This is a genomic window from Proteus vulgaris (genome assembly GCF_023100685.1).
Classification (GTDB): domain Bacteria; phylum Pseudomonadota; class Gammaproteobacteria; order Enterobacterales; family Enterobacteriaceae; genus Proteus.
Genome location: NZ_CP090064.1, coordinates 3513350 through 3628692, shown reverse-complemented (window position 1 = coordinate 3628692; position 115343 = coordinate 3513350). Strand labels below are relative to the sequence as shown.

General features: G+C 37.9%; 88 protein-coding genes, 4 tRNA genes, 1 pseudogene and 2 riboswitches (2 of these 95 running past the window's edge). Of the genes and pseudogenes, 51 read left to right on the top strand and 42 right to left on the bottom strand.

Going from position 1 to position 115343, the window contains the following annotated elements; all coding sequences use genetic code 11:
* From LW139_RS17335 to LW139_RS17320, 4 genes are all read right to left on the bottom strand, one after another.
* Nucleotides 1-2180: the 5' portion of a fimbria/pilus outer membrane usher protein gene (locus LW139_RS17335; protein WP_166539598.1), read on the bottom strand. The gene continues 481 nt to the left of window position 1, outside the view; 2180 of the gene's 2661 nt are visible here — the first part of the coding sequence; its start codon is at nucleotides 2178-2180; its stop codon lies beyond the left edge, outside the window.
* Between the two features lie 38 nt (nucleotides 2181-2218).
* Nucleotides 2219-2935, bottom strand: coding sequence for a fimbrial biogenesis chaperone (locus tag LW139_RS17330; protein WP_109409138.1), 717 nt, complete (start codon nucleotides 2933-2935; stop codon nucleotides 2219-2221).
* A gap of 65 nt (nucleotides 2936-3000) precedes the next feature.
* Complete coding sequence (locus LW139_RS17325) at nucleotides 3001-3567, bottom strand: fimbrial protein (RefSeq protein ID WP_247850300.1); 567 nt, start codon at nucleotides 3565-3567, stop codon at nucleotides 3001-3003.
* Between the two features lie 318 nt (nucleotides 3568-3885).
* The gene (locus tag LW139_RS17320) at nucleotides 3886-4185 is read right to left on the bottom strand and encodes a helix-turn-helix domain-containing protein (protein WP_109409136.1); all 300 of its coding nucleotides are present in this window, start codon (nucleotides 4183-4185) and stop codon (nucleotides 3886-3888) included.
* Nucleotides 4186-5312: 1127 nt separating this feature from the next.
* Here LW139_RS17320 and LW139_RS17315 point away from each other — a divergent pair.
* Nucleotides 5313-6842, top strand: coding sequence for a methyl-accepting chemotaxis protein (locus LW139_RS17315; protein ID WP_166539596.1), 1530 nt, complete (start codon nucleotides 5313-5315; stop codon nucleotides 6840-6842).
* A 205-nt stretch (nucleotides 6843-7047) separates the two neighbouring features.
* The gene (locus LW139_RS17310; protein WP_109409134.1) at nucleotides 7048-7956 is read left to right on the top strand and encodes a LysR family transcriptional regulator; all 909 of its coding nucleotides are present in this window, start codon (nucleotides 7048-7050) and stop codon (nucleotides 7954-7956) included.
* Between the two features lie 62 nt (nucleotides 7957-8018).
* Here the strand turns inward: LW139_RS17310 and LW139_RS17305 are convergent, their stop codons facing one another.
* Nucleotides 8019-10304, bottom strand: coding sequence for an FdhF/YdeP family oxidoreductase (locus LW139_RS17305; RefSeq protein ID WP_227336040.1), 2286 nt, complete (start codon nucleotides 10302-10304; stop codon nucleotides 8019-8021).
* 665 nt (nucleotides 10305-10969) lie between these two features.
* Between LW139_RS17305 and LW139_RS17300 the strand changes: the two genes are divergently transcribed.
* The 3 genes from LW139_RS17300 to LW139_RS17290 are packed head-to-tail and all read left to right on the top strand — an operon-like array spanning nucleotide 10970 to nucleotide 13486.
* The gene (locus LW139_RS17300) at nucleotides 10970-12322 is read left to right on the top strand and encodes a cytochrome ubiquinol oxidase subunit I (RefSeq protein ID WP_227336039.1); all 1353 of its coding nucleotides are present in this window, start codon (nucleotides 10970-10972) and stop codon (nucleotides 12320-12322) included.
* On the top strand, nucleotides 12322-13329 hold the full coding sequence (cydB, locus tag LW139_RS17295; RefSeq protein WP_227336038.1) for a cytochrome d ubiquinol oxidase subunit II: 1008 nt from the start codon (nucleotides 12322-12324) through the stop codon (nucleotides 13327-13329). Before LW139_RS17300 ends, cydB begins: the two co-directional genes overlap by 1 nt.
* Entirely contained in the window at nucleotides 13313-13486 is a 174-nt protein-coding gene (locus LW139_RS17290) for a DUF2474 domain-containing protein (protein WP_109409130.1), read from the top strand. Before cydB ends, LW139_RS17290 begins: the two co-directional genes overlap by 17 nt.
* Nucleotides 13487-13559: 73 nt before the next feature.
* Here the strand turns inward: LW139_RS17290 and LW139_RS17285 are convergent, their stop codons facing one another.
* The 5 genes from LW139_RS17285 to rpsU form a co-directional block, all read right to left on the bottom strand.
* Nucleotides 13560-14477: a bestrophin family protein gene (locus tag LW139_RS17285; RefSeq protein WP_247850299.1), complete on the bottom strand. Its 918-nt coding sequence runs from the start codon at nucleotides 14475-14477 to the stop codon at nucleotides 13560-13562.
* A 546-nt stretch (nucleotides 14478-15023) separates the two neighbouring features.
* A tRNA-Ile gene (locus LW139_RS17280) sits at nucleotides 15024-15100 on the bottom strand.
* 332 nt (nucleotides 15101-15432) lie between these two features.
* Nucleotides 15433-17286, bottom strand: coding sequence for an RNA polymerase sigma factor RpoD (gene rpoD / locus LW139_RS17275; protein WP_166539625.1), 1854 nt, complete (start codon nucleotides 17284-17286; stop codon nucleotides 15433-15435).
* A gap of 186 nt (nucleotides 17287-17472) precedes the next feature.
* Entirely contained in the window at nucleotides 17473-19221 is a 1749-nt protein-coding gene (gene dnaG / locus LW139_RS17270) for a DNA primase (RefSeq protein ID WP_166539624.1), read from the bottom strand.
* A 112-nt stretch (nucleotides 19222-19333) separates the two neighbouring features.
* Nucleotides 19334-19549 carry a 30S ribosomal protein S21 gene (gene rpsU / locus LW139_RS17265; RefSeq protein ID WP_001144069.1) on the bottom strand — a complete coding sequence of 72 codons (216 nt, stop codon included), beginning with the start codon at nucleotides 19547-19549 and terminating at the stop codon, nucleotides 19334-19336.
* Between the two features lie 342 nt (nucleotides 19550-19891).
* Here rpsU and tsaD point away from each other — a divergent pair, with 342 nt between their 5' ends.
* Complete coding sequence (gene tsaD / locus LW139_RS17260) at nucleotides 19892-20914, top strand: tRNA (adenosine(37)-N6)-threonylcarbamoyltransferase complex transferase subunit TsaD (protein ID WP_166539591.1); 1023 nt, start codon at nucleotides 19892-19894, stop codon at nucleotides 20912-20914.
* Nucleotides 20915-20984: 70 nt separating this feature from the next.
* Here the strand turns inward: tsaD and plsY are convergent, their stop codons facing one another.
* Complete coding sequence (gene plsY / locus LW139_RS17255; RefSeq protein WP_072070074.1) at nucleotides 20985-21641, bottom strand: glycerol-3-phosphate 1-O-acyltransferase PlsY; 657 nt, start codon at nucleotides 21639-21641, stop codon at nucleotides 20985-20987.
* A 104-nt stretch (nucleotides 21642-21745) separates the two neighbouring features.
* Here plsY and folB point away from each other — a divergent pair, with 104 nt between their 5' ends.
* Nucleotides 21746-22096 (top strand): bifunctional dihydroneopterin aldolase/7,8-dihydroneopterin epimerase, encoded by a 351-nt coding sequence (folB, locus tag LW139_RS17250; protein ID WP_109409125.1) that lies wholly within the window; start codon nucleotides 21746-21748, stop codon nucleotides 22094-22096.
* Here the strand turns inward: folB and LW139_RS17245 are convergent, their stop codons facing one another.
* Complete coding sequence (locus LW139_RS17245) at nucleotides 22097-23335, bottom strand: multifunctional CCA addition/repair protein (protein WP_109409124.1); 1239 nt, start codon at nucleotides 23333-23335, stop codon at nucleotides 22097-22099.
* A gap of 27 nt (nucleotides 23336-23362) precedes the next feature.
* A complete protein-coding gene (locus LW139_RS17240) occupies nucleotides 23363-23983 on the bottom strand; it encodes a TIGR04211 family SH3 domain-containing protein (protein ID WP_072070071.1) in 621 nt (206 codons plus the stop codon).
* Nucleotides 23984-24202: 219 nt separating this feature from the next.
* Between LW139_RS17240 and LW139_RS17235 the strand changes: the two genes are divergently transcribed.
* The 3 genes from LW139_RS17235 (at nucleotide 24203) to hldE (ending at nucleotide 29513) form a co-directional block, all read left to right on the top strand.
* Entirely contained in the window at nucleotides 24203-25126 is a 924-nt protein-coding gene (locus LW139_RS17235; protein ID WP_227336035.1) for an inorganic triphosphatase, read from the top strand.
* 26 nt (nucleotides 25127-25152) lie between these two features.
* Nucleotides 25153-27993, top strand: coding sequence for a bifunctional [glutamate--ammonia ligase]-adenylyl-L-tyrosine phosphorylase/[glutamate--ammonia-ligase] adenylyltransferase (gene glnE, locus LW139_RS17230; protein WP_227336034.1), 2841 nt, complete (start codon nucleotides 25153-25155; stop codon nucleotides 27991-27993).
* A gap of 95 nt (nucleotides 27994-28088) precedes the next feature.
* The gene (gene hldE, locus LW139_RS17225) at nucleotides 28089-29513 is read left to right on the top strand and encodes a bifunctional D-glycero-beta-D-manno-heptose-7-phosphate kinase/D-glycero-beta-D-manno-heptose 1-phosphate adenylyltransferase HldE (RefSeq protein ID WP_166539586.1); all 1425 of its coding nucleotides are present in this window, start codon (nucleotides 28089-28091) and stop codon (nucleotides 29511-29513) included.
* Nucleotides 29514-29608: 95 nt separating this feature from the next.
* Here the strand turns inward: hldE and LW139_RS17220 are convergent, their stop codons facing one another.
* Nucleotides 29609-30313, bottom strand: coding sequence for a GntR family transcriptional regulator (locus LW139_RS17220; RefSeq protein WP_247850298.1), 705 nt, complete (start codon nucleotides 30311-30313; stop codon nucleotides 29609-29611).
* Between the two features lie 301 nt (nucleotides 30314-30614).
* Here LW139_RS17220 and LW139_RS17215 point away from each other — a divergent pair, with 301 nt between their 5' ends.
* Together LW139_RS17215 and LW139_RS17210 are read left to right on the top strand one after the other, a co-directional pair.
* Nucleotides 30615-32243 carry an alpha-glucoside-specific PTS transporter subunit IIBC gene (locus LW139_RS17215; RefSeq protein WP_247850297.1) on the top strand — a complete coding sequence of 543 codons (1629 nt, stop codon included), beginning with the start codon at nucleotides 30615-30617 and terminating at the stop codon, nucleotides 32241-32243.
* On the top strand, nucleotides 32243-33565 hold the full coding sequence (locus tag LW139_RS17210) for a 6-phospho-alpha-glucosidase (protein WP_247850296.1): 1323 nt from the start codon (nucleotides 32243-32245) through the stop codon (nucleotides 33563-33565). The genes LW139_RS17215 and LW139_RS17210 overlap by 1 nt, the downstream gene beginning before the upstream one ends.
* Before the next feature lie 103 nt (nucleotides 33566-33668).
* On the opposite strand, the gene ubiK is transcribed toward LW139_RS17210, so the two are convergent.
* Nucleotides 33669-33989, bottom strand: a complete 321-nt coding sequence (gene ubiK, locus LW139_RS17205; protein ID WP_227336031.1) for a ubiquinone biosynthesis accessory factor UbiK — start codon at nucleotides 33987-33989, stop codon at nucleotides 33669-33671.
* A 202-nt stretch (nucleotides 33990-34191) separates the two neighbouring features.
* A riboswitch (FMN riboswitch) is annotated at nucleotides 34192-34351 on the top strand.
* A 125-nt stretch (nucleotides 34352-34476) separates the two neighbouring features.
* On the opposite strand from ubiK, the gene ribB reads away from it, so the two are divergent.
* The gene (ribB, locus tag LW139_RS17200; RefSeq protein WP_166539582.1) at nucleotides 34477-35130 is read left to right on the top strand and encodes a 3,4-dihydroxy-2-butanone-4-phosphate synthase; all 654 of its coding nucleotides are present in this window, start codon (nucleotides 34477-34479) and stop codon (nucleotides 35128-35130) included.
* A 176-nt stretch (nucleotides 35131-35306) separates the two neighbouring features.
* The gene (gene ygiD / locus LW139_RS17195; protein WP_247850295.1) at nucleotides 35307-36092 is read left to right on the top strand and encodes a 4,5-DOPA dioxygenase extradiol; all 786 of its coding nucleotides are present in this window, start codon (nucleotides 35307-35309) and stop codon (nucleotides 36090-36092) included.
* Between the two features lie 335 nt (nucleotides 36093-36427).
* Here ygiD and LW139_RS17190 read toward each other — a convergent pair whose 3' ends face one another.
* The 3 genes from LW139_RS17190 to tolC form a co-directional block, all read right to left on the bottom strand.
* Entirely contained in the window at nucleotides 36428-37591 is a 1164-nt protein-coding gene (locus LW139_RS17190; RefSeq protein WP_166539580.1) for a glutathionylspermidine synthase family protein, read from the bottom strand.
* A gap of 8 nt (nucleotides 37592-37599) precedes the next feature.
* The gene (locus tag LW139_RS17185; RefSeq protein WP_109409115.1) at nucleotides 37600-38328 is read right to left on the bottom strand and encodes a DUF1190 family protein; all 729 of its coding nucleotides are present in this window, start codon (nucleotides 38326-38328) and stop codon (nucleotides 37600-37602) included.
* Between the two features lie 336 nt (nucleotides 38329-38664).
* Complete coding sequence (gene tolC, locus LW139_RS17180; protein ID WP_166539579.1) at nucleotides 38665-40059, bottom strand: outer membrane channel protein TolC; 1395 nt, start codon at nucleotides 40057-40059, stop codon at nucleotides 38665-38667.
* A gap of 213 nt (nucleotides 40060-40272) precedes the next feature.
* On the opposite strand from tolC, the gene nudF reads away from it, so the two are divergent.
* From nudF to pta, 9 genes and pseudogenes are all read left to right on the top strand, one after another.
* On the top strand, nucleotides 40273-40908 hold the full coding sequence (gene nudF / locus LW139_RS17175) for an ADP-ribose diphosphatase (protein WP_166539578.1): 636 nt from the start codon (nucleotides 40273-40275) through the stop codon (nucleotides 40906-40908).
* Nucleotides 40909-41134: 226 nt separating this feature from the next.
* Nucleotides 41135-41974, top strand: coding sequence for a 3',5'-cyclic-AMP phosphodiesterase (gene cpdA, locus LW139_RS17170; protein ID WP_166539577.1), 840 nt, complete (start codon nucleotides 41135-41137; stop codon nucleotides 41972-41974).
* Between the two features lie 3 nt (nucleotides 41975-41977).
* Nucleotides 41978-42553 carry an esterase YqiA gene (gene yqiA / locus LW139_RS17165; RefSeq protein ID WP_109409112.1) on the top strand — a complete coding sequence of 192 codons (576 nt, stop codon included), beginning with the start codon at nucleotides 41978-41980 and terminating at the stop codon, nucleotides 42551-42553.
* Between the two features lie 123 nt (nucleotides 42554-42676).
* Nucleotides 42677-44572 (top strand): DNA topoisomerase IV subunit B, encoded by a 1896-nt coding sequence (parE, locus tag LW139_RS17160; RefSeq protein WP_166539576.1) that lies wholly within the window; start codon nucleotides 42677-42679, stop codon nucleotides 44570-44572.
* A gap of 32 nt (nucleotides 44573-44604) precedes the next feature.
* Nucleotides 44605-46785, top strand: a pseudogene (gene parC / locus LW139_RS17155) (DNA topoisomerase IV subunit A); the annotation flags it as partial.
* A 51-nt stretch (nucleotides 46786-46836) separates the two neighbouring features.
* The gene (locus tag LW139_RS20795) at nucleotides 46837-47562 is read left to right on the top strand and encodes a DNA gyrase C-terminal beta-propeller domain-containing protein (protein ID WP_409076895.1); all 726 of its coding nucleotides are present in this window, start codon (nucleotides 46837-46839) and stop codon (nucleotides 47560-47562) included.
* Nucleotides 47563-47626: 64 nt separating this feature from the next.
* On the top strand, nucleotides 47627-48376 hold the full coding sequence (locus LW139_RS17145) for a 1-acylglycerol-3-phosphate O-acyltransferase (RefSeq protein ID WP_166539574.1): 750 nt from the start codon (nucleotides 47627-47629) through the stop codon (nucleotides 48374-48376).
* 321 nt (nucleotides 48377-48697) lie between these two features.
* A complete protein-coding gene (ftsP, locus tag LW139_RS17140; RefSeq protein WP_166539573.1) occupies nucleotides 48698-50119 on the top strand; it encodes a cell division protein FtsP in 1422 nt (473 codons plus the stop codon).
* A gap of 453 nt (nucleotides 50120-50572) precedes the next feature.
* On the top strand, nucleotides 50573-53797 hold the full coding sequence (gene pta, locus LW139_RS17135; RefSeq protein ID WP_247850294.1) for an autotransporter Pta: 3225 nt from the start codon (nucleotides 50573-50575) through the stop codon (nucleotides 53795-53797).
* Between the two features lie 44 nt (nucleotides 53798-53841).
* On the opposite strand, the gene LW139_RS17130 is transcribed toward pta, so the two are convergent.
* Nucleotides 53842-55052, bottom strand: a protein-coding gene (locus tag LW139_RS17130) for an IS3 family transposase (protein ID WP_247850293.1) whose coding sequence is annotated in 2 segments (ribosomal slippage) — nucleotides 53842-54710 and nucleotides 54710-55052 — 1212 coding nt in all. Because the reading frame shifts where the segments join, the coding sequence is not laid out codon by codon here.
* Nucleotides 55053-55200: 148 nt separating this feature from the next.
* Here LW139_RS17130 and LW139_RS17125 point away from each other — a divergent pair.
* A complete protein-coding gene (locus LW139_RS17125; RefSeq protein ID WP_247850292.1) occupies nucleotides 55201-56343 on the top strand; it encodes a hypothetical protein in 1143 nt (380 codons plus the stop codon).
* 45 nt (nucleotides 56344-56388) lie between these two features.
* On the opposite strand, the gene LW139_RS17120 is transcribed toward LW139_RS17125, so the two are convergent.
* Nucleotides 56389-57003: a LysE family translocator gene (locus LW139_RS17120; protein ID WP_227336025.1), complete on the bottom strand. Its 615-nt coding sequence runs from the start codon at nucleotides 57001-57003 to the stop codon at nucleotides 56389-56391.
* 175 nt (nucleotides 57004-57178) lie between these two features.
* On the opposite strand from LW139_RS17120, the gene folA reads away from it, so the two are divergent.
* A complete protein-coding gene (gene folA / locus LW139_RS17115; protein ID WP_166539398.1) occupies nucleotides 57179-57664 on the top strand; it encodes a type 3 dihydrofolate reductase in 486 nt (161 codons plus the stop codon).
* A gap of 434 nt (nucleotides 57665-58098) precedes the next feature.
* On the opposite strand, the gene apaH is transcribed toward folA, so the two are convergent.
* The 6 genes from apaH to lptD all read right to left on the bottom strand — a co-directional run bounded on the left by apaH (nucleotide 58099) and on the right by lptD (nucleotide 64885).
* Complete coding sequence (gene apaH / locus LW139_RS17110; protein WP_166539397.1) at nucleotides 58099-58920, bottom strand: bis(5'-nucleosyl)-tetraphosphatase (symmetrical) ApaH; 822 nt, start codon at nucleotides 58918-58920, stop codon at nucleotides 58099-58101.
* A 2-nt stretch (nucleotides 58921-58922) separates the two neighbouring features.
* Complete coding sequence (apaG, locus tag LW139_RS17105; protein ID WP_109409103.1) at nucleotides 58923-59300, bottom strand: Co2+/Mg2+ efflux protein ApaG; 378 nt, start codon at nucleotides 59298-59300, stop codon at nucleotides 58923-58925.
* A gap of 25 nt (nucleotides 59301-59325) precedes the next feature.
* Nucleotides 59326-60144, bottom strand: coding sequence for a 16S rRNA (adenine(1518)-N(6)/adenine(1519)-N(6))-dimethyltransferase RsmA (rsmA, locus tag LW139_RS17100; protein WP_210813080.1), 819 nt, complete (start codon nucleotides 60142-60144; stop codon nucleotides 59326-59328).
* Entirely contained in the window at nucleotides 60137-61135 is a 999-nt protein-coding gene (gene pdxA / locus LW139_RS17095; RefSeq protein ID WP_247850291.1) for a 4-hydroxythreonine-4-phosphate dehydrogenase PdxA, read from the bottom strand. The genes rsmA and pdxA overlap by 8 nt, the downstream gene beginning before the upstream one ends.
* Nucleotides 61125-62435 (bottom strand): peptidylprolyl isomerase SurA, encoded by a 1311-nt coding sequence (gene surA / locus LW139_RS17090; RefSeq protein WP_243733288.1) that lies wholly within the window; start codon nucleotides 62433-62435, stop codon nucleotides 61125-61127. The genes pdxA and surA overlap by 11 nt, the downstream gene beginning before the upstream one ends.
* A gap of 77 nt (nucleotides 62436-62512) precedes the next feature.
* A complete protein-coding gene (gene lptD, locus LW139_RS17085) occupies nucleotides 62513-64885 on the bottom strand; it encodes an LPS assembly protein LptD (protein WP_109409099.1) in 2373 nt (790 codons plus the stop codon).
* Between the two features lie 8 nt (nucleotides 64886-64893).
* On the opposite strand from lptD, the gene LW139_RS17080 reads away from it, so the two are divergent.
* Together LW139_RS17080 and djlA are read left to right on the top strand one after the other, a co-directional pair.
* On the top strand, nucleotides 64894-65043 hold the full coding sequence (locus LW139_RS17080) for a hypothetical protein (RefSeq protein ID WP_162557006.1): 150 nt from the start codon (nucleotides 64894-64896) through the stop codon (nucleotides 65041-65043).
* Between the two features lie 272 nt (nucleotides 65044-65315).
* Complete coding sequence (djlA, locus tag LW139_RS17075; protein ID WP_166539393.1) at nucleotides 65316-66116, top strand: co-chaperone DjlA; 801 nt, start codon at nucleotides 65316-65318, stop codon at nucleotides 66114-66116.
* Nucleotides 66117-66359: 243 nt separating this feature from the next.
* Here djlA and rluA read toward each other — a convergent pair whose 3' ends face one another.
* The 6 genes from rluA to thiB form a co-directional block, all read right to left on the bottom strand.
* Entirely contained in the window at nucleotides 66360-67013 is a 654-nt protein-coding gene (rluA, locus tag LW139_RS17070) for a bifunctional tRNA pseudouridine(32) synthase/23S rRNA pseudouridine(746) synthase RluA (RefSeq protein WP_247850290.1), read from the bottom strand.
* Between the two features lie 55 nt (nucleotides 67014-67068).
* Nucleotides 67069-69972: an RNA polymerase-associated protein RapA gene (gene rapA / locus LW139_RS17065; protein ID WP_247850289.1), complete on the bottom strand. Its 2904-nt coding sequence runs from the start codon at nucleotides 69970-69972 to the stop codon at nucleotides 67069-67071.
* A gap of 183 nt (nucleotides 69973-70155) precedes the next feature.
* Nucleotides 70156-72510: a DNA polymerase II gene (locus tag LW139_RS17060; RefSeq protein WP_166539391.1), complete on the bottom strand. Its 2355-nt coding sequence runs from the start codon at nucleotides 72508-72510 to the stop codon at nucleotides 70156-70158.
* Between the two features lie 87 nt (nucleotides 72511-72597).
* Entirely contained in the window at nucleotides 72598-73299 is a 702-nt protein-coding gene (thiQ, locus tag LW139_RS17055) for a thiamine ABC transporter ATP-binding protein ThiQ (protein WP_210813075.1), read from the bottom strand.
* Entirely contained in the window at nucleotides 73292-74872 is a 1581-nt protein-coding gene (gene thiP / locus LW139_RS17050) for a thiamine/thiamine pyrophosphate ABC transporter permease ThiP (protein ID WP_247850288.1), read from the bottom strand. The genes thiQ and thiP overlap by 8 nt, the downstream gene beginning before the upstream one ends.
* The gene (gene thiB / locus LW139_RS17045) at nucleotides 74872-75885 is read right to left on the bottom strand and encodes a thiamine ABC transporter substrate binding subunit (RefSeq protein WP_166539388.1); all 1014 of its coding nucleotides are present in this window, start codon (nucleotides 75883-75885) and stop codon (nucleotides 74872-74874) included. The genes thiP and thiB overlap by 1 nt, the downstream gene beginning before the upstream one ends.
* Before the next feature lie 65 nt (nucleotides 75886-75950).
* Nucleotides 75951-76042, bottom strand: a riboswitch (TPP riboswitch).
* Nucleotides 76043-76154: 112 nt separating this feature from the next.
* Here thiB and rppH point away from each other — a divergent pair.
* The 12 genes from rppH (at nucleotide 76155) to recD (ending at nucleotide 94803) form a co-directional block, all read left to right on the top strand.
* Nucleotides 76155-76685: an RNA pyrophosphohydrolase gene (gene rppH / locus LW139_RS17040; RefSeq protein ID WP_109409091.1), complete on the top strand. Its 531-nt coding sequence runs from the start codon at nucleotides 76155-76157 to the stop codon at nucleotides 76683-76685.
* Nucleotides 76686-76693: 8 nt separating this feature from the next.
* Nucleotides 76694-78940 carry a phosphoenolpyruvate--protein phosphotransferase gene (ptsP, locus tag LW139_RS17035; protein ID WP_109409090.1) on the top strand — a complete coding sequence of 749 codons (2247 nt, stop codon included), beginning with the start codon at nucleotides 76694-76696 and terminating at the stop codon, nucleotides 78938-78940.
* 79 nt (nucleotides 78941-79019) lie between these two features.
* Entirely contained in the window at nucleotides 79020-79910 is an 891-nt protein-coding gene (lgt, locus tag LW139_RS17030) for a prolipoprotein diacylglyceryl transferase (protein WP_166539387.1), read from the top strand.
* Between the two features lie 45 nt (nucleotides 79911-79955).
* Nucleotides 79956-80807 (top strand): thymidylate synthase, encoded by an 852-nt coding sequence (locus LW139_RS17025; protein ID WP_247850287.1) that lies wholly within the window; start codon nucleotides 79956-79958, stop codon nucleotides 80805-80807.
* A gap of 228 nt (nucleotides 80808-81035) precedes the next feature.
* Nucleotides 81036-81545, top strand: a complete 510-nt coding sequence (locus LW139_RS17020) for a prepilin-type N-terminal cleavage/methylation domain-containing protein (protein WP_166539385.1) — start codon at nucleotides 81036-81038, stop codon at nucleotides 81543-81545.
* Nucleotides 81539-82183: a prepilin peptidase-dependent protein gene (locus tag LW139_RS17015; RefSeq protein ID WP_247850286.1), complete on the top strand. Its 645-nt coding sequence runs from the start codon at nucleotides 81539-81541 to the stop codon at nucleotides 82181-82183. Before LW139_RS17020 ends, LW139_RS17015 begins: the two co-directional genes overlap by 7 nt.
* A complete protein-coding gene (locus LW139_RS17010) occupies nucleotides 82180-82641 on the top strand; it encodes a DUF2509 family protein (RefSeq protein ID WP_166539383.1) in 462 nt (153 codons plus the stop codon). Before LW139_RS17015 ends, LW139_RS17010 begins: the two co-directional genes overlap by 4 nt.
* On the top strand, nucleotides 82629-82973 hold the full coding sequence (locus LW139_RS17005; protein WP_244179698.1) for a hypothetical protein: 345 nt from the start codon (nucleotides 82629-82631) through the stop codon (nucleotides 82971-82973). Before LW139_RS17010 ends, LW139_RS17005 begins: the two co-directional genes overlap by 13 nt.
* A gap of 12 nt (nucleotides 82974-82985) precedes the next feature.
* The gene (gene recC, locus LW139_RS17000; RefSeq protein ID WP_247850285.1) at nucleotides 82986-86369 is read left to right on the top strand and encodes an exodeoxyribonuclease V subunit gamma; all 3384 of its coding nucleotides are present in this window, start codon (nucleotides 82986-82988) and stop codon (nucleotides 86367-86369) included.
* A gap of 15 nt (nucleotides 86370-86384) precedes the next feature.
* Complete coding sequence (gene ptrA, locus LW139_RS16995) at nucleotides 86385-89273, top strand: pitrilysin (protein WP_109409084.1); 2889 nt, start codon at nucleotides 86385-86387, stop codon at nucleotides 89271-89273.
* On the top strand, nucleotides 89270-92890 hold the full coding sequence (recB, locus tag LW139_RS16990) for an exodeoxyribonuclease V subunit beta (RefSeq protein WP_247850284.1): 3621 nt from the start codon (nucleotides 89270-89272) through the stop codon (nucleotides 92888-92890). The genes ptrA and recB overlap by 4 nt, the downstream gene beginning before the upstream one ends.
* Nucleotides 92891-92892: 2 nt before the next feature.
* Entirely contained in the window at nucleotides 92893-94803 is a 1911-nt protein-coding gene (gene recD, locus LW139_RS16985; RefSeq protein ID WP_247850283.1) for an exodeoxyribonuclease V subunit alpha, read from the top strand.
* Between the two features lie 76 nt (nucleotides 94804-94879).
* Here recD and argA read toward each other — a convergent pair whose 3' ends face one another.
* A complete protein-coding gene (argA, locus tag LW139_RS16980) occupies nucleotides 94880-96214 on the bottom strand; it encodes an amino-acid N-acetyltransferase (protein WP_109409081.1) in 1335 nt (444 codons plus the stop codon).
* 240 nt (nucleotides 96215-96454) lie between these two features.
* On the opposite strand from argA, the gene amiC reads away from it, so the two are divergent.
* Nucleotides 96455-97717, top strand: coding sequence for an N-acetylmuramoyl-L-alanine amidase AmiC (amiC, locus tag LW139_RS16975; protein ID WP_166539378.1), 1263 nt, complete (start codon nucleotides 96455-96457; stop codon nucleotides 97715-97717).
* Between the two features lie 207 nt (nucleotides 97718-97924).
* On the opposite strand, the gene LW139_RS16970 is transcribed toward amiC, so the two are convergent.
* From LW139_RS16970 to LW139_RS16960, 3 genes are all read right to left on the bottom strand, one after another.
* Nucleotides 97925-98001 (bottom strand) — tRNA-Met (locus LW139_RS16970).
* A gap of 22 nt (nucleotides 98002-98023) precedes the next feature.
* Nucleotides 98024-98100, bottom strand: a tRNA-Met gene (locus LW139_RS16965).
* 31 nt (nucleotides 98101-98131) lie between these two features.
* A tRNA-Met gene (locus LW139_RS16960) sits at nucleotides 98132-98208 on the bottom strand.
* 357 nt (nucleotides 98209-98565) lie between these two features.
* Here LW139_RS16960 and mltA point away from each other — a divergent pair.
* Complete coding sequence (gene mltA, locus LW139_RS16955; protein WP_247850282.1) at nucleotides 98566-99660, top strand: murein transglycosylase A; 1095 nt, start codon at nucleotides 98566-98568, stop codon at nucleotides 99658-99660.
* A gap of 109 nt (nucleotides 99661-99769) precedes the next feature.
* Nucleotides 99770-100588, top strand: a complete 819-nt coding sequence (gene tcdA, locus LW139_RS16950; RefSeq protein ID WP_109409175.1) for a tRNA cyclic N6-threonylcarbamoyladenosine(37) synthase TcdA — start codon at nucleotides 99770-99772, stop codon at nucleotides 100586-100588.
* Nucleotides 100589-100695: 107 nt separating this feature from the next.
* On the opposite strand, the gene csdE is transcribed toward tcdA, so the two are convergent.
* Nucleotides 100696-101145 carry a cysteine desulfurase sulfur acceptor subunit CsdE gene (csdE, locus tag LW139_RS16945; protein ID WP_166539376.1) on the bottom strand — a complete coding sequence of 150 codons (450 nt, stop codon included), beginning with the start codon at nucleotides 101143-101145 and terminating at the stop codon, nucleotides 100696-100698.
* A 5-nt stretch (nucleotides 101146-101150) separates the two neighbouring features.
* Nucleotides 101151-102362 carry a cysteine desulfurase CsdA gene (csdA, locus tag LW139_RS16940; protein WP_227336015.1) on the bottom strand — a complete coding sequence of 404 codons (1212 nt, stop codon included), beginning with the start codon at nucleotides 102360-102362 and terminating at the stop codon, nucleotides 101151-101153.
* Nucleotides 102363-103023: 661 nt separating this feature from the next.
* On the opposite strand from csdA, the gene LW139_RS16935 reads away from it, so the two are divergent.
* The 3 genes from LW139_RS16935 to rlmM are packed head-to-tail and all read left to right on the top strand — an operon-like array spanning nucleotide 103024 to nucleotide 105475.
* Nucleotides 103024-103944 (top strand): transcriptional regulator GcvA, encoded by a 921-nt coding sequence (locus LW139_RS16935; RefSeq protein ID WP_023582728.1) that lies wholly within the window; start codon nucleotides 103024-103026, stop codon nucleotides 103942-103944.
* 45 nt (nucleotides 103945-103989) lie between these two features.
* Nucleotides 103990-104385 (top strand): DUF423 domain-containing protein, encoded by a 396-nt coding sequence (locus tag LW139_RS16930; protein ID WP_109409076.1) that lies wholly within the window; start codon nucleotides 103990-103992, stop codon nucleotides 104383-104385.
* A complete protein-coding gene (gene rlmM / locus LW139_RS16925; RefSeq protein ID WP_166539374.1) occupies nucleotides 104378-105475 on the top strand; it encodes a 23S rRNA (cytidine(2498)-2'-O)-methyltransferase RlmM in 1098 nt (365 codons plus the stop codon). The genes LW139_RS16930 and rlmM overlap by 8 nt, the downstream gene beginning before the upstream one ends.
* Nucleotides 105476-105606: 131 nt before the next feature.
* Here rlmM and xni read toward each other — a convergent pair whose 3' ends face one another.
* The 3 genes from xni to queF form a co-directional block, all read right to left on the bottom strand.
* On the bottom strand, nucleotides 105607-106356 hold the full coding sequence (xni, locus tag LW139_RS16920; protein ID WP_098941999.1) for a flap endonuclease Xni: 750 nt from the start codon (nucleotides 106354-106356) through the stop codon (nucleotides 105607-105609).
* A 6-nt stretch (nucleotides 106357-106362) separates the two neighbouring features.
* Nucleotides 106363-107730 (bottom strand): nucleotide 5'-monophosphate nucleosidase PpnN, encoded by a 1368-nt coding sequence (gene ppnN, locus LW139_RS16915; RefSeq protein WP_088494686.1) that lies wholly within the window; start codon nucleotides 107728-107730, stop codon nucleotides 106363-106365.
* A 91-nt stretch (nucleotides 107731-107821) separates the two neighbouring features.
* The gene (gene queF, locus LW139_RS16910) at nucleotides 107822-108667 is read right to left on the bottom strand and encodes an NADPH-dependent 7-cyano-7-deazaguanine reductase QueF (protein WP_227336014.1); all 846 of its coding nucleotides are present in this window, start codon (nucleotides 108665-108667) and stop codon (nucleotides 107822-107824) included.
* A 156-nt stretch (nucleotides 108668-108823) separates the two neighbouring features.
* Between queF and syd the strand changes: the two genes are divergently transcribed.
* The 6 genes from syd (at nucleotide 108824) to LW139_RS16880 (ending at nucleotide 114797) form a co-directional block, all read left to right on the top strand.
* Nucleotides 108824-109375, top strand: a complete 552-nt coding sequence (syd, locus tag LW139_RS16905; protein WP_167395485.1) for a SecY-interacting protein — start codon at nucleotides 108824-108826, stop codon at nucleotides 109373-109375.
* A gap of 464 nt (nucleotides 109376-109839) precedes the next feature.
* The gene (locus tag LW139_RS16900) at nucleotides 109840-110163 is read left to right on the top strand and encodes a YqcC family protein (protein WP_227336013.1); all 324 of its coding nucleotides are present in this window, start codon (nucleotides 109840-109842) and stop codon (nucleotides 110161-110163) included.
* 8 nt (nucleotides 110164-110171) lie between these two features.
* The gene (truC, locus tag LW139_RS16895) at nucleotides 110172-110936 is read left to right on the top strand and encodes a tRNA pseudouridine(65) synthase TruC (RefSeq protein WP_109409072.1); all 765 of its coding nucleotides are present in this window, start codon (nucleotides 110172-110174) and stop codon (nucleotides 110934-110936) included.
* Between the two features lie 302 nt (nucleotides 110937-111238).
* Nucleotides 111239-112690, top strand: coding sequence for a PTS glucose transporter subunit IIBC (gene ptsG, locus LW139_RS16890; RefSeq protein WP_109409071.1), 1452 nt, complete (start codon nucleotides 111239-111241; stop codon nucleotides 112688-112690).
* A 122-nt stretch (nucleotides 112691-112812) separates the two neighbouring features.
* Complete coding sequence (locus LW139_RS16885) at nucleotides 112813-114288, top strand: hypothetical protein (RefSeq protein ID WP_247850281.1); 1476 nt, start codon at nucleotides 112813-112815, stop codon at nucleotides 114286-114288.
* Between the two features lie 65 nt (nucleotides 114289-114353).
* Entirely contained in the window at nucleotides 114354-114797 is a 444-nt protein-coding gene (locus LW139_RS16880) for a flavodoxin (RefSeq protein ID WP_109409069.1), read from the top strand.
* Nucleotides 114798-114958: 161 nt separating this feature from the next.
* Here LW139_RS16880 and LW139_RS16875 read toward each other — a convergent pair whose 3' ends face one another.
* A protein-coding gene (locus tag LW139_RS16875; RefSeq protein WP_006535910.1) for a DUF3461 family protein crosses the window boundary here: on the bottom strand, nucleotides 114959-115343 show its 3' portion. 2 nt of this gene lie beyond the right edge of the window; 385 of the gene's 387 nt are visible here — the last part of the coding sequence; its start codon straddles the right edge of the window (only 1 of its three bases is visible, at nucleotide 115343); its stop codon occupies nucleotides 114959-114961.

Sequence of the window (115343 nt, the reverse complement as noted above, 5' to 3'; positions counted from 1 at the left end):
TCAACAATAGTGAAGGTGTTACCTTGATAAGGCGATGTAGCTAAACCACCTGACCAACCGACTAACGAACCACTCGCGCCAACTGATGCATTTTGATAGTGCTCACCAATACCGTAGGTTGCACTTAAGCTGCTAAAGTTTGTTCTTGCATTACCACTCATCGTCATACTTGAGCCAACGCCGTGGTTTGTATTCATTGCGGTTACACCATAAGAGTAACGGTTATCCGCACCCGCAGAGCCAGAAATACCGAGTCTTTCACCCACATAACCTCGACCATCACGAGTCACAGCGGCGGTTAGAGTTGGCATATGGTCAATACTGAGATCATACAATGGTAAGGTAAAGTTCATCTCAAAGGTGGTTTCTTTTTTACCTTCGGCATTACGGACTTGGCCTACGTTAAGACCGTAAGACAATCTACGCCAGTTGTTGTTATAACCCAATTGGTACTGTAAGTCGGTGGTATCATTATTCCAGTAGTTTTGGGTATAACCGGTGACATAAAAGTTCCCCCATCCCTCAGCTAACCCCTGATCGATGGTAACGTTAAAACGACTCTTTGGACGCCAGATATTACTAATACTTCTGCCATGTTTTTCTTCATTTATTGCCTGTACTGCAGAGGTATAGTCGTAGAAGTTTTCGGAGTTAAATTTATATGCCGCAATAGTCAAGTTACTGTTGGTATCTTGAATATATTTACTGTAACTCACCTGATAACTCTGTCCGCTATTAACAGCAGAAGCGGTCGTATTTAAATGCACTCGGGCTTGTGTGACGTCGGCAGAAAAGGCACCTAAAGGTGTACTTAATGCCAAACCAACTTGAACAGCGTAGTAATCTGCACCTGTACCCTGAACACCTGCATAGCCTGTAATAATATTGGTTAAACCACGGCGGTAGGTGGCTTGATATAGAGTAGGATCATAATCTACAGATTTGGAATTTAAATGACCTGCTGCAACAGTGTAGTTATGCTGCCCAGGGCGTAATAATTGCACTAGTGAAGCATAATAAACTTTGAAGTTTTGTTGTGAACCATCGGCTTCTTGAATGGTGACATCCAAGTTACCACCATAACCAGAAGGATAGAGGTCATCAATTTCGAATGGGCCTGGTGAAACCACCGTTTCGTGAATAACACGTCCATCTTGGCGAATAATGACTCGCGCATTGGTTTTCGCAATACCACGAATGGTTGGTGCAAACCCACGTTGAGAATCCGGTAACATTTTCTCATCACTAAAGAGTTGGATACCTCTTAGTGGTTGAGAGTCAAATAACTGGCCTGTTGTTAGCACATCACCAATTTGTACTACGCCTCTGATTGTGGTGATAATACGCTCTAAATAGTTATAGGTTGATGTGTAATCATGGCCATTGTTTTCGTCCCATGAGTAGTTACCAGTATGATGAAAACTCCATGTTCCCAAATTCACATGACTATCAATACCTGCAAACGCGGAATCATAATTTTTGCCGTTATTTCTAGATGTAAAATAGTTAGCATTATAATTCACTAATAGGGCATTGATCCCTCTATCCCATAGTGAAGGGCTTACATAACCTCTCGGTTTATAGCCAACAAGTGCTTGCGGCACTTCAACATTAAGGCGTTGTATTGAAGGATCATAGGTAACGGCTGTTGAAGGAACGAGATTGACTAATTCAATACATTCATGAAGCTCCATTGCACTTTTCAGCAATGGAGACTGTTTATCATTTTTGATATTGATAAGGCTCATCGTGTCTTTAGTGAGACAGGGTTCCACTTTTTGGCTAGCCATTTCTCTAAAAGTGATTTTTTGTTTAGCAATAAAATGATTATTAACGTAAACATCAACATCCCACGTACCAGGTAATATTGAGTTTTCCTTGTCAAAACGGCTGATATCAATATCACTTTGTGACGTATTCATAAAAATAGGGTTAAATGTGGTTGCGGTATTATTATTACCGTTTGTGGTAGGCAAATTATTGCCATTAGCACTTGCTGGTAAACTTTGTGTCGCAACATGCGCGGGTAATGTATTTACACCCGATAATGCATGATTACCATTCGGCAGCCATTTATTCTTCTCTGTTACTGTTATATTTTCTGCATAGGTATAGGGTGCGATTAGAAAAAAAGTCGCACCAGCAGATATTATAATAGTTTTTAAAATATAACTGCTCATTTAAATATTCCCGTATATTTTATGAAATCACTGGAGAATTAAAGTTTTGATTCAACTATTTTCATTGCGCCCCAATCGTTTACATATCGATAAACGACTTTATTTCCTATATTTGTTGATATGCCATTGGGTATAGCAAAATCATGGCTACCTAATGGTGGAACTAATTCACCATCAATAGGTTGTTTATCATTTCCATTAAGAGAAATAGAAACTAAAGAAACATAATAGGGGGCATTATTGATGACTTTTAACGTGTTACCTGAAACTGAAAACTTTAAGCCTTCAGCTGCTTCAATGGCTCCCATTTTGTCTTTTAGTGCTATTGGGCGATAAAATAGTTTTATTCTAGAGCGGTAAGCAATTTGTAATTTATTTTCTTCACCTGTTGCATTAGGTGGTATTTCTAATACGTTTAGCCAATAAATAGTTTCTTTATCTTTTGGTAAAGCAACGCCACCGGTATAACCAATTCTTAATGTCTGGGATTTAGTTGGTTCAATACGAAAAACGGGGGGCGTTAATACAAAAGGAACTTGAATAGTTTCTGGAGCTGCATCGACATCTCCGGTATCAAGCCAATTTTGAATTAATACAGGTACAGTTCCTTCATTAGAAACTTTAAGCGTTACTTCTTTTTCATTTTCATTATAAATAACACGAGTGCCACTAATAACAACGGCAGCATTTACCCATGTTGGAATAATAATTAATAAACTCAAAAAAAAGCTTTTAATTAATTTAGTGGTTTTCATATTTATCTTTATTCCATTAATAAAAAGCAAACAGGAGGGAGAAGCCTCCCCCCTGTTTATTTCGATTATTTATACTGCAGAGTATAAATAACGCTACTTGTTACTTTACCAGCCTCGGTTTTACCAATAGCGTAGTATTCAACAGCGTATGGCAGAGTGGCTTTTTCATCAGTAATTTGAACGTAAGCAGTTGCATCTACTTGAGAAGTATTACCAATTTTGATTGGTGCGAATGCATTGCTACCATCTAACAGTTGTAATTGAACCAGTTTTGCACCAGTTGCGGCGATATCCATATTGTTCAGACGACCAGCGGCTTGGTCAACTGTTGCACCAGTTTCAAAGAATGCAGATACTGTTTTATGACCTGCTTGACCGACTTTACAATCAGACAGGTTCATATTGAAACCAGTACGACCAGTTACTTGGCCAGCAGCTGTTAAAGTTGCAGTACTGACTGTGGGCAGAGTAATCGTTGCATCAGGGCCTTGGCCTTCGATATCAACTTTACAAGTTGTATCCGTTAATTCACCATTAAAAGTAATCGTACCAGTATTATCAACAGCAAATGCATTACCAGCCATCAGACCAAATGCCATTGCTAAAGATGCACCAATGATAGATTTTTTCATTCTAAATTCCTTCGTTTTATATTAGATAACTACGTTTTAATAAATCGCTAAATATAAATGATATTTAGTAATTTATTATTTGACTCGCTATTAGTGTAAAAACAAATAAAAGCTATCCATGGCGAATAAAAACACTTAATAAGTGTTTTTTATTTTCCTAATAATTATCTATTAATACGAAATAATAGTTTCGTCGGTTGTTAACACCCCTAACTTCATAAAGCTAATAGCTCATGAAAATAAAACATAATTAAATATCTTATTTTCATGGTTAATTGCTTATAGTGATGCTATAGTGATTTTTTTAAATATTTATTTTTAATTTAGTTGGCTAGCGGTTGTGCCACTAAATTCATAGTCTCTTTTTTTTGATTGTGTATTTGGCACCTTTTCGTTGTAGGTACTTATTACTTCACGATTTAAATCATCCCATGTTTTATCAAAAATAATGAGTAACTTATTTATTAAACTAAGTGACATGCTATTTTTGCCATTTTCATAACGAGATATTTGTTGTTGGCTAACAGAGATTATTTTTGCCAGTTCACGACCTGATAATTTCTTCTCTTTTCTCGCCTTTTTAAAAAAAAAGCCTACTTTAGTGTCTAGATCGTTCATAAATTAATTCCAATAACATGAGGTCTAATATTTAGAAGTTATCACATATTAAAATTAGCCATTTCGGTTTGAGTAACTATATTACACATAAATAAGTGCGTAAAAATGGTTTACCCTATGCGATATCACTATGTAATAGGTAATACCTATCAAGAGAGTAATTATTGTAAGGTTATACTTAAGTTTTAGTAAGTGATAGGCATATCAATATGTTAAGAAATTTAATGCAAACGCAAACTAATTCCGATACTCGTTTTATGAGTTTTTATTAGGTGAAAAATCTGGTTTGATAAGTTATATATTAAGTTATATTTCACTTTTAGTCTTTATAGGATGGATTGTATGAAAAGGTTAGGTAATGTAAGGAAGTATGTTTTACGCGTAAAGTGAGTATTTGTGAGAAAAGTAGAATGTAAGAATTCTCTGAATAAAATCAAAAATTGGGGTATATGATGAAAATGGATTATGTGTATTTATAAATAATCCATGAAATCCTTCTTTTTGGTGAATAAGACAGAAAATTAAAATTGATCTAACTCAATAATTATTGAGAGGAATATTCATATAAAGAGGAGTTGATTGTTTGATGCTAAGAAAATAACTTTTTGAACGCATTAATTGCAATGATGTTTTAGGCACTTTCTCTAAGGTTCGATTTATTCTTCTATATGAAAGTTAAAATAGCTTGTAGGTTCTATTTCTCCTTTCTTTCTAAAAGAAGCGATAATTTTTTATTAATAATATCCTAAGTGTTTATACCTTATCTGTGATTTTTTTAGAAGCTATTTATCTCTAATTTATGGATTGAGTTGTAAAAATACTTAAGATATTTTAATCGTTAAATGATGTTTATCATTTAATTGAGTGTGAAAAATGTTTGCTGTGTTTTATTTAAATGAAAAATGCGTTCAAAAAGCGACCAATTAATAACACTGAAATATTATTTCACAACGGTATATGATCAAGATTAACACTTGAATCTAAGAATAAAAAACTAATTGCCATCATTGATTGAGAACTGTATTAATCGTTTGTATCGATAATTCTGATTAATAAGTAAATAAAATCTATTTTGTGCCGATAAATGAATGCATTTGTATCATTTTATTATCGGGGAAGATTATTTCATGAGTATTGAAAGATCAGCAAAAGTAGGTTCCATCATACTGTTAACTATTTTCTTATTATCATCTGTATTGTCGTCATTTTTTATTTATCGCATGCAAGAAAACTTTGCATCATTAGATTCTTTGAATACAAGATTAAATAACGTTCAGGAAGCAAGGTACGAATTAGCCACTATTCGTTCTCATGTTAATTATCTGATGTTGTTAAAAACCATGACAGATGAAAACAAACAAGAAACGATTAAATCCATTGTTGCTGAAGCAAAAGAGTTAGCAACAAAATCAAAAGCGACTATTACACATTGGGTTGAAGTAAAGAAGATCAGCCCTGATGCACAACGCAATTCAGAGCAACTTTCTGTACTATTCTATTATCTTCTCGATGAACTTATTGCGCCTATAGATACACTAGATTATACAGAATCAAACCTTTCCAGTGATTTTAATCGCTTATCAGATCTCTTTGATGAATATCTCATAATAACTAAAGGTGTGAATGACGATATTAAATCGGAACAAGCTTGGATGGTGCAGTTATCAATTTACACAACCCTCATTGCTTTGGGGATCATTCTTGTTCTTCTTTATATTGTTATCCGTTGGGTAAATAAAACGTTTATCTTTAATTTGAATACTCTATCAGACATTTTGCAGAAAGTGGGAGAAGGGGATTTAAGTTTTACTTTACCTAAAAAACGAAATGATGAATTTGGAACTTTGTTTTCTAATGTTGGTGATATGCAAGTTGAGTTAACATCGACTATTCAACTTGTTAAAGAAGAAGCGTTAGAGATCAAAAAGGGCTCGGCAGAGATTGCTTCTGGTAATCAAGATCTTTCTTCTCGTACTGAGGAGCAAGCAAGCGCCCTACAACAAACAGCTGCGAGTATGGAAGAGATAAAAATTGCCGTTGTTAATAATACTGATAATGCGATTTTAGCAAACTCTATTACAGCAGAAACTCGTGATTTAGCAATTGATGGTTCTAATATCATGAATGATGCAATTAATTCGATGAAAAAGATCGAAGTAGGCACATTAAAAGTTGCTGAAATCAATGATGTAGTTAATAACATTGCAAGCCAAACTAATATTCTGGCATTAAACGCAGCGGTTGAAGCAGCGCGTGCCGGTGAACAAGGCCGTGGATTTACTGTTGTTGCAACTGAAGTGAGAAATTTAGCCGCAAGAAGTGCGGATGCTGCGCGTGAAATTAACCAAATTATCAGAGAATCCGTTGCCGATGTGGCTCATGGCCGTGAGTTAGTGAATAAAACGGGTGAGCATATGCAGGACATTGTTTCTTCTATTACTAAAGTCAGCGATATCATGCAAGGTATTAGTATCGCATCAGAAGAACAAAAAGTAGGTATTGAACAGATCGCAGTCGCCATTAACCAAATGGATTCTGTTGTTCAGCAAAATGCGGCTTTAGTTGAACAAGGTGCGACTTCTACGATGATTTTAGATGAGAAAGCACAAAATTTAACAGATAAAGTGTCAGTCTTTAAAATTAAAGAACAATATTAATCCGTTAAGTTAGTCAGTTAATATTGTATTTAAAACAAGCTCACTCTGAGAGTAAAATGAGAGTGAGCTTTTTTATTTAGTTAGGATTCCCCATTTTTATCTTCTATCTTTACTTATAGATAAAAAGCTGGAAGGTAAATAAAACTGCGCGTACTGTTTATCTTATAGTATAAGAACGGCTATTTTTTCTATTCACCTGCTTATCATGAGGTCATCGCATATCGACATAAAACAATTATTTTATTTAATCGCATTAGATAAAACTCAACATTTTGGCCAAGCTGCTGAAATGTGCCATGTCACACAACCTACTTTATCCATGCGATTACGTAATTTAGAAAAAGAGCTAGATGTTGTGCTTATTAAGCGGAGTTCTCGTTTTGAAGGATTTACAGAAGAAGGCGAGAAAATCCTAAAGTGGGCGAAAACAATGGAGTCTGCTTATAATGGATTACAGGCAGAAGCGGCTAATTTTCGACAACAGTTATTAGGACAATTGCGTATAGGCATTGTGCCATTAACTAATTTAAACCCAATGAAAATGTTGCAGAAAATCTCATCCGTTTTTCCTGAAATTCGCTTTCAGGTTATGTCGAGTGATAGTGAAAAGATAGTCGATTGTCTTAATAATAATAGCCTTGATATTGGTATTTGCTATTTAGAAAAAGCGAATACTCAACAACATGAAATTTATGCTTTAAAGCAAACAGAATTGGGGCTTTTATTTCATCGTAATCATTTTATGCCTTCGGCAAAAACGATTTCATGGAATGAAGCAGTTAAATTGCCATTGGCACTGCTTAATAAAGAAAATCATTTTAGACAATCCGTTGATCTGGCATTTCAGCGCTATAATTTGCATCCGAAAGTATTAGTTGAAAGTAGTTCTACACTTCATCTTATGCAATCAGTCGATGCAGGATTTTGTGCCTCAATTGTTCCTCTTTCAAAAGGAATTGAAAAATTGAACCCAAATCTTGATGTTGTTCCTATTGCTGATGCCACAATAAATTCTCCTCTTGGTATTATTATTCGGCGCGAAGAGCCTCGTTCGATACTGATTGAGAAATGCTTTACTGAAATGTGTACATATTTAGTTGATATGAGTTTGTAGATAAAAAGAGAAGCTGAGACTAAATATAGACTCAGCTTTTTATTTTTTAGTTGGATGAAACCTTAGGCAACTTGTGCTTTTTGGGCGTGAATTCTAACAGGTGTCGCTTTATATGAAGGTGTTCCACTTTCTTTATCAACATAGTCCAGTGGAATAAGGACATTAGCTTCTGGGTAATAAGCAGCAACAGTACCCGGTGCAATACTAAATGAAACAACAGTAATATCATTAAGCTGTAGCTTTCTATTTTGACTTACTGTTTCAATAGTCACTTTGTCGCCTTGTTTTAAACCTCTTGCGATTAAATCAACCTCGCTCATAAAGAGCACATCACGCCTACCGAAAATACCACGATAGCGGTCGTCTAATGCATAAATGGTTGTATTGTATTGGTCATGACTACGTATTGTGACGAGACGTAAAATATCATCTCCAGCGACTGGTTCATTTTCGTTAACACCCTCAAAAACAGAAAACATCGCTTTACCCGTTGGTGTATCCCAAATTCTTTCAACCGCAGGCAGTGGCATACGAAATCCACCTGGTACACGAATACGTTGATTATAGTTTTCGAAACCCGGAATGGTTTTTTCAATCATGTCACGAATGAGATCATAACTTTCCGTAAATCTCATCCAAGGTGTTTTGCTTTCAGATAACGTTGTTGCCGCCATTTCGGCAACAATAGATGGCTCTGATTTTAATAATGGAGACGCTGGCGTTAATTTACCTGAAGAGGCATGTACCATCGACATAGAGTCTTCAACGGTGATTGATTGGCGGCCTAATGCTTGTATATCTGATTCAGTACGGCCTAAGCAAGGCAAAATAAACGTATTTTTAGCAGTTAATAAATGAGAGCGATTTAATTTAGTTCCAATATGAACACTGAGGTCCAGTTTTCGCATTGCTGAAAAAGACAGTTCGGGATCAGGCAGTGCCACAGCAAAATTACCCCCTAAGCAAATTAATGCTTTTGCTTTACCTTCAACCATAGCTTGCATGGCATTAACAGCATCATGACCATGTTTATAAGGTGGTTTGAAACCGAAGATTTGTTCTATTTTTTGCAGAAATTCTGTAGAGGGTTTTTCAGTAATACCGACGGTTCGATTGCCTTGAACATTAGAATGCCCTCGTAATGGACATATTCCAGCCCCCAGTTTTCCAATATTACCTTTCATTAATAATAAATCGGCAATTAAGCGAACGTTAGCGGTTCCTTTATTATGCTGGGTAATACCCATACCATAAGTAATAATGGTGGCAGGGGAATTCGCGTAAAGTGATGCGATACTTTCAAGAGAATCTTGTGAAAGCCCACTTTCATTTTCAATATCTTGCCAAGTTGTTTGGTTTAAATCGTCAATAACGGCTTCAAATCCTTGAGTATGTTCTGCGATAAAATCATGATCAAGAATATCGCCACGCTCTAAATCCCAAGCTAATAGCGTTTTCATAATGCCTTTTAAAGCCGCAGCATCACCCCCCGCCTTAACCTGATAGTAAGATGATGCAATATTGGTTGAGCTATAAGTTGCCATCTCAATTATGCTTTGAGGATCGGTAAAGCGCTCTAATGCACGTTCTTTTAATGGGTTTAAGACGACAATGGGGACACCTCGACGAGCCACTTCATGTAATGTTCCCATCATTCTAGGGTGATTGGTTCCGGGATTATGACCGATAGCAATAATTAATTGTGTACTATCGAAATCATCTAAAGAAACAGTCCCTTTACCAATACCAATTGATTGTGGTAACCCTACGCTAGTAGGTTCATGGCACATATTTGAACAATCTGGAAAATTATTTGTGCCATATTCTCTAGCAAAAAGCTGGAATAAATAAGCGGCTTCATTTGAAGCTCTTCCCGAAGTGTAAAATTCCACACTATCTGGTGAAGGAATATCTCTTAATAATTGACCTATACGATCAAAAGCCTGTTCCCATGATACAGGAACTAGAGTGTCAGTTATTGGATCATAAGAAAGAGGGTGAGTTAAACGGCCATAACCTTCAAGTTCAAAATCTGATTTTTTTAGTAATTCAGTCACTGTGTTTTGTGCTAAAAATTCTGGTGTGACTCTTTTTTTCGTCGCTTCCCAAGTCACGGCTTTGGCACCATTCTCACAAAATTGAAAAGTAGAGTGATGCTCTTTATCTGGCCATGCACAACCTGGGCAATCAAATCCATCAGGTTGATTGGTATTAAGTAGTGTTTTAGGTGCAATTAAAGCATCCATTTGAGTACGTACTGCAATAGCTGTTGCTTTTAATGCTCCCCATCCTCCGGCTGGGCCGTTATAGGGTTTTACTCCAGGAATAAGCGATTTATTTTTACTCATATAGATATTCCTAAAAAACAAATAATAATATTTATTTATGAAAATAAATGGGCAGGTGAATATAAAAATCAATATGCTTATATAATTAAATATATAATGCTATTTGAGCGCAATAATATATTTAGACTTGTTAAAATTAAAATCTAGTAAATGGAGGATAATAAGATAATATAAACATACAAAATTTTTGTTATTTAAAAAGTTAAAACAATGTGACTTAGTTGTCAACGCTTTAAATACTCTCTATAGCCCTTTGTACGGATATATTGAGTGGCGATAGAGCATATCTATCACTCAATAAAATCAATTTATTTGACTAGCTGTTACGTGATGGTTAAAAATATTAACACGATAAAGAATGAAAATATTTTACTTCATTTACTTTTATTACTAGTTAAAAAATCAACCTAATAGGTATTTTTATCGATATATATAAAGCTATGTATCGATTTGTCTGTGTTGTTTTTTTATTCACTTACAATAGGGAGAGATAATCTTAATAATAAATTTAAATATGAATTAAATACTTTGTTGTTAATATTAAAGCAATAAAAGTAATGAGATTAATAATAAGAAGATAATAGTGATTTATTTGAGAAAAACATAAATAGGAAAATAGAAATGAATAAATTTATGATAAATAGATTTATACGAAGAGGGGCATTATGTTTGGGTTAGACGCTTTTCATTTAGCAAGAATACAATTTGCTTTCACGGTCTCTTTTCATATTATTTTTCCTGCTATTACGATAGGACTTGCGAGTTTTTTAGCGCTATTAGAAGGCTTATGGTTAAAAACTAAGGAGCCAAGTTATTTTACGTTATACCAATTTTGGATAAAAATTTTCGCAGTGAATTTCGGAATGGGTGTGGTTTCTGGGTTAGTCATGGCATACCAATTTGGTACAAACTGGAGTGGTTTCTCGCAATTTGCAGGTAGTATTACAGGCCCAATGTTGACTTATGAAGTGCTCACTGCATTTTTTTTAGAAGCTGGGTTTCTTGGTATTATGCTATTCGGATGGAATAAAGTTGGGCGGAAGCTTCATTTTTTTGCTACTTGTATGGTGGCATTAGGAACTCTTATTTCAACGTTTTGGATCTTATCTTCAAACAGCTGGATGCAAACACCACAAGGTTATGAAATAGAAAATGGTATTGTTGTGCCTGTTGATTGGTTACAAATCATTTTTAATCCCTCATTTCCTTATCGCCTATTACATATGTCAATCGGGGCATTTTTAGCCAGTGCTTTATTTATTGCTGCATGTGCGTCATGGCTTTTATTAAAAGGGAAAGATACAGCTGCAGTACGCAAAATGTTATCTATGGCATTATGGTTAGTGTTGATTATTGCACCAATACAGGCTTTTGTAGGTGATGCACATGGTTTAAATACACTAGAACACCAACCCGCAAAAATAGCGGCTATTGAAGGGCATTGGGATAATTCATCACAAGAAGCGACACCACTTATTTTATTTGGTCTTCCAGATATGGATGAAGAAAAAACAAAGTATGCAATAGAGATCCCGTATTTAGGTAGCCTTATTCTTACTCATAGTCTTGAGAAACAAATTCCTGCACTTAATACATTTGCACCAGAAGATAGACCTAATTCCACCATTATATTTTGGTCATTTAGAATAATGGCAGGCCTTGGTATGTTGATGATTTTCCTTGGCCTATTAAGTGTCATTTTACGCAAGCAAAAAAAACTCTATAACTCTCCATTTTTTTTACGATTTACATTATTAATGGGGCCTACGGGATTGATTGCTATCCTTGCCGGTTGGTTTACGACAGAAATTGGTCGCCAGCCTTGGGTGGTTTACGGCGTGCAACGGACTAAAGATGCCGTTTCAGCGCATGGGGATTTGCAAATGAGTTTGAGCTTATTAGCTTTTATTTTGGTTTATTGTTCAGTATTTGGTATCGGTTATTTTTATATGATGCATTTAATGAAAAAGGGCCCTGTTGAATTGCATTCAGTACCATTAATCGAAGGTGAAAAATAATGAATGTTGATTTTTCGATTATTTGGTTCGCCATCATCATATTTTCTACGCTGATGTATATTATCGCGGATGGATTTGATCTGGGTATTGGTATTATTTTGCCGTTTACGAAAGATAAAATACAAAGAGACACGATGATAAATAGTGTGGCACCAGTATGGGATGGCAATGAAACATGGCTTGTTTTAGGTGGTGCTGCGTTATATGGCGCATTTCCTTTGGCTTATGCTGTGATTATTGAGGCACTGACTATTCCATTAACATTAATGTTAATCGGTCTTATATTTCGTGGTGTGGCTTTTGAGTTTCGTGTTAATGCGTTACCTAAACATCGTCTGTTTTGGGATTCAGCTTTTATTGGTGGCTCCTTTTTAGCAACTTTCTGCCAAGGTATTACGGTTGGTGCAGTAATTAACGGTTTTGAAGTAATTGGGCGTAGCTTTAGTGGCTCTGCACTAGATTGGTTAGCGCCATTTCCTCTCTTTTGTGGTTTTGCCTTGCTAATTACTTATGCACTTTTAGGAAGTTCATGGCTAATAATGAAAACAGAGCATCAACTGCATCGTAAAATGTGTTCTATTACTGTTTATTTAGCGATTACATTATTGGTTGCGATTGCAATAGTCAGTCTATGGACACCTCTAGTACATGAAGATATTGCACAGCGCTGGTTTAGCTTACCTAATTTATTCTTTTTATTACCAGCACCTTTATTCGTATTAGCGTGTACATGGGGCATAGTGCGTAGTGCTTATAACTATGGGCATTATTTGCCATTTTTATTATCACTTTTATTGGTCTTTATCGGTTTTGCTGGATTGGGTGTGAGTATTTTCCCTTATATTATTCCACCAACAATTTCTATTTGGGATGCGGCATCACCCGTTTTAAGTCAGAAATTTATGTTGGTTGGTGCTGTGATTATTATTCCTGTTATTCTTATGTATACCAGTTGGAGCTATTATGTTTTTCGTGGAAAGGTAAACCCAAATGAAAGCTATCATTAGTCATTTTTTAACGATAAAACCCGTTCAAAAAAAAACATATTGGTACCAACAAATAGGATGGATGATAATTATTTGGAGTTTAAGTGTATTAAGCTTAGCTATTATCGCTTCTTTATTTAAATTATTAATGTACAGTGCCGGAATGAGAACACATTAGATTTTAGATGGTCATTAACAATAAAAAACAGTGTAATTTTTTGCACTGTTTTTTATATTTTTATTATTTTCGATTACAATAAATTATAATGTTTATCTGGTCTTACAGTTATCGGTAATGGGCTAATATCTTGTATTTCTAATAAGTTTCTTTCAATCGTATTACAAATAGCATTTAGGGGTAAGTCATTTGCAGATATACCAAAAGGATCTTCTAATTCCTCAGCTAATGAATCCCAAGACAAAAAGGTATAAGAGATAAACACGGATACAAATGGTGTCATGTAGTGGAGATCGGCTACTAAAGCAAAAGGCAATAATGCACAGAATAGATAAACAGTACGCTGTAATATCAAGGTATAAGCAAAGGGAACCGGGGTATTTGAGATACGCTCACAACCGCCTAAAACGTCAGATAAGTTATTAATATCTTTATTAATTGATTGAAAGATAACATCACTTATCATTTTATTATCTCTCAATTCGCCTATTTTTAAACCAATATGTAATAAGATACGATTGGTAGGATAAGGACTATTCATTATTTCATCAAATAAAGGCCGAGGTAATAAACGGTAGAGATCAACCATTGGATTAGTTTTTCTTAACTCGTGTTTTAAACTCCAACTAAAAGCAATTAATAGATTAGAAAAGTCTCGGTTGAATTGTTTATCTTCAGGTAATAAAGCCTTTATGTTTCTTAATATATTACGATGGGTAATTAACATATTACCCCATAAGGTTCTTGCTTCAACCAACCGGCTATAGCTTGCATTGTTTCTGAAACCAAGAAATATCGCAATGGCGATACCCAACAAACTAAAGGGAGCAACAGTTAAGTGTATACCTAATTGTTCATACCATTGATAAATTAAAATAGCGATAATTGACATGATAACATTAAGGCATAAGCGAAATATTATTTTTGCAAGCACAGAGCCATGCCAATCAAATAACCGAAAAAACCAGTGTTGATTAGGACGTATAACCATAATAGTAATAATATAAAACGAGGTTTGAATTTGTTGGAATATTATCTCAATAAAAGAAGTAATAAGCTAATTAATTCTCTTGAAAAATAAAGGGGTAAAAATCTGATTCATATCTGCATGTATGAATCAGAAAGATAAGTTTATAAATATTAAATATAACTATTGTTAATATAATAATATATGCATAGTTGATCTAATATATGCACCAAAGTAATGGAAGCGATTTAAATATACATGGGTAAGTTATTTTTAAAAATTTTTATCATATTGTAATGGTAAGATAATATTTACAATGTGAATGTGTTTTGGAAAACTTTATCTGGTGAAAATAAATAGAAATATAATATGTTGTTTTTTCTGAGGAGCAACGAGTTATTAATATTCTATTAATGAAAATGTAAAACTTGAGGTGTAGAAAAAGAGAGCCGATAAAAAATGAACCTAGTTAAAGATATCTGATGGGGCAAAAATAGGGCAACGATTTGTAAAAACAAAAAAGCCACTTGCTAAGAAGTGGCTTAATGCGCTGATTTAACAGCTAAAATGTGGTGGCCCCTACTGGACTTGAACCAGTGACCAAGCGATTATGAGTCGCCTGCTCTAACCAACTGAGCTAAGGGGCCTAATGGAGTGAGATTATACGTGCCATTTGGCACTAGGTCTAGCCTTTGAATGACTGTATGCGCAATTTATGCTCAATATAAACAATAAAAAGATAAAATAGAGAATAACTGTGATATCAATAACCTAGTGTAAGAATTGAGAGATAAGCATAGGCAGATGCGTAATATTATAAATAAAGAGGCTATTTTTTATAAATGTACATTGTAGAGAATGGTTGTTGAGAGGCTCTGAACAATAACCATTAAACGAGAGATAGGATCGTGATTAACCGATAAAAAAACGCCTGTGAATATCACAGGCGTTTGTTATAGCATAAATGAGTGTAAGCTAATTACTCGTCAAGGAAGCTACGTAATACTTCAGAACGGCTTGGGTGGCGTAATTTACGCAGTGCCTTCGCTTCAATCTGACGAATACGTTCACGGGTAACATCAAACTGTTTACCCACTTCTTCTAAGGTATGGTCTGTATTCATATCAATACCAAAACGCATACGCAGGACTTTAGCTTCACGTAATGTTAAACCAGCTAACACTTCGTGAGTTGCTGAACGTAAGCTTTCTGATGTTGCAGAATCCAGTGGTAATTCGAGAGTAGTATCCTCGATAAAATCACCTAAATGTGAATCTTCATCGTCACCGATTGGGGTTTCCATGGAGATTGGTTCTTTAGCGATTTTCAGTACCTTACGGATTTTATCTTCAGGCATCAGCATGCGTTCTGCAAGCTCTTCTGGTGAAGGCTCACGTCCCATCTCTTGCAACATTTGGCGAGAGATACGGTTTAGCTTATTAATCGTTTCAATCATGTGAACAGGGATACGAATTGTACGTGCCTGATCAGCGATTGAACGAGTAATTGCTTGGCGGATCCACCATGTTGCGTAAGTTGAGAATTTATAACCACGACGGTATTCAAATTTATCAACCGCTTTCATCAGACCGATATTCCCTTCTTGGATCAAGTCAAGGAACTGTAAGCCACGGTTGGTATATTTTTTTGCGATAGAGATAACTAAACGTAAGTTCGCTTCAACCATCTCTTTTTTCGCACGACGAGCTTTTGCTTCACCGATAGACATACGACGGTTAATATCTTTAACCTGTTCGATTGTCAGACCAGTTTCAACTTCAATTTGCTGCAGTTTTTGTAAGCTGCGTTGTACTTCTTCTTCAATACCTGCCAGTTTTTCAGACCAAGGTTTATTCATTGCACGAGCAGCAGTGAACCATGTGTCATTGGTTTCGTTACCTGTAAACAGCGTAATGAAGTTTTTCTTAGGCATTTTAACTTGATCAACACAAAGACGCATGATGTGACGTTCTTGAGTACGAACTCTGTCCATCATCTCACGCATGTTGTTAACCAGATAATCAAACTGTTTCGGTACTAAACGGAACTGTTTGAAAATTTCAGATAACAATAAGATCTCAAGTTCTGTATCTTTGTGATTACGACCTTTGGCCTTGATAGTCTGGCGAGTTTTCTCGTATTGTTCACGAAGCTCAGTAAATTTTTGGCGAGCTAATTCAGGATCGATGCTGTTATCATCATCGCTATCGCTGTCATTATCGCCATCTTCATCTTCGTCTTCATCTTCGTCTTCAGCATCGTCAACTTCATCATCACTTTTGCCTAAATTGACCACTTCACTCTCTGCCACTTCTTCGGCATTTGGGTCAATAAACGCAGTAATTAAGTCAGAAAGACGTGCTTCACCAGCTTCAACACGATCGTATTGTTCAAGAAGATAAGTAATTGCTTCTGGATATTCAGCAACAGAGCATTGAACTTGGTTAATACCATCTTCAATACGTTTTGCGATATCAATTTCACCTTCCCGGGTAAGCAATTCAACCGTACCCATTTCGCGCATATACATACGCACAGGATCGGTTGTACGGCCAATCTCAGATTCTACACTAGAAAGTACCTGAGCCGCGGCTTCTGCCGCATCATCATCAGTGTCATTTGAATTTTCTGCCAGCATCAGATCATCGGCGTCAGGTGCTTCTTCCATAACCTGAATGCCCATGTCGTTAATCATCTGGATGATGTCTTCGATTTGATCTGAATCGACGATATCTTCCGGCAGATGGTCATTGACCTCAGCATAGGTCAGGTAGCCTTGCTCCTTACCTTTAGTAACAAGTAGCTTCAGCTGTGACTGCGGGTTTTGCTCCATAAGACGGTATCCACACTTCAAAGTAATTTGGGTTGGTGTCGGTCGGCGATAACTGTTCAGCCAACAATAACTACGGAGGGGCATTTTCATTGTCGATTGCTACGGTCCCCTCAGCGTAGCAAATGTAGGTTTTTAGTACCTACCGATAGCGGCAATTAAGCCGTGTTTTTAATCTTAATTCTGTATTTACTTTTTAACGCGTGCCTGTATTATCAATTGGACTTCTTCGCGTTCATCTTGCGTTAGGCCTTCTGTTCTCTCTTTTGCAATAAGGGCGTTTAAACGTTCGTCCATTGCGGTTAGAAAAAGATGATCTAACGTGTCGGTAAAGGTTTTTTCTGCAATCTCATCTATATCTATATCGTTCCACATTGCCAATTTTTCAAGCTGTTTACCGAATTTATTCTCTCTGTAGAGTTCGATAATCTGTCCTGTATTAAGGCCAGGTTGTGCTTGGCAAACGGAAACAAGTTCACTAAAGAGTGACAAACCTGCAATTTTTTCTGTATTTAACCCCTCAAGAGGGGGTACTAATTTAGAGAATTCTGGGTTTTGTATCAATAAGGCAATTAATATACGCATTGGCGTTGGACGTAATATCGTTGGTTGATACGATAATTCGTGGCTCGCCGCTGTTCTACCAAATAAACGATCCATTTGCTCAATATCGGGATTTCCCGTTAAGCTTCCAAGTTCTCTTAATAAATATAGACGTAAAGTTTCACTTGGGATCTTATCTATTAATGGTCGAGCTAAACTGTATAACTTACCATTGCCTTCTTGAGTACTCAGATCCACCTGAGGAACGAGCGAATCAAATAGAAATTCTGATAATGAATGTGATTGTTCCATACGTTTTTCAAAGGCTTCTTTACCTTCACGACGTACCAATGAATCAGGGTCATCGCCTTCAGGTAAAAACATAAAACGTAAAGAACGGCCATCATTTAAAAAAGGAAGTGCAGTTTCTAGTGCTCGCCAAGCGGCATCTCGTCCTGCTCTATCTCCATCATAGCAGCAAATAATGTTATCCGTTGTTCTAAAGAGCAACTGAATATGTTCTGCTGTCGTGGAGGTTCCTAATGAGGCAACGGCATAATCAATACCAAACTGCGCTAATGCCACAACATCCATATAACCTTCAACAACTAATAGCTTTGTAACGTTATTATTAGATTGTTGTGCTTCATAAAGACCGTAAAGTTGACGTCCTTTATGGAATATCTCTGTTTCTGGTGAGTTCAAATATTTAGGTAAATCATCACCTAAAACACGTCCACCAAAGGCAATAACACGGCCACGTCTATCTCGGATAGGAAACATGACGCGTTGACGAAAACGATCATAAGTACGGCCATTATCGTTTGTTATTACCATGCCTGCTTCAAGAAGTAGGGCTTTATTATCGGCATTTTGACCAAACCGCTTTAGGATATTATCCCAACCAGTAGGAACAAACCCAATAGAAAAACGACTAATAATATCTTCACTAAGACCACGATGCGCAAGGTAATTTCTGGCTTCCTGAGCATCTGACTTATTGAGAGCACTACTATAATATTGGTTCAACTTCTCCATCACTTGATAGAGATTTTGTCTTATATGTCGTTCAATTGGGCTACTGCCAGTTCCTGATTCATAAGGAACTTCTAACCCATGCATTGCTGCTAACTCTTCAATGGTTTCGACAAAATCGAGTCTGTCGTAGTTCATTAAAAAATCAATAGCATTGCCATGCGCGCCGCAACCAAAACAGTGATAAAACTGTTTGTCGCTATTTACTGTGAATGAGGGCGTTTTTTCGTTATGAAACGGACAACACGCTGAATGATTTTTGCCTTGTTTTTTTAACGGCACACGAGCGTCGATAAGATCGATGATATCGGTTCGAGCTAGTAAATCATTAATAAATGAACGTGGAATTCGTCCAGCCATAAGCCCTTTTACGCCTGTTGTTGAACGAGAATAAGCCGCGCTCTCATAAGAAAGCACGGCCTTTAACTGCGACTACAGTGTCTGCATATGTTGCGGTATAAGCCGCAAAATATTAGTACAGACGAGTACGACGTGCGTTTTCGCGAGCTAATTTTTTAGCGTGACGTTTTACTGCTGATGCTTTAGCGCGTTTACGTTCAGTCGTTGGTTTTTCATAAAACTCACGACGACGAACTTCTGCTAATACGCCTGCTTTTTCACAAGAGCGTTTGAAACGACGAAGAGCAACGTCAAATGGCTCGTTTTCACGTACTTTGATTACCGGCATGTGCCTCTCACCTCAATAGAAATCGGTTTGCGCTGGCATTATTTAAGCCAGCCGACATTTAAAATGGTGCGGAATTTTACTTCAAAGCAGGGCACTTTGTAAAGAGATGCACAAAATTGAAACGCAAACTCCCACTTTTGTGTCTTTTTAGTGAGTACACAAAAAGCGAAAGTTGCTAACCACACATTTAAATCACTTAAAATAGGTGAATAATTATAGACCAGAAAAAGGAATTTGTCACATGCTGGTATGTAAAAGATGTTGCGAAGGCGTATAAAATCACCGAAATAATGGTACAATTGATTTATTACGCGAGTCTGCGAAGAAGAATTTGGAAGCGTTATGCGAGTTTTAGGTATTGAAACATCTTGTGATGAAACCGGTATTGCAATTTATGATGATAAAGCCGGTTTATTAGCGAATCAACTTTATAGTCAAATTAAACTGCACGCTGATTATGGTGGTGTGGTGCCTGAGCTTGCTTCACGGGATCATATCCGTAAAACAGTGCCTCTTATCCAAGCCGCACTAAAAGAAGCAAATTTAACGGCAAAAGATATTGATGCTGTTGCTTACACTGCAGGCCCAGGCCTTGTTGGTGCATTATTGGTGGGAGCGACTATCGGACGCTCACTCGCTTTTGCGTGGGATGTTCCTGCTATTCCAGTTCATCATATGGAAGGCCATTTATTAGCACCAATGCTTGAAGAAAAAACGCCTGAATTTCCTTTTGTTGCCCTACTGGTTTCAGGTGGTCATACACAATTAATTAGTGTGACAGGAATTGGTGAATACTCCTTATTAGGTGAATCTATTGATGATGCTGCGGGTGAAGCCTTTGATAAAACGGCTAAGTTACTGGGATTAGATTACCCGGGGGGACCTGTATTATCAAAAATGGCGCAACAAGGTACAGAAGGGCGATTTGTTTTCCCTCGCCCAATGACAGACCGGCCAGGGCTTGATTTTAGTTTTTCAGGCTTGAAAACCTTTGCAGCTAATACTATTCGTCAAAATGATGATTCAGACCAAACTCGCGCAGATATCGCTCGTGCTTTTGAGGATGCTGTTGTTGATACTTTGGCGATAAAATGTCGTAGAGCTTTAGAACAGACGGGCTTTAAACGTTTAGTGATGGCCGGTGGCGTGAGTGCAAATCGTACATTACGAGCCAAAATGGAAGCGGTTATGAAACAATTAGGTGGTGAGGTTTTCTATGCTCGCCCCGAATTATGTACCGATAATGGCGCGATGATCGCATTAGCAGGTATGATCCGTTTTAAAGGTGGTACAGAAGGCCCATTAAGTGTGACTGTAAGACCACGCTGGCCATTGGCAGAATTGCCTGCACTGGAAAATAAATAACGTATCAGTAAAAGAAAAGCCACTGTTGAAGTGGCTTTTTTGTGTCATTTATCTTTAAAACTGAGTGAAATTAGTCTTCTTTTTCTTGCTCTTTCGCTTCTTGAATAATTTCTTTTTCTGTTTTTTCAGTTTTCTTCTTTAACTTATGCCAGATCCGGCTCTCTTGACCTCGCCATAAACGTTGAATATTGTCATGATGACGGTAAAGTACCAGACATGATAGTAAAGCAACAGGATAAGTGAATTCTGGCTTAAACCACCATACATAAAAAGGGGCGAGCAATGCGCTGATGATGGCGCCAAGTGATGAATAGCCACTGAGTAATACGGTGAGTAACCAAGTTCCAGCAATAAGACCACTTAAATCCCAACCAATAGCGGCGATAGCACCAAAGGCTGTTGCAACCCCTTTTCCGCCCTTAAAGTGGAAGAAAACCGGGTAGATATGCCCAAGGCAAGCCGCAATGGCAACAATGCCAAGGTAAAAAGGAGGCACATTTAAGTAATAGGCGAGCCAAACAGGGATCATCCCTTTTAGGACGTCACAGATAAGAACTGCCGCAGCGGCCGCTTTTCCACCAATACGTAGGACGTTGGTCGCTCCGGGATTGCCAGAGCCGGATTTTCTTGGATCAGGTAATCTTGCCAATCGGCAAATCAATATCGCGCTGGAGATTGAGCCGCACAAGTAGGCGAAGATGATCATTCCAAGTGCGTTAGCACTCATTTGTATTCTCCAATGTTTATGTAAGTTCGTTAGGCATGTATGGATAATACGCATATTTCATCGGAAGTGGTATCCGATGAGCAGAAAAAATAAGAGATGACGTGATGGATATCGTATTTATTGAGCAATTATCAGTAATAACCACAATCGGTGTTTATGATTGGGAAAAAAACATAAAACAAAAATTAGTGTTCGATATCGAAATGGAATGGGATAACAAACGCGCGTCCCAAACTGATGATGTTGCTGATTGTTTAGACTATGCAAGTGTAAGTAGTGCAATTATTGATTATGTTGAGACGCGACGTTTTGAGCTGGTTGAACGTGTCGCAGAAGAAGTGGCACAGCTTTTGATAACGCAATTTGCTGTACCTAGAGTAAAAATAAAATTAGCTAAACCAGGCGCGGTAGCACAAGCGACAAGTGTGGGTGTGATTATTGAGCGTAAAGCTTAATTATTCGTTATCCTGATTAAGTCGCGATTTCCATTTTATAATCGCGACTTCTCGTTGTTTTGTTAATGCTTCTCGTATTGCGCTGCCCTTTAATCCACTTTCAATGATTGGCTTTATATCCACATTATTTGCTATAGCAAAAGCTTGGCAAAGAAAAGAACGTTGTGGATAAGCTAGGTTTTCTAACCCTAGACGTCCTCTAGCATCCGCTTCACTGACCATCGCTAATTGTTCAACACGTTCAGGTTTTCGCCATGCATCAATGGCATCAAATAAGCGGATAATTTTAGAAGGGCGCATTCTATCAATACGATGGATATGATCGTGAAATCTTGCCGTTAAGCGAGCTAAATCACGAATGTGATTTGGAATACGATATCGTTGACACAATGCTTCAACTAAAGGTACGCCAGCAGGACCATGCCCATGATGATGAGGCCATTTTTCAGGTGGGGTTGTTCCTTTTCCTAGATCATGACATAAGGCACTAAAACGCACAGCAATATCATCTGTTAATTGACTGGCGATACTAAGCACCATCATGGTGTGAACGCCTGTATCAATTTCAGGATGCCATTTTTCAGGGGCCGGTACGCCAAATAAGGCATCAATTTCGGGAAAAAGAACCTTTAAAGCACCGCACTGGCGTAAAACTTCAAAGTAAACCTGAGGAGCATGGCTCTCAAGGGCTTTTTCAGTCTCTTTCCAAACACGTTCTGCCGTTAGTGCGTTTAGTTCGCCACTTTGCGCCATTACTTTCATTAACTGTAGTGTTTCTGGTGCTACGCTAAAACCTAAAGGCGCAAATCGAGCCGCAAATCGTGCAACACGTAAAACTCTTAAGGGATCTTCTGAAAATGCGTCAGAGACATGGCGAAGTAATCTTGCATTGATGTCATCTATGCCGTGGTAAGGATCGATATATTCGCTATTAGCAGAATAAGCAATAGCGTTTATGGTGAGATCTCGACGGGCTAAATCATCTTCTAAGGTAACATCCGGTGCGGCGTAGCAGGTAAATCCCGTGTAGCCAGAACCCGATTTTCTTTCCGTACGCGCAAGGGCATATTCTTCATGTGTATCAGGATGAAGAAAAACGGGAAAATCTTTGCCAACTTGTTGATAGCCTTGTTGTAACAGTTCATCGGGTGTTGCGCCAACAACAACCCAATCTCTGTCTTTTACAGGTATCTGTAATAATTGGTCACGCACAGCGCCACCAACAAGGTATATTTTCACGGGATCATGATTCCTTTTGGCTGAATATTAGTTCATCCAACGATCGTTGCGTTTACGGCGACGAGGAATGATATGCGGAAGGATCAGACCAAAAATAAGACCCGCACCAGCAACACCACCACCATACATAAACCACTGTAAGATGATGTCACGTTGTCGATCATCTAACTGTTGATTAGCAAAATCGAGTTTTTTCTCAGCAACCGCAAGTTTTGTTCTCATCTGCTCATTTTCTTTTTTCAAACCGTTGATTATGTCATCGCTGTTTGAGACTTTATTTTGCATATCTATAGTACGTTGATTCCAGCTTTGGTCGATATTCGCTAGTTTATCGCGTAGTGTTTGGATCTCTTTTTCCATAGCAGGAATACGAGTACGCATACTTGGTTGGGCGCTTAGTTGGTTTTCTGGCAACCAGACAGTACGATCTTTATCATCTTTAATTTGTACATAACCTGTTGCCGCATTGCGAGAAAGTACGGTCACTGTTGAACCTGAATTTAAAGAGCCAACAATTCGGTACTGATTTCCTGGTCCACTATGCACATAAGTGGATAATTCATCGGAAACATAGCGAGTTTCTGCGTGTGAGCTCAGAGAAACACCTAAGCCAAGTAAGGAAATAAAAAGTAAGGGTAATTTTCGCATTATGTTTTCAACTTTTTTATCTATACAAGAGAATATTTTTACTGATACTAAAGAGTAAAGTTTGCGTAAGCAAATAGTAAACCAGAATGAGAACAGTCTTAACTGGTAGAATATAGGGGTAATCTGCCTTTTATTCATTATTGTTATTAGGCTATCACTTGCTAAATGAAAATGCGTCAAATATTTTACTAATCAATTGATTTACTTAAGGGAAATAGAATGAGCCAATTAGAAACCGAACTCAAAATGAGTGCCATACCTGCCGCTATTCCTCATATTATTCAGCGCATTCTGACTCTACCACATCAGCACTCTGCACCCAAAAAGCTGACTAATCTTTACTTTGAGACGACAGATAATCAAATTCGTCGTTGGGATATGGGGCTGCGTATTCGTGGTGTTGATGACAGTTATGAAATGACAATTAAAACAGCCGGCAAAGTTGTTGCAGGTTTGCATCAACGTCCAGAATATAATGTTGAGTTAACACAACCTAAATTAGATTTAGCTCGCTTTCCCGCAGAAATCTGGCCAGAAAAAACGGATCTAGCTTTATTAGAATCCCAGCTTAATGTGTTATTTCATACGGATTTTTATCGTGAAATCTGGCTTGTTGAGTATCAAGATAGTCAAATAGAAGTGGTTTTAGATCAAGGCGCTATTCGTACTGAGCAATATGAATTACCGATTGAAGAGTTTGAGCTAGAACTTAAAAAAGGTAAGGTGTCAGACGTTATTGCATTAGCGACGTATTTAGGTGAAAAAGGTGGATTACGTCTTGCCTCTCGCAGTAAAGCAGCTCGAGGTTATTATCTGGCAAAAGATAAACCTGCGTTATCGTTGAGTGTCGTGAATCTGTCTCCTAGTGATACAACGGCACAACAACTTACAAAATGGTTAAGTGCAATACAGGCATTAGAAGAAGCTATTTTTGCTAATCCAACACCTCCGACAATTACTATGCCAGCAATGTTGGCGTTATTTTCAGATTGGTGCAAAAAACAATCTGATCTGCCTGAATTTATGCAACAGTCACTCAATGCAATTTCACCGTTAACATTTACAACCGCAACCGACTATTATCACGTTTTATGGCTGAACTTTAAGTTATCTTCTACGTCGTGGTTACTGTCTATTGCTTAATTTCCTGACAACGTGAGAGTCTATTTATGTCTGTTATCAGTGTACTTCAATCATTGTGGGATAAAGCACAGTGTGGTTTTTCTTCTCAACTTAATGCGCTGGCACCTTTTAGTGAACAAGAACAACAATTTCTTGCATTTAGTCCCTTTGCCACCGAGCATTTTCGAGTTAATCCTCAATGGTTGACTGATATCAGGCAGAATCCACCCACAGGTATCGAATGGCAGAGTTATGAAACTCAACTAACAGCAATGTTAGCCAATGTTAATAATGAAGATGATGTTATGCGGATCTTACGTCAATTTCGCCATCAACAATTAGTGCGCATTGCATGGTTACAATTTTTCCAATTAGGCGATATCCCTTGTGCGCTAAAACATTTAAGTGTACTGGCTGAAACCCTAATTTGTGTCGCAAGAGACACGCTTTATCAGCAATGTTGCCAACAATGGGGAACACCTTGTGATAGTGAAGGTAAACCTCAACCATTTCTGATCTTAGGTATGGGGAAATTAGGTGGATTTGAACTTAATTTTTCTTCTGATATCGACTTAATTTTTGCTTATCCTGAAAATGGATTTACCCAAGGTGGACGTCGAGAGCTTGATAATGCTCAGTTTTTTACACGATTAGGCCAAAAGCTGATTAAAGTACTGGATCAACACACTATTGATGGCTTCGTCTATCGTGTTGATATGCGATTGCGTCCATTTGGCGAAAGTGGGCCTTTGGTAATGAGTTTTGCAGCGCTTGAAGATTATTACCAAGAGCAAGGGCGAGACTGGGAGCGCTATGCAATGATCAAAGCGCGCGTATTAGGGGCAGAAAAGAAAGCGTATTGCCAAGTTTTACGTCAAATGCTACGTCCTTTTGTTTATCGCCGCTATATTGATTTCAGTGTTATTCAATCGCTACGAAATATGAAATCCATGATAAGTCGTGAAGTACGTCGCCGTGGCATGATTGATAACATAAAACTCGGTGCAGGTGGCATTCGTGAAATTGAATTTATTACACAAGTTTTTCAGTTAATTCGCGGTGGCAGAGAGCCTGATCTACAGAGTAACTCACTATTAACAGTATTAAAGGCGATCACAACGCTTGAATTATTAACAGAAAAAGAAACAGCACAATTAGCTGAAAGCTATCTCTTTCTTCGTCGATTAGAAAACTTATTACAATCCATTGGTGATCAGCAGACGCAAACCTTACCAGATAATGAAGAGGATAAAGCGCGGCTCACTTTTGCAATGGGATATGATAATTGGGAAACGCTTTATCAAGAAATTAGCCACAAAATGCAGGCTGTTTCTGTTATTTTCACGCAATTGATTGGTGAAGAAGATGAAAATGATGAAGAAGAGGATATCTCTGAGTTTAAACGTCTCTGGTTACTTGGGCGTTTGCCTGAAACGTCGTCATTACTTCATCAATCACTTACGGTTGAGTCACTGAATGCGATTAATCAGACGTTACAGATATTTCGCCAAGATATTGGTAAGCGAACGATAGGGCCGAGAGGGCGAGATGTTCTTGATACATTAATGCCAAAATTACTGGCTAAGATTTGCCAACAACCTCAAACGTTAGTTACGTTACAACGAGTTACCCCGTTACTATTAAGTATTGTGAGTCGTACAACCTATTTAGAGTTGATGCAAGAGTCTGATGAAGTTCTCACTCATGTTATACGATTATGTGCAGCATCTCCGATGATAGCAGAACAGTTGGCACTTCATCCTTTACTGTTAGATGAATTACTTGATCCTAATTCACTCTATCAGCCACTACCTTTAGATGCGTATCGTGATGAATTACGTCAATATTTATTACGTGTACCAGAAGAAGATGAAGAACAACGACTAGAAGCACTGCGCCAATTTAAACAAGCTCAACTGTTGCGCATTGCTGCGGAAGACATCACGGGTGTATTACCCGTGATGAAAGTTAGCGATCACTTAACATATCTAGCGGAAGCCATCATTCATGCTGTTGTTCATCAAGCTTGGTCATATATGGTGAAGCGTTATGGTGAGCCTGAACATTTAGCCAATCGTGATGGGCTAGGTTTTTCGGTGATTGGGTACGGCAAATTAGGGGGATGGGAATTAGGCTATAGCTCAGATTTAGACTTGGTGTTTTTATTAGACTGTCCAATGAATATCGTGACAACTGGAGCAAAACAGATTGATGCTCGTCAGTTTTATTTGCGCCTAGCTCAACGCATTATCCATTTATTTAGTACACGAACCTCCTCTGGCGTCTTGTATGAAGTTGATGCGCGTTTACGCCCTTCCGGTGAATCAGGAATGTTAGTAAGTACGATCCAAGCTTTCGATGAATATCAGAAAAATGAAGCATGGACATGGGAGCATCAAGCCTTAATTAGAGCCAGAATGATTTATGGTGATGAGCAACTACAACAGATGTTTTCTCGTATTCGCCACGAAACATTATGCCTTTCTCGTGATGCTAATGTATTACAACATGAAGTGCGCGAAATGCGCCAAAAAATGGTGCAACATCTTGCACCAACACAAGCAGACAAGTTTGATTTAAAAACCTCATCAGGCGGTATTACCGATATTGAATTTATCGCTCAATATTTGGTATTGCGTTTTTCTCATCAATATCCTGCATTAACACGTTGGTCTGATAATGTGCGTATTTTTGAGTTAATGGCAAAATATCAAGTGATGGATGAAGAAGAAGCTCAGGCTTTAACACATGCTTATGTCACATTACGTAATGAATTACACCATCTTGCACTACAAGCGTTACCTGCGATTGTCGATAACAATTGTTTTATTGTAGAGCGAGAACACGTATTAAAAAGCAAGCAAAAGTGGCTTGGTGAGCAAGAATAAGGGTTTGTTAGCAGGAACGCTTATGAGTGTCTCTTTTTGCTTAACAAGTTATGGTATTATTTCGGCTTATTTTGAAAATAAATGTGGAGTATGGGATGAAAGTAACGCTGCCGGATTTTAATAAGGCCAATGTACTGGTTGTCGGTGACGTCATGTTAGACCGCTATTGGTATGGCCCCACAAGCCGTATTTCACCAGAAGCCCCAGTGCCAGTGGTCAAAGTAGATACCACAGAAGAGCGTCCCGGTGGTGCGGCAAACGTGGCAATGAATATTGCTTCACTTGGTGCTAATTCACGTTTAGTGGGTTTAACGGGTATTGATGAAGCCGCCAAAGCATTGAGTAATACATTAAATCAGGTCAATGTACGCTGTGATTTTGTCTCTGTTGCGACACATCCAACCATTACAAAATTACGAGTGCTTTCACGTAATCAACAATTAATCCGTCTTGATTTTGAAGAAGGGTTTAGCAATGTTGACCCTCAACCTATCTATGAACGAATTCAACAAGCCTTGCCTTCTATTGGCGCACTGATTTTATCAGATTACGCGAAAGGCGCACTTTCTCATGTTCAAGAAATGATCCAACTTGCAAAGAAAGCGGGTGTTCCAGTATTAATCGATCCTAAAGGGTGTGATTTTGAGCGTTATCGTGGCGCAACGTTATTAACGCCAAATATGTCAGAATTTGAACAAGTTGTCGGCGTTTGTAAAAACGATGATGAGCTAGTGGAAAAAGGTACTCAATTAGTTCGAGATTTAGAGCTTGATGCTTTACTGATCACACGTTCTGAACGTGGAATGAGCCTTATTCGAGCGAATGAAGCGCCATTACACTTACCAACACAAGCCCAAGAAGTTTATGATGTTACTGGTGCGGGCGACACTGTAATAGGTGTATTAGCAACCTCTTTAGCTGCAGGTAAACCTTTAAGTGAAGCCTGTTTCCTTGCAAATGCAGCTGCGGGTGTTGTGGTGGGTAAATTAGGGACATCGACAGTATCACCTATTGAACTGGAAAATGCCATTCGTGGTCGTGCCGACAACGGTTTTGGTATAATGGAAGAAGAACAATTAAAACAGGCAGTTGAATTAGCACGTCAGCGCGGTGAGCGCATTGTGATGACTAATGGATGTTTTGATATTCTTCACGCAGGCCATGTCAGTTATTTAGCAAATGCACGTAAATTAGGTGACCGCCTTATTGTTGCTGTAAATAGTGATGCATCGACTAAGCGATTAAAAGGTGAAACACGTCCTGTTAACCCATTAGAGCAGCGTATGACAGTGCTTGGAGCCTTAGGTGCAGTAGACTGGGTTGTTGCGTTTGAGGAAGATACACCACAGCGCTTAATTGCCTCTGTCTTACCAGATATTTTAGTCAAAGGTGGGGATTATAAACCTGAAGATATCGCGGGTAGTAAAGAAGTTTGGGCTGCAGGCGGTGAAGTAAAAGTGCTGAATTTTGAAGATGGCATTTCTACAACGAATATTATTAATGCGATTAAAAAGAAATAATGGCATAAATTAACGACGAAAAGCACTCTTTGGAGTGCTTTTTTTATAATAAAGGATCAACTATTATAAATTTTTAATGATACTTTTATTAATGGTTATTGTTCTCTTTTTAAATGATACTCAACAATATAATCTTGAGTGTTTCTATACATAATTGAATAGTTAATATAATCGCCCTGAGTGCTATATGATAATGTGCTGAGTCTTAATATTGGAATGTTAGTTTCTATTTTTAATAATTGACAAATATTGCTATCAGGCATAATAGGGTGAAAAGTTTCATAACTTCCTGATATTTTTATTTGGCAAATATTTTCAATAAAATCAAATTTAGAACCTTCTAAATGGGTTAAGGTTAAATTATGAAAATATTTAACAGGCATGTAACTGTCTTCAACAATAAGCGGTTTATTATCGACGTAACGTATTCGCCTTGAATAAAAAATACGTTCATTTGAGTTGATACGTAATTTACTGGCGATAGATAAAGGGCAGGGAATAACACAAAATTCTATGACTTCACTTTTTACATTGTGACCAGTATTTGCCATTAGTTCGACAAAACCTTTTAGGCTAGCATTTTCATGATGAACATCTTTTTCTTTAATATAAGTACCAGAACCATGTTTTCGTTCTAATAATCCTGCGTTCACTAATAAATCCACTGCTTTACGTATTGTCATTCTTGATACGTTGTATTGTTGTGCTAATGATTTTTCTGCTGGTAAAGGGTCACCAATTTGGTATCCAGCCGAATTTATTTGAATTCTTAGGCTTTTTGCAATGTCTTTGTAGATCACTTTTATACCTCTTTTTATTCTTAAAATCGGCTCTCTTTATTTAATCTATCTGAATATAATTTTTTGATATATAAGATAATCATTTATACCTCTGAAATGTGAACGTTATCAAAAAATAAAAAGTGATCTGCTTTTTGACTAAAAGTGAGATCACTTTGCCTGAAAGATTAGTATGAATCAGATCACGAATAACTCATTTCAGATGAGAGAATAAAGAGAAAAGAATCTAATCTGAATTTACAGAAAAAGAATGAATTAAATAGCATATCGTTTCAGTAGCAGTAAATAAGAGGATATTTTTATGCTCAGTCAAATACAACGATTTGGTGGAGCCATGTTTACTCCTGTCCTACTATTTCCATTTGCAGGTATTGTTGTAGGCATTGCCATTTTATTACAGAATCCATTATTTATTAGTGAAGATTTATTAAGACCCGATAGTTTATTTGCCCAAATTGTTCATATTATTGAAGAGGGGGGATGGACTGTTTTTCGTAATATGCCTCTTATTTTTGCAATTGGCTTACCAATCGGTTTAGCTAAAACTGCACAAGCAAGAGCTTGCCTTGCTGTAATGGTGAGTTTTCTCACTTGGAATTATTTTATTAATGCAATGGGAATAGTTTGGGGAAGTTATTTCGGCGTAGATTTTACAAATGAAATTGGCGGGAATAGTGGCTTAACAATGATAGCTGGAATTAAAACATTAGATACCAGTATTATTGGGGCGATTATTATTGCGGGTATAGTTACAGGTATTCATAATCGTTATTTTGATAAACAGCTCCCTGTCTTTTTAGGTATATTTCAAGGAACTTCGTATGTTGTATTAATTAGTTTCTTTGTTATGTTACCGTTAGCGTGGATAACATTATTTTTCTGGCCAAAAGTGCAAATTGGTATTCAATCTTTGCAAGTATTTATGGTTGAATCTGGCTCTTTAGGTGTTTGGATATATACCTTTCTTGAACGTATTTTAATTCCTACTGGCTTACATCACTTTATTTATGGCCCATTTATTTTTGGCCCAGCAGTCACTGAACATGGAATTCAAGTTGATTGGGCCCAAAATATGCAATATTTCAGTCAAAGCACTGAATCTTTAAAAACGTTATTTCCAGAAGGTGGCTTTGCACTACATGGTAATAGCAAAGTCTTTGGTTCTATTGGTATAGCACTTGCTCTCTATTTTACTGCTGCACCTAAAAATAGAGCCAAAATTGCAGGTTTACTTATACCCTCTGCATTGACCGCTGTATTTGTGGGAATAACAGAACCTTTAGAGTTCACATTCTTATTTATCTCTCCGCTATTGTTTGCCATTCATGCCGTGTTAGCCGCCACATTAGCGACAACGCTTTATCACTTTGGAGTTGTCGGAAATATGGGCGGAGGGATCATCGATAATTTCCTACCTATGAATTGGATCCCAATGTTTCATAACCATTACGGGATGATTATTACGCAAATAGTTATAGGTCTGATTTTTACAATGATTTGGTTTGTGGTGTTTAGAACATTAATTATCAAACTTAATTTAAAAACACCAGGCCGTGAAGAAGATGATGAAGAGATCAAGCTCTATAGCAAACAAGATTATAAAAATAAAAAATCACAGGTTTCGGATAGTTCAAAAACAGCAAAAGAAGATCGCAAACTCGCACTTCCTAAAGGCATTCTTGAAGGCTTAGGAGGAGGGGCAAATATCAAATCTTTAAATAACTGCGCAACACGTTTACGTATTGAAGTGATTGATAACGAAGTAGTTGAAACAGATGCCTATTTTAAAGGGCTCGGTGTACATGGTGTAGTGCGTAAAGGCCATGCATTGCAAATCATTATCGGGCTACACGTTTCTCAAGTGAGAGACAAAATTGAACAACTTATGAAAGAAGATCCACAAAAAATCACCTTGTCGGAGGCTATATAATGAAGAAGTTCTCAGTCGTAATTGCAGGTGGCGGTAGTACATTTACACCCGGTATTATTTTGATGCTACTGGAAAATTTAAAACGTTTTCCATTAAGAGCCATCAAATTTTATGACAATGATGCCGAGAGGCAAGAAACCATTGCTAAAGCTTGTGAAATAATTCTTACTGAAAAAGCACCTGAAATTGAATTTTGCTATACCACAGATCCTAAAACTGCCTTCACGGATGTTGATTTTGTTATGGCTCATATTCGTGTTGGTAAATATCCAATGCGTGAAAAAGATGAAAAAATTCCTTTACGCCACGGCGTATTAGGGCAAGAAACCTGTGGGCCTGGTGGTATTGCTTATGGTATGCGTTCTATTGGGGGCGTATTAGAATTGGTTGAATATATGGAAAAATATTCACCTAATGCATGGATGTTAAATTATTCTAACCCAGCAGCCATTGTCGCCGAAGCTACTCGCCGCTTAAAGCCGAATGCAAAAATCTTAAATATTTGTGATATGCCAATTGGTATTGAGTCACGTATGGCGCAAATTGCAGGATTAAAATCACGTAAGGAGATGCGTGTCCGCTATTACGGCTTAAATCACTTTGGCTGGTGGACGCAAGTTGAAGATTTACAAGGTAATGATTTACTGCCTATTATTCGTAAACATGTTGCTGAGCATGGGTATATTCCTAAAGTAGCAGGAGAGCCAGTTGAAGCAAGTTGGAACGATACCTTTGGTAAGGCAAAAGATGTTTGGGCGTTAGATCCAGCAACTATGCCAAATACTTATTTGAAGTATTATTTGTTCCCTGATTATGTTGTTGCACATTCTGATCCTCATCATACGCGTGCTAATGAAGTGATGGAGCACAGAGAAAAGAACGTTTTCAGCGCTTGTCGAGCCATTACAGCCGCGGGTAAATCATCAGCAGGTCATCTTGAAATAGATGAACATGCTTCTTACATTGTCGATCTTGCAACGGCTATCGCGTTTAATACCCAAGAAAGAATGTTGCTGATCGTTCCTAACAACGGATCAATTATTAATTTTGATCCTGAAGCAATGGTGGAGATCCCCTGTATTGTCGGAAGTCATGGACCAGAGCCTTTAGTCATGGGCAAAATTCCATTATTTCAAAAAGGGATGATGAGTCAGCAGGTTGCCGTTGAAAAATTAGTGGTAGAAGCCTGGATTGAAAAATCCTATTTGAAACTGTGGCAAGCCATAACGATGTCTAAAACAGTGCCAAGTGCGGCCGTCGCAAAAGCAATTTTAGATGATTTAATTGAAGCGAATAAAGACTATTGGCCAGAGCTAAAATAGTGAGTAATTGATTTATAGAGCACATAAAAAATAACCCTGTGTCTGGGTAAGATACAGGGTTTTTGCTTTATTAATAAAGAGAATAACTAATAAAGTAAATAGATTAAGCTTTATTTTCTGCTTGAGTTTCTACTGTAATTTCAACGTCTTCAGCTTGGATAACTTCAGCTTGAGGTTTTGCAATTAGACCAGCTTCTAGCTCATTTAAACGGTGTTCTAAGCGTGTTAGTTTTTCACGAGTGCGTAATAAGACTTGAGTCTGTACATCAAACTCTTCGCGATTAACTAAATCCAACTTGTTTAATTGAGATTGCAGAACAGTGCGGATTTTTTTATCAATATCATCACCAAAATCTTTGATGCCTTGTGGCAGAACGTTTTGGATTTGGCGCGCGACTTGTTCAAGTTTTTTCGGGTCCAACATGGGAAGTCCTCACAAATAAAATAGAAAGCTGAGGCTAAGTGTAATATGAGGGCTGAGGGAATAAAACTAGATATCAGGATTATTGTTACTTTTTTATTATAAATCGTTAAATAACCGTATGTCATAAAGTGATTATGTGATTAAACAAGTATTGTCACGGATTGATGATTGCCTCTTATAATTTTAAAGCGTATAGTTTCTTCGTTAATCTCAGGGCGGGGTGAAAGTCCCCACCGGCGGTAGATACTTGAAGATCCAAGTAAAGCCCGCGAGCGCTTTGTGTTGCCATTGTAATGCAAAGGTCAGCAGATCCAGTGTGATTCTGGAGCCGACAGTTAAAGTCTGGATGGGAGAGAATAAAATAGCATCAGTAGGATCATTGTATCCATTCCTGTTGTTTCTGCTTATGTTTTTTATTAAGCAGAGATCCACTCCTAAGACTGCCCTGGTTCTGGTAACTTTCATTAATTATTGAGGTTTTTTTACCATGAATCAGACGCTACTTTCCGAATTCGGTAATCCATTTGAGCGTGTTGAACTTGCTCTTGAAGCCCTTCGTGCTGGTAAAGGCGTGATGGTGCTCGACGACGAGAACCGCGAAAATGAAGGCGATATGATTTTCGCAGCAGAAACGATGACCACAGAACAAATGGCGATGTCTATTCGTCATGGTAGTGGCATTGTGTGTTTATGCATTACAGAAGAACGCCGCCAGCAACTTGATTTGCCTATGATGGTGGAAAATAACACTAGTCATTTCCATACAGCATTTACAGTAACGATTGAAGCGGCACAAGGTGTAACAACAGGTGTTTCAGCATCTGATCGTTTAACCACAGTACGTGCAGCTGCTGCTGACAATGCAAAACCAAGTGATTTAAATCGTCCAGGCCATGTATTCCCATTACGAGGCCAACCTGGTGGTGTATTGACTCGTGGAGGACACACAGAAGCGTCAATTGATTTAGCAACATTAGCTGGTTTTAAACCAGTTGCAGTGTTATGCGAATTAACCAATGACGATGGCACAATGGCAAGAGCACCTGAAGTGATTACTTTTGCTAAAAAGCACAATATGCCTGTGTTAACTATTGAAGATTTAGTGGCTTATCGTCTTCGTGAGGAGAAAAAAGCTGGCTGAAATTAACATGTTATAACCGACACTGAAAACACACACACACTTATTCAAGCCACTTAAGGAAACTTAGGTGGCTTTTTTCATATTTTTTGAATAACTATTTCATACTTCTTTGACTATATTTCAAGTAAGAAGGCGCTATGCTAACGCCATAAGATCACAAGCCATAAGAGGTGATTATGGACACAAAAATGATGCCAGCGCTGTTTATTGGGCATGGTAGCCCAATGAATGTATTAGAAGACAATACATATACTCGCCTCTGGTCAAAATTAGGGGAAACACTTCCTCAACCTAAAGCGATTTTAGTGATTTCTGCCCATTGGTATACCGATGGAACTTATGTAACGGCAATGTCGCAACCAAAGACAATTCATGATTTTTATGGATTTCCTGCAGAATTATATGCGATAGAATATCCAGCGCGAGGTTCGATAGGTTTAGCTGCGCTGATTGAAGATCTTATTGATCCGATTAAATTAAAACTCGATATGGATCAATGGGGATTAGATCATGGAAGTTGGGGGATACTCGAAAAAATGTATCCCAACGCGAATATTCCTGTTGTTCAATTAAGTATTGATGCACACCAATCAGCGCAATGGCATTATGAGTTAGGAAAAAAGCTGGTTGAATTACGTAAAGAAGGCGTCTTAATTATTGGTAGCGGTAATATCGTTCACAATTTAAGAATGATGGACTGGCAAAATAGCGATGCGACACCTTATCCTTGGGCATTGGCTTTTAATGAGACAGTCGAAAATAGTTTACAAAGCGATAAGGTACCAGAAGCGTTATTTACGATTTTATCAACAGAAGAAGGGAGATTGTCACATCCCACTCCCGATCATTTTTTGCCTGTTTTGTATCTATTAGGTTTAAAACAAGCGGGTGAAAAGGCAACAGTGCTGAATAATGATATTGTGAATAAATCACTAAGTATGATGACGTTTCAAATTGGATAAAACCATCCAATAAAACCTATTGATATAAATAAAAGGCCAAATTCATTTTATGGAATTTGGCCTTTTTTAAATTAAATATAATGTATCGACTCATTATATTTCCCTCGTTATTAACCTTTTCAATTTTCTATATAGATATAATTAATATACTTAACATTTTGTTTATATTGTGTGTTAGGCCTGAGATCCATACAGCAATAGTGTCTGCTATGGATATGATCATCTCTGGAATATAGTCTTATATTGAAATCATCAAAATAGAAAGCTATTTTGAATAAAAAAACACCTTACCGCTAACAAGCAATAAGGTGCTCAATATAATTTTAAGATTTCTATCAATCTAAAATAATATGCGGATAGAAGCGTGAGAGATCTTGTGTGATAAGCTCTCTATCTTCTCTGATGCATATACCCGCAGATTGATCATTAACCAGCCAGCTGCCAATTAAGGTATAGCTATCACCAAACTTCGGCAACGGATGAAAATCTTGGACAATAAAACCTTCTTCACCGTAAGGGCCATCTGCGACAGCGATATCCTTGCCGTTTTCAACAATACGAATATTTGCACCTTCGCGTGAAAACAGTGGCTTGATAACATAACGTGATAATGAATCAGGCGCTTTACCTTCATAGAAATAAGCAGGTAGCAGATTAGGGTGATTAGGGAACATTTCCCAAAGCATTGGTAATAATGCTTTATTTGAGATAATGCTCTTCCAAGAAGGTTCTAACCAACGAATACCAGCATCAGCCAGTTTAGTTGAGAAGTCTTCACGGAACATAAATTCCCAAGGGTAAAGCTTAAACATGTTGCTGATTATCTGATCTTGCAGATCAGTTAATTCACCACGCTCACCTAAACCCAGATCTTCAATAAAGACAAAATCAGTTGTTACTTGGGCTTCTTCGGCACAATCTTGTAAATATTGAACTGTACCGCGATCTTCTTCAGTGTCTTGGCAGCAAGACATATGCAGATAACGCATTCCGTATTGATCACGAAGCTCAGCAAAGCGATCAATTAACTTTTCTTGAATACTGTTAAATTGATCTGCATTTTGCGGTAAACGGCCAGCCTTAACTTGATCTTCAAGCCAGATCCATTGAAAAAAAGCAGATTCATACAGTGAGGTTGGAGTATCTGCATTATTTTCTAACAGTTTTGCTGGGCTTTTACCGTCATAGGCTAAATCAAGACGTGAATAGAGTGAAGGTTGCGATGATTTCCAAGAGTCACGCACAAAATCCCAGCAGTGACGCGGGATTTGAAAACGAGTTAGCAACTCTTCACTGTTCGCCACTTTATCCGCGACTTGTAAGCACATCTGATGAAGCTCTTCCGTGGTTTCTTCTAGAGTTTCAACTTCATCCATTGAGAATTGATAATAAGCATCTTCAGACCAATAAGGCTCGCCATACATGGTATGAAAGTTAAAGCCAAATTCCGTTGCTTTTTCTCGCCAATCCGGGCGTTCAATAATATTTTCGCGTTTCATGGTGTTAATTAGCCACCTGAACGGTAAGAAGATGAACCGGTTGAGCTACGGTTATTATTCGTTGCACTGGTACGCTGAGCCGCAGCTTGTCTTGATACTGTATTACCGAAGCCACCTCGAGTTACCGTTGAGGTTGTTGATGGTTTTGGCGTCATTGCTGTTTTTGGTACGTTCATTTGACGACCACCAACCGCAGGACCATAGTTACGGCCTGTTGCATCCACAAATTTACCGTTTGCAGGGCTTGTTGGATTACGCGAGCTAAACAGTGGTTGTGCTGGTGCGCCACCACCCATAAGACGACCCATCATATAGCCCGCCATTAATGGCATAAAGAAGCTACCACCTGAATTAGCTTGTGCCATTTGTGAGCTGTCTGGGTTTAAATTATTGGCATTTTCAGTACTAACAGGCTGTCCATCAATAGACGCAGTTTGAGTACATTGAGCATCACCGAATTCAGCTACGCAGTCTTCTAATGTGGCGTATTTAGGTGCTGTACGCTGCGCTTCTTGCAATGCAGTGCGATAAGAGTCTTCACACTGTGCCGCTTGTGACGGATTCGCTTGAGCACATTCTTGTGCGTTCATATACAGTGAAACTGTCTCGTCGCTCTCTTCACATCCTGAAAGCGCGAATACAGCAGTGATGGCGATTGCAACAGGCGCCAGACGATAAGGACGGAATGCTTTACGAAAAGCATCACGATTAATCGATTTGGTACGTTTCATTGGCATATTGGTAAGATCCATAAAAGGTAAAACGTTCAAAATAAAAGCTAGGATAGGTTAAATAGTCTAGAAAATAAATAAGAAACACCTAATCATCAAGGATAACCAGAAATTTGTGATCTTTATAAGGTTAAGAGTAATGAAATTAGGTAAATCCTCTCTTTTTAACCTAATTGTGATTAAGGTATTTGTTAATACAAGAATATAGATATTGTTGAGATCTTAATTTAATTCATAACACAATATCTTATGTGAAGAGAAAGCATAAAAAAAACCGCTTATCAGTTTATTGCTGAAAGCGGTTTTTTATTATAAGAAACTAATTAATTTCTTAATTCACGATCAAGGCGCAACGTTAAGAGCAGGGCTTGTTAACGGGCGAATAATGTTATCTGGTGAAGTTGAAACTTCTTCTCCTAGTGCATTATTAAGCTGAATTAAGTCATTCTCGTTTAATGTGCCACGCGCGTATTCAATATTTAATTGGTTAATTAAATAGTCATAACGTGCGTTAGATAATTTCTGTTTTGCATCATAAAGCGTTGTTGTGGCATTCAACACATCAACAATAGTACGAGTACCCACTTGATAACCCGCTTCAGTTGCATCTAATGAACTTTGTGCAGAAACAACAACTTGTTGATACGCTTTGATGCTACTGATTGATGCAGAAATATTGTTATAAGAAGAGCGCGCGATTTGGACAATAGAGCGATAAACCGACTCTAATTGTTCGCTTGCACTTGTAAAGCCATATTGTGCTTGTTCAACTTGTGAGCTTGTTCTGCCACCAGTATACAGAGGGATGCTAACAGACAAACCAATGCTATTTTGACCACTGTAACTATTACGGCTACTAACATCTGCTGGTGGTAATGCACTACCATGATTATGGCTATTTGATACGCCAGTTGATGCATTTAAGTCTACAGTTGGTAAGTGACCTGATTGCGCTAAACGAATATTTTCGCGAGCTAAATCTTGACCTAAACGTGCGCTCAATAAACTTAAGTTACGTTCTTCGGCATCTTTTAACAGTTTCTCAATAGAATCTGGTGAAGTTGTTGAAAAACGGCTGATGTTCAGTGATGCTAGATTAATATAATAGATACCACTAACTTGGCGCAGTTTCTCTAATGCGTTATCTAATTGATTTCGACCCGCTACTTCTTGTGCCAGTACGCTATCATAATTAGCACGCGCATTTTGTACGTCAGTAATTGCGACTAAACCTACGTTAAAACGTTGAGTTGTTTGATCTAACTGGCGGTAAACTTGTTCTTTTTGCGCTTCAATAAATGATAATGAATCAATAGCACGTAAAACATCAAAGTAAGCGGTAGCAGTGTCTAAAATCAGCTTTTGCTGACTTGTTTGGTAAGTGACATCACTCATGCCCGCTGTTTTTTCTTGAATGTTTAATTGGCGCCATAACGCCATGTTAAACACACTTTGAGTTAGCGTTAAACTTGCACCAATAGAATTGGATTCGGTATCTCTTGCGTCACGGTAGCCGCTTTTATAATCTGCGGATGCACCTAATCCTAATTGTGGTAATAATGATCCACGAGCTTCATTAATTTTTTCAAAAGCTTGATTTCTTTCAGCTAATGACTTGCGTAACTCAGGGTTACTGTCCTTTGCTTTTTGATAAACTTGAAGCAGATCCTCAGCCTGGCTTGCAGTGCTGAATCCTGCCAAACTCATCGTGACCAAAAGAGAGAGCAGTTTTTTCATTTTAATTCCTTGTTGCAACAGTTTCGCTGAGTTGCCTCTGTTAATCTTGATTGGGGATAATTCTAGCAGATTGTTTCCCTAAGTAGGGGTAGCCATTTGTGCCATATCCTTTTATTTTAGATTAACTTTACATGAATTGTTGGCAAATTTCTTTAAATCTGTATTAAACGTAAGCAATAAAAAGACTCTTAAATGTAACTTAAGGAACATTGTATGAAGAAAAGGGAAAATATACCATTTTTATACGGTCGTGAAGACGTGAAATTGCTCTCTCAAAGAGATTTATATAAAGGCTTTTTCCGTATGACTGAGTACCGCTTTAAACATCGCCTTTTTGAAGGTGGATGGAGTGAAGAAGTTAAACGTGAAGTCTTTGAGCGAGGCAATGCGGGGGTTTTGTTAGCTTATGATCCTAAACGTGATGAAGTTGTATTAATTGAGCAAATTCGTATTCCTGCGTATGAAACCAGTGAGACACCTTGGTTGCTAGAAGTGATTGCCGGTATGGTCGAACAAGGGGAAAGCCCAGAAGACGTTGTTAGGCGCGAAGCCCAAGAAGAAGCGGGCGTTATTGTTGGGCGATGTGAGCCAATTATTAGTTATCTTTCTAGTCCTGGTGGCACCAGTGAAAGAATGCATGTCTATGTTGGCGAAGTTGATGCAACAACGGCAAAAGGTATTCATGGGTTAGCGTGTGAGAACGAAGATATTCGTGTTCATGTAGTGAGCCGAGAACAAGCCTATCGTTGGGTTGAAGAAGGCGTTATTGATAATGCAGCATCTGTTATTGCTCTGCAATGGTTACAACTTCATCATATTGCACTAAGAGAGCGTTGGTCAGTAATTTAATGCATTAATAAACGGTTAAAGGGTGTTTTTAACGATATTATCAAGTAGAGTAACTATCTCTAAGTATACGATATCAAATGAATTAAATTGTAAAATGAAGTGAAAAAAACGTGACTGAAAGCGAGAATATTTCTCACTAATCTTTTGAAATGTGTATTGGTTGGCAGATCTTTACTACGAAAATACGTTAACATAACGGCTAATGAGAGTGAAACAAGGAAACCTTTTGGAAAGCCAGCTTGAATTATCGGTGAAACACAAAAACACCGTAAGAATATTACAGATCACAGACACCCACCTCTTCGCTAATGTGGAGGATACTCTGCTGGGCATTAATACCTATCGTAGCTACCATGCGGTATTAAATGCAATTAGAGAGCAGGGGCTTGAGGTGGACTTGATTGTTGCGACAGGTGATTTAGTTCAAGATCAAACCTTTGAAGCTTATCAGCATTTCGCTGATGGTATTGCAACACTAACACCACCTTGTGTTTGGTTGCCAGGTAATCATGACTATCAACCTGCGATGATTGATGCTTTAAATCAGGCAGGTATTTTGTCGGCAAAACAAGTGTTGATTGGTGATAGTTGGCAAATGCTGTTATTAGATAGCCAAATTCAAGGCGTTCCTCATGGTGAGTTATCAGATTGTCAGCTAGATTGGCTAACACGTTGCCTTGAAAGCCAAAAACACAGGGATACGATCATTTTGTTACATCATCATCCTATGCCTTCTGGATGTACATGGTTAGATCAACATAGTTTAAGAAACTCTCAAGAATTATCTGAGCGCTTAAAAGGCCATACTCAGGTGAAAATGATGCTTTGTGGTCATATTCATCAAGAAATGGATGAAATGTGGAATGGTATTCGTATGTTGGCAACGCCTTCGACTTGTATTCAGTTTCGCCCTCATTGCACAAATTTTACCTTGGATACGGTTTCTCCAGGTTGGCGCTATTTAGAAATGTCTCTTTCATCGGATGAAAAAGGTAAAGTTGAAACACAGGTATATCGTTTATCAGGCACTGAATTCTGTCCTGATCTTGATGCGGATGGCTATTAAGTCATGTCTCGTATTCTTTACTTACATGGCTTTAATAGCTCACCAAAATCCGCTAAAGCCCAAGCTTTTCGGCAATGGTTAGAAGCAACGCATCCTGAAATTGAATTAATAGTGCCTCAATTGCCACCTTATCCTAAAGAAGCGGCTCAATTAATTGAAACAATAGTCAAAGAAAGTGCAAATGATAAGCTTGGATTAATTGGCTCATCATTAGGTGGCTATTTATCGATCTGGTTATCTCAGCGTTTTAATTTACCTGCTGTTGTTGTTAATCCCGCTATTCGTCCTTTTGATCTCTTACAAAATTTCTTGGGTGAAAACGAAAATCCCTATACACATCAAAAGTATAAATTAGAACCTCATCATATGGATGAGTTACTTGCCTTACGTATTCCCGTAATTACATCACCCGAACTTATTTGGTTGCTTCAACAAACCGGAGATGAAATACTTGATTATCGTCAAGCTGTCTCATATCTTGGCGCGTGTAGGCAAACCGTAGAATCGGATGGAAATCACGCATTTGTGGGTTTTGAACGTTTTTTTCCGAAAATTATTCAATTTTTAAAGATAATTTAGCCTTTCGGTTAATTAACCTGTAAAACGTAGGTTGATGTATCTACCCGAAAATTAATATCATATTGCCGCAAACACCTGTTATTATAAACAGTATTTTCTAACAGCGAACCGCAGATTAAAACAATGACTCAATCAAGTTATAACGCAAAGGATATTGAGGTTCTTAATGGTCTAGAACCAGTACGTCGCCGTCCTGGCATGTACACTGATACGACTAGACCGAACCATTTGGCACAGGAAGTGATAGATAATAGCGTGGACGAGGCGCTTGCGGGACACGCATCGAAGGTCGATGTCATTTTATATGAAGACCAATCTATCGAAGTTATCGACAATGGGCGAGGAATGCCTGTCGATATTCATCCTGAACTTAAGGTCTCTGCTATCGAGTTAATTCTTGCTCACCTCCACGCCGGAGGAAAATTCTCTAATAAAAACTATCAATTTTCCGGTGGGCTACATGGTGTAGGGATCTCGGTTGTTAACGCACTTTCTAAGCGTATTGAAGTGACCGTTCGTCGTGATGGTAAGATTTATCAAATTGCTTTTGAAAATGGCGACAAAGTCGAAGAGTTACACGAAATTGGAACTTGTGCAAAGCGAGATACTGGAACAAGTGTGCATTTTTGGCCTGATGGCTCTTATTTTGATGTTCCTCGCTTTTCCGCCAAAAGCTTATCTCACGTATTAAAAGCCAAAGCCGTATTGTGTCCCGGTGTTAATGTCTCTTTTGTTGATAAAGTGAATAACACACAAGAAAACTGGTGCTACGCTGACGGCTTAACCGATTATTTAAGTGAAGCTGTCGCTGAATTTATTCGCCTTCCTGAAGAGCCTTTTACTGGAAAATTTGAAGGGGATAACGAAGCGGTTGAATGGTCTATGTTATGGCTGCCTGAAGGTGGCGATCTACTCACTGAAAGCTATGTTAACTTAATTCCGACAGTTCAAGGTGGTACACACGTAAATGGTTTACGCCAAGGTGTGTTAGATGCAATGCGTGAATTTTGTGAATTCCGTAATTTACTACCAAGAGGTCTTAAACTAACTGCCGATGATACATGGGAGCGTTGTGCTTATGTATTATCAGTGAAAATGCAAGATCCTCAATTTGCAGGGCAAACTAAAGAGCGACTCTCCTCAAGACAAACCAGTGCATTTGTTGCAAATGCTGTAAAAAATGCTTTTAGCTTATGGCTAAATCAGAATGTTCAAGTCGGTGAATTACTTGCTGAAATGGCAATTAGTAGCGCTCAACGTCGTATGCGTGCTGCCAAAAAAGTGGTGAGAAAGAAACTCACTTCAGGGCCAGCATTGCCGGGTAAATTGGCTGATTGTACTTCTCAAGATTTACGGTATACCGAACTGTTTTTAGTTGAAGGAGACTCTGCAGGAGGCTCAGCGAAACAAGCGCGTGATCGTGAGTATCAAGCGATTATGCCACTACGTGGTAAAATTCTAAATACATGGGAAGTATCTTCAGATGAAGTGTTAGCGTCACAAGAAGTCCATGATATTTCGGTAGCGATTGGTATGGATCCTGATAATGATGATTTAAGCCAATTACGTTACGGTAAAGTTTGTATCCTTGCGGATGCGGACTCAGATGGTTTACATATCGCAACCTTACTGTGTGCTTTATTTGTGCGCCATTTCCCTGCGCTTGTTAAGCAAGGGCACGTTTATATGGCGATGCCACCGCTTTACCGTATCGATTTAGGTAAAGAAGTTCATTATGCCCTTGATGAATCAGAAAAAAATGCCATTTTACAACGTTTAAGCCGTAAAAAAGGAAAGCCCAACGTACAGCGCTTTAAAGGTTTGGGTGAGATGAACCCAATTCAATTACGTGAAACAACGCTTGATCCTAATACGCGCCGTTTAGTGCAATTGGTAATTGATGATGAAAATTATCAAGAAACCCTAGGCATGATGGATATGTTGTTAGCGAAGAAACGCTCTGAAGATCGCCGAAATTGGTTACAAGAGAAAGGCGATGAAGTTGACATCGAAGTGTAATGGATACCACAAGAGTCTGAGGAAAAAATTGAATGAGTGAATTGACTCATGATGGTGTAGAGCGCCAAGCGCTCCACTTATTTACAGAAAATGCCTATCTCAACTACTCCATGTACGTCATTATGGATCGTGCATTGCCTTTTATTGGAGATGGGCTAAAACCTGTGCAACGTCGCATCGTTTATGCGATGTCAGAGCTTGGTTTAAGTAATAACGCTAAATTTAAAAAGTCAGCCCGTACTGTTGGTGACGTGCTAGGTAAATATCATCCACATGGTGATGGTGCATGTTATGAAGCAATGGTACTTATGGCTCAGCCTTTCTCTTATCGTTATCCGTTAATTGACGGACAGGGTAACTGGGGGGCGCCGGATGATCCGAAATCTTTCGCTGCAATGCGTTATACCGAATCCCGCCTTTCAAAATATTCACAAACTCTATTAAGTGAATTAGGACATGGTACGGTAGATTGGATCCCTAACTTTGACGGCACAATGCAAGAGCCGAAAATGTTGCCTGCCCGCTTACCTAATATCGTGCTTAATGGCACAACAGGTATTGCGGTTGGGATGGCAACGGATATTCCACCGCATAATGCACGTGAAATTGGACAAGCCTTAGTGATGCTTTTAGATAATCCTGATGCGGGATTATCTGAGGTGATGCAATATGTTCAAGGCCCTGATTATCCAACTGAAGCTGAAATTATTACGGCTCAAGACGATATTAAAAAAATCTATAAAACGGGTCGCGGTTCGGTCAGAATGCGAGCTGTTTGGCAAAAAGAAGAGGGATGCGCCGTTATCACAGCGTTACCTCATCAAGTTTCTGGCGCCAAGGTACTTGAGCAAATTGCAGCCTTGATGCGAGCAAAAAAACTGCCTTTAGTTGAAGATTTGCGTGATGAATCCGATCACGAGAATCCAACCAGACTTGTGATTGTTCCTCGTAGTAATCGTGTTGATTTAGAGCAAGTGATGTACTACTTGTTCGTAAATACCGATTTAGAGAAAAGTTATCGCGTTAACCTGAATATGATTGGGTTAGATAACCGTCCAGCAGTAAAAGGATTACTGACGATTTTAAATGAATGGCTGGTGTATCGTCGCCAAACAGTCACAAATCGTCTAAATCATCGCTTAGAAAAAGTGTTGCGTCGCTTAGAAATTCTCAAAGGTTTATTAATTGCTTATCTTAATATTGATGAAGTGATTGAGATCATTCGTCATGAAGATGAGCCAAAAGCAGAATTAATGCGCCGCTTTGAGTTATCTGATATTCAAGCTGAAGCTATTTTAGAGTTACGTTTACGTCATTTAGCCAAACTTGAAGAGATGAAACTAAAAGGTGAAAGTGATGAGCTTGAAAAAGAACGTGACAGTATTGAAAAATTATTAAGTTCACCACGCCGTTTAAATACGCTACTGAAAAAAGAGATTGAAGCAGACGCGAAAGAATTTGGTGATGACAGACGTTCCCCTATTCGCCCTCAGGAAGAGGCGAAAGTGGTTAATGAACAAGATATGTTGCCATCAGAGCCTGTGACCATTGTGCTGTCTGGAATGGGTTGGGTACGTAATGCAAAAGGACATGATATTGATCCTAGTGGTATGAGTTACCGTGCCGGGGATAGTTATCACAGTGCAGTCCGAGGCATGAGTAATCAACCTGTTCTGTTCCTTGATTCTACTGGTCGAAGCTATACGTTAAGCCCGAATGATATGCCTTCAGGGAGAAGTCAGGGGGAACCACTAACAGGAAAATTAACTTTCCCACCTGAAGCCAGCGTGAAATACATGTTAGCAGGCAGTGCTGGGCAAGAATATTTACTGGCAACAAAAGAAGGTTATGGTTCTGTTCTCTCTTATGATGAGATGGAAACAAAAAATAAAACGGGTAAAGGGTTACTGACAGTTTCAGAAGAAACAGAGTTACTAGAGCCTTTCTTAGTTGATCCACAGAAAAAGAATGATCAGTATTGGTTTATTATCATCACGGATAAAACACGCATTTTAGCTATTTCAGCAGAACAACTGAATGAAATGAACAAAAAAGGACGTGGAACTCGCTTAGTTGCGTTAGGTAAAGAGCAAGGTGATGTCATTGAACAAATGCTGTTTGCCCCTAAAAATGAGGCATTAATCTTTACTGTAGATGGTCAGCACGAAGTGCTTAAAGCCGAAGAGATTAGCTATTTTAGTGGTAATGCAGGTGATGAACCTATTCCATTAAAACATCTACATCCTGAAGCTGTTACGGTCATTATGTCGGAAAAAGGACTCATTCGTTGCCAGAAAGGCCATAATATTGATGCTCAATCTGTTGGTTTTAAAGCAGGTGATGATTATTTCGCTGCTATTGAAGGAATGAGCAATCAGCCTGTACACTTAATAGATACCACAGGTCAAAGCTATACCGTTGATGTTGATGCCTTGCCTTCTGGTCGTAGCAAAGGCGATGCGCTGACTGAACGATTAAAAATTCAGAAAGGTGCCCAGTTACGCCATGTTGTTATGGGCGAAAGCACTGATAAGATCTTAATGGCATCTGATGCTGGTTATGGTTTCATCTGCCAAGTTGATGATTTAACTTCTAAAAATAAAGCAGGAAAATCATTACTAACATTACCTGAAAATGCATTACCTTTACCGCCACAACGTTTGAATAATGAGTTAACTGATCTCATCATGATCATTACTAAAGGCGGTAGAATGCTGATTTTTGAAGCGGCAGAATTGCCAACGATGGTAAAAGGAAAAGGAAACCAGATGGTTTCTATTCCAGCTTCACAAGCTGCAAGTGGTGAGGATAATGTCGCTTGGTTACGTGTATTACCAGAAAATGCTTCAGTAACACTGCATTTTGGCAAGCGTAAACTGACAATGTCGATGAATGAGCTAGTTAGCTTTAAAGCGAAACGTGGACGCCGAGGAACTTCATTACCTCGTGGTGCTCAAGTTATCGATCATATTGATATTGAAACAAATTAAACTTAATACTTAATTGATATTTAGTGGGTCTATTGACCCACTTCTATTTAGGACGCTAAAACTTATGTTAGCCATTATTCGAGGCATTATTGTCATTCTTTACACCATTATTGTGGTGACGTTTGGAATAATTTATTGCATGTTTTCACCAAGAAATCCAAAACATGTAATGACTTATGGACGAGCATTTGGCAAGTTATCTCGTATTTTTGGGATTAAACTTGTTGAACGTTTTCCAAAAGATGCAAAAAGCTATGGCCCAAGTATTTATATTGGAAACCATCAAAATAATTTTGATATGGTAACAATGTCGAATGCAGTACAACCTAATACAGTGACTGTGGGCAAAAAAAGCTTAATCTTTATTCCTTTTTTTGGTCAATTATATTGGATCACGGGTAATATTTTGATCGATAGAGCAAACCGCTCTAAAGCACATGGCACAATTTCACAAGTTGCCGATCAAATTAAATCGAAGAAAATTTCAGTATGGATGTTCCCTGAAGGAACGCGTAGTCGTGGTCGTGGACTCTTACCGTTTAAGACAGGAGCGTTTCATGCTGCAATTCAAGCTGGTGTACCTATTATTCCGGTTTGCGTGTCGACAACACAAGGTAAAATTAAAATCAATCGCTGGAATAATGGCTACGTGATTGTTGAAATGTTGCCTCCGATTGATGTTTCAAAATACACCAAAGATCAAGTTCGGGAATTAGCCGAAGATTGCCGCCAAATTATGAAAGAGAAAATTGAAGAGCTAGATAAAGAAGTTGAAGAGATGAATAAGCGTGATTTTCCTGGCAAATTAAATTAACGTCTACACATTATCTATATGAGATATAAGCCTGATTTTCAGGCTTATACTCGTCATACTTCAAGTTGTAGCGTTGTCGTCTAGCTGCATCTTGAATGATTTAAAGTATATGTTTGTATGTATCTTACTTATCCCCTAACTACATCTCGAATTATTTAAAGTATAGTTATCAACTATTTTTAGGATTTATGTCACATCCGCGCTATTATGCTCCCGTAATTTCATTTAAGTCCTTTTGTCTTTAAATCACAGCAGCTTTTTTTCCTGTCCAATGTTTTTGATTATGCGGTAGGAATATTTGTATTTTGTTGCGGAGAAAGTATGTCATTTAGTCGTCGCCAGTTTATTCAGGCTTCAGGCTTAGCGGTATGTCTGGGCTCAATATCTTCTTCTGTTCGTGCTGGATCAGTCAATGATAAACAATTACCTATACCGCCATTGTTGGAATCTCGTCGTGGCCAGCCTCTGTTTTTGACTTTGCAAAATGTGCATTGGGCATTTAATGGTACGCAAAAAGCGGAAGTTTGGGGGATCAATGGCTCAACACCGGGACCGACAATCAAAGTTAGAAGTGGCGATGATATAAAACTTATTTATAGTAACCGTCTTAGTGAAGCTGTATCTATGACCGTAAGTGGTTTATTAGTTCCTGGTACACAAGTCGGGGGGGCTGCTAGATTAATGTCACCAGGCGCGTATTGGTCGCCGGTATTACCCATTCGCCAAAAAGCAGCAACGTGTTGGTATCACGCCAATACTCCCTTTAAAATGGCGCCTCATGTTTATAACGGGCTGGTGGGAATGTGGATTGTGGAAGATGAAGAGAGTCGATCCCTACCTTTACCCAAAGAGTATGGTGTAAATGATTTTCCGCTGATAATCCAAGATAAACGAATTGATAATTTTGGCACACCGCAATACGACAAAGAAGCTGCAAGTGACGGTTTTTATGGTGATACGTTGCTCGTGAATGGGCGTGAAGATCCTTATATCGAAGTTTCTAGAGGGTGGATCCGCTTACGTTTGGTCAATGCGTCTAATGCTCGTCGTTATGAATTAACCGCAAATGATGGTCGATCGCTTTATCTTATCGCTTCTGATCAAGGTTTATTAACATCCCCCGTAGAGTTGAAATCAATTCCAATGGCTCCGGGTGAACGACGTGAAATACTTGTTGATATGTCTGAAGGTGGTGAAGTCATCATTACAGCAGGGCAAAGTGCCGGATTTATGGACAGACTTCGTGGTATCTTTGAGCCTTCCGATTTATTACGTAATGCCAATATATTGACGATTAGACCGACAGGATTAATGTCATTAGTTACTGATAAAGCACCACAGCAATTAGCGCTGGATGACACTCAAATTACCACCTCGATTCAACCTAGAACCATTCAACTTCATAACAGTCCTCCAGGTATCAATAATGCTCGTTGGGAGCTTTCAAGAATTGATTTGGTGGGTAAACAAAATGGCTGGGAACGTTGGCTTGTCACTGTACCAACGCCTCAATCATTCCATATTGAAGGCGCTCGTTTTAAAGTCATTAATCATAATGGGCAAAAACCTTCACCTGCGGATTTTGGTTGGAAAGATACGGTTTGGATAGAAAGTCAGAGTGAGTTATTAGTGGAGCTAAAACAACCTTCTTATTCCCACTTTCCTTTCTTGTATTACAGCCAGTTACTAGAAAATGCAGATAAAGGAATGGTAGGACAAATGGAAATCACGCCTGTAGAATAATAGCTTAGTCATAGTGCTAAATTAAAATAAAAACAGTATTTTTAAAATAAAAATACTGTTTTTTTTTATATCTAAATAATGCAGATTATATTTTTTCGACTAAAGTTAAATAGAGAATAATATTCTCATTTTTAATTTGTTAATTAATTTAGAGTAATTGTTTTTTTATCTACACTCTCTTTATTAAATTGATTTAAATATTGATATTAATAGAAACAATGTTGATTAAAGTTGGTTTTAACTTTTTGTAATATAATGTATTGCGATCTAAATCTGTTTAATCTATCTGTTAATTTGTGATTACATAGTCAATCTATCTATTTTTCTGGCATGAAATCATATTTTTGAGATGCCCTTCAAGTAATTATTTCTCTAGAAACAAGAGAATCTTTGCGTCTTTTATTTTTGATCCTTAATAAATGTTATTAATTTAAATATAACTGAAGGTACAGAATGAACAAAGAAATAGCTTTAAGTCACCATCACAAAATGAATAAAAATAATAGAATAAATAAAAATATATTCCAACTATCCCTTGTTGCATCCGCGTTATTTTTTTCTGGATATTCCGTTGCATATTCAGAAGCTGGACAATTAGGTGATACAAAAAGTTGGGAAAGCCAAGAATATCAAAAAGACTGGGGCTTGGCGGCTATGAATGCCTCTAGTGCTTATGCACTTGGTTTCCATGGGCAAGGTGCCAAAATCGGTGTAATGGACTCTGGTGCATTATTATCACATCCAGAATTGAATGATGCTCGGTTTCATGCTGTGAAAGCCAAAGGCCAATATGGTTCAACGGGTATGCGTTACCCTCAGGAAATGGGGGGACATTATGAAAAAGGTCAGGCCTTTGATGTTGATGGAGGTTGGATCAAAGGAGTGAATGATACACACGGAACACATGTTACAGGCACCGTAGGCGCAAGCCGTGATGGCAATGGTATGCATGGGGTAGCGTGGGGAGCTGATGTTTATTTAGGAAATACAGGCGCAACAGACAGCAATAACTACGGGCCATATCAAGATTACACCTATTTCTACACTGGCTGGAAAGCCATGGTCGATGCAGGGGCTCAGGTAATTAATAATAGCTGGGGTACAAACCCTCGTATTATTAACGCAGATAAAACGGTAGGCCCTGATGGCGGTAATACAACAGTGCATATGCCAGTAGATACCACTGCACAAACTGAATATGAATATTTCTACTTTAAAAAAGTCTATGGCGATAAACCTTCCTTTGTTGATGCGGCTTATGATGCAGTAAAAGGCACTAACGTTGTACAAGTATTTACAACCGGTAACCGTGACTTTGCTCAGCCTTATTATCGTCCTCTTTATCCTTACTTTAATCCTGAAGCAGAAAAACATTGGATTGCGGTTGCGGGTCTGAAACAGAATGCGGACAAATCAGGTTATGAATTAGAAAAAATCTTTAATGAAGCGGGCAATGCGAAATGGTGGACGGTTGTTGCACCAGGTCGCAACATTTATTCGTCAGTTGTTGATGAAGAGGGAAATGCAGGTTGGAATACCTTTAGTGGTACATCAATGGCTGCTCCTCATGTTACAGGTGCCATGGGCGTATTGATGTCACGCTATCAATCAATGAATGCGATGCAAATACGTGATGTGATGTTTACAACAGCCAATCACCGTAATCCAGATGGCTCTTTATATGATAGCTGGACTGCGGCTGAAGGAACGCCTGATGTGCGTTATGGTTGGGGTACGCCGGATTTAGATAAAGGGATGTATGGTCCGGGTCAGTTCTTAGGTAAATTTGAATATAACTTAAGCATGACTCCACTTGATGTTTGGACAAATGATATTTCACAAACTGCGTTAGATCTACGTGAACAAGAAGATCTCGCATGGTTGAAGGAATATACAGATAAAGGCATTGCAGCTGGTGGTGATTACAATCTAGGTACTGATTTTGTTATCAACGATGGTAACCCTGATCCAACTTCCCATATTGTTAGCAAAGAAGATGCTGAAAAATGGCGTAAAGAGTATTACCAAAAACGAGCTGATGCTATTCAAGCTAAAATTAACGCTGGTTTGTATGATGGGGCTTTAGTTAAGAAAGGCGAAGGTACATTGGTTATGACTGGCGATAATACTTATCGTGGCGGTACAACAGTCGAACAAGGTACTTTATATGGCTTTACCGAATCGTTTGGCACTGAAGCTGTTAACGTTAATGGTGGTAAATTAAGTGTTATTGATCGCTATAACGATACCTTTACACAACAAGGCCAACTAGCATCAAACGAAAGCCACAAAGCTAATATTAATATCAACGATAAAGGCACGTACTTAGTTACCGTTGGGCATGATGTTAATGTCGGAGATATGGCCTTAAATAAAGGGGCAAGTTTAGATATTGGTGCTGATAGTGAAGGTCAATTAAAAGATATTTACCTTAATAATACCGTCACAATAGGTACCGTTAATGCAGACAATTTAGTTGATAATCGTACTAAAACTAAAATGTTAGCGAATAACAATCCAGGCAGTGATTATGCATTATTTGATAAAAATGTTTCTGTAAAAGACAACACAATTACAGGTACATTAAGTAAGAAAGAAAATACCTCTTTAGCCACATTTGCGAATAATGAAAATGGCCGTTCTATTGCTAATTCTTTAGATAGCACAGGTCGTGGCGATTTATTCAATGCTGTATTACCAATGAATGAAAGAGATCTGAATAAGACTTATGGATCATTGGGCAGTGATATGTACCTTAATGCTAACAGTGCAAGTGTAGTGAATGTGTTAGGTTTAACACGCACAGTGAAAGATCAAGCAATGGGTATTGGACAAGGCCGTTATGCTAAATTGGATAATAGTAATGCACGTATTTGGATGACGGGTATTGGACAATGGGGCAACATCGATTATGGTCATAGTAATATGGATGTTGATTTTTATGTCGGTTTATTAGGCGCAGAAATAGATGTGACCGAAAATACCAAAGCAGGCCTCTTCTTCGGTGCGGGTTCAACCAAATATAAAGGGAATGAACACGGCAAAATAGATAGCAACGATATCCATATTGGTGCTTATGGTGTGTCTAATTTATTTGATGTGGCTTCGTTAAACTATGGTTTTACACATACTAACCAAGATAGAGATGCTAAAAGAACACTCTGGGTAGGACAAAATGCAGGTTATAACTCTACAAGTTATGATGCAAAAATTACTCAAATTTTCTTAGAAGGTGCTTATACTCAATTTAATACGAATCAGTACTCTATTGAGCCATATGCAGGATTCAGTTGGTTACGTGTATCAACTGATGATATCAATGAAAATGTCGGTAATATGAAATTTATCACTAAGACTGATTCACAAGATATTCAAGTAGGTACTATCGGTTTACGTGGTGGATATCCATTTATGGCTGGTAGCGTTAATATGGCATTAAAAGGCGATATTTCTGCAAGTCATTTATTTGGTGATAACCGCCCTGAATCACGTCTTTTCTTATCTAATTCCGGTGATGCAACTTTACGTGGTGGCAAACTGGATAATCTGTTTGGTGTTGGTCTAGGTGTTGATGCACAATTAAGCAAATCAACAACTTTCGGGCTTTCTTACCAAGGTCAGTATAATAGTGATGTAAGCTCAAGTGGTATTAATGCAACACTGAAAATTAATTTCTAAAATTTATTTGTTTTTGACTAGTCCTGATATAAGTTGACAACTTTTCAGGCATAAAACGCTCGATGTACTTCATCGGGCGTTTTATAGTTTAACGATAAGTGTGGCCGTTTTTCATTATAGAGTTGAATTGATTCTTCTACTAATTTTCTTGCTTGTTCCAGATTACTCGGTTTTATCAGTAGATACTCCATTTTTAATATTCCATTAATTCGTTCTGCTAAGGCATTTTGATAACAATCATACCCATCAGTCATAGAACATTGAATATTATGCTCTTTATGTATCTTCTGATATTCCGAAGAACAATACTGTATCCCTCGATCTGAATGATGGATTAACGAAGTTGTCGAAGTCCGTTTTTTTAACGCCTGAACCAACGATTTCTTCACTGAACTTGTTTTCATATTGTTATCTAAATGATATCCCACGATTTTTCGTGAATACGCATCCGTAATTAAACTTAAATAAGTATCACCTTCATGCGTCGATAAATAGGTAATATCTGCCACCCAAAGCTGTTCTGGTTGTGTGGGGATAAACCCTGACTTAATTAAATTTGGATGCCGATGAAAACGATGATGGCTTAAGGTTGTTCGATGATAAGCCCGTTTATTAGGCACCAGTAACTGATGTTCTTTCAATAAAGAAAATAGCCGATCACGACCAATAACCATCTGTTTTTGCTTTAAAATAAAATGTAATTTACGCCCACCCAGTCGAGGTTGTAAGACTCGTTCAGATTTAACAACATCAATAATGGCCGAATCTGCTTTCTTTCGTTCCTCAGTTCTATCCAGCCTCTTGTAATAAGCCTGTCGGCTGATCTGCATAAAACGGCAAGCAATTGTTACGGTGAGGTTTTTAACCGTTTTTTCTTTAATAACTCGGCTTTGCGCTTTTTTGACAAACGAACTCCAAAGTCTCTATCCATGACTTTAACCACAGCTTCGAAAAAATCGGATTTAAGCCGAGCTTCTTCAAGTTCCTTTTCAAGGATCTTAATGCGTTGTTCCGGCGTTTGTTGTTCAGAAGATTGGGTCATAGCTGAACCTCTATAAAAAGTATCAGGGGTACCGTTTGACCAATCTAACCTACCATGCTTACGAAGCCAAACTAAAACAGTAGAGCATCCTTGTATACCATAGTGATCTTGGGCTTGTTTATAGGTTATTTCGCCTTTTTCAACTTGGTCAACAAGCTGTAATTTAAAAGCGAGAGAATAATCGCGTTGAGTTCGTTTAGTGATTGGTTTCATTACATTCTCCAATTTCAGATTGGAAAAGTGTCAACCTTATTTAGGACGGGTCATTTTTTATATTTAAAGCCCTTAGTAATAAGGGCTTTTTTTTGTATTAAAATATAGATAAATAAGGGATTGTTTTATTATGAGATAAGGAGTCATCATGAAAGTAAACAACACTCGTTTTCAAACTAATTTAATAAAAGATATCGATATAAATAAAAAAGAAAATCATAAAATAAAAAATGAAATTAATAGTATTTTAAATAACTTCAATAATTTTTATGTGGGAGAGAAGAGTAAAACTTTTTTATCTAAGTTGTCTTTTTTTATAAAGAAAATATTTAATTTAAAGACTGATTTGACTTTTTTGTTAGATAAAGGACAACATGCTAAGATAAATAATTTATCCACTCTTTTTGACAGAGATGGGCAAATAAAAACTAATAAATGTAGACTAATAAAATCTGACTTTGTTAGTTTTAAGAAAGAGACATTAGAATCATTCTTTTTAAGTTTAAATATAGCAGTGAAAAATGATTCTTATGATATAGCTAAAAAAATAATACAAAAATATCTTTATGAAAAATCCAAAACAAAAGAAGACTTCATTACTATAATGAGTATCTCTTTAGATGTGATTAATAATTACGAAAAAGAACAATTTGAACAATTGAATATACATAATCCAGAATGCTCTAGTATGTTAAATTATATTAACTTTAATTATAGACAATGTATTGACACTGCAATAGATTATGTTTGTAAAGAGCTTGATGGAAAAATATCCCATAAAATGAGTAATTCAATAATGTATTTAGTTAATACAATACATGATATTTACTCGATGGAAATGGAGAAAAATCTAATTATAAATATAACTAAAATTTTTATTGATAAAGCAAAAAAGTATAATGTTGGAAATTATAATAATGATGGTTTTATAAAATCAATATTAAATCTCTTGGAAAATAAATTGAAAAATAGTGAGGGCGTAAAAGAATTTGTGGATAGTATGCTTGAGTCAGGATTATTAGAGTCCAATGATATTATTAAATCGGAAGAAAAAACAGCAGGGGATGAATATTTTATATCTGATTTTAATCGAAAAATGAAAAGTTTTTTTAGTAAGAATAACTATGATGATGAAATAAAAAATAATATTGCCAATGTTATTAGAGATAATTATGAAACAATTTTAGATAAAATAAGAAATAAATCTAATCGTCTTGAGAATGAAATGGTTTTGCTGGATATTATTGATTATTTAAAGAGTGATAATGATTTAAGTTTAAATTTACTATAAATAAGTTATTCCTCTTTAATAAATTTTATTAAAGAGGTTTTTTATTTAACTCAATGCGACTTTAATACCTAAACCAATCAGTACTACACCTAACACTTTATCAATTCCTTTTTGGATTTTATTAAGCACTCTTCTGACAGGTGCGCTTTGGATTAATAAAACCAATAAAGGCCAGTAAACTATGGCTAAGCCCCAAATAATAAAGGCATACCACAGCTTTTCTCCAATGCTTGAATCAACACTTAATACCTGAGTGAAAACGGCAAGAAAAAACAAAGTAGCTTTAGGATTGAGTAAATTACAGAGAAAGCCTTGCATAAAGGCTTTTTTAAAGCTGATCTGCGAATGCTTATCTGAGTTTTCATCAATCGAATGATTAGATTTTGACAGCAAACTCTGAAAACCAATCCATAGCAAATAAGCAGCACCAGCATATTTCAAAATGGAAAAGAGCCAAGGTGTTGTTGTGATAAGAACGGCAATACCTGCAACACAATATGACATATGCACAAGTAATGCTGCCACAATTCCCATTGCAGTCATCATTGCTGCAGATCGTTGATAACGCGCCGCATTTTTTACAACGAGAAAAAAGTCTGGGCCCGGTGAGATCATACCAAGTAAAGCAATTGTAAAAACGACTAAAGAAGTTTCAAGCATAATAGCGCCTTGTATATAACAATATTATAATGATTGAATCTTATATGATTAAGTTAACACTTCGAGTATAAAGCAATTATTTATTATCTAGGAAGCATAATTTGTATCGACTCAGGTTTTAGCTTTACGTATAGTGTGAGCAGTTTTTTTCCCATCTTTACCCGTAGGTGTGTAAATGAATATTAGTTTAATCGCAGCATTAGCGATGGATCGCATTATTGGTATGGAAAAGGCAATGCCTTGGACATTACCAGGTGACCTCGCATGGTTTAAAAAGAATACGCTAAATAAACCCGTTATTATGGGCCGGGTGACTTATGAATCTATTGGGCGTCCTTTACCGAATCGTCTCAATATTGTGTTAAGTAGCCAACCAGGAACAGATAGTGAAGTTGTTTGGGTGAAGTCTGTAGAAGAAGCTTTGCAAGCTGCTGAAAATCATGATGAAATTATGGTTATCGGTGGTGGTAAAGTGTATGAGCAGTTTTTACCTATGGCTAATACACTCTATCTAACACACATCGATGCTGAAGTAATTGGTGATACAACATTCCCTGATTATGAGCCTGATGAATGGAATTCTACCTTTATGGAATATCATGAAGCTGATGAAAACAACTCTCATAACTACTGCTTTGAAATATTAAAAAGAAGAAAATAACAAGAATTAAATAAAAAGGGAGATTAAATATCTCCCTTTTTATTATTCCTATTTTATTAATATAAGAATAATAAAAAATAAGAGTTATTATACTAACTAAGAATTTTATTTATAAAAGTTTATTATTTAAAAGTAATCATTATTTATATTTTAATAAACTCACTTTATAAGAATAATATATGAGACATTAATCAATATATAGATTTTTTATTCTCAATATTGTGGTTTTCCCTGCTTATTTCGCATCGAAAAAAAATAACATATTGATTAATAACGATTAGTTTTTATTATTTTTTATGGTGTTCGTTTTTATACAAGAAATGTTCTTTTTAGTATCAAAAAATAAATTAGGTAAAAATAAGTAGGGTGGAATGAGTAAAGCGCAAAAATTGAGTTTTTACTTTTTGCGCTTGAAATGAAGATAATGAAAAGGGTTACTTAGGTGCAGATAGACTAGCTTGAGTGAAATATTGTTTATCTTCCCAGCGCAAGCAAGTGAGGTTTCCTCCCCAGCAACACCCAGTATCGAGAGCATAAACATTATTAGGGGTGCCTTTTCCTTCAAGAGAGGCCCAATGGCCAAAAATAATGCTATAACCTTCCGGAAGTTGACTCGGCAAATCAAACCAAGGTTTTAATGGTGCAGGGGCTTCTAATGGCTTGTCTTTACAAATCATATCTAATTGACCATTAGGGAAGCAGTAGCGCATTCGAGTGAATGCATTGGTACTAAAGCGTAATCGTGCTAAGCCAGTAAGTTCAGGTGACCAATTATTGGGTAGATCGCCATACATTGAATTAATAAATAAAGGATAGCTATCACTACTTAAAATGGCTTCGACTTCACGGGCACACATTTTTGCAGTTTCTAAATCCCACTGTGGTGTGATCCCTGCATGTGCCATAATAATTTTCTTTTCTTCATCAACTTGAAGTACAGGTTGGCGTCTTAACCAATTAATTAACTCATCGACATCTGGGGCATTGAGTAATTCATTAAGTTTATCTCTTGGTTTATTCCGGCTAATTTTTGCAAATACACCTAAAAGATGAAGGTCATGATTACCCAAAACAAGTTTTAGAGAAGAGCCTAAGCTTTTTACAAAACGTAGCACTTCAAGTGAGTCTGGTCCTCGAGCAACAAGATCACCGGTTAACCATAATGTGTCCTGTGTAGGATCAAAATTCACTTTATCAAGAAGGTGGCGCAGTTCATGGTAACAGCCATGAATATCACCAATTAAATAAGTTGCCATAATTAATTTATCAATGTTGGAAGTGCAAGGCGGAAAACAGGGATCTCTATTTGAAATAATCGACCGTCAGTATCAATCATTTCATAATGGCCTTCCATTGTTCCCATCGGTGTTTCAAGAACGGCACCACTGGTATAGCTGTAATGCGTACCAGGTTCAATCAGTGGTTGCTCACCGACAACACCTTCACCTCGAACTTCTGTCGTATTACCTTGTGCATTGGTAATTAACCAGTAACGGCGCAGGAGGCGAATTGCACATTTATTCAAATTATGAATTGATACCGTATAAGCGAACACATAGCGTTCATCTTCAGGAGATGATTGGCTTTCAATGTAAACACTTTGTACTTGTATCGCCACTTTTGATGAGGTGAACATAATGCCTCCTGTCTCTGGCTTTATCTTATGCCTGTGTATCTTGCTTTTGCGATAACCAGTTTGCCACTTTACAGTATTGCTCAACAGAAATATTTTCTGCGCGAGCAGTCGGATCGATCCCCAGAGCAACCATATCTTCTGCTGTTAGCAATCCACCTAGACTGTTACGCAACGTTTTGCGTCGCTGGTTGAATGCTTGTGAAGTAATACGGCTTAGCATTGCAATATCCGTAACTGGATATGGCTTTTCTTTGTAAGGGATCAAGCGAACAACGGCTGAATCAACTTTGGGTGCGGGTTTAAATGAAGTTGGTGGAACTTCAAGTACAGGAATGATTTGGCAATAATATTGTGCCATCACACTCAAGCGACCGTAAGTTTTGCTGCCATGACCTGCAACAAGGCGGTTAACCACTTCTTTTTGTAACATAAAAGTCATATCAGAAATGGCATCAGCAAAACTGAAAAGATGGAACATAAGTGGTGTGGAAATATTATAAGGCAAGTTACCAAAGACACGCAGAGGCTGTTGACGTTCTTTTGCTAATTGTGCAAAATCAATCGTCATTGCATCTTGCTGAATAATGGTCAGCTTGTCTTTTAATGTAGGATGAACTTCTAAACGAGCAGCTAAATCACGGTCGATTTCAACTACTGTCATTTTATCCATTCTCGCGCCAACTGGTTCTGTGATAGCACCTAAACCGGGGCCAATTTCAACAATGGCTTCACCGGGTTGTGGATAAATAGATTCAACAATACTTTCAATAATATAGCTGTCTGTTAAAAAGTTCTGCCCGAAGCGTTTGCGGGCAAAGTGCCCCTGATGGACTCTATTATTCATTACAATTTTGTATCATATTAATGGCTAAATTTAATGCGGTGCAAAAACTGCCAGCATCTGCGCTTTTTGTACCTGCAAGCTCAAGGGCTGTGCCATGATCAACAGAGGTACGAATAAAGGGAAGACCGAGTGTTATATTCACTGCACGACCGAAACCTTCATATTTTAGCACAGGTAATCCCTGATCGTGATACATCGCAAGTACAGCATCAGCATGTGTTAAATATTTAGGCTGAAAAAGGGTATCAGCAGGATAAGGTCCATGGAGACAAATACCTTGCTGACGTAATTGTGTTAATGCAGGCTCAATAATATCAATTTCTTCACGCCCCATATGACCACTTTCCCCTGCATGAGGATTAAGGCCACAAACGTAAATTTGAGGTTCTGCTATGCCAAATTTAGTTTTTAAATCATGATTTAAAATGGTGATAATTTCATGCAGTAGTTCACCTGTAATTGCATCAGCGACATCTCGTAGAGGCAAATGTGTGGTTGCCAATGCGACTCTTAATGTGTCTGTTGCTAACATCATGACCACTCGTTCACAGTGACTACGATCGGCAAAGAACTCGGTGTGTCCTGTGAAATGCACACCCGCATCATTAATAATTCCTTTATGAACGGGGCCGGTTACTAATGCAGAGAATTCGCCATTAAGACAGCCATCACAAGCACGAGCTAATGTTTCTACAACGTATAATCCATTGCGCGCATCTAATGTACTTGGAATAACATTGGTATGAAGGGCAATAGGGAGTACACAAATTTGGCTTGGTGTGTGTGCTTGAGGAGGTGTTTCCCGATCGTATTCAACTAATGAAAGAGGCAGGTTTAATAATTCTGCTCTTGTTTTAAGTAACTGAGGATCAGCACAAACAACCCAAGGTAAATCCCAACTCATTTGTGCTAATGAGATAATCAGGTCAGGACCAACCCCGGCTGGTTCGCCGGGGGTGATAACAAGTGGTTTTATTTGCTTAGTTTGCATTATTCTCGTTCATTATTTTCACATAAGCCCCTACTCGTAGCTCTTGCATCCAGTTTTGTACTTCTTCATTAAACTTACGATTAAAGAGTAAACGGTATGCTTGTTCTTTATTAGCGGCATCTGTTTTATCAACACTACGTGTGTCTTCTAATTCAATTAAATGCCAGCCAAAATTTGAACGAACAGGTTGGCTTAATTCGTTTTTATTTAAGCGCATTAACGCATCGCGGAATGCTGGATCGTAAACATCAGGCATTGACCATCCTAACTCACCACCACGTAATGCTGAACCAGGATCTTCAGAGTACTCTTTTGCTGCATCAGCAAAGCTCATTTTGCCACTACGAATATCGGCAGAAATTTGCTGTAATTTGGCATAGGCTTGCTCATCATTCATGATTGGAGAGCTTTTCAGCAGAATATGACGACTTTTAACTTCAGTAACAGAAAGGGTATTAGTTCCACCACGAATATCGTTTATTTTGATAATGTGTAAGCCAACACCTGAGTGAAGAGGCCCTACAATTTGCCCTTTCTGTGCATTAGCTAACTCTTTCGCAAACAGTGTTGGTAATTCATCAATAGATGCCCAACCCATATTACCGCCATTTAAAGCTTGTGGATCAGCCGAATAAGTTGCTGCTAACTTACCAAAATCAGCACCATTTTTAAGTTGATTCATTATGCGAGTAATGACTTGCTTTGCTTTTTCCATTTCTGCTGGAGCTGGGTTTTCTGATAATGGAATTAGGATATGGCTCAGATTAAGATCAATACTTTGACTTGCTTGGCTTTCAATTTGCTTAGCAAGAGAATCAACTTCTTGAGGCAAAATAGTAATACGGCGGCGAACTTCATTGTTACGTACTTCTGCCAGCATCATTTCTTTACGAATATCTTGGCGATATTCGTTGTAAGAAATGCCATCAGCTAAGAGGCGTTTTTTCATTTGATCAAGTGAAATTTTATTTTCAGCAGCAATACCTTGAATGGTAGATTCTACCGCAGCATCAGGAATATCAATTTGCATTTGCTGTGCCATTTGCAAAATGATGTTATCCATCACCAAACGCTCTAGAATTTGTTGGCGAAGAACTTGCTCATCAGGCATTTCCTGGCCCGCACTTTTTGCGTTCATTTTGACAGTCTGTAGCATTCTATTGACGTCACTTTCTAGAACGACACCGTTATTGACGATAGCCGATACACGGTTTAATTCTTGTGCAGCAAATGTTGTTGAGCTGGTAGCTGCACCGACCGTGATCATTAAGCCGATAAACAGCGTTTTCCAATTTTTCATAAGTTTCCCATTATGTGTTTTCCGCATCTTGTTGCGGGATGACATATTTATTCAGCCAATTCCGTAGTCTGATTAAATCAGAATGCTCTTTGATAAGGTAAGATACCGCGTTCAAGCATTTTCTGGCTACCCAAACTATGATTGTTACTTAGGCCTCTGAGTTCCACGTTGATTGACCATTTATTGTCAATATCACTGTGGTCAACTTTCCAGCCAACAATTTTTCGTTCATAACCGACGTTCACAGCCCAGCAACAGGTATTATATTGCACACCAACCATCTGGCTAACAGGTTCGGATTCTTTAGTATCAAAGTAATAAGCACCCACAAGACCCCAGCGTTCTGCTAATGGCCAACTGCCTACAACACCAACTTGCGAAATACCTTTTTGGTATTCAGGAAGTTTATTAATACCACCATCGTAAGGACGAACACGTGTTGCTTGGATATAATCACGATCAACATAACGATAACTCAACTGTAGAAGATGATCGCTATCGGCGCGATATTCCATAATCGCATCACCCATTGATACGCTACCTAAACGACGGTCATATTGTAAACCACCACGCATACCTACGGTATCAGTGATCCGCCAGTAGGCATCACCCGCCCAGACCATTGAACCTGTCTCATCTTTACTATTAATGATTTCATTACCAGTAGAAGAAGGACCTGTTCTCGGGCGCTCAAAGAAGTAGATTTGACCTACAGAAATGTTAAAACGTTCAACCAATTCGCTATCATAAAAACGAGAAGTTACACCGGTTGTTAATTGGTTTGCAGATGCAATGCGATCTAAACCACCATACATTCTATCGCGGAAAAGTCCGCCATAGTTTGACTGTAATAACGCAGAGTCAAAGTTATTGATATTGGATTGATCTTTATAAGGAACATAAAGGTACTGAACCCGAGGTTCAAGGGTCTGTGTAATATCATTGGTTTGATATTGACGCTCAAAAACCACTTTCATATCAGATTTAAACTGTGGTAATACACGATTAACACTGTCATCTAATTGGTTAGGGTATCTTTTCTTATAAGCATCAGGAATGTCCTGATCGTAATGGGTTGCCATCACTTTCAGTTCATTATTAAAGCTAGCCCAACCTGTAGATGCAGGGAGTGAAATCGTTGGTTCGATATGGAAACGATTTGCTTCAGGTGTATTTTCACCCACGCTGGTAAAACGCACAAACTGAGCATAAGTTCGGAAATCAAATGGCCCGATATCATTCTTATAATAATTCAGATCAAGCTGTGGTTCGGCACGATAAGCTCTTGCATCTTTATTATCAGAGAAAATTTGGAACTGTTTAGTGGTTAATGTGGCATTCCAGTTCTGTTGTGCATAACCCGTACTAAATTTCTGAGTTGCATAACCATCAGTGGTATTACCGTATTGAGAGGTAAAATCAGTGAAGTATTTGTTGTCACTTACTTTCGTGTAATCGATATTAAATCGCCATACATTGTTCATGACACCACTGTGGCCCCAGTAGAATAACCAACGTGTGGCGGTATCACGAGGAAGATAGCCTGCTTTATTTTCTTCTTTGTCTTTATTGTATTGGCTATCGTGATTAATCCAATCTACAGCAATCGTACCGCGTCCTGGTGTTGTTAAATAACGGAATTCGTTATCTAATTTTAAACCACGGCGGCTGATATAGTTAGTTGTAATAGTGGCATCATAATTAGGGGCGATATTCCAATAGTAAGGGAGTTGGAAATCAAATCCTGAACTACGAGAATAGCTTCCGTTTGGAATTAAGAAACCAGAGCGACGTTTATCACCGATAGGTAATTGAAGGTAAGGGCTGTAGAAAATAGGAACATTAGCAACGCGAAAGCGTGCATTCCAAATTTCAGCAACTTGTTCTTCGCGATCTAAAATGACTTCAGAGCCGACAACGCTCCAGCTATCATCGCCAGGTAAACAAGAGGTGAACATCCCTTTATCCATAATGGTATAGCGGTTTTCGCCACGCATTTGCATCTTATCGGCATAACCACGGCCTTGGCGGCCAACCATCTGGTAATCACCTTGTTCAATATCCGTATCTTTATTATTAAGATTAGACCAAGCACGAGGGCCTTTTAAGATGATTTGAGGATCATCATAAGAGACATTTCCTGTCGCGGTCACCATTCTTAATGGCGTTTCTCCCTCAGTTTGTGTCAGTTCAACACTGTCTGCACTTAAGGTTTGGTTTCCCTGTTTAATATCAACATCACCTTTATATTTGATCATGCGAGGATATTCACCTTGCATATCATTTGCAGTGATAGTGACAGGCAAGTCATTAGGATCGCCTTGTACTAATGGTTTGTTATAAACGGGAACTCCCAGTAAACATTGGGAGGCAAGATCAGCATAAGCAGGCTGACCGTATATTGTGGCCCAAACTAAGGTGGCCAGCAGTGTGGGATAACTTTTTTTCATAAGTATTTATGTGCTTCCGTCATCAGTGGCTTCATGCTGATAAACAGCCAGAAACTAACGCAGGGAGTTATGCGACACCAGCCCAACGTTCTGAACATTGTTCTAACGGTAACCGAAAAGTAGGCGTAAACCTCATTTTTTCGATGTTTCTGTGTTGAAATAGGGTTATAGCCTTATTAGAAACAAAAAAACACCGCGCTGATGCGGTATTTCGTGCGGTCTAATAACGCTAAAGTTATTCGTTTGGTCACTCATTTTACTTTAACACAATTTAAACGAAAACAGCATTACCTCTGTCCAAAGAGAAACAGTAAATATCTTCATTTTAAGAAAAAGTCTATTTAGACGTCGCTTGGTGTTAGGTGTGCAAGCAAATGAATAGTATGATAATGCAAAATTGCAGGCAGAGCATTGAAGATTTGAGGAGTCTATGCGCTATTGGGGAAAATTATTAGGCCTTATCATCGGTAGTTTTGCGGGGGTAGGCTTCTGGGGCATTGTTATTGGTGTTTTTCTTGGACACCTCTATGACATGCAACGAGGTAAATTAGGAAGTGGTGGGCGCTATACTCGTGATAGACAAGCTTTTTTCTTTGCTGCAACTTTTCAAGTTTTAGGACACCTAACAAAATCAAAAGGGCGAGTCACTCAAACGGATATCTCACTTGCAAGTGAATTGATGGATAGGATGAATTTGCATGGAGTGGGGCGTCAAGCAGCTCAGCAAGCATTTAGAGAAGGTAAATCACCCGATTTTCCCTTAAGAGCTACCTTGCAACGTGTTCGACAAATTTGTGCTGGTCGTCGTGACTTACTTCAGATGTTTCTGGAAATTCAGTTACAAGCGGCTTTTGCCGATGGCCAATTGCACCCGAATGAAAGAAAAATGTTGTTTATCATTATTGATGAGCTGGGTTTTTCGCGTGCGCATTTTGAACATATATTAGCAATGATGCAGGCTGGTCAAAATTTCCACTATCAAAATAGGCAAGGATATCAGCCTCAACCTCAAGGCCCAACACTCGCTGATGCGTGTAAGGTACTTGGTGTTAATGAGACCGATGATGTTAAAACCATAAAAAGGGCTTATAGAAAATTAATGGGAGAACATCATCCAGATAAACTTGTAGCGAAAGGTTTGCCACCAGAAATGATGGAAATTGCAAAACAAAAAGCACAGTCTATACAAGTTGCTTACGATTTGATTAAAAAAGAAAAAGGATTTCGTTAACATCTTGTAAAAGAAGATGAGAAAAGAGAGAATTATTTCGTGATAGAGATAACTTAGGTTGAGTTGAGTTTATTATTTATCACGGTAAAATATAAGTGAAATTTAATTATTTCATTCTCTCTTCTCTTAAAAAAGGAACTATATCCATGTCAAACGTCCGTGTTCTTGTTGGGGTTATGGGATTAGCGCTTTGCCTGCTCCTTGCTTCATTGAGTTCAGTGACTGTTTTAGTGTCATAAGACATTAAAAATCGGCAAGGCATTCAAAATGTATCGGGGATCGAAAAGCAGGATGCGTAATAAATAATTCCTGAGCATGTAACTGCAGGCGAGGTGCCATCGCTCTTGCCTGCGGATGTGCATAAAAGCGATCCCCTAAAATAGGATGCCCCAACGCTAACATATGTACCCGCAATTGATGTGAACGCCCCGTAATTGGCGAGAGTTTGACTCTTGTCGCATTCTCTTCATACTCCAGCACCTCATAAAAAGTTTGCGCGGCTTTCCCTGTTTCATGACAGACTTTTTGTTTTGGTCGATTTGGCCAATCACAAATTAATGATAAATCAACCAATCCTTCTTCTTTTTCGACATGGCCCCATACACGAGCAATATAGGTTTTCTTCGGCTCACGCTCACGAAATTGACGTTTTAGCTCACGTTCAGCTTCTTTATTTAGTGCAACAACAATGACGCCACTGGTTGCCATATCTAAACGATGTACACATTCGGCATTAGGAAAATCAGCTTTAATGCGCGACATAATACTGTCGTTATGCTCTGGCGCTTTGCCCGGCACAGACAGTAATCCACTGGGTTTATTGACGGCAATAATATGCTCATCTTGATATAAAATATGTAACCAAGGATCAGTCGGCGGGTTATAAACTTCCATCATGGTGGGTATCTCATCAAAACAACGGGGAGTAAAAGACTCCCCGCTTTAATGGTAATTATTGGTGGGTAACAACAATTAAACGTATTGAATCTAAACGCCAATTTGCTTCATCTAAATGATTAAGAATATGGGTACGCTCATTTTCAATCGCTTCAACTTCATCATCACGAATATTTGGATTTACAGCGCGTAAAGCCTCTAGGCGTGATAATTCATGTGTTAATACGCGATCAGCTTCTTCTTTTGCTTTTTGAATAAGCCCTTTCGCTTCGATTTCCATTAACGGTTCAGAAGCTTTGAGTACATGGTGTACTTCACTTTGTACCGCATTGACCAGTTTGCTAGAAGTATGGCGGTTAACCGCATTTAATTGGCGATTAAAACTTTCAAACTCAACTTGAGAGGCTAGGTTATTACCTTTTAGATCAAGTAATAAGCGAACGGGTGTTGCTGGTAAAAAACGACTTAAGTGAAGATGTTTAGGCGCTTGCGCTTCTACGACATAAATTAGTTCAACTAACAATGTTCCCACTGGTAATGCTTTATTTTTTAATAAAGAAACGGCACAACTTCCTGTATCGCCAGACAAAATTAAATCTAAGCCATTACGGATAATGGGGTGTTCCCAACTGATAAATTGGGTATCTTCACGAGATAGTGCTTGCTCTCTATCAAATGTGATAGTGCAACCATCTTGTGGTAAGCCAGGGAAATCAGGCACTAACATATGATCGGATGGCGTTAAAATAATTAAGCTATCACTGCGATCTTCTTGATTAATACCGACGATATCAAACAGGTTCAACGCAAAGTTAACTAATTCAGGATCATTATCTTGAGCTGCAATTTCACCCGCCAATTCAACGCCCACTTCACCACCATTAGAGTGTATTTCTAATAGACGGTCACGGCCTTGCTCAAGTTTAAGTTTCATTTCATCATGCTGTTTACGACAAGCCGTAATAAACTCGTCAAAGTTAGCTAATTCATTGGGTTGAGCAAGATAATTAACTAACGCATCATATTTACTGTCGTAAATAGTACGGCCAGTTGGGCAAGTATGTTCAAATGCATCTAATCCCTCATGGTACCAACGTAACAATACAGATTGTGCTGTACCTTCCAGATAAGGAATGCTGATATCAATGTCACGATTTTGACCAATACGATCAAGACGACCAATACGTTGTTCTAATAAATCAGGGTTAAACGGCAGATCAAACATAACCAGTTGGTTTGCAAACTGGAAGTTACGTCCTTCTGAGCCGATTTCAGAACACAATAAAACTTGCGCGCCTTCTTCTTCGGACGCGAAATAAGCTGCAGCGCGATCGCGTTCAAGTAAAGACATTCCTTCATGGAAGACAGCCGCACGAATAGCTTCACGCTCGCGTAAAACTTGCTCTAATTGCAATGCAGTTGCCGCTTGCGCACAAATAACCAGAACTTTTTCATTGCGATTTGCAGTTAAGAAACCGAGCAACCATTCAACACGAGGATCAAAGTTCCACCATGTTGCGTTTTCACCTTCGAATTCTTGGTAAATGCGTTCAGGGTAGAGCATCTCTTTCGCACGAACTTCGAGACTCTTTTTCGCTGCCATAATTTCAGCAACTTTAATCGCTGTTTGATATTGTGTTGGCAGTGGCATTTTAATCGCATGAAGTAAGCGATTAGGGAAACCTTTCACACCAGAGCGTGTATTACGGAATAACAGACGACCCGTTCCGTGTCTGTCCATTAACATATGGATAAGCTCTTGGCGAGATTTAGTGCGTTCTTCGCCTTGGGTATTTGCTGCTTTCAGTAATGGCTCAACATCTTGCTCACTAATCATTTCACTGATGATATTTTGTTGTTCGGTATTTAAATCATCTTCTGATAGCAAAATAGTGACAGCATCGGCAACAGGGCGGTATTTTTGTTGCTCATTGATAAATTCGTTGTAGTCATGGAAACGACTCGGATCAAGCAGACGTAAACGAGCAAAGTGGCTTTCTTGGCCTAACTGCTCAGGCGTTGCGGTTAATAGCAACACTGAAGGAATAGATTCAGCTAATTCTTCAATTACTTGATATTCACGACTTGGTGCGTCTTCACTCCACACAAGGTGATGGGCTTCATCGACAACTAGCATATCCCATGTTGCTTCAACGAGATGTTCAAAACGTTGCTTATTTTTACGCACAAAATCTAAAGAGCAGATGATCATCTGTTCTGTTTCAAATGGGTTATCGCTATCTAACAAGGATTCGCTATAACGGCTATCATCAAACAGTGAAAAACGCAGATTGAAACGACGTAACATTTCAACTAACCACTGATGTTGTAAGCTTTCAGGCACGATAATTAACACACGCTCAGCACGGCCATCCATTAACTGTTGATGGATAATCATACCGGCTTCAATGGTTTTACCCAGACCCACTTCATCAGCTAATAAAACGCGAGGGTTATGACGTTTACCCACTTCATTGGCAATGTAAAGCTGATGAGGAATAAGGCTTGCACGAATACCACGTAAACCGCTTTGTGCTTGTTTAAATTGTTCGCTTAAGAATTTACGTGCACGATAGCGTAAGGCAAAGCGATCCATACGATCAATTTGGCCTGCGAAAAGGCGATCTTGTGGTTTATTAAAAGTGAGTTTGTTATCTAAGAACACTTCACGTAATTGTGCGGGCTCTTCGGTGTCTAAACGTGCACCTTGATAGATAAGAAGGCCATTATCTTCTACAACGTTATCGATGGCGAGTTTCCAGCCTTCGTGACTGGTGACGGTATCCCCCGCATTGAACATCACCCGCGTTATTGGGGCATCATGACGGGAGTAAAGGCGGTTTTCGCCACAGGCAGGGAAAAGTAAGGTCACCATGCGGGCATCAACTGCCACAACAGTACCCAGTCCAAGCTCGCTTTCAGTATCGCTAATCCAACGTTGACCAAGAGTAAAAGGCATATATATAAACTCAGCTCTCAAATATATAATTTAGGAATTATTAATGAATGCAGTATTGCGGTGTTGTCATTAAAATTTGTGGGATAAAAATGCCTATTCTTGAAACAAGAAAAGTTAATTATCACCAAAGGGGCGTTATGTTAATAGATGCAAAGCAAACCGTCACCTGCAAAATGACACATCTTAAAATGTGAGCGTCATTTGTCCATTTAACAAGGTTGAAAAATCATCTTGTATAAAAGGCAGGATAGCATCTGCAATCGGCATTAACTGCTTATTGATATAGTGTTCGTAATCAGGTGCAGCGGTAATGTGCTCTAATGGTTCAGGTCCCAAGAGGGTAATTATATAACTAATCCAACCGCCTTGCTGATATTGTTGAGGTCTATTTTGGGATAAATTATATTCGTCAGCTTTACGTGCAGCTTTAACATGAGGGGGAACGTGGTGCTGATATTCTGATAATTTTCGACGTAACCGTTTACGATACACTAATCTATCATCATGTTTTCCCGCAAGCGTATCCGCGACATAATCACGAATAAACTGCTGGTAAGGTTGTTGATGAAAAATACGAGTATAAAGCTCTTGTTGAAATTTCTGAGCAAGGGGAGTCCAGTCTGTTCTGACGGTTTCTAATCCTTTAAACACCATCTTATCATTGCTTAATCCTGCATAACGCTTTTTACTGCCTGTTTCCATCCCTCGAACCGTTGGCATTAAAAAACGACGATAGTGTGTTTCATACTCCAGCTCTAATTTGCAATCAAGTTGATAGGTTTCAAAAAGGTGTGTTTTCCACCATTGGTTAACCTCTTGTACTAACTGATGCCCAATTTGTTGGGCTTGTTGTTCAGTATGTGGCGATTTAAGCCAAACAAAAGTAGAGTCTGTATCACCATAAATAACTTGATAACCTTTAGCTTCAATTAATGCCCGAGTTCTTTTCATAATCTCATGACCACGTAAGGTAATTGAAGACGCTAGACGAGGATCAAAAAAACGACATCCCACGGAGCCTAAAACACCATAAAAAGCATTCATAATAATTTTGAGTGCTTGAGAAAGTGGGGCATTTTTATGTAATTTTGCGTTATCTCTTTCGTGCCAAATTTGCGACACAATAGTGGGTAAACAGTGCTTCTCTCGCGAAAACCACGCTTGGCGAAAACCTGGAATAGCCAGTTTTTCATCGGGTTGATGTGTTCCTTCAATCATTCCAACAGGATCAATTAAAAAAGTACGAATAATTGAGGGGTAAAGGCTTTTGTAATCAAGCACAATAACCGAATCATATAAGCCGGGAGCTGAATCCATAACAAAACCACCGGGGCTATGTTCTTCGGGTTTTTCTCCTTGGTTAGGCGCAACATATCCAATGCGGTGCATTGAAGGGAGATAAAGGTGTGTAAATGCAGCTACAGAGCCTCCACTTCTATCAACAGAAAGTCCTGTAACACAAGCTCTTTCTAATAAAAACGCCATAAGAGATGTGGCATCAAAAATGCGGTTTACTAAAACACAATCTTGCCAGTTATAGTAGGCTAACGCAGGCTTATCTTCTTTAAAACGTCGATTAATTTCATCCATTCTGGCATAAGGTGTATCAATGGCTTTACCTTCCCCTAACAGGCTTTGCGCGACTGATTCTAGGCTAAATGAGGGAAAATTCCATGTCGCCATTTTCAGTGCTTCAATACCATCAATAATTAAACGGCCTTGTGCAGAGGCAAAAAAATGTCCTTTTTTAAATCCATGCTCGCGCCACTCCAATGGATTGTTTTGGCGGCCTAGTAGCAAGTTGACGCCATAACGTTGCGCATGGGTATGTAAAATACGTAAATCGAATTGAATTAAATTCCAGCCAATAATGGCGTCGGGATCGTAATGTTGTATCCACTCATTAAGTTTTTCAATTAAACGCAATCGGCTACTGACATAACATAATCGATAACCTTTGGATTGCTGACTCTCATTCTCTGTAGATAAATTATCTGTCAGCATAAACACAACATTATCGCCACAACCCGCAAGTCCAATAGAGTAAAGTTCACCGAATTCGCTGGTTTCAATATCTAAAGACACTGTTCGCAGTGTAGGGCGATAATCAGGTGCGGGTTTTAGTGTCACGGTATTGTTTTGTTGATAACGAAACCAAATTGGTGCGGTGATAAAACGTTCCATCATATAACGTTCATGAGGACGTATATCGGCTTCATAAAGACGTATGTGATGCTCTTTGAGTTGCTGTTCTAGTTGAGTGAGTTGTCGGTGTTGTTTGCAGTAGACGCCAAAAACAGGCTGTCTTTCAAAATCTTTTAAATCGAGAGGGCGAATTTCTATATCAGGATTTTTATTCACAAGTGAACGTAAAACGGTTTCATGTTGACGAGCAACAAAGCCAATCGCTTGTTGCAAAGGAACTGTGACTTTACGAGGGCCATTTTCTGTCGCTAACCAATAGGAGACGACGATACCTTTTGGGGTGTCGCTCCAGTGGCGAGTGAGAATAAAGCCTTGTTCAGTATGGTCAACCATGGGCACCTAATACACACAAAAATTCGCTAAAGATGTGTTTATTATAGCCAAAATAGTGGTTATTTATACAGTTAATTTAGGGCGTATTTAATTAGAGGGAATACCTAAAATAAGTGATTGATCCACTTCACCATTTATCAACGATTGTGTATTACCATCATACACAATTGTTCCGTTATCAATCACAATTGCTCTTGAGGCAATCTTGATAGCATCTTCTAAGCTATGTGAAACCATCAATAAGGTCAGTTTTTTTTCTTCACAAAGTTGTTCTAGTAAAGCCAACATTTCAATACGCAAAGCGGGATCGAGTGCAGAAAAAGGCTCATCGAGCAATAAGATAGGTTGTTCACGTACAAGGCAACGAGCAATGGCAACACGTTGGCGCTGACCACCTGATAATTGTGAAGGTAAACGGTCAAGATGTTCATTTAAAGAAACTTGTTTGGCTCGGTTTTCTAACAGTATTTTTTGTGTATCTGTGAGTTTTAACCCCGGATCTAATCCCAAGCCAATGTTTTGTCTAACTGTTAAATGAGGAAATAAATTATTATCTTGAAATAACATAGAGATAGGGCGTTTTGCGGGCGCAGTTTTAGTGTGATCACAACCATTAAGAAAAAGGGTTCCTTTTTCAGAAGGTAAAAATCCAGCAATTAAGCTGAGTAAGGTACTTTTCCCCGCGCCACTTGGGCCTAATACGGCGATACGTTCACCGGTGTTTACAGCTAAGTCAAACATAAGGTGTTGGTGTTCATAGGTATAAGCAAGGTGCTCTAATTTAATCATGAGATTTTCCTGCCAATCGTTCTATTAGGCTAAAAAGAGAGAAGCAAAGTAGTAATAAGATCATGGCTGTGACAGCACCATCTTGCGTGTGATAAGCCCCAATTTGCTGATAAAGATAGAAAGGAAGTGTTCTAAATGTTTCATTACCAAATAGAGCAACAATACCAAAGTCACCAATAGAAATAACACAAGCAAAAGCAAGTGCTTGTGAAATCGGTTTTCTTAATGCTCGTAACTCGATCCAACGAAGTCGATTGATACCCTGAATATTAAGCGATTGACATAAAAGTCCATAACGTGAAGCAATATCATTCATTGGATTTTCGAGCACTTTTAAAGCATAAGGAATGGCAATTAATGCGTTGGTTAAAATCACTAATGTATATGGTGATTCAGGGAGTCCGATTGTATTGTTTAATAACAAGAAAAAACCTGTTGCCAATACAATGCCCGGCATTGCCAGAATAATCAACCCACTCATTTCCATAGCTTGCCCCGCTTTTTTAAAGTGACGTAGGCGAAGTTCTCGGCTACTCCATAGCAACATCATTGTTAATACAACACAAACAATACCTGCGCCAATCGCAATAATGAGAGACGTTGTAAAAGCCCGCCAAAGTATGGGTTGTTGTATCACTCGTATTAATTCGCTGTTAAGACCATCTGTTATCACCGCTAAAATAGGGGGGACTAAAAAAAGGATCGCGAGCATAATAATCAGAGTATCGGTTATTTTGCTAAAGAGAGGATCATTGGGATCACGCCAATGCTGTTTTTGGCTATCTCCGACAAAGAGTGTACCTTTGAGTTTTTGGCTGATAAGCACTAAGCCTAAACAGCAAAAGAGCTGGATCAGTGCTAAAAGTGCAGCACGATGTAAATCGTAGTCATAACTTAATGCTTGATAAATTGCTAGCTCAACGGTTGTTGCCGCAGGGCCTCCACCTAACGCCAGTACAGTAGCAAAGCTTGCAAAACAGAGCATAAAAATCAGTGACGCAGTGGGAAGTATTTGTCGCCATAAATAGGGAAATTCCAGAAAGCGAAAACGCTGCCAACCATTCATGCCTAATTGTGAGGCTAACTGGCGTTGTTCTGGCGAGATACTTTCGAGAGCTTGTAACAGCATTCGGGTTGCTAATGGCATATTGAAGAAGACGTGTGCCAATAAAATGCCTTGTAAGCCATAAGGGGTAAATTGGTAATTAATCCCCAGCCATTCACAAATTTGAGCAATCCAACCGACTCTTCCATAAACCGTTAAAATACCAAAAAGTGCCACTAAAACGGGTAGAACAAGGCTCATGGCACATAAACGTAAGAAAAGTGTTCTACCTTTAAATTGGCGTCGATAAAGTGCTTTAGCGAGCCAAATGGCAGGTAATATTGAAAATAAGGCAGATAAAAAGGCTTGCCAGAAAGTAAAGCGCACGACATGCCATAAATAGTCATCAGCAAAAATAGAGGATAATTCGCCACTTGGCGCATTAAACCATAATGCACCAAATGACAATAAAGCCACAATAAGCAGTAAACCCGAGGCACATAGCCCCGGGATAAGCCATCTTCTCATTAGCGACTAACCGCAGATTGCCAATTACGCGTCCATGTTTGGCGCTCTTTAGCGACAACATCTGCATCAAATTGCAATGATTTTTCTGGTTTAGGCATCACCGAATAGACATCTGGTAATGGCATATCTATTACGGGATACATCCAATTGGTGGTAGGAATTGTTTCTTGGAAAGCCGGAGTGAGCATAAATTGCATAAATTGCTGAGCTAATTCAGGTTGTTTACTCGATTTGAGTTTAGCTGCAACCTCGACTTGTAAATAGTGTCCGTCAGAGAAAATAGCCGCTGCATAGTTATCTTTTTTATCCGCTAAAATATGATAACCCGGAGATGAAGTATAACTTAGCACAAAATCACCTTCACCTTTTAAGAATAAGCCATAAGACTCACTCCAACCTTTTGTAACGGTAAGGGTTTTCTCAGATAATTTCTTCCATTGAGAGGCGGTGTTTTCAGGATAAAGTGATTGCATCCATAGCATTAAGCCTAAGCCTGGTGTACTGGTACGAGGATCTTGATACAGTATTTTCCACTTTTCTTGGCTATTTAGTAACTCATCCATGCTTTTGGGTGGGTTAGCAATACGGTTTTTATCATAAATAAACGCAAAGTAACCGTAGTCATAAGGTACAAAGGTGTCGTCAGTCCATTTTTCAGGTAAGGCGAGTTTTGATGTATCGATATTACTTGGTGCAAAAAGCCCAGTTTCTTTGGCCGCATGTATCAGATTGTTATCCAAACCTAAAATAATGTCAGCTTTACTCTTGCCACCTTCCATACGTAAGCGATTTAGCAAAGAAACACCATCAGAAAGGGCAACAAGCTTTAATTCACAATCACACTGTTGTTCAAATGCTTTTTTAATGGCAGGTCCTGGGCCCCAATCTGCGGTAAAAGAATCATAAGTATATACAGTGAGTGTCGGTTTTTGAGTATTAGCTTGCGCTGAGAACGTGCTTATTACACTCAGTGCACCCAGTAGGAAAGTAAAGCGAAGCGATTTAGTTAACACATTTAGTTCCTCAGTAAAAAGTCAGGAAGGATCTGAGGAGTGAGGACTGCAAATTATAAAATATTGCATCATCCTGACTCAAATCCCTACGCCAGTATTAGCTGGATCAGGTTCCACGGGTTTTTCTCAGCCTAAAAAGGCACCCCGTTGAGACTTTCCCATTGTAGATAAATCCACGCGTTGTGCAAAGTCTGTTGATAGAGGTTTACCGTCTGTGAGTAGTATGAAACAATGAGTTATCTTTCAAATTTGGTTATTGAGGTAGTCTAGTGATCGATGATGATGGCTACCGCCCGAATGTAGGGATTGTAATTTGTAATCGGCAAGGGCAAGTGCTTTGGGCTCGTCGCTATGGGCAACATTCATGGCAGTTTCCTCAAGGAGGAATTAACCCTGGAGAATCGCCAGAGCAGGCAATGTACCGAGAGTTGTTCGAAGAAGTTGGGTTAAGTCGCAAGGATGTTAAAATTCTTGCCTCCACACGTAACTGGTTACGTTACAAGTTGCCTAAGCGTTTGGTGCGTTGGGACACAAAACCTGTTTGTATTGGACAAAAACAGCGTTGGTTCCTTTTGCAGTTAACAAGTAATGATAAGGACATTAACGTTCAACAAAGCAAAACGCCAGAATTTGATGGCTGGCGTTGGGTGAGTTATTGGTATCCCGTTCGACAAGTCGTCTCTTTTAAACGCGATGTTTATCGTCGTGTAATGAAAGAGTTCGCACCAGTAGTCATGCCATTGCAAGAACAAATGTCTTTACCTCGTCCATCGTATGGATATCGGCGTAAAAGGTATTAGATAACACTATGCTGACACGTTTGCGAGAAATTGTAGAAAAAGTGGCTATGGCAGCAGGGCTTCCAGAAGCACTTGAACTCTTAGTCAAGGAAACGTGTCAGGCAATGCACACGGATGTGTGTTCTATTTATCTTGCTGATAAGCAACGTAGTTGTTTTTATCTAATGGCCACAAAAGGACTTAAAAAACCCAGAGGACGTGCCGTTAGCCTCTCGTTTGATGAAGGCGTTGTTGGTGAAGTTGGACGCCTTTCTGAGCTTATCAATCTCGCAGATATTCGCGAGCATCCTAGTTTTAAATACCTTCCTCAAGTAAAAGAAGACGATCTGCGTGCTTTCCTTGGTGTACCTATTGTTTATCGTCGTCAACTCCTTGGTGTTTTAGTTGTTCAACAAAAAGAGCGTCGCTTATTTAACGAGAGCGAAGAGTCTTTTATGGTGACGTTAGCAACACAATTAGGCGCAACATTATCGCAAGTACAAACTAAAGGGCTATTTGGGCAATATCGTCAAAGTCGCATTAAAGCATTATCAGTTTCGACCGGAGTGGTAATGGCTTATGGTTGGCAAGAAATTTCCCAGCCAGTTCTTGAAAATGTATTTAAAGCTAGCGCGCTTGATATTAAGGCGGAATTAAATCGACTCACAGTGGCTTTAGAAGATGCCACGGCAGAATGTCGCCGTTTTAGTAAACGTTTTATGGCGAATGCACAAAAAGAGAGTGCCGCCATTTTTGATCTCTACTCGCATCTACTTAATGATCCCCAACTTAAACACAAAATGACAGCGATTATTACTCAGGGATATGTCGCAGAATGGGCTGTAAAAGTGGTTGTTGAGAAAGTTTCGTCACAATTTTCTAGCCTGAAAGATGGCTACATGAGAGAAAGAGCCTCTGATCTAAAAGCATTAGGACGGCGTTTATTATTTCATTTAGATGATGAAGTCAGTTCAACCAATATTTGGCCTGAGCGCTTTATTTTGGTGGCAGATGAATTAAGCGCAAGTTTATTGGCAGAATTACCTGAACAACAACTTGCGGGTGTGATTGTGCGAGATGGTGCAACACACTCTCATTCAGCGATCCTTGTTAGAGCAATGGGAATTCCCGCGATTATGGGCGCGGATATTCAACCTGAACTTTTACATAATCGTATGCTTATTCTTGATGGTTATCGTGGTGAGATTTTTATTGAACCAGAGCCTTTTATTACTCAAGAATATAAACAGATTATTGATGAAGAAAGTGTATTAAGCCAGATTGCAGAAGATCAATTAGAACAGCAAGCTGTTCTCAAAAATGGTGAATCGGTTAGTGTTCAATTGAATGCGGGATTAAATATTAAATACGAGCAACGTATTAGCGTGGGAATAGACGGTGTTGGTTTATATCGGACAGAGATTCCTTTTATGCTACAAAGCGGTTTTCCATCAGAAGATGAACAAAAAAATCGCTATCGTGAAATACTCTCTTTTTTCCCTGATAAACCCGTTGTGTTACGTGCATTAGATGTGGGTGCAGATAAACAACTTCCTTATATGCCCATTAATGAGGAAAATCCTTGCTTGGGTTGGCGAGGAATAAGAATATTACTCGATCAACCTGAAATTTTCCTTATTCAGCTTCGTGCTATGCTAAAAGCAAACCTCGAATTTAAAAATTTGAAAATATTGTTGCCGATGGTGACAAGTATTGATGAAATTGACGAAGCGAGAACATTGCTATTACGTGCATGTGATGAAGTGAGTCGAGAGTTAAAATGTGAATGTGCTCTACCACCGTTAGGTATTATGCTTGAAGTTCCCTCGTTGGTATTTATGTTGTCACAATTAGCTAATCGGGTTGATTTTATCTCTATTGGAACAAACGATTTAACTCAATACTTGCTTGCAGTCGACCGTAATAATACCCATGTTGCATCACTCTATGATAATTTGCATCCTGCATTATTGCGTTCATTGAGTTTGATTGCGACACAATGCCAATATTACCAGTTACCAATCAGTGTTTGTGGCGAAATGGCAGGAACACCTATCGGGGCATTGCTGTTAATAGGGCTTGGTTTTAGGCAGTTAAGCATGAGTGGACGTAGTTTACCTAGGGTAAAATACTTATTACGCCATCTTGATCCTGTGGTGTTACAGCCTTTTATGCAACAAGTGTTGCAAGCTGAAACAGCAACAGAAATCAAAAAATTGTCTTCTGAATTTATGGAAAGGCAGGGATTAGGTGGATTAATTCGCGGAGGTATCTGACATGCCTTTGTATAAGCCTTTTCTGTGTTGGTGATAAAGAGCAAACACAGAAATTATTAATTAAGTGAAGTAGGGAATAATGAGTATAAGCTACCTTAAATTTCCAGAGATTGATCCCGTTATGTTTTCTATCGGGCCTGTGTCATTACACTGGTACGGTATGATGTATTTAGTTGGATTTGTCTTTGCCTTATGGCTTGCAAATCGACGAGCCGCAAAACCGAATAGTGGTTGGAATAAAAATGAAGTTGAAACATTACTTTATGTCGGTTTTGTTGGTGTGTTTATCGGTGGTCGCTTAGGTTATGTTTTATTCTATAATCTGCCAGTCTTTTTAAATGATCCTCTTTACCTCTTTAAAGTTTGGGATGGCGGTATGTCGTTCCATGGTGGTTTAATTGGGGTAATTTGTGCCATGATTTGGTTCGCAAAACGTACTAAACGTGGATTTTTTCAAGTGGCTGATTTTGTCGCGCCTTTAATCCCGTTTGGTTTAGGATTAGGTCGTATTGGTAACTTTATTAATGGTGAGTTATGGGGTCGCGTCACATTAGATACACCTTGGGCCTTCTTATTTCCAAACTCTCGTTCTGAAGATCTTCAGCTTGTTGCTCAAGATCCATCAACGCTGCTACCTATTATTCAAGAATATGGGGTTTTACCTCGACACCCTTCACAACTTTATGAAATGTTGTTAGAAGGGGTAGTGTTATTTATTATTCTTAATATTTTTGTGCGTAAAAATCGTCCAGTAGGCAGTGTATCAGGTCTATTCCTGATAGGTTATGGTGCATTCCGTATTATTGTTGAATTCTTCCGTCAACCTGATGCGCAATTAGGACTATTTAGTGGTGTGAGTATGGGACAATTACTCTCAATTCCAATGATTTTGTTGGGCATTATTTTTATGGTATGGGCTTATCGCCAAGATAAAAAAACACCACAAAACCCAACACCAACTCACAAATAGTGTGAGATAAATTTTTATTATTAGCTAATTAACAAGAGAGACAACATGAAGCAGTATCTGGCATTGTGTCAACGCATTATCGATGAAGGACAATGGATTGATAATAAACGGACAGGAACCCGTTGTTTAACGGTGATTAATGCCGATCTGGAATATGATGTTGCGAATAACCAATTTCCGTTAATAACGACACGAAAAAGTTTTTATAAAGCCGCAATAGCAGAACTGTTAGGGTATCTGCGAGGCTATGATAATGCAGCACAATTTCGTGAAATTGGTTGTAATACATGGAATGCCAATGCGAATGAAAATAGTGCATGGTTGAATAACCCTCATCGAAAAGGTGAAGACGATATGGGTCGTGTTTATGGCGTTCAAGGACGCCAATGGCAACGCCCTGATGGTTCTCATTTTGATCAACTGCGTAAAGTAGTAGATAACCTGACTAAAGGTATAGATGATCGTGGTGAAATCATTACATTTTACAATCCAGGTGAAACGGAACTAGGTTGCTTACGCCCTTGTATGCATACGCATACCTTTTCACTTGTTGGTGATACCCTTTATTTAACCTCTTATCAGCGTAGTTGTGATGTGCCATTAGGTTTGAATTTCAACCAAATTCAGTGCTTTGTCTTATTAGCGCTGGTGGCTCAAATTACAGGACATAAACCGGGTAAAGCATTTCATAAGATAATCAATGCACATATCTATGAAAATCAATTACCTCTAATGCGTGATGTGCAGTTAAAAAGAGAGCCTTTACCGTTACCAACGTTGCATATCAACTCAAAAATAAACACATTGGAAGATATCGAAACATGGGTAACAACGGATGATTTTACTGTTGAAGGCTATCAATGTCATGAAGCAATAAAATATCCATTTACGGTGTAATTTCTCCTTTGCTTTTAAAGCCCCTGTTTAGTGATAAACAGGGGCTTTTTTATTGGTTTTTTATTTAAAATTTAAAGCATTGTCAGTATTTATTAATCATAAATACGTTTTATTTGTATTTGCTCTGAAAGTATTGTTATTGCGTACCTATTCGAGAAAAACGCTTATCTTTGTTTACCTTTAAGGCTGTGGTCTGCATGCTCATTACCGACTAAAAAGGAGAAATAAATGAACAATAATAGGGAATTAAGCCTAAATAAGGAGTTTCAGAAAAAAAGTGAGCAAGGTATCAGTTTACTCGAAATACTTATCGTGATGCTGATAGTCTCTATTTTAAGTTATCTATCAATTTCTTCTTATCAACATTTTATTAAGCAACGCCATTTAATACAGAGTGTGCGAGAAACCATAGTTTTTCTTTCTTACCAGCAACAGCAAGCGTTGCTGTTTAATGTCAAAATTAAAATATCACTTCATTTATCGCCCAGTAACAAAATAGTCGCTATTCCTTTTTCTCTACGATACTTACCTGAAAAACAAACGATTTATCAATTAGCCCTAGGTATTCAACTTAAGCAATCAACAGTCTCAAATTTTACGTTTGGTGGAATTCGCCAAACGTTAAAACCTATGAGTTTTGTGCTTAAAAATGAAGAGGATGAAGTGAAAATTATTATTTCATCTTTAGGCAGGATAAGAGCGTGTAGCCAGAATATAAAGGTGTTTTCATCATGTTAAAACGATCTGTATTTTCTTTTTCATCAGGAATGATATTGATGGAATGTCTCTTTGCTATTGCGATAAGTGGGATTTTATTTCTCTGCATCAGCAGAGCTTACCCCCAGATAATAAATACGCTATTCCATTCTTATCAGCAATATCAATTAGATATTTTTTTAAGAGAACGATTATTGGTACTAGAAACGCAATTAAGGCGTACAGGGTATTGTTATGGTGATTGTGTTAATACGTTGAAGGCAGATGGCCTGCAAATATCGCCTTTAAAAATAGGGCAGTATCCTAATCAAGAAAAAAATTCCTGCGTTATTTTTGCTTACGACATAAATAGCAATGGTCGATGGGAGTCACCTTTGTCAAAAGAGAGTGATTATTTTGGATACCGTCTTAAAAAGGGGCAATTAGAGCAATTAAGAGGAGTAAAAGATTGTGCTTCTTCAGGGTGGCAACAATTTTTCGAAAATAACGAGATTGAGGTAACTGAGTTTATTTTACAGCCTTATGCTAAAACGTATTCTGTGAAAGAAAATCTGTATTTTTATCTTTCTATTTCTTTAAAATTTCATTTAAAACAAAAGCCTGAAATAAAATCACATTATCAAAATATCATCCGTTTAAGGAATGTGACTGCACTATGAATATTTATTTCACTCTCAGGAGCAATGAACAAGGCTTAGCGGGTATATTTGTCGTGATAGGTTTTATTGGCATGAGCTTATCTATGCTTGGAAATTTTTCTTACCATTACAGGCAATCTGAACAAATAGTGATGCAAGAGTTACAAGCAAGACAGGCCTTTTTATTTGCTGAATCTGCACTGCAATGGGGGATAACACAGGATTGGGACCTTTCATCAATACAATTAAACAAATGGCAATGCCGTCCTTTTTATGCTGATCCCAAAATAAAGAGCTGCTTATTTTTAATCTCTGCAGATAAGGCCTTACTTCAAGGTCAAGCAGAAAGCTTACTAGGTTATAAAATATATCATTATCAATGGATTGGTTTTAAAAAAGGAAAAGAGAAAGCTATTGTGTCTGATCCAAATGGATGGCTAGATTATTGCCCATTCGTGCATAAGGAGTGTGTATCATAAAAAAAGGTCAAAATAGATCAGAAAATGGTTCTATCTTACTTAATACAATGTTTGTATTACTATTTTTTAATATTAGTTTTGTCGCTATTATAGGGTATAGTCAATCATTAAAAGCTGATTTTCAGCGGTTAATTCAATTACAGCAAACAGGGCAAGGGATTTTTGTTTTATTTGAAAAATTGCCTGATAAATCACCTTACTATTTTGCTGATAACCAGAAAATAATGATGCATTCTCTTTCATATTCTGAAGGCTGTCAGCAAATGGAAGGTTATGCTGCTAATAATATTTTACCCACGATAAATTTATACTATTGGTCATGCAATCCATAAGATGAGGATCTGATGTTTCATATATATCACTCAAATCAGTTGTCATTATTAAAGTCACTTATGGTGCACTTTATGCAGACCAGACCACTCTCTTCTCCTTTTGAACAAGAAGTGATCTTAGTACAAAGCCCCGGCATGTCTCAGTGGTTGCAAATTCAGCTTGCTGAAAGTTTAGGAATTGCAGCAAATATTCGCTATCCATTACCTGCAACATTTATTTGGGAAATGTTTACGCGGGTGCTATCAGGTATACCTAAAGAAAGTGCTTTTTCTAAAGATGCCATGACATGGAAATTAATGGCATTATTGCCTGAATATTTATCCCATGAAGAATTTAAACCGCTACTTCATTATCTTGATGATGATGAAGATAAACGTAAATTACACCAATTAGCAGGGCGTGTTGCCGACTTATTTGACCAATATTTGGTATATCGCTCAGATTGGTTAGCCTCGTGGGAAAAAGATGAATTGATAGAAGGGCTGAGTGAAAATCAGCGTTGGCAGAAAATATTGTGGGTAGCATTACAGCAATACACGAAAGATCTCAATCAGCCTCAATGGCATCGTTCTAATCTTTATCAGCAATTTATTTCGACATTAAATGGTGCAAAAGAAGGAGAACTTCAGCATTGTTTTCCACCCCGTATCTTTATTTGTGGTATTTCGGCATTACCGCAAGTTTATTTGCAGGCTCTGCAAGCTATCGGGCGTCATACAGAGATCTATTTACTCTTTACCAATCCTTGCCGTTACTATTGGGGTGATATTCAAGATCCTAAATTTCTTGCTCGGCTTAATAGTAGAAAACCTCGCCATTATCAGCAATTACATGAATCACCTTGGTTTAAAGATGAAAAAAACGCCTCTTCGTTATTTAATGAAGAGGGAGAGCAAAATATTGGTAATCCTCTATTAGCCTCATGGGGAAAATTGGGTAAAGATAACCTCTATTTTCTTTCTGAACTTGAGTATACCGATGTATTGGATGCTTTTGTTGATATTCCAAGAGATAATTTACTTCATCAATTGCAAGCAGACATTCTTGATTTAGAAGATTTTTCACAACTAGGTACAACACTTAAAACCTATGAATGTAGTGAAAAAAAACGTATTATTTCACTAGATGATCACTCGTTGACCTTTCATGCAAGCCATAGCCCACAACGCGAAGTGGAAGTATTACAAGATCAATTACTGCATTTGCTTGAGCAAGATCCCGAATTACTACCAAGGGATATAATTGTGATGGTTGCGGATATTGATAATTATACGCCCTATATTCAGGCCGTTTTTGGTAATGCACCTGCTGAACGCTATCTCCCTTTTGCTATTTCTGATAGAAAAGCACGTCAAGCACACCCAGTATTACAAGCCTTTATTACGTTATTAGAACTTCCTCAAAGTCGTTTTACAGCAGAACAAGTATTAGCTTTACTTGAAGTGCCTGCGTTAGCTGGGCATTTTTCTATTTTTGAAAGTGAATTAAAACTGCTACGCCGATGGGTGGATGAATCAGGCATACGTTGGGGATTGGATGATGAAAATGTAGCTTCATTTTTACTTCCTATCACTGGTAAAAATACCTGGGAGTTTGGTTTACTGCGTATGCTGCTTGGTTATGCGATGGAAAGCGACAATGGTCCTTGGAAAGGAGTGCTTCCTTATGATGAATCTAGTGGGTTAGTCGCAGAACTTGCAGGGCATCTTGCTGATTTTCTTTACACATTAAGTGAATGGCGTACACGTTTAAGTGAAACTCGTTCCTTAGAAGCATGGTTAGAGATTGGACAGCAATTAGTTGATGCCTTTTTTGAAGCTGATGAAGAGACTGAGTTAGTTTTAGCGTTGATCACACAACAGTGGCAAAAAGTGATTGAAAATGGATTGAAAGCGCAATATCAAAATGAAATTCCATTAGTGCTTATTCGAGATGAATTAACGGTACGATTTGATGATGAAAAAATCAGTCAGCGCTTTTTGGCGGGAAGCCTAAACTTTTGTACGCTAATGCCTATGCGCTCAATTCCTTTTAAAGCAGTGTGTTTGTTGGGAATGAATGATGGCATTTATCCTCGTAATATTCAGCCATTAGGCTTTGATTTAATGGCAGAAAAACGACGTCGTGGTGACAGGAAACGTCGAGATGATGACCGTTATTTATTCCTTGAGGCACTTAGTTCGGCCGAAAAATATCTTTATATCAGTTATATCGGCAAATCGATACGTGATGATAGAGAATGTAATCCATCAGTCTTAATTAAAGAGTTACAAGACTATATCGGTCAAAATTTCCGTTTACCTGATGATGGAAAACTTAATGTTGATGATAGTGCAACTCGCATTAATCAGCATTTATTAACACAGCATAGTCGTGTTCCTTTTGCTCAAGAAAACTTCCACATTGAGGCTTCCTCTCGTTCTTATGCCTCAGAATGGTTACCAGCTGCCAGTGGGCAAGGGGAGGCTCATCAAGGTTTTACTGAGTCATTAGATGATGATATATCAATAGATAAAGTCTCCGTTGATGCACTTTCTCGTTTTTATCGTCATCCGATCCGTGCATTCTTCCAACAAAGATTAAAAACAAACTTTGTTATCGAAGAGACAGAATTACCCGAAGAAGAGCCTTTTGTGATAAACGCACTTCAACGCTATCTATTAAATCAATGGCTATTGAAAGCATTGATTGATGAAACGTCAACAGGAGCACTCTTTGAACGTATTAAAGCAGCAGGGCAACTTCCAGCAAGTGCATTTGGTCAAATTTATTGGGAACAACAAATAGAAGAGCTACTCCCTTTAGCTGAAAAAGTGAGAAGTGAACGATTAGCGTCGTATTCTGTCACATTAGAGCAAAGTTTTAGTGCGATGCCATTGATTGGACGTTTAAATGAAGTGCAAGCAGATGGCTTATTACGTTGGCGACCTGCGAGTTTAACGGCTAATGATTTATTGCAACTATGGATTGAACATCTGGTTTATTGTTTAAAAGAGGGAACTGGCGAAAGCCGGTTTTATGGCAGAAAAGAGACGCAATGGTGTTTATTGCCAGTTGATCCTGAATTTGCTTATTCGACTTTAGATAATTTAATTCACGATTATAAACAAGGGCTAAATAGCCCATTAGCGTTATTTGCGAAGAGTGGCTGGGCTTGGTTACAAGCTTGCTATGATAAAAAAACACAAGAATTTTTACTTGATGATGAAGAGACACTCGCAAAAGCGGAGTTAGTGCTGCTACAACATTTAACGGATAGCTATAATCGAGATGGCGAAATGAGTGATATGTATGTTCAGCGTGCATTCTCTCAATTAGACGAGCATTTTTTACAAACAGTAAAACAGACGACATTAACGATATTTAAACCAATAATTCCATTTTTAAAAAAATAAGGGAGCTCATATCAGATGAGAAAATACTTATCGCAACTATGGATCATGTTGCTATTGATGCTAGTGAGTATCAACAGTTTTGCTGCTGATCCACTTTGGCAAGTATTGCCAGATAGCATTGAAAAAAGTGAAAGCGATCCTCGGCAATATCAAGCGATTAAATTGCCTAATGATATGACTGTATTACTGGTTTCTGACGAAAAAGCCGTTAAATCATTAACGGCAGTTGCGTTACCTGTTGGCGCATTAGAAGATCCAGATAGTCAGCAAGGACTTGCGCACTATTTAGAACATATGGTGTTAATGGGATCGGCTAAATATCCTCAATCTGGCAGTATGTCAGAGTTCTTACAAAAGAACGGGGGATCTCATAATGCGAGTACCACTACATATCGTACAGCTTTCTACTTAGAAGTAGAAAATAGCGCCATTAATGAAGCGGTCGATCGTCTTGCAGATGCTTTAGCTGAACCTTTACTTGATCCTAAAAATGCCGATCGTGAACGTAATGCAGTTAATGCCGAGTTAACCATGGCGCGTGCGCGTGACGGTATGCGTTTTTGGCAAGTTAGAGCAGAAACCTTAAATCCAGCACATCCAAGTTCTCGCTTTATGGGCGGAAATTTAGAAACGCTGAGTGACAAGCCAAACAGCAAACTTCAAGATGAACTCATCAAATTCTATCAAACACACTATTCTGGCAACTTAATGAATGGAGTGATTTATAGTAATAAATCACTTGATGAATTATCTAAATTAGCCGCAGAAACCTTTGCTCGTATTCCAAATAAAAAAGCAGATATCCCTGTAACCACAGTGCCTGCGATGACGGATAAAGAAAAAGGGTTAATGATCCATCTAGTGCCTGCTTTACCGCAAAAAACCTTACAAATTGAATTCGGTATTGATAATAACGTTGCCGATTTTCGTAGTAAATCTGATGCATATATCGGTTATTTAATCGGTAATCGTAGTTCTGGAACACTTGCAACATGGTTACAAGATCAAGGTTTAGCTGAAAGTATTAGCGCATTTTCAGAGCCGTATATCGATCGTAACCAAGGCTCCTTTACGATTTATGTTGCACTAACAGATAAAGGTTTAGCGCAAAAAGATAAAGTTATCTCAGCCATCTTTTCATATCTTCGTTTAATTGAGTCACAAGGCATTAGTCAGCGCTATTTTGATGAAATTGCGAATGTTTTAGATCTCTCATTTCGTTATGGTTCTATTGTAAGAGATATGAATTACATAGAAGGCATTTCAGATATGATGTTGCGTTATCCAATCAAAAATATCCTGAATGCTGATTATATTGCCGATAATTATGAACCTTCAGCAATTCTTTCTCGCCTAGGATCACTTACGCCAGAAAAAGCACGTATTTGGGTGATAAGCCCTAATGAACCGTCTAATAAACAAGCTTATTTTGTTAATGCACCTTATCAAGTTGATAAAATTACAGCTAAACAATTAGAAACATGGCAGAAGTTGTCGGATGATATTTCATTATCCTTACCGACACTTAACCCATATATTCCTAATAATCTGTCGTTGATTGACGCTGATAGTAAAATCACTAAACCACAATTATTGTGGCAAGATAAAAGTGCTCGCTTGTTCTATATGCCATCACACTATTTTTCTGATGAGCCAAAAGCCAGCGTTACATTAAGTTTAGTAAATAAGAAATCAGACATTACGGTTAAACAGCAAGTTACACAAACCTTAACTGATTATCTTGCTGGTTTAGCACTTAGTGAATTATCTTACCAAGCTTCTGTTGCAGGTATGAATATCTCATCCTCATCAGGACAAGGCATTGATTTTTCAATGAATGGTTATACACAACATTTACCAGAATTAGTTAATGCAACATTAAAAAGCTATATGAGCTTTGAATCAACGCAAGAAGAGCTTGAACAGGCTAAATCTTGGTATCGTGAACAACTTGAAGTAACTCATAACCTAAAAGCGTTTGAAGCAGCTATGCTGCCAGCTCGCCGATTAAATACTATTCCGTATTATGAAGAAGCTGACAAACTCAAAGCATTAGAGTCAATTACACTACAAGATATTATTGATAACCGCCGTGAAGTGATTAAAAACGCAGCACTTCAAGCACTGATTGTTGGTAATTTAACGCCAGAGCAAAGCCGTGATATAGCGAAATCTGCACATGAGTTATTAGGTAATCAAGGAACAGAATACTGGATTGGTGAAACACTAGTATTCAATAAATTAGATGCCGTTGAATTTCAAAATAAATCAAACAGTACAGATAATGCTTTAGGCGAACTTTATATCCCTACTGGGTATAGCCGCCTTGAAGGTCAGGCTATTTCTTCTGTGTTAGCTTCAGTTATTAAACCTTGGTTTTATGATCAATTAAGAACAGAAGAGCAACTTGGTTATGCTGTATTTGCTTATCAAGGCACTATGGGTGAACAGTCTGGCCTAGGTTTCTTATTACAAAGTAATGCTAAACCTCCGGTTTACTTAAATGAACGTTATAATGCATTTTATCAGCAAGCCTACGAACGTTTGAAAAAAATGAGTGAGGCTGATTTTAATCAGTATAAGCAAGCAATTATTACTGAAGTTAAACAACCACCTCAAACTTTCTATGAAGAAGTCTCTCTTTATCGAAATGATTTCCATCGTAATAATTTAAAATATGATGGACGAGAGAAATTCTTAGCTGAGCTTAATAAAGTGACGTTAAAACAAGCTATTGAGTTTTATGAAAAAGCAGTAATAAAACCAAATGGTTTTGTGTTTGTTTCTCAAATAATTGGCAAAGATGGTAAAGATGCTGATTACGCGCAAAATAAAAAATGGAAACGTTATACGACAGTCAGTGAATTACAAAAAACGTTACCAGTTGAGGAAATTAAAGAGTGAGTGAAGCGATACAGGCACAGCCATTAAATCCTTATACACTTCCTTTGTACCAAAGGCGCCTTATTGAGGCGTCTGCGGGTACAGGTAAAACCTATACCATTGGATTACTGTATTTGCGATTACTTCTTGGTTTAGGGGGAGATTCTGCGTTTTATCGACCTCTAAGCGTTGAAGAGATCTTGGTTGTGACATTTACAGATGCGGCAACCGATGAATTACGTGCACGTATTCGTAAAAATATCCATGAGCTAAGGCTTGCCTGTATCCGTCATGATGTTGATAGTGGTGACAAAACATACCAAGAATTACTCAAACAAATTCCTAATAAAGAGTTAGCCGCGCAGTGGTTATTAGAAGCTGAGCGTCAAATGGATGAAGCTGCTATTTACACTATTCATGGATTTTGCCAGCGTATGCTGGCAAACAATGCATTTGAGTCAGGTGTATTGTTTGAACAAGTCTTGATCCAAGATGAATATGAGCTGAAAAAACGTGTTTGTGCTGATTTTTGGCGTCGCCACTGTTATCCCCTTTCTTATGATGTTGCTAATGCGGTTAGCCAGATTTGGTCTGGTCCAGAGCAGCTACTTTATGAAATACAGCCTTATTTACAAGGTGAGATGCCAGAAATAGAAGGTGTGGCATTAGACAGCGAAAATGAGTCGGTAAAAGAGCGACATCAAGCTGTTATTGAAGCCATTAATAAGGTGAAAGCGCGTTGGAATGAACATCATCATGAAGTTGAAGCGTGGATAACGGCCTCAGGAGTGGATAAACGAAGTTATAGTAGCCGTTTTTTACCTAAATGGATTGAAGAAATCACGTTATGGGCCGCAACGCTTGAAACAAAAAGCTATCAGTTACCTGATTGCTTGGTTCGTTTTTCTCAAGAAATTTTAAATGAAAAAGCGACCAAAGGCCCTGCTCCTGAGCATATTCTTTTTGTTGAAATTGAGAGTCTAACAAAACAAAGCTTAACACTGCGTGATGTTATTTTAGTGAATGCTATTCCCGAAATACGCCAAGGTATTGAAAATGAAAAAATGCGTCGGGGTGAAATGGGATTTGATGATCTCTTAACACGCTTAGATAGAGCATTAAAACGTGAAGGGGGAGAAGCATTAGCACTGGCTATTCGTGAGCGTTATCCCGTTGCAATGATTGATGAATTTCAAGATACCGATCCTCAACAATACCGTATTTTTGATGCTATTTATGGTGAGCATCAAAACAGTGGGTTACTTTTTATCGGTGATCCTAAACAGGCAATTTATGCTTTCCGTGGTGCTGATATTTTTACTTATATTCAAGCGCGAAAACAAACAACACACCATTACACTTTAAATACTAACTGGCGTTCTGCTCCGGGAATGGTGAATGCGGTTAATAAACTTTTTATGCGTTCTAGTGCTCCGTTTTTATTTGAGCATATCCCTTTTATTGAGGTGAGTTCTGCTGAAAAAAACCAAGATATGGCTTTTATTTACCATGGTAAATCGATCTCACCTTTTAACTTTTGGCTTGCTGAAGGTGAAAGCCTATCAACGGGAAATTATGAGCAAATTATGGCAACGCAATGTGCAGCTCAAATTCGTGATTGGTTATCAGCAGGCGATCAACAGCAAGCATGGCTCCTAGAGCAAGGTGAAAAAAAATCACTGACATCGGCTGATATTATGGTGCTGGTTCGTAGTCGTAGAGAAGCATTACTTATTCGTGATGCACTAAACTTACTCTCTATACAATCTGTATTCTTATCAAACCGTGAAAGTGTATTTGAAACCAATGAAGCTAAAGATTTGCTTTGGTTACTGCAAGCAGTTGTAACGCCAGAGAAAGAGCGTGTTTTAAGAGCCTCTTTAGCTAGTCGGTTATTTGGTTTTAGTGCAAGAGAAATTGATAGCCTAAATCGTGATGAACAACGCTGGAATAGTTATGTAGAGAAATTTGCTGACTACTATGTATTATGGCAAAAACGTGGCGTTTTACCGATGTTGCGTAAGATTATGATGGATAATCAGATTGCCGAGGATCTACTTGCCAGTATTGATGGTGAAAGGAGACTCACTGATATCATGCATATTGGCGAATTATTGCAGGAAACCTCGTTACAGCTTGATAGTGAACATGCGCTTATTCGTTGGTTAGCACAACAAATTTCTCATCCTGATGCGCAATCAGAAAGCCAACAAATGCGTTTGGAAAGTGACCGAAATCTTGTGCGAATTTGTACTATTCATAAATCCAAAGGCCTTGAATATCCTATTGTCTGCTTACCTTTTGCTTGTAACTATCAAGAGCAAAAAGGGGCGCTTTATCATGACAGAGAAAAATTTTACGCTAAGTTAGATATTTTTAGCAGGCCTGAAAGCTTGCGTTTAGCGGATGAAGAACGTTTAGCAGAAGATTTACGCCTACTTTATGTAGCATTAACTCGTTCTAAATTTTGTTGTTATGTGGGCGCTGCGCCATTGGTGAAAGGGAATAAACGTAAATCGGGACTGACTGATCTTCATAAAAATGCTTTAGGGTATTTATTACAGCAAGGTGAAGAAGGGAATAGCGAATTATTACATCAATCAATCCATGCATTACTCGATGAAAATATTAGTGTGATCACGCTCGATGAAGTTTCAGCACAACGTTACCAACCTCAGTTAGTCAATGAGGCAAAATTAGAGGCTGCAGTATTTAAACGTAAAATCCATGATAATTGGCGTATAACCAGTTATTCAGGACTAACTTATCAACATTCAAATCGCGGATACCATTTCGATTTGGGCGATATTGAGGCTTTAGTGCAATCTATTGCTCCTGGATTGGATACTGATGCCAAAGGTGAGAAACAACGAGAAGAAACAGATGAAAATTCGATTCATCATTTTCCTCGTGGTGCGGTTGCGGGAACATTCTTACATGGCTTGCTTGAAGTCTTAGATTTTTCTCAACCCATTGATGAACAATGGATGCAAGAGCAATTAACGGCTCAAGGATTTGATGAAAAGTGGGCGCCATTATTAGTAACATGGATGGAAACACTGTTTTATACCCCTCTTAATGATGATGGATTATGCCTTGCTGATATCCCTAAAACACAACAACTTGATGAGTTACAATTTTATTTGCCAATTGAACAAGAAATAACATCATCTCAGTTGACTCAATTAATAAGTCAGTTTGATCCCTTATCAAAACGTTGTGCTGCTTTACAATTCCAGCAAGTAGAAGGCATGTTAAAAGGTTTTATTGACTTAGTGTTTTGCTGGGAAGGGAAATACTATGTGGTGGATTACAAATCAAATTGGTTAGGTGAATCGAGTGAAGATTACACTCAAGAAGCGATGGTCAATGCAATGATAGATCACCGTTACGATTTGCAGTACCAACTCTATACATTAGCATTACATCGTTTTTTACAGCAACGCATTCCAGATTATGATTACAAAAGCCATTTTGGGGGAATTTATTATCTTTTCTTACGTGGTATAGATAAAGCACACCCTGGAAATGGAGTTTATGCTTATTTACCTGATGAGGCGTTTGTTTTGGCGCTAGATGCGTTATTTACAGGCAAAAGTATGAAAAGTAGCACTCCTGATGTAGTCGATGAGAAATAAAAATGATCAAACTATTAGAACAAGCGATTACACAAAATGTATTACGACCGTTAGATCTTCGATTTGCACAAATGCTGGTGGAAGATGAAAATCCGATTTTACTGTTTATCTTTGCTTATTTAAGCACTCAAACAGGAGCTGGACATGTTTGTTTGCCATTAAATATTATCAAAGAAAATCAATTGTTTGATGGTAGGCAAGACGAACTTGCTCGCGCTATTTGGCAAAGAATGGGAGAGCCTTCTACTGATCAAATAATTGAAGCGTTAATACATAGTCATTGTGTTAATCAAGGTGGTGATAATTCTCCATCACCTATCATTTTAGATAATGGGCTTCTTTATCTGCAAAGAATGTGGAGCTATGAAGAAAAAGTGGCTCAATTTTTTAGGCAAGAACATCCGGTGGTTGATATTGATGAAAATGCATTAATTAAAGCACTCAATCAGCTTTTTCCAACAGCAAAAGAAAATAAAGAAACTAATTGGCAGAAAGTAGCTGCCAGTGTTGCTATCACTAGCCCTATCTCTATTATCTCTGGCGGTCCAGGAACAGGAAAAACCACAACGGTGGCAAAAATCTTGGCTGCTTTTGTGATGCTTACTTCGAATGAGAAACCCATTATTCAATTAGCAGCACCAACTGGAAAAGCTGCTGCCCGATTAACAGAATCCCTAGGTAAAGCACTTGCTCAACTTGCTTTAAGTGAAGAAGAAAATAAGTGGATGCCAAAGCAAGCACAAACTATTCATCGTTTGTTAGGGGCTCAGCCGGAAAGCCAGCAAGTGCGTTACCATAAAGATAATCCATTACAACTTGATATTTTAGTGGTTGATGAAGCGTCAATGGTTGATTTACCTATGATGGCTCGCTTAATTGATGCACTCCCACAGCAATGCCACGTTATTTTCTTGGGAGATAAAGACCAACTCGCTTCTGTTGAGGCTGGAGCTGTATTAGGGGATATTTGCCGTTTTGCGGATGATGGTTTGAGCCAAAAGCGATTTGATAAAATTGATTATTTAACACAAGGTGAGTTATCAAAATCTGCAGATATTATCTCTGTTTCTAACACACCCGTTTCAGTTGTTAGTGATTCACTTTGCCTATTACGAAAAAGCTATCGATTTGGCTCGAATTCAGGAATTGGTCAACTTGCTTTTGCTGTAAACCAAGGACAGACTAAAACAGCGCTGACATTGCTGAAGAAGGCAGTAATTACGCCTCAACAAATTGAAATGGCACTAGATACTCAAGATGTGAATTTTATCCCATTAGAGAGTGATGAAAACTATTTACTGATGATACAAGATGCAGCACAAACCTATCGACAGTATCTCTCATTGATAGCAGAAAAAGCCACTCCTGATGCGATCCTTAACACATTTAACCAGTATCGTTTATTGTGTGCATTAAGAGAAGGGCCATTTGGTGTAAGTGGGTTAAATGATCGAATTGAAATGCTATTGCACCGTCAACGATTAATTCGTCGCCCTACAAATAGCTACCAGAGTGACTACATTGGACGTCCGATTATGATCCAGAGAAATGATAGTACACTTGGGCTGTTTAATGGTGATATTGGTATTATGCTCAATAATGATGAAGGCGAAATGAAAGCCTTTTTCCAATTGCCAGATGGTACCTTAAAAGCCATTCAGCCTAGCCGGTTACCTCAACACGAAACGGCGTATGTTATGACAGTGCATAAATCACAGGGATCTGAATTTACACATACAGCATTAGTATTACCTGAAAAATTTTCGCCAGTGGTCAGCCGTGAATTACTGTACACCGCCTTAACTCGCGCTAAACAAAAACTTTCTCTTTATGCCTGCGAATATATGGTGAAAATGGCTATTCAAACACGTATTCAGCGTCGAAGTGGTTTAGTCGATAAGTTACGTTACTAATCTCTATCAGATAAGACAAAAACAATAAAAGACAGATATTGAGAGGGATACCTGTCTTTTTGTTTATATTTGATAGTTACTCTTTATGTAAATCTAAAATCAAAATTTTGGAGCGACGCTGATAATTGTAGAGCGCCTGCTTTTCAATGGGTAATTTATCAATTTCAGCAGGTTCAAATCCTTTTTCTTGAAACCAGTGAATACTGCGCGTTGTTAAAACAAATAGTTTTTCTAATCCTAATTGCTTAGCATGGGCAGAAATTCGTTGTAGTAATACCTCACCACGACAAGAGCTACGATAATCAGGATGAACAGCAACACAAGCCATTTCACCAATTTTTTCTGATTGATAAGGGTAAAGAGCAGCACAGGCTATAGTCATATTATCGCGTTCAATAATGGTGAATTGATCTATCTCCATTTCTAATTGTTCTCTTGAACGTCTGACTAAAATACCTTGTTGCTCTAATGGGCGAATAAGTTCGAGTATGCCACCAATATCATTGATATTGGCTCTACGAACTTTTTCTGCACTTTCCATCACGATTTGAGTTCCTATACCATCGCGAGAGAATAGCTCTTGAATAAGCGCACCATCAGATTGATAACTTAATAGGTGACTGCGCTCTACGCCTCGGCGACAGGCTTTAACGGCACCTCGCAAAAATCTGACTGTACCTGAGTGGTAATCGCCTTCGGTTTGTAGCTCTTGGATTTTATCTTCGGCTTGATTAGGTAGTAATTCAGAGACAATGTGTCCATCTTCATCGACAACACCCTGGAAAGAGCAAAAACCAATAATTTTTTGCGCTTTAAGTTTTATAGCAAGTTGTGTCGCTACTTCTTCAGATGTGAGATTAAAGCTTTCACCAGTAACAGACACTGCAACAGGGCCAATTAATACGATGGCGTTACTGTCTAATTGACGGTGAATAGCTTCTTCATCAATACGACGAATTTTTCCGCTATGACAATAATCCACGCCATCATCAACTCCCAAGGGTTGTGCAATGACAAAGTTGCCACTAACGACATTAATATGCGCACCTTGTAATGGTGTATTACTTAAACTCATTGATAAACGTGCAGTGATGTCGAGCTGTAATGTACCCGCTGCTTGTTTAACAATTTCTAAGGTTTTACTATCAGTAATACGAGTATATTTATGATAAATTGGTGAAACTTTTTGTACTTCAAGTGCCATATCAATTTGTGGTCTTGCGCCATAAACAACCACTAAACGGATACCTAAACTGTGTAGTAATCCAATATCGTTAATGATAGATGGAAAATTTTCATGTGCGATAGCTTCGCCACCCAACATAATGACAAATGTTTTGCCTCTATGTGCATTAATATACGGAACCGAGTGGCGGAATCCATCGACCAATTCGGTGCTACGCTCTTTCATAAAACCCTCTCAAGTGAATTTTTATTCGCATTTAATGTATTTTTATTCTTTTTGATGAGGAATGGCAAGTAAAATCCTATCTTATTGTTTTGCATGAGGGCAGAATATTCGTGTAAATGTGAGTAATTGTGCTGTTTTTAAGTGACAGTAGAGTGTGGATTGGGTAAAGTTTTTCGTTCTTAACTTTTTTTATCTCTTTTTAGAGTTTATTGACGTTAATCGTTTTTTTGGAATATTTTCATGAGTCATTCTGAGCACAATCAAACTCGTCGTCGTCTTATTAAAGGAATTGGCGCGTTATTATTGTTAAGTGTTAGTCCTGTTGGCTTTGCTGCGACAGCATCTATTGTTGCTGTCAGGGTTTGGCCAGCCTCGACTTATACTCGCGTGACTATAGAATCAAAAACACCACTGAAATATCGTCAGTTTGCATTATCAAACCCAGAACGTATTGTGGTGGATTTAGAAGGTATTCAGCTTAATAGCGTATTAAAGGGTATGGCTAATCAAGTTCAGACTAGCGATCCTTATTTAAAGTTGATCCGTGTTGGTCAAAATACGCCTAAAACAGTGCGATTAGTTTTTGAAGTAAAAACACCAGTACAACCACAAATGTTTACTCTAAAACCTGTTGCGGAATTTAAAAACCGTTTGGTGTTAGATTTCTACCCAAGCCATGGTGCAAATGCTGAAGATGATCCACTCTTAGCACTGTTACGTGAATATAATGATGGTGATTTACAACAAGCGGTACCAGCCCAAACAGACACCCGAAAACCGGGTAGGGCAGGGAGAGACAGACCTATCATTATCATGATCGATCCTGGGCATGGTGGGGAGGATCCTGGTGCCATTGGAAAATACAAAACACGTGAAAAAGATGTGGTATTACAAATTGCACGTCGCTTAAGAACATTAATTGATAAAGACGCCAAAATGAAGGCGTATATGACACGTAATGAAGATGTGTTTATTCCATTAACGGTGCGTGTTGCTAAAGCACGAAAAATGCAAGCTGACTTGTTTGTTTCTATTCATGCTGATGCATTTACGAATCGTTCTGCCAGAGGTTCATCTGTTTTTGCGTTATCAAAAACAGGGGCGACCAGTAACACTGCACGCTATCTTGCACAAACACAAAATGAGTCTGATTTAATCGGTGGTGTGAGCAAAAGTGGTGACCGTTATGTTGATCATGCGATGCTTGATCTTGTACAAACGGCAACTATCAATGACAGTTTAAAATTTGGTAGTGAAGTGCTTAAGTTGTTGGGAGGGATTAATAAACTACATAAGAATAAAGTTGATCAGGCAGGGTTTGCGGTATTAAAAGCCCCTGAGATCCCCTCTATTTTAGTAGAGACTGCCTTTATCAGTAATATCGAAGAAGAGAAGAAACTGAAAACGGCTAAATTCCAGCAACAAATTGCAGAATCTATTTTTAAAGGGATCAAAGCTTATTTCGCTAATGGCGGTGAATTAACCTTAGCTGACCGTAGCTAATCTCTTCCTATACCCTTTTTTATATTCCAGTAGAAAGCTAAGATCATGTGTTTTCTATTGGAATTTCTATTGTATTTTCAGCACAATAAATTTATCCAATATGTTATTGAAATAAAAGAAAATTGATGTAGTAAATCTATGATTGATAAGATCAGCTTTTTGAATTAAAAGAGAAAATAAAAATGAGAGGAAATCTTGAAGAAAAATTGGTTGCGGGAGCTGGATTTGAACCAACGACCTTCGGGTTATGAGCCCGACGAGCTACCATGCTGCTCCATCCCGCGACTGAATTTTTATTTATAGAATTGGTTGCGGGAGCTGGATTTGAACCAACGACCTTCGGGTTATGAGCCCGACGAGCTACCATGCTGCTCCATCCCGCGACTGATACTATAAACTTACTGCTTTGTGAATTGGTTGCGGGGGCCAGATTTGAACTGACGACCTTCGGGTTATGAGCCCGACGAGCTACCAAGCTGCTCCACCCCGCGTCTCCACAGAGGGGCACTATACTCAGGATCTGCTGAGTTGCAAGTTTTTTATGAAATTTTTATCGTTTTCTTTTAAAAACGGTCAGAAATAATACATGAGGATGCAATTTTAGGCAGTTATACTCGTGGTGCTTAAAGTTGTAGGAGCTGACTATACTCATTGGAGTCACATCGTTTATCTAAGTTTCTCTCTCTATTTCCACTTGTTGTGACTTAATGTTTAAAAGTCATATTGATTAGGGGATAATAGAAAACCTTAACTATCAGTATATCCATATTCATATCTTTATTGATTTGGCTTTGGTATCTTTTTAATTCAAAATCAACACTCAAATTTAGTCATTAAGCGGGCAAAAAATGATTACTTGGCGAAAATCGTTAATTTTAGGTATGTTAGCGCTTGCCTTGACAGGATGTCATCGTCCTACAGAGCAAGGTCAGCAATATAAAGATGGGAAACTTAAACAAGACTTGATCGAAGTCAGCTCGCCAAATACACAAGGCACACCGATTAATGGCCCAGATTATCTGCAACAAGTTAATCAGATAAATCAAACATCATCTCGTTTGTATAATAGTAACAAAGAGACTTATCAAGCAGTTGAAAACTGGCTACGTTCAGGGGCTGATACTCGCCAATTACGTCAATTTAATCTTTCCACCTTTCAAATGGAAGGTGTTGATAACTATGGTAATGTTCAGTTTACAGGTTATTATACGCCAGTCCTTGAAGCTCGTTTAACACGACAAGGTGAATTCCAATATCCTCTTTATAAAATGCCCGCCAATAGTCGCTCGAAACTTCCTTCACGTGCAGCTATCTATAATGGTGCATTAAGCCAATCTTTAATTGCGGCTTACAGTAATTCCATTATGGATAATTTTATGATGGAAGTTCAGGGAAGTGGTTACGTTGATTTTGGTGATGGAAAACCACTTACCTTTTTCGGTTATGCAGGGAAAAATGGGCATGCTTATCGAAGCATAGGTAAAGTGCTAATCGACAATGGTGAAGTAGAAAGAAAAGATATGTCGATGCTTGCTATCAGAGAATGGGCTGATAAACATAGCGACACTGAAGTGAGAAAATTATTAGAAGAAAATCCTTCATTTGTTTTTTTTAAACCTGAGCCTTTTACACCAGTAAGAGGAGCAAGTGCTATTCCATTAATTGCACTTGCATCAGTGGCTTCTGATAGAAGTATTATTCCTGCGGGAACTGTATTACTGGCTGAAATTCCTGTGCTTGATAATTCAGGTAAGTTTACAGGCGAATATCAAATGCGTTTGATGGTGGCATTAGATGTAGGTGGCGCAATTAAAGGGCATCATTTCGATATTTATCATGGGATTGGTAAAGATGCAGGTCATATGGCAGGTTTTTATAATCATTATGGACGTGTTTGGGTATTAAAAAAATCACAACTTAACTTGCTAAATCCTTCGTCATAAAACGATTTACTATTTATCAGATTATTATTAACGGTAAAATCAGGCAAACGACATGGCTATTGATATTAATAGCCATGATTATTTCTGTTATTTAGGTTGTTATCGCATTATGCAAAATTCATTATCAGATTCATATTTACAACGCTTTTCTGGAATAGGACGACTTTATGGGCAAAAAGCGTTGTCTTATTTTGCTCAGGCTCATATTTGTGTCGTGGGTATAGGTGGAGTAGGCAGTTGGGCTGCGGAAGCGCTGGCACGCAGTGGTATTGGTTCTATCACCTTAATTGATATGGATGATGTTTGTGTAACTAATACAAATAGGCAAATACATGCATTAAAAGAAAATGTGGGTCAGCCTAAATGTGACGTTATGAAACAGCGTATTTTAGAAATCAACCCAGAATGTAATGTCACTAGTATTGATGATTTTGTCACGGTTGATAATGTCGCTGAGATGATGAATAACGATTTTGATTATGTGATTGATGCGATTGATAGTGTTAGACCAAAAGCTGCGTTATTAGCCTATTGTCGCCGTTATAAAATTCCTGTGATCACAACGGGAGGGGCTGGTGGGCAAATTGATCCAACCCAAATCCAAGTGGTTGATTTAGCAAAAACAATTCAAGATCCTTTAGCAGCTAAATTAAGAGAACGTTTAAAATCTGATTTTAATGTTGTAAAAAATAGCAAAGGTAAGTTAGGTATAGACTGTGTTTTTTCTACTGAACAACTGGTTTATCCACAAGGTGATGGTACAGTTTGCGCAGCGAAAAGTACTGCTGACGGTGTAAAGCGAATGGATTGTTCTGCAGGATTTGGCGCAGTAACGATGGTAACCGCTTCTTTTGGTTTTATTGCGGTGTCTCATGCGTTGAAGAAGATGTTAGCGAAGGCTCAACGTACTTGTCATATTTCAAGTTGAAGCGTTGTTGACGGCGTTCATTCGCACTAGTCACATACTTATGTATGTGACTAGCGACTCATTCCTTTGTCGCCTAGCTGTGACTTGAATTATTTAAAGTATCAAACTTAATACTGGGATGTGAGTGATTTTAGCCGTGCGATAATCGCATTAACTCCGTCTGTACGAGATTGGCTAATCTGATTAGCCAATCCTAATTGATCGAAAATCGCTAATATATCGATATCAGCTATTTCTTGTGCCGTTTTATTTTCAACTATCGTTAAGATAATCGTCAGTAAGCCTTTTACAATACGACCATCACTATCGCCATAAACATGGTATTTGCCGTTATTATTTAACTCGACACCAAGCCACACTCTATTTTCACAACCCTTGATCTCTTTTTCTGTAGTTTTTAATGCATCAGGTAATGTGGGCAATTTTCGTGAGAGCTGAATTAATTGACGATATTTATCTTCCCATGCTTTTGATTTTTGAAAATCATTAAGCAATACCTCTAAGGTAATTTCATGACCAAAAGGGTGTTGCGTGGTGAGATGATGTGTGTTGTTCATTATGATTATTCGTCTTTTAAGAGTGTTAAAGCAAAATTAATGGCATTAATAAAAGCATCAATATCAGCACGTTGATTATAAGGCATAAAAGAAATACGTAAACAGCCTGAAATATTTAATGAATCAATAAGAGGCTGTGCACAATGTTGTCCTGTACGTAATGCTATGCCTTTCTCTGTGATTAATGTTGCTAAATCACTATGGTGGATACCTGCAAAATTAAAAGAGATGACGGATGAGTTTGGTGCGCGATAGCTGATAAATCCATCTAACTCACGTAGGCGCCTTTCAGCTTCATCAGCAAGCTCCAATGTATATTGGTTAGCCTGATACATATCTTGTGTTTCTAGCCATGCTAATGTTGCTGAGAAAGCGATAACACCCGCAACATTAGGTGTTCCGGCTTCAAAACAATGAGGAATAGCGGCAGGTGTAAAACTATTAAAGGTTGCATTTGTTAGCATTTTCCCCCCACCATGCCAAGGTGCCATCTGGTATAAAAGCTCACGTTTACCATAACAAATACCTAATCCATTAGGGCCATAAAGCTTGTGTGCGGAGAAAACATAAAAATCAATATCAAGTGCGATCACATCCGTTGAGTGGTGTGCGATACCTTGTGCGCCATCAACAACCAATAAGCAATTATGATATTGGTGAACACATTGAGACACTTTATCTAATGCGATTTGAGCACCTGTTACATTCGACATTTGGCTAATTGCCACAATACGAGTTCGCTCACTGATCAAGCGATTTAGATCCTCAATTGAAGGCAAAAAATCATCTTCAATAGCCCAAGGGATCACCTGTGCACCTGTTTGTTCTGCTAGGATCAACCAAGGTATAAGGTTGGCATGATGTTCTTGCTCACTCACTATTATTTCATCACCTGCCTGTAACCGTGGACGAAAATAGCCTTGAGCAATCAAGTTGAGTGATTCTGTGGTGCCTTTTGTCCAAATAATAGTATCACTATCAGCACTATTAATTAATTTGGCAACTTGTTGACGAGTCGCTTCAAACTGTTGTGTGGTTTCTTTAGCGTGTTGATATTGGCTACGATGAACCGTCGCAAAATTGTGGCGATAAAAATTATCTGAGGCTTCTATCATTGCAAGAGGCTTTAATGCCGTAGCTGCGCTATCAAGATAAACTGTGTTTGCTTCAAGAGCAGGAAATTGTTGTCGAAATAATTCAGGGGAAAATACGTTCATAATTATGCTGTGTTAGTAGATGAATAATGTTTCGTAATTTGTAGTAAAAATAGGGCGTATAGATTATACGGTTAATTATATTTATTTATAATAAAAAACTAAGAACATCCGTTTATAGCATGATAGTGCGCCCATAATAACACGACAAAGATGGCGAAAGTTCACTCAATAAAAAATCACAGATAGCAGATTTATCATGTATTTTTTCTTTAATTTAATCATTTTAAAGAGAATATGATGCATTTTTCAGAACATTGACAATAAATTTATTGTAAAGAAAAGATGAAAACATCAAAAGTGAGTGTATAGAAGATGAAAAGTTAGATAAAAATAGGGAATAAAAAAAGCACCGCCTTGGCGGTGCACTATAAAATCACTATGGACAGACAGGGTAAATGTACAGGAAGTGAAAAAAAACAGTAGCATCAGCTACTAAGTCTGGAATTTCCAGACAACTTGCAAACACAACATCACAACCACAAAGCCAAAAGTTTTGCAGTATTACTACTACACAACTTTTCGTTCCGGCTTAGGAAGTGCGCTTACTATAGGTATTTACTGGCTAATCATCAAGGGACAAATTATAATGCTTCGCATAAAAAAAACTAATGATGAAAGTTAGGGTCTACTAATAGCCAAAATAGGGGTTTAAGAGCCGAATATGTCTAAACGTTTACCACCATTAAATGCGCTTAGGGTTTTTGATTCAGCTGCACGTCATTTAAGTTTTACTAAAGCTGCTGAAGAATTATTTGTGACGCAAGCAGCAGTGAGCCATCAAATTAAAACACTAGAAGAATTCCTTGGGCTAAAATTATTTAGAAGACGTAATCGCTCGCTTTTATTGACTGAAGAAGGGCAAAGTTATTATCTCGATATCAAGGAAATTTTTTCATCAATTAACGAGGCAACTCGCAAATTATTAGCGAGAAGCGCGAAAGGTGCACTGACTGTTAGCCTTTCTCCAAGTTTTGCGATTCAATGGCTAGTACCTAGGTTATCTGGATTTAATCAAGCTTATCCGGGGATTGATGTACGAATTCAGGCTGTTGATAGAGAAGAGGATAAGCTTGCTGATGACGTTGATGTGGCAATTTTTTATGGTCGAGGAAACTGGACAGGGCTACGAACAGACCGTCTTTATGCTGAATATTTAATTCCTGTTTGTGCGCCATCTTTACTTACAGGTGAAAAACCACTAAAAACCCCATCAGATCTGATTTATCATACGCTACTACATGATACATCTCGTCGAGACTGGCAAGCTTATGTTCGCCAATTAGAGATACAAAATCAGATCAATGTGCAGCAAGGCCCCATTTTTAGTCATAGTTCAATGGTGATCCAGGCCGCTGTACATGGGCAAGGTGTTGCATTAGTTAATAATGTCATGGCACGTAGTGAAATAGAATCAGGTCGGCTAGTTAGACCTTTTCCAGATGTCCTTGTCAGTAAAAATGCATTTTATTTAGTTTGCCAAGATAGTCAGGCTGAATTGGGTAAAATTGCGGCTTTTCGCCAATGGATTTTATCACAAGCAGCGAATGAACAAGAAAAGCTGGGTTTACTGACATCATCTTAATATTATGATTGGCAAAATATCTTCTAAATTAGGAAGGAATAAACAGTGAATAGTCGTACATTGCTTATGTTTTCCGCGATTAGTGGCTTTTTTTATGTCGCTTTTGGTGCATTTGCAACGCATAAGTTAGCACCTCATTTATCGCCACAACATTGGGAATACATCCAGTTAGCGATGCGTTACCAGATTGTACATACCTTGATACTTGTCGGGATCGCAGCAATATTAATGCGAAAAACCATCTTATGGTTTTATTGGGCGGGTATTTTCTTTAGTGTTGGTATTCTACTTTTCAGTGGTAGCCTTTATTGTATGGCGCTAACACAAGTTAGATTGTTATCTTATTTTACGCCAATTGGTGGGTTTAGTTTTCTTATTGGTTGGACTTTAATTTTTATTGGCGCTTTGCGTCTAAGGGCACCGGCGTCTCGCCATGAATAAAGTTGCATTATATTGTCGCCAAGGTTTTGAAAAAGAGTGCGCGGCTGAGATTACGGATAAAGCAGGTCAAATCGGCGTTTATGGCTTTCCTCGTGTTAAAGAGGGAAGTGGCTATGTGATTTTTGAATGCTACCAAGAAGGTGAAGCAGACAAAATTGCACGTGAAGTAAATTTCCGTGAATTAATTTTTGCTCGTCAGATGTTTGTGACAGGTGAATTACTTAAAGATTTACCGCCAGAAGATAGAATTACACCAATTGTTGGAATGCTAAAAGGTGCTGTTGAAAAAGCGGGTGAACTTCGAGTTGAAGTTGCTGATACTAACGAAAGTAAAGAGCTATTAAAATTTTGCCGTAAATTTACGGTGCCATTACGTAATCATTTACGTAATGAAAAAATTTTGCTGAAAGTAGAGAATTTTAGCCGTCCTATTATCCATGTGTTTTTCATTGCACCGGGATGTTGTTATGTTGGTTATTCTTATAGCTTTAATAATTCCGCATTCTATATGGGTATTCCTCGATTAAAATTCCCATCAGATGCACCAAGTCGTTCGACACTGAAACTTGAAGAAGCATTTCATATCTTCATTCCTTATGACGAGTGGGAAGAGCGCTTAGCTAGTGGAATGAAAGCGGTAGATTTAGGAGCATGCCCCGGTGGTTGGACATATCAATTAGTGAAACGCAGTATGATGGTACATGCTGTTGATAATGGTCCAATGGCACAATCTTTGATGGATACAGGGCAAGTTCGTCATCACCAAGTTGATGGTTTTAAATTTGAACCTACATCTAAAAATATCACATGGCTTGTCTGTGATATGGTTGAAAAGCCAGCTAAAGTTGCTGCGTTAATGACAACTTGGGTTGCCAATGAATGGTGTCGTGAAGCTATCTTTAACCTAAAATTGCCAATGAAAAAGCGTTATGAGGAAGTCTCTCATATCCTTGAAAAAATAAAGTCAGAGTTAGCTGAAAAAGGGGTTAACGTTAAGATCCAAGCTAAGCAACTTTATCATGATAGAGAAGAAATAACTGTTCATATTCAAAATATTTGGGCTGCTTATCGACCCGATCGTGAATTCTAAAAACGTTCAAAGCACATCGATTTATTGATGACAATAAAAAGCTAAGCTTATAAATTGAAGCTTAGCTTTTTTAATGGGATCTCGTTATTTAAGGATATCTGCTCGTTGAATTTTAATAATAGAGAGCTTAGCTATTTTAAACGTAACTGTTGTAGATTACCGTTTAATTGAATATCAGTGCGTAATGTTGTGATTTTCCGACTGATAAATGCAGACTCTTTATGGGTAATAAGTTTGTTTTGCCATTTAGTAGGAACATCATCAATATGCTGATAGAGCGATTCTAGATCTGGGTGAATTTGTAAAAGCTCGGTGGCACTTTTAGGTCCAATACCAGGAACGCCTGCAACCTTACTGCTGCTTACGCCTGTTAATCCCCAATAATCAGTAAGCTGAGATGGCTCGACACCAAATTCTGCTCTGATAAATTCTAAATCTAACCAACGTCGTTGAAAATAATCGCGTATACGAATAGAGGGTGAAAGTAATTGGCAATAACCTTTATCCGTTGAAATAATCGTGACTCGAAAACCCGCACTCGCCACTTTTGTTGCCAATGTTGCAGCAACATCATCCGCTTCATCACCGCCAGAGTGCCAGCTTTGTATTCCTAAATTGAGTAACATTGCTTTAATTTCTGGCAATTGTTGACGCAGGTCATCAGGCATTGGTGTGCGACCTGCTTTATAATCAGGTAAGAGTTGATGTCGCCAACTACCGTCTCTGTCATCTTCATCAAAGACCGCTACGGCATGAGTAGGTTGGGTGTGACCAAGCAGTTGGTTGACGCTCTGTTCACACACAGTCTGGCAGGAAGAACCTGATGCCGCATGAATGCGGCGGATCAGGTTTAAAGCATCAATAATCAGCAAATGTATCATAATAAATTAGCTGATAATCTCATAACATGGTTGGTAAGCTGTACCGCCTGGAAGTTTCATACGATGTTGCTCAACAAAGCCCGCTAATAAAATATCCATGCGCCGCATAATTTCACGGTCACCATGAATTTTATAAGGGCCGTAAGCTTCAATCGCCTTCATACCTACTTCTTTTACGTTACCTGCAACAATACCAGAGAATGCACGACGTAAGTCAGCGGCTAATTTTTCAGGTGATTGATCGGTGCTTAAGTTAAGTGATGCCATATTTTCATGTGTTGGTTCAAAAGGATGCTGTAAGTCAGCATTGATTTTCATTGACCAGTTAAAGCTATAAGCATCACCAGTACTACGACGATTATCTTTTACCAATGGCATATATTTTTTCATAATGCGAGCCACTTCAGGCGCATCATCAATAATAATTTGGTAATGGCGTCGAGCCTCATCACCTAATGTATTTGCGATAAAATCGTCGAGTACATTAAAGTAATCAGCACTCTCTTTCGGGCCAGTTAAAATCAGTGGTAATACTTGATCTTGGTTTTCTGGAGACATAAGAATACCAAGTAGATACAGTAATTCTTCGGCAGTTCCCACACCACCAGGAAAAATAATAATACCATGTCCAATACGAACAAAGGATTCCAGACGTTTTTCAATATCTGGCATGATAATCAGTTCGTTAACCAATGGATTTGGTGGCTCAGCCGCAATGATTGAAGGCTCTGTCATACCAATAAAACGGCTATTTTTATATCGTTGTTGAGCATGGCCGACCGCAGCACCTTTCATTGGTGCTTCCATCGCTCCTGGACCACAACCTGTACAAATATTAAGTTCTCGTAGCCCTAATTCGTTACCCACTTTTCGGCCATAAAGATACTCAGTTTCATTGATAGAGTGGCCACCCCAGCACACAATCATATTAGGATCTTCATCGATATGAAGGGCCCTAGCATTACGCAAAATAGAGAAAATAGTGTTAGTGATATGAGTGCTATTTTCTAAATTAAGGTGCAGGTCACGTTTGGCTGTTGTGATTTGTCCATGAACAAACAAAATGTCACGAAGTACAGCAAATAAGTTAGCTTGCAGTGAACGAATAATTTTTCCATCAACAAAGGCGTCTTCAGGAGGATTGACTAACTCTAATTTAACGCCACGTTCACGGCGCAGTACGTTAATATCAAAATCTTGGTATTTAGATAACAGTTCTTTACTACTATCAGTAAGGCTACCAGAGTTGAGGACAGCAAGAGAACAATTACGAAACAGTTGGTAAAGATCACTGCTTGCGGTTCTCTTTAGCATATCAACTTCTAGCTGTGAAAGCAGATCCATGGAACCTAATGGGCTGACATGAGTTATCACGTAGGACTCCTTTTTCTCCTGAAATAACAAACTGAAGTGCAACTGATCTTGGTATAACACAGATCATATTAACATACAGGCATTATTCCTATTATTGTCTGGCTAATCGACTGACTTTTGGAACAAACTCACAATTACTACGCCAAGGATTGATATCTAATCCACCACGTCGCGTATATCTTGCATAAACAGTTAATGTTTCTGGCGCACAAAATTGCATGATGTCGTGAAAAATTCGCTCAACACATTGTTCATGAAATTCATTATGTTGCCTAAATGAGACTAAATAACGTAGTAATTTTTCACGATCAATTTTTTTGCCTTTATATTGGATAGCGACAGATCCCCAATCTGGTTGATTGGTAATAAGGCAGTTTGATTTTAACAGATGACTGACTAGAGTCTCTTCAACCAGTGTATCGGTTGTCGATCCGTTTAACCATTGTGCATCAAACTGATAATTATCGATTTCAATGTCTTGTTCATCAATACACTCTCCAGCAAAATCAACAATAGATTGTGATGTAAAATGTGAAAGTGGGTAAATAGTCAGATTCACTTTACCTTTAGCACAAGAAGTTAAATCTTTAAGTAAGGTTTTTTCAACGATATCCCAGCTTTCAAAGCGAGTTTGGTTAAAACTGTTGAGATATAGTTTAAAGCTTTTAGATTCAATGAGGTTTTCCGTCTTTGCATCTAATTCAACATGACCAATTGCAACTTGTGGTAACCCTTTGCTATTAAGCCAAGAGAGTTCATACATAGTCCAAATATCACCACCATGAAATGGCAAATTTTCAGCAGTTAAAGAAAGTGAGTCTCGGTTTAGGCTACGAGGAACGCCTTGTAATAATTCGGCATCATAGTGATCATGATATTGAGTCTTTTTGCCTAAAGATAATGTTTCAAGAGATTTATCACCTTGATATAAAGACATAATTTACATCCTAACTTTAACTGAAAATAAAAGAAGGTTAATTATACTATTGAAACATCAATAGTATACGAATGCTTTATTTTTGATGCTCTGAATTAATAACATAATCAGGTAACATAAAGGCTAATTTTTATTTAATAGATAAAGCTGATAACCGTGATTGAAAATATTTCCTCTGAATTAAAAGCCTTCACCCAAAAATATGTTGAGTTATGGCAAGAAAAATCAGGTTTACCTCCTGCGAGTGAAGATCTCTATGGTGTTCCTTCCGTTTGTATTTCAAGAACAGGTGATGAAGTCGTTTATTGGCTACCTCAACCTTTTGTGGGAACGGATAAACTAGAAAAAGTTGAAAAAGCGATGGGGATTATTATTCGCCCTGAATTACATAATTACTTTACCACTCAGTATGCGGGAGATATGCAAGTTCGCTTTAGAGATACACACTTGAGCTTAATCCAAGTTTGGAGCGAAGAAGATTTTATCCGCCTACAAGAAAATATTATTGGGCATTTGGTGACACAAAAGCGGCTGAAATTAACGCCAACTTTATTTATTGGTACAACAGATTCAGAAAACGACATAATTTCTGTATGTAATGTTTCTGGCGAAGTTATTCTTGAAACTTTTGGTCAAAAGAAAAGAAAAGTTTTAGCGGAAAATTTATCTGTTTTTTTATCAGAACTAGTCGTGGTGTATAGTGAATGATGTAGTCTTAAAACTATTCTTTGTGTGAGACATATCTTACAAAAAAGAGTCTGTTTTTTTAGATAATGGGTCCTTGTATAAGAGTAAATTTGATTTATTTAAGTAGAGCAATAACTTAATAACCTATTGTTTTTATTTATGGTTATTTCTATTTGATTGCTTTTATTTTGTGGGTTGTTTAACTAATCAATTATTGGCATTCTACGTTCACCAACTAAAGGACTGCTTGGTGGCCGATATAATGTAAAGTAATCAAGGGCACAGGAAATAGGATATTTCCATTAATGTGGATACAGACTTAATCACAGGGATAGATAAAACGGTCTTGCTTGGATGCATGTGTTGTACAGACAGCTATTTTTCTTGTCTAAAAGGAGTTTCGGCTCCTTTTATTTTTTTATTTGTTTTCTGCTATTCCATCCCAATGTTATCCTTATTCGTAAGTTTTATATAAGGAACACATGATGACAGCAGAACAACGTATTTTAGCGAAATTGCTCTTAATCGAAAAAGAGATGAAGAACATTGAGCTATGGCAATTAGGATCACCGACTGAGCAAGCATTTGAAAGTATTGAACCTTTTTGTATTGATACAATGAGTGCTCATGAATGGTTACAGTGGGTATTGATTCCACGATTGTCATCAATGATTGAAAATGAGATGCCATTACCTAATTCATTTGCAATCGCGCCTTATTACGAAGAAGCATTCAAAGATGATGAAAGTCGCGACTTTACTGATTTACTTAATCATCTGCGTGAACTTGACGCAATGTTTAAATCATAAGGTTGACAATGCTAGATATTATTTATCAAGATGAATATCTTGTTGCGGTGAATAAACCTGCGGGCTGGCTTGTTCACCGTAGTTGGCTCGATAGACATGAAACGGTGTTTGTGATGCAAACACTGAGAGATCAAATAGGGCAACATGTTTTTCCTGTACACCGTTTAGATAGACCTACGTCTGGTGTTCTATTAATGGCACTCTCTTCAGATGTTGCTAGGGCTCTTTCTCAATCTTTTGAACAACATAAGACAGAAAAAATTTACCATGCCGTTGTCAGAGGGTATGTTGAAGAAGCGTTAGTGATTGATAGTCCTTTAGTGGAAGAGTTAGATAAAATTGCAGACAAATTTGCAACTCAACCACCACAAATTCAAGAATGTGTAACACATTGCCAGCCATTAGCAACCGTTGAAAAAGAGGTTGCGATTGGGCGCTATCCTACATCTCGATTTAGTTTATTAGAATTGCGTCCTGAAACAGGTCGTAAGCATCAATTACGTCGCCATATGTCTCACATTCGCCATCCAATTATCGGCGATACTGCTCATGGTGATCTACGTCAAAACCGTGGTGTTGTAAATCATTTTCAATCTCATCGCTTGATGTTACATGCAAGCCATCTAAACTTAATTCATCCAATCACATTGCAACCGCTTAATTTAACGGCGAAATGGGATCTCCCTTGGCAACACCTTATTAATCAATTTGGTTGGCGTGGATTAAGATCTGAATTAGAGCAGTATGGCGAAGATTTATCTCATCACTTTTAATTCCTTTCTTATTCAAAATATTGATTTCTACATGTGACTATCAAGGCTTTTTTACTTAAGTCTTGATAGTTTGCGCAAATTTATAATCTCTATTAACTATTTGTAAAATATATAATTCTATAAATTGATCTGATCACATGCATTGAAACGTGACAGCTATCATGTATTCATTAAGCGATTTATTTTATGATGTGAAATAAATAAGGCTTATCATTAGATAAGTTTATGAAATAAAACCCACACTACTTTAAACAAATAAAAAACTTACAACATATAAAACCCACACTCCGGGAGTCTGCTTGATGTTTAAAAACCTATTTGTTGTTTTACAAAAAATCGGAAAGTCCTTGATGTTACCGGTATCTGTATTGCCTATTGCCGGTATTTTATTAGGGGTTGGTTCTGCAGATCTATCATGGATCCCCTCTTCTGTTTCTCAAGTTATGGCAGAAGCTGGTGGTTCAGTTTTCTCTAATATGCCGCTTATTTTTGCCATTGGTGTTGCATTAGGCTTTACCAATAATGACGGGGTATCAGCGCTAGCTTCCGTAGTGGCTTACGGCATTATGTCTAAAACCATGATAGTGGTTGCTCCTTGGGTTTTAGGGCTTTCACCAGCTGAAATTGAGGCACAACATCTTACTGATACTGGTGTGTTAGGGGGGATTATTGCAGGTATTATTGCGGCTTCCATGTTTAACCGCTTTTATCGCATCAAATTACCTGAGTATTTAGGATTCTTTGCAGGTAAGCGTTTTGTTCCTATTATTTCGGGATTAATTGCTATTTTTGTTGGGATTATCTTAGCTTTTATTTGGCCTCCTATCGGTACCGCTATCCAACGTTTCTCTGAATGGGCAGCCTATCAAAACCCAGCTGTTGCTTTTGGTATTTACGGTGTTGTAGAGCGTGGATTAGTACCATTTGGTTTGCACCACATCTGGAATGTACCGTTCCAAATGCAAGTGGGTGAATATGTAAATAGTGCAGGACAAGTATTCCACGGTGATATTCCTCGTTATATGGCAGGTGACCCAACCGCTGGTATGTTGTCAGGTGGCTTCTTATTTAAGATGTTTGGTTTACCTGCTGCCGCTATTGCGATTTGGCATTCAGCACGCCCTGAGAATCGTGTAAAAGTGGGAGGGATCATGATTTCTGCGGCATTAACTGCCTTCTTAACAGGGATCACTGAGCCTATTGAGTTCTCATTTATGTTCGTCGCTCCAATCCTTTATGTTATTCATGCTATTTTGGCTGGTTTAGCGTTTGTTATTTGTATCTTGTTAGGTATGCGTGATGGTACAAGTTTCTCTCATGGCTTGATCGACTTTATCGTATTAAGTGGTAATAGCAGTAAGCTGTATCTATTCCCAATTATTGGCATACTTTATGCCATAACTTATTACTCAATTTTCCGTTTTTTAATCGTGAAACTAAACCTGAAAACACCAGGTCGAGAAGTTGAAGATAAAAACGCAAAACAAGCGGATAAAAGCGCGATGGGGCAATCTTTAGTTGCTGCTTTTGGCGGTAAAGACAATATCAGTAGTTTAGATGCATGTATCACACGCTTACGCATTGGTGTAAAAGAGATCGATAAGGTTGATCGTGATGAATTGAAAAGATTGGGCGCTGCTGGTGTAGTTGTAGTCGGCTCTGGTATTCAAGCAATTTTTGGTCCTAAGTCAGATAATCTAAAAACTGAAATGGATGAATATATCCGGTCTTTGGACACGACTGAACAAGAATAAATTATTTTTGATTGAATTATAAAAACACTCTTATGTGTAAACAAAGAGTGTTTTTTTATTGAAATAATATAGATGATAATTATGTAATTCTCTTAGGTATTAATCTGAATCTAGGAGGAAGTATGAATTCAACATTATCGATAGTAAATAATAAAAAATTTGTACTCTTACTAGAAGATAGTAAAGAGGCCTATTTTGAAGAAAAAGATTTATTTTCATTTATAAAATATAGAGGTGAAGAACTAAAGATCTTCAATAAAGATAAGAGGTTTATATTTTCAAAATTTAGTTGTGAATTAAAAAGTACATTTGAAAAGTATATTTTAAATAATAAAAATAGATTGGAAAAATTAAATAAAATTATTATTGAAGAGGGGTTGGTTGATAAAATAAAGATCTTTGATGGAAAAGTAGATGTGTTAAACTTAAATAGTGGTGATGATCTTAATCGTTTGTTTTCTTCATTGTTGAGGAATAAAAGTAAACATAGTACACTCTTTAAAATGTTATTTAGTGATAATAATATATTAATTAATAACTTCATCTCCAAAGATAAAAAAGAAATTTTTCATAATATTGAAAAAATTGCAAATAATATAAATAGCAATGGGGTTTTATCATTATTTAAAAGTAGAAAAAAAACAGAAATATATGATAAAAAGATGTCAGTAATGTTGGAGGTTCAATCAATAAAGCCTGAAATTATGCGAACCGAAAATGATTACACTAGTAAACCAATAGATACTGGGGGTTGTAACAAAATAAGGCATAATAAAAAAGAAGAATGTAGTGATGACTTAAGGGAAATAAGAAAAGTAGATAATGAAAAATCAAAGATAATAAAAGAAGTTAATGAAGGAAAAGAAAGGTTAAATAAATTTTTAGACGTCTTAAATGAAGGGTCACTTAATGTTATTAGATCTATAATTCATATATCTCATTTTATTAATTGTAATGATAAAAATATTGACGAGAAATTTATTAATGAACTTGATATTGATGTCGATAAATTAATAGATAGAATTGATAATATTAATTTAAATGGTGATTTCTTTAAATTAAGCACTGAAGATTTGAAAGTGAAATTAAATGAATTAAATTTAATTTTTAGTGAGCTTGATAAAAATAAAAAAAGAATAGCTATGTTTAAAGAACATAAATTAAACACTATTTATGAAGGGACTAGTTCATATAAACTCTTTACAATTAATCAGAATGGCGTTGATTTTAAAAAATATTTTTTTGATAAAATAAGAGACGTTTCTTCTCAATTGTACCTTTATCATGGTTCATTAGAAAACCCTAAGGGACTCTTCTTTAGAATATATAAATATTTGTTTCCTAATAAGTATCTAGAAAAACAAAAGAAAAGTCATAATGCTTTTAATCAATTAAATATGTTATATAAAAATTTGTTCTGTTTGCTGCAATCTAAAGATTTTAAAAATAATTCAGTACCTAAATGGGCATGTAAATTAGTGGCTAAAACAATAAATGAATCTATACCTATGAATGATATTTTTTGGCAATTATCTAAAGAGCGAACAGAATGGAATAAAATTTATAAAGAATTTATTCTTGAGAAAGAAGGTGCATAATTTGTATATTGATAACGGTAGTATGTAACTTTCTATGTTTGTTGATAGATGGAATAGAGGATATTATGGCTAAAATCGGTATTTTTGTAGGTACAGTTTACGGAAATGCATTAGCGGTTGCTGAAGAGGCTCAACGTATTTTACTTGAGCATAAACACCAAGCTAATGTTTATGAAGAAGGAACTCTTGCGGATTGGAAAAAATATTCGACCGTATTAGTGATAACGTCGAGTACAGGGCAAGGGGATTTACCTGATACTATCGCACCTTTATTTCATGAACTGCGTGATAATTTGGGGTATCAGCCACACTTAAGTTACGGCTTAATTGCTTTAGGTGACAGTAGTTATGACCATTTTTGTGGTGCAGGTATGCAATTTGAAGCGCTATTACAAGAACATCAAGCCAAGCGTATTGGAGAAATATTAAAAATAGACGGTATGGATGTCGCAGAGCCAGAAGTATTTGCAATAGATTGGATAGAGAATTGGGTTAGTCAATTAGGTTAATTGAGAAAACAATTTAGTAAATCTAATTGGTCAATATGAAAATGAGTAAAGTGTCATATTTTAAATACCGCTTATTTCTATTTTATCAGAAAATAAGCGGTATTTTATGTAAAACTAACGTCTTAAATCGACTAAAATTAATTAGCCTTTGTGTCATATTATCAACGACGGGTTAGTTTTTCTAAATCAGCTTCAATTTCAGCAATCTTATTTGCAACAACATGTTCAAGATGGCGTAAATCGTCCAGAATTTTATGTTTTAAATCGACTTCTACTTGGTCTTGTTGGCAAATTTGATCTAATTCTTCAATAACATAACGTAAGTTAGTATTGATTTCATTTACTTCTTTAAAACCTTGCCCTGATTGACCATCAGAAATCGTTTTACGTTGACGCGGATATTTAAATTTTACGCTTTTTGCAAAAAATTCACCTTTATCTTTGCGAAAATAGATTTTTAAAATATCGTTGTTAGCTTCTTGGCGTAGGGTATAGCGGTCAATATCTTCAGGATGCGGGATCCCTAAATTTTTTAAATTATCGTAC

What these genes read in the sequence shown, in the direction of transcription:
- LW139_RS16880 (WP_109409069.1), top strand. Translation starts at nt 114,354, where the DNA reads ATGGCTAAAATCGGTATTTTTGTAGGTACAGTTTACGGAAATGCATTA.
- LW139_RS17080 (WP_162557006.1), top strand. Translation starts at nt 64,894, where the DNA reads ATGTGCTTCCGTCATCAGTGGCTTCATGCTGATAAACAGCCAGAAACT.
- thiP (WP_247850288.1), bottom strand. Translation starts at nt 74,872, where the DNA reads ATGAGAAGATGGCTTATCCCGGGGCTATGTGCCTCGGGTTTACTGCTT.
- ptsP (WP_109409090.1), top strand. Translation starts at nt 76,694, where the DNA reads ATGCTGACACGTTTGCGAGAAATTGTAGAAAAAGTGGCTATGGCAGCA.
- recD (WP_247850283.1), top strand. Translation starts at nt 92,893, where the DNA reads ATGATCAAACTATTAGAACAAGCGATTACACAAAATGTATTACGACCG.
- mltA (WP_247850282.1), top strand. Translation starts at nt 98,566, where the DNA reads ATGATTACTTGGCGAAAATCGTTAATTTTAGGTATGTTAGCGCTTGCC.
- LW139_RS16935 (WP_023582728.1), top strand. Translation starts at nt 103,024, where the DNA reads ATGTCTAAACGTTTACCACCATTAAATGCGCTTAGGGTTTTTGATTCA.
- apaG (WP_109409103.1), bottom strand. Translation starts at nt 59,300, where the DNA reads ATGTTCACCTCATCAAAAGTGGCGATACAAGTACAAAGTGTTTACATT.
- queF (WP_227336014.1), bottom strand. Translation starts at nt 108,667, where the DNA reads ATGTCTTTATATCAAGGTGATAAATCTCTTGAAACATTATCTTTAGGC.
- LW139_RS17185 (WP_109409115.1), bottom strand. Translation starts at nt 38,328, where the DNA reads ATGCCAATGAAACGTACCAAATCGATTAATCGTGATGCTTTTCGTAAA.
- LW139_RS17315 (WP_166539596.1), top strand. Translation starts at nt 5,313, where the DNA reads ATGAGTATTGAAAGATCAGCAAAAGTAGGTTCCATCATACTGTTAACT.
- xni (WP_098941999.1), bottom strand. Translation starts at nt 106,356, where the DNA reads ATGATACATTTGCTGATTATTGATGCTTTAAACCTGATCCGCCGCATT.
- hldE (WP_166539586.1), top strand. Translation starts at nt 28,089, where the DNA reads ATGAAAGTAACGCTGCCGGATTTTAATAAGGCCAATGTACTGGTTGTC.
- LW139_RS17325 (WP_247850300.1), bottom strand. Translation starts at nt 3,567, where the DNA reads ATGAAAAAATCTATCATTGGTGCATCTTTAGCAATGGCATTTGGTCTG.
- apaH (WP_166539397.1), bottom strand. Translation starts at nt 58,920, where the DNA reads ATGGCAACTTATTTAATTGGTGATATTCATGGCTGTTACCATGAACTG.
- LW139_RS17320 (WP_109409136.1), bottom strand. Translation starts at nt 4,185, where the DNA reads ATGAACGATCTAGACACTAAAGTAGGCTTTTTTTTTAAAAAGGCGAGA.
- lptD (WP_109409099.1), bottom strand. Translation starts at nt 64,885, where the DNA reads ATGAAAAAAAGTTATCCCACACTGCTGGCCACCTTAGTTTGGGCCACA.
- amiC (WP_166539378.1), top strand. Translation starts at nt 96,455, where the DNA reads ATGAGTCATTCTGAGCACAATCAAACTCGTCGTCGTCTTATTAAAGGA.
- rpoD (WP_166539625.1), bottom strand. Translation starts at nt 17,286, where the DNA reads ATGGAGCAAAACCCGCAGTCACAGCTGAAGCTACTTGTTACTAAAGGT.
- rapA (WP_247850289.1), bottom strand. Translation starts at nt 69,972, where the DNA reads ATGCCTTTTACTCTTGGTCAACGTTGGATTAGCGATACTGAAAGCGAG.
- argA (WP_109409081.1), bottom strand. Translation starts at nt 96,214, where the DNA reads ATGAAAGAGCGTAGCACCGAATTGGTCGATGGATTCCGCCACTCGGTT.
- pta (WP_247850294.1), top strand. Translation starts at nt 50,573, where the DNA reads ATGAACAAAGAAATAGCTTTAAGTCACCATCACAAAATGAATAAAAAT.
- yqiA (WP_109409112.1), top strand. Translation starts at nt 41,978, where the DNA reads ATGTCTCGTATTCTTTACTTACATGGCTTTAATAGCTCACCAAAATCC.
- pdxA (WP_247850291.1), bottom strand. Translation starts at nt 61,135, where the DNA reads ATGCAAACTAAGCAAATAAAACCACTTGTTATCACCCCCGGCGAACCA.
- ptrA (WP_109409084.1), top strand. Translation starts at nt 86,385, where the DNA reads ATGAGAAAATACTTATCGCAACTATGGATCATGTTGCTATTGATGCTA.
- LW139_RS17330 (WP_109409138.1), bottom strand. Translation starts at nt 2,935, where the DNA reads ATGAAAACCACTAAATTAATTAAAAGCTTTTTTTTGAGTTTATTAATT.
- glnE (WP_227336034.1), top strand. Translation starts at nt 25,153, where the DNA reads ATGTCTGTTATCAGTGTACTTCAATCATTGTGGGATAAAGCACAGTGT.
- ubiK (WP_227336031.1), bottom strand. Translation starts at nt 33,989, where the DNA reads ATGTTGGACCCGAAAAAACTTGAACAAGTCGCGCGCCAAATCCAAAAC.
- ftsP (WP_166539573.1), top strand. Translation starts at nt 48,698, where the DNA reads ATGTCATTTAGTCGTCGCCAGTTTATTCAGGCTTCAGGCTTAGCGGTA.
- rsmA (WP_210813080.1), bottom strand. Translation starts at nt 60,144, where the DNA reads ATGAATAATAGAGTCCATCAGGGGCACTTTGCCCGCAAACGCTTCGGG.
- cydB (WP_227336038.1), top strand. Translation starts at nt 12,322, where the DNA reads ATGAATGTTGATTTTTCGATTATTTGGTTCGCCATCATCATATTTTCT.
- LW139_RS17010 (WP_166539383.1), top strand. Translation starts at nt 82,180, where the DNA reads ATGAATATTTATTTCACTCTCAGGAGCAATGAACAAGGCTTAGCGGGT.
- LW139_RS17120 (WP_227336025.1), bottom strand. Translation starts at nt 57,003, where the DNA reads ATGCTTGAAACTTCTTTAGTCGTTTTTACAATTGCTTTACTTGGTATG.
- LW139_RS17020 (WP_166539385.1), top strand. Translation starts at nt 81,036, where the DNA reads ATGAACAATAATAGGGAATTAAGCCTAAATAAGGAGTTTCAGAAAAAA.
- rluA (WP_247850290.1), bottom strand. Translation starts at nt 67,013, where the DNA reads ATGATGGAAGTTTATAACCCGCCGACTGATCCTTGGTTACATATTTTA.
- csdA (WP_227336015.1), bottom strand. Translation starts at nt 102,362, where the DNA reads ATGAACGTATTTTCCCCTGAATTATTTCGACAACAATTTCCTGCTCTT.
- thiQ (WP_210813075.1), bottom strand. Translation starts at nt 73,299, where the DNA reads ATGATTAAATTAGAGCACCTTGCTTATACCTATGAACACCAACACCTT.
- LW139_RS17310 (WP_109409134.1), top strand. Translation starts at nt 7,048, where the DNA reads ATGAGGTCATCGCATATCGACATAAAACAATTATTTTATTTAATCGCA.
- surA (WP_243733288.1), bottom strand. Translation starts at nt 62,435, where the DNA reads ATGAAAAATTGGAAAACGCTGTTTATCGGCTTAATGATCACGGTCGGT.
- plsY (WP_072070074.1), bottom strand. Translation starts at nt 21,641, where the DNA reads ATGAGTGCTAACGCACTTGGAATGATCATCTTCGCCTACTTGTGCGGC.
- djlA (WP_166539393.1), top strand. Translation starts at nt 65,316, where the DNA reads ATGCGCTATTGGGGAAAATTATTAGGCCTTATCATCGGTAGTTTTGCG.
- LW139_RS17060 (WP_166539391.1), bottom strand. Translation starts at nt 72,510, where the DNA reads ATGGTTGACCATACTGAACAAGGCTTTATTCTCACTCGCCACTGGAGC.
- LW139_RS17305 (WP_227336040.1), bottom strand. Translation starts at nt 10,304, where the DNA reads ATGAGTAAAAATAAATCGCTTATTCCTGGAGTAAAACCCTATAACGGC.
- ptsG (WP_109409071.1), top strand. Translation starts at nt 111,239, where the DNA reads ATGTTTAAAAACCTATTTGTTGTTTTACAAAAAATCGGAAAGTCCTTG.
- LW139_RS16885 (WP_247850281.1), top strand. Translation starts at nt 112,813, where the DNA reads ATGAATTCAACATTATCGATAGTAAATAATAAAAAATTTGTACTCTTA.
- ribB (WP_166539582.1), top strand. Translation starts at nt 34,477, where the DNA reads ATGAATCAGACGCTACTTTCCGAATTCGGTAATCCATTTGAGCGTGTT.
- truC (WP_109409072.1), top strand. Translation starts at nt 110,172, where the DNA reads ATGCTAGATATTATTTATCAAGATGAATATCTTGTTGCGGTGAATAAA.
- csdE (WP_166539376.1), bottom strand. Translation starts at nt 101,145, where the DNA reads ATGAACAACACACATCATCTCACCACGCAACACCCTTTTGGTCATGAA.
- parE (WP_166539576.1), top strand. Translation starts at nt 42,677, where the DNA reads ATGACTCAATCAAGTTATAACGCAAAGGATATTGAGGTTCTTAATGGT.
- LW139_RS17125 (WP_247850292.1), top strand. Translation starts at nt 55,201, where the DNA reads ATGAAAGTAAACAACACTCGTTTTCAAACTAATTTAATAAAAGATATC.
- LW139_RS17240 (WP_072070071.1), bottom strand. Translation starts at nt 23,983, where the DNA reads ATGCGAAAATTACCCTTACTTTTTATTTCCTTACTTGGCTTAGGTGTT.
- recC (WP_247850285.1), top strand. Translation starts at nt 82,986, where the DNA reads ATGTTTCATATATATCACTCAAATCAGTTGTCATTATTAAAGTCACTT.
- folA (WP_166539398.1), top strand. Translation starts at nt 57,179, where the DNA reads ATGAATATTAGTTTAATCGCAGCATTAGCGATGGATCGCATTATTGGT.
- rpsU (WP_001144069.1), bottom strand. Translation starts at nt 19,549, where the DNA reads ATGCCGGTAATCAAAGTACGTGAAAACGAGCCATTTGACGTTGCTCTT.
- folB (WP_109409125.1), top strand. Translation starts at nt 21,746, where the DNA reads ATGGATATCGTATTTATTGAGCAATTATCAGTAATAACCACAATCGGT.
- LW139_RS17210 (WP_247850296.1), top strand. Translation starts at nt 32,243, where the DNA reads ATGAAGAAGTTCTCAGTCGTAATTGCAGGTGGCGGTAGTACATTTACA.
- LW139_RS17215 (WP_247850297.1), top strand. Translation starts at nt 30,615, where the DNA reads ATGCTCAGTCAAATACAACGATTTGGTGGAGCCATGTTTACTCCTGTC.
- LW139_RS17285 (WP_247850299.1), bottom strand. Translation starts at nt 14,477, where the DNA reads ATGGTTATACGTCCTAATCAACACTGGTTTTTTCGGTTATTTGATTGG.
- tcdA (WP_109409175.1), top strand. Translation starts at nt 99,770, where the DNA reads ATGCAAAATTCATTATCAGATTCATATTTACAACGCTTTTCTGGAATA.
- lgt (WP_166539387.1), top strand. Translation starts at nt 79,020, where the DNA reads ATGAGTATAAGCTACCTTAAATTTCCAGAGATTGATCCCGTTATGTTT.
- LW139_RS17190 (WP_166539580.1), bottom strand. Translation starts at nt 37,591, where the DNA reads ATGAAACGCGAAAATATTATTGAACGCCCGGATTGGCGAGAAAAAGCA.
- LW139_RS17235 (WP_227336035.1), top strand. Translation starts at nt 24,203, where the DNA reads ATGAGCCAATTAGAAACCGAACTCAAAATGAGTGCCATACCTGCCGCT.
- ygiD (WP_247850295.1), top strand. Translation starts at nt 35,307, where the DNA reads ATGGACACAAAAATGATGCCAGCGCTGTTTATTGGGCATGGTAGCCCA.
- LW139_RS17025 (WP_247850287.1), top strand. Translation starts at nt 79,956, where the DNA reads ATGAAGCAGTATCTGGCATTGTGTCAACGCATTATCGATGAAGGACAA.
- dnaG (WP_166539624.1), bottom strand. Translation starts at nt 19,221, where the DNA reads ATGGCTGGACGAATTCCACGTTCATTTATTAATGATTTACTAGCTCGA.
- nudF (WP_166539578.1), top strand. Translation starts at nt 40,273, where the DNA reads ATGAAGAAAAGGGAAAATATACCATTTTTATACGGTCGTGAAGACGTG.
- LW139_RS17015 (WP_247850286.1), top strand. Translation starts at nt 81,539, where the DNA reads ATGTTAAAACGATCTGTATTTTCTTTTTCATCAGGAATGATATTGATG.
- LW139_RS17300 (WP_227336039.1), top strand. Translation starts at nt 10,970, where the DNA reads ATGTTTGGGTTAGACGCTTTTCATTTAGCAAGAATACAATTTGCTTTC.
- tsaD (WP_166539591.1), top strand. Translation starts at nt 19,892, where the DNA reads ATGCGAGTTTTAGGTATTGAAACATCTTGTGATGAAACCGGTATTGCA.
- rlmM (WP_166539374.1), top strand. Translation starts at nt 104,378, where the DNA reads ATGAATAAAGTTGCATTATATTGTCGCCAAGGTTTTGAAAAAGAGTGC.
- LW139_RS17145 (WP_166539574.1), top strand. Translation starts at nt 47,627, where the DNA reads ATGTTAGCCATTATTCGAGGCATTATTGTCATTCTTTACACCATTATT.
- LW139_RS17290 (WP_109409130.1), top strand. Translation starts at nt 13,313, where the DNA reads ATGAAAGCTATCATTAGTCATTTTTTAACGATAAAACCCGTTCAAAAA.
- LW139_RS16900 (WP_227336013.1), top strand. Translation starts at nt 109,840, where the DNA reads ATGACAGCAGAACAACGTATTTTAGCGAAATTGCTCTTAATCGAAAAA.
- tolC (WP_166539579.1), bottom strand. Translation starts at nt 40,059, where the DNA reads ATGAAAAAACTGCTCTCTCTTTTGGTCACGATGAGTTTGGCAGGATTC.
- LW139_RS20795 (WP_409076895.1), top strand. Translation starts at nt 46,837, where the DNA reads ATGTCGGAAAAAGGACTCATTCGTTGCCAGAAAGGCCATAATATTGAT.